108 protein-coding genes and 6 pseudogenes (2 of these 114 cut by a window edge) are annotated in these 113,949 nt (G+C 62.0%); 69 read left to right on the top strand and 45 right to left on the bottom strand.

Features of this window, described 5'->3' with window-relative positions; all coding sequences use genetic code 11:
- Together QM716_RS05105 and QM716_RS05100 are read right to left on the bottom strand one after the other, a co-directional pair.
- Positions 1 to 451, bottom strand: the start of a protein-coding gene (locus QM716_RS05105; protein ID WP_283302775.1) for a TIGR01777 family oxidoreductase. 470 nt of this gene lie to the left of the window's left edge; only the first 451 of its 921 coding nucleotides appear in the window; its start codon is at positions 449 to 451; its stop codon lies off the left edge, out of view.
- Complete coding sequence (locus QM716_RS05100) at positions 448 to 1,125, bottom strand: TetR/AcrR family transcriptional regulator (protein WP_283302774.1); 678 nt, start codon at positions 1,123 to 1,125, stop codon at positions 448 to 450. Before QM716_RS05100 ends, QM716_RS05105 begins: the two co-directional genes overlap by 4 nt.
- A 145-nt stretch (positions 1,126 to 1,270) precedes the next feature.
- On the opposite strand from QM716_RS05100, the gene QM716_RS05095 reads away from it, so the two are divergent.
- Both QM716_RS05095 and QM716_RS05090 read left to right on the top strand, forming a co-directional pair.
- On the top strand, positions 1,271 to 1,675 hold the full coding sequence (locus tag QM716_RS05095) for an EVE domain-containing protein (protein ID WP_283302773.1): 405 nt from the start codon (positions 1,271 to 1,273) through the stop codon (positions 1,673 to 1,675).
- Positions 1,676 to 1,687: 12 nt separating this feature from the next.
- A complete protein-coding gene (locus QM716_RS05090; RefSeq protein WP_283302772.1) occupies positions 1,688 to 2,134 on the top strand; it encodes a MarR family winged helix-turn-helix transcriptional regulator in 447 nt (148 codons plus the stop codon).
- 6 nt (positions 2,135 to 2,140) lie between these two features.
- Here the strand turns inward: QM716_RS05090 and QM716_RS05085 are convergent, their stop codons facing one another.
- Positions 2,141 to 2,794, bottom strand: a complete 654-nt coding sequence (locus QM716_RS05085) for a TetR/AcrR family transcriptional regulator (RefSeq protein WP_283302771.1) — start codon at positions 2,792 to 2,794, stop codon at positions 2,141 to 2,143.
- A gap of 96 nt (positions 2,795 to 2,890) precedes the next feature.
- Here QM716_RS05085 and QM716_RS05080 point away from each other — a divergent pair, with 96 nt between their 5' ends.
- The 9 genes from QM716_RS05080 (at position 2,891) to QM716_RS05040 (ending at position 12,441) form a co-directional block, all read left to right on the top strand.
- Positions 2,891 to 3,352: a MaoC family dehydratase gene (locus QM716_RS05080; RefSeq protein WP_283302770.1), complete on the top strand. Its 462-nt coding sequence runs from the start codon at positions 2,891 to 2,893 to the stop codon at positions 3,350 to 3,352.
- 28 nt (positions 3,353 to 3,380) lie between these two features.
- Positions 3,381 to 4,553 (top strand): acyl-CoA dehydrogenase family protein, encoded by a 1,173-nt coding sequence (locus QM716_RS05075; protein ID WP_283302769.1) that lies wholly within the window; start codon positions 3,381 to 3,383, stop codon positions 4,551 to 4,553.
- 9 nt (positions 4,554 to 4,562) lie between these two features.
- On the top strand, positions 4,563 to 5,696 hold the full coding sequence (locus QM716_RS05070; protein WP_283302768.1) for an acyl-CoA dehydrogenase family protein: 1,134 nt from the start codon (positions 4,563 to 4,565) through the stop codon (positions 5,694 to 5,696).
- Positions 5,697 to 5,828: 132 nt separating this feature from the next.
- Positions 5,829 to 7,757, top strand: coding sequence for a molecular chaperone HtpG (gene htpG, locus QM716_RS05065; protein WP_283302767.1), 1,929 nt, complete (start codon positions 5,829 to 5,831; stop codon positions 7,755 to 7,757).
- Positions 7,758 to 7,910: 153 nt separating this feature from the next.
- Positions 7,911 to 8,450 carry a DinB family protein gene (locus QM716_RS05060; RefSeq protein WP_283302765.1) on the top strand — a complete coding sequence of 180 codons (540 nt, stop codon included), beginning with the start codon at positions 7,911 to 7,913 and terminating at the stop codon, positions 8,448 to 8,450.
- 46 nt (positions 8,451 to 8,496) lie between these two features.
- On the top strand, positions 8,497 to 10,110 hold the full coding sequence (locus tag QM716_RS05055; RefSeq protein WP_502941948.1) for an FAD-binding oxidoreductase: 1,614 nt from the start codon (positions 8,497 to 8,499) through the stop codon (positions 10,108 to 10,110).
- The gene (locus QM716_RS05050; protein WP_283302764.1) at positions 10,107 to 11,024 is read left to right on the top strand and encodes a diacylglycerol kinase; all 918 of its coding nucleotides are present in this window, start codon (positions 10,107 to 10,109) and stop codon (positions 11,022 to 11,024) included. The genes QM716_RS05055 and QM716_RS05050 overlap by 4 nt, the downstream gene beginning before the upstream one ends.
- Before the next feature lie 233 nt (positions 11,025 to 11,257).
- A complete protein-coding gene (locus QM716_RS05045; protein WP_283302763.1) occupies positions 11,258 to 11,707 on the top strand; it encodes a potassium channel family protein in 450 nt (149 codons plus the stop codon).
- A 47-nt stretch (positions 11,708 to 11,754) separates the two neighbouring features.
- Complete coding sequence (locus tag QM716_RS05040; protein WP_283302762.1) at positions 11,755 to 12,441, top strand: TetR/AcrR family transcriptional regulator; 687 nt, start codon at positions 11,755 to 11,757, stop codon at positions 12,439 to 12,441.
- A 6-nt stretch (positions 12,442 to 12,447) separates the two neighbouring features.
- Here QM716_RS05040 and QM716_RS05035 read toward each other — a convergent pair whose 3' ends face one another.
- Complete coding sequence (locus QM716_RS05035; protein WP_283302761.1) at positions 12,448 to 13,632, bottom strand: metallophosphoesterase; 1,185 nt, start codon at positions 13,630 to 13,632, stop codon at positions 12,448 to 12,450.
- Positions 13,633 to 13,753: 121 nt separating this feature from the next.
- On the opposite strand from QM716_RS05035, the gene QM716_RS05030 reads away from it, so the two are divergent.
- On the top strand, positions 13,754 to 14,386 hold the full coding sequence (locus tag QM716_RS05030) for a GyrI-like domain-containing protein (protein WP_283302760.1): 633 nt from the start codon (positions 13,754 to 13,756) through the stop codon (positions 14,384 to 14,386).
- 18 nt (positions 14,387 to 14,404) lie between these two features.
- On the opposite strand, the gene QM716_RS05025 is transcribed toward QM716_RS05030, so the two are convergent.
- The 6 genes from QM716_RS05025 to QM716_RS05000 all read right to left on the bottom strand — a co-directional run bounded on the left by QM716_RS05025 (position 14,405) and on the right by QM716_RS05000 (position 19,540).
- Positions 14,405 to 14,797, bottom strand: a complete 393-nt coding sequence (locus tag QM716_RS05025) for an RNA-binding S4 domain-containing protein (RefSeq protein ID WP_283302759.1) — start codon at positions 14,795 to 14,797, stop codon at positions 14,405 to 14,407.
- A 24-nt stretch (positions 14,798 to 14,821) separates the two neighbouring features.
- A complete protein-coding gene (locus QM716_RS05020) occupies positions 14,822 to 15,733 on the bottom strand; it encodes an oxygenase MpaB family protein (RefSeq protein WP_283302758.1) in 912 nt (303 codons plus the stop codon).
- Between the two features lie 163 nt (positions 15,734 to 15,896).
- Positions 15,897 to 16,745, bottom strand: a complete 849-nt coding sequence (locus QM716_RS05015) for a 3-hydroxybutyryl-CoA dehydrogenase (protein WP_283302757.1) — start codon at positions 16,743 to 16,745, stop codon at positions 15,897 to 15,899.
- Positions 16,746 to 16,837: 92 nt separating this feature from the next.
- Positions 16,838 to 17,995 carry an acyl-CoA dehydrogenase gene (locus QM716_RS05010; protein WP_003939784.1) on the bottom strand — a complete coding sequence of 386 codons (1,158 nt, stop codon included), beginning with the start codon at positions 17,993 to 17,995 and terminating at the stop codon, positions 16,838 to 16,840.
- Between the two features lie 159 nt (positions 17,996 to 18,154).
- Positions 18,155 to 18,847 carry a TetR family transcriptional regulator gene (locus QM716_RS05005; RefSeq protein ID WP_283302756.1) on the bottom strand — a complete coding sequence of 231 codons (693 nt, stop codon included), beginning with the start codon at positions 18,845 to 18,847 and terminating at the stop codon, positions 18,155 to 18,157.
- A 72-nt stretch (positions 18,848 to 18,919) separates the two neighbouring features.
- Entirely contained in the window at positions 18,920 to 19,540 is a 621-nt protein-coding gene (locus tag QM716_RS05000; protein WP_283302755.1) for a TetR/AcrR family transcriptional regulator, read from the bottom strand.
- 90 nt (positions 19,541 to 19,630) lie between these two features.
- On the opposite strand from QM716_RS05000, the gene QM716_RS04995 reads away from it, so the two are divergent.
- Positions 19,631 to 20,998 carry a cytochrome P450 gene (locus QM716_RS04995; RefSeq protein ID WP_283302754.1) on the top strand — a complete coding sequence of 456 codons (1,368 nt, stop codon included), beginning with the start codon at positions 19,631 to 19,633 and terminating at the stop codon, positions 20,996 to 20,998.
- Between the two features lie 15 nt (positions 20,999 to 21,013).
- Here the strand turns inward: QM716_RS04995 and QM716_RS04990 are convergent.
- A pseudogene (locus QM716_RS04990) lies at positions 21,014 to 21,427 on the bottom strand (AMP-binding enzyme); the annotation flags it as partial.
- Between the two features lies 1 nt (position 21,428).
- Between QM716_RS04990 and QM716_RS04985 the strand changes: the two are divergent.
- Positions 21,429 to 21,692, top strand: a pseudogene (locus QM716_RS04985) (response regulator transcription factor); the annotation flags it as partial.
- Positions 21,693 to 21,808: 116 nt separating this feature from the next.
- The gene (locus tag QM716_RS04980; protein ID WP_283302752.1) at positions 21,809 to 23,236 is read left to right on the top strand and encodes an amidase; all 1,428 of its coding nucleotides are present in this window, start codon (positions 21,809 to 21,811) and stop codon (positions 23,234 to 23,236) included.
- A gap of 30 nt (positions 23,237 to 23,266) precedes the next feature.
- Here the strand turns inward: QM716_RS04980 and QM716_RS04975 are convergent, their stop codons facing one another.
- The 13 genes from QM716_RS04975 to QM716_RS04915 form a co-directional block, all read right to left on the bottom strand.
- On the bottom strand, positions 23,267 to 23,947 hold the full coding sequence (locus QM716_RS04975; RefSeq protein WP_283302751.1) for a 3'-5' exonuclease: 681 nt from the start codon (positions 23,945 to 23,947) through the stop codon (positions 23,267 to 23,269).
- A gap of 123 nt (positions 23,948 to 24,070) precedes the next feature.
- Positions 24,071 to 25,204, bottom strand: a complete 1,134-nt coding sequence (gene menC / locus QM716_RS04970; RefSeq protein WP_283302750.1) for an o-succinylbenzoate synthase — start codon at positions 25,202 to 25,204, stop codon at positions 24,071 to 24,073.
- Complete coding sequence (locus tag QM716_RS04965) at positions 25,194 to 26,015, bottom strand: GNAT family N-acetyltransferase (protein ID WP_283302749.1); 822 nt, start codon at positions 26,013 to 26,015, stop codon at positions 25,194 to 25,196. Before QM716_RS04965 ends, menC begins: the two co-directional genes overlap by 11 nt.
- A complete protein-coding gene (locus QM716_RS04960) occupies positions 25,993 to 27,156 on the bottom strand; it encodes a M20/M25/M40 family metallo-hydrolase (protein WP_283302748.1) in 1,164 nt (387 codons plus the stop codon). The genes QM716_RS04965 and QM716_RS04960 overlap by 23 nt, the downstream gene beginning before the upstream one ends.
- Positions 27,153 to 30,512, bottom strand: a complete 3,360-nt coding sequence (locus QM716_RS04955; protein WP_283302747.1) for a serine hydrolase — start codon at positions 30,510 to 30,512, stop codon at positions 27,153 to 27,155. Before QM716_RS04955 ends, QM716_RS04960 begins: the two co-directional genes overlap by 4 nt.
- Positions 30,509 to 31,300 carry an ABC transporter ATP-binding protein gene (locus QM716_RS04950; protein ID WP_283302746.1) on the bottom strand — a complete coding sequence of 264 codons (792 nt, stop codon included), beginning with the start codon at positions 31,298 to 31,300 and terminating at the stop codon, positions 30,509 to 30,511. The genes QM716_RS04955 and QM716_RS04950 overlap by 4 nt, the downstream gene beginning before the upstream one ends.
- The gene (locus QM716_RS04945) at positions 31,297 to 33,177 is read right to left on the bottom strand and encodes a dipeptide/oligopeptide/nickel ABC transporter permease/ATP-binding protein (protein ID WP_283302745.1); all 1,881 of its coding nucleotides are present in this window, start codon (positions 33,175 to 33,177) and stop codon (positions 31,297 to 31,299) included. The genes QM716_RS04950 and QM716_RS04945 overlap by 4 nt, the downstream gene beginning before the upstream one ends.
- 1 nt (position 33,178) lies before the next feature.
- Positions 33,179 to 34,192, bottom strand: a complete 1,014-nt coding sequence (locus tag QM716_RS04940) for an ABC transporter permease (protein WP_283302744.1) — start codon at positions 34,190 to 34,192, stop codon at positions 33,179 to 33,181.
- Positions 34,193 to 34,252: 60 nt separating this feature from the next.
- Entirely contained in the window at positions 34,253 to 35,857 is a 1,605-nt protein-coding gene (locus QM716_RS04935; protein ID WP_283302743.1) for an ABC transporter substrate-binding protein, read from the bottom strand.
- A gap of 227 nt (positions 35,858 to 36,084) precedes the next feature.
- Entirely contained in the window at positions 36,085 to 37,683 is a 1,599-nt protein-coding gene (locus QM716_RS04930; RefSeq protein WP_283302742.1) for an ABC transporter substrate-binding protein, read from the bottom strand.
- Positions 37,684 to 37,898: 215 nt separating this feature from the next.
- On the bottom strand, positions 37,899 to 39,497 hold the full coding sequence (locus tag QM716_RS04925) for an ABC transporter substrate-binding protein (RefSeq protein ID WP_283302741.1): 1,599 nt from the start codon (positions 39,495 to 39,497) through the stop codon (positions 37,899 to 37,901).
- Positions 39,498 to 39,642: 145 nt separating this feature from the next.
- Positions 39,643 to 41,244, bottom strand: coding sequence for a PucR family transcriptional regulator (locus tag QM716_RS04920; RefSeq protein ID WP_283302740.1), 1,602 nt, complete (start codon positions 41,242 to 41,244; stop codon positions 39,643 to 39,645).
- A gap of 70 nt (positions 41,245 to 41,314) precedes the next feature.
- The gene (locus QM716_RS04915; protein WP_283302739.1) at positions 41,315 to 42,229 is read right to left on the bottom strand and encodes an SDR family NAD(P)-dependent oxidoreductase; all 915 of its coding nucleotides are present in this window, start codon (positions 42,227 to 42,229) and stop codon (positions 41,315 to 41,317) included.
- 97 nt (positions 42,230 to 42,326) lie between these two features.
- On the opposite strand from QM716_RS04915, the gene QM716_RS04910 reads away from it, so the two are divergent.
- A complete protein-coding gene (locus QM716_RS04910) occupies positions 42,327 to 42,956 on the top strand; it encodes a TetR/AcrR family transcriptional regulator (RefSeq protein WP_283302738.1) in 630 nt (209 codons plus the stop codon).
- 301 nt (positions 42,957 to 43,257) lie between these two features.
- Positions 43,258 to 44,409, top strand: coding sequence for a magnesium and cobalt transport protein CorA (locus QM716_RS04905; RefSeq protein WP_007731382.1), 1,152 nt, complete (start codon positions 43,258 to 43,260; stop codon positions 44,407 to 44,409).
- Between the two features lie 73 nt (positions 44,410 to 44,482).
- On the opposite strand, the gene lppU is transcribed toward QM716_RS04905, so the two are convergent.
- The gene (gene lppU, locus QM716_RS04900) at positions 44,483 to 45,100 is read right to left on the bottom strand and encodes an LppU family putative lipoprotein (RefSeq protein WP_283302737.1); all 618 of its coding nucleotides are present in this window, start codon (positions 45,098 to 45,100) and stop codon (positions 44,483 to 44,485) included.
- 109 nt (positions 45,101 to 45,209) lie between these two features.
- On the opposite strand from lppU, the gene QM716_RS04895 reads away from it, so the two are divergent.
- From QM716_RS04895 to QM716_RS04835, 13 genes are all read left to right on the top strand, one after another.
- Positions 45,210 to 46,256: an ATP-dependent DNA ligase gene (locus QM716_RS04895; RefSeq protein ID WP_283302736.1), complete on the top strand. Its 1,047-nt coding sequence runs from the start codon at positions 45,210 to 45,212 to the stop codon at positions 46,254 to 46,256.
- Positions 46,256 to 47,296 carry a non-homologous end-joining DNA ligase gene (gene ligD, locus QM716_RS04890; RefSeq protein WP_283302735.1) on the top strand — a complete coding sequence of 347 codons (1,041 nt, stop codon included), beginning with the start codon at positions 46,256 to 46,258 and terminating at the stop codon, positions 47,294 to 47,296. The genes QM716_RS04895 and ligD overlap by 1 nt, the downstream gene beginning before the upstream one ends.
- 78 nt (positions 47,297 to 47,374) lie before the next feature.
- Positions 47,375 to 47,890 carry a DUF6764 family protein gene (locus QM716_RS04885; RefSeq protein ID WP_349307343.1) on the top strand — a complete coding sequence of 172 codons (516 nt, stop codon included), beginning with the start codon at positions 47,375 to 47,377 and terminating at the stop codon, positions 47,888 to 47,890.
- Positions 47,891 to 47,998: 108 nt separating this feature from the next.
- Positions 47,999 to 49,210 (top strand): serine hydrolase domain-containing protein, encoded by a 1,212-nt coding sequence (locus QM716_RS04880; RefSeq protein ID WP_283302732.1) that lies wholly within the window; start codon positions 47,999 to 48,001, stop codon positions 49,208 to 49,210.
- Between the two features lie 15 nt (positions 49,211 to 49,225).
- A complete protein-coding gene (locus tag QM716_RS04875; RefSeq protein ID WP_283302731.1) occupies positions 49,226 to 49,444 on the top strand; it encodes a dodecin in 219 nt (72 codons plus the stop codon).
- A 10-nt stretch (positions 49,445 to 49,454) separates the two neighbouring features.
- On the top strand, positions 49,455 to 50,336 hold the full coding sequence (locus QM716_RS04870; protein ID WP_283302730.1) for a hypothetical protein: 882 nt from the start codon (positions 49,455 to 49,457) through the stop codon (positions 50,334 to 50,336).
- 81 nt (positions 50,337 to 50,417) lie between these two features.
- Complete coding sequence (locus tag QM716_RS04865) at positions 50,418 to 52,100, top strand: FAD-dependent oxidoreductase (RefSeq protein ID WP_283302728.1); 1,683 nt, start codon at positions 50,418 to 50,420, stop codon at positions 52,098 to 52,100.
- 216 nt (positions 52,101 to 52,316) lie between these two features.
- Positions 52,317 to 53,240 (top strand): L,D-transpeptidase, encoded by a 924-nt coding sequence (locus tag QM716_RS04860; protein ID WP_283302727.1) that lies wholly within the window; start codon positions 52,317 to 52,319, stop codon positions 53,238 to 53,240.
- A gap of 73 nt (positions 53,241 to 53,313) precedes the next feature.
- The gene (locus QM716_RS04855; protein ID WP_378446692.1) at positions 53,314 to 54,288 is read left to right on the top strand and encodes a carbohydrate ABC transporter permease; all 975 of its coding nucleotides are present in this window, start codon (positions 53,314 to 53,316) and stop codon (positions 54,286 to 54,288) included.
- A complete protein-coding gene (locus QM716_RS04850; protein WP_283302726.1) occupies positions 54,285 to 55,187 on the top strand; it encodes a carbohydrate ABC transporter permease in 903 nt (300 codons plus the stop codon). The genes QM716_RS04855 and QM716_RS04850 overlap by 4 nt, the downstream gene beginning before the upstream one ends.
- Before the next feature lie 37 nt (positions 55,188 to 55,224).
- On the top strand, positions 55,225 to 56,556 hold the full coding sequence (locus tag QM716_RS04845; RefSeq protein WP_283302725.1) for an ABC transporter substrate-binding protein: 1,332 nt from the start codon (positions 55,225 to 55,227) through the stop codon (positions 56,554 to 56,556).
- A 15-nt stretch (positions 56,557 to 56,571) separates the two neighbouring features.
- Positions 56,572 to 57,657: an ABC transporter ATP-binding protein gene (locus QM716_RS04840; RefSeq protein ID WP_283302724.1), complete on the top strand. Its 1,086-nt coding sequence runs from the start codon at positions 56,572 to 56,574 to the stop codon at positions 57,655 to 57,657.
- A gap of 16 nt (positions 57,658 to 57,673) precedes the next feature.
- Entirely contained in the window at positions 57,674 to 58,000 is a 327-nt protein-coding gene (locus QM716_RS04835) for a YnfA family protein (RefSeq protein ID WP_283302722.1), read from the top strand.
- A 70-nt stretch (positions 58,001 to 58,070) separates the two neighbouring features.
- Here QM716_RS04835 and QM716_RS04830 read toward each other — a convergent pair whose 3' ends face one another.
- Positions 58,071 to 60,029: a M13 family metallopeptidase gene (locus QM716_RS04830; protein WP_283302720.1), complete on the bottom strand. Its 1,959-nt coding sequence runs from the start codon at positions 60,027 to 60,029 to the stop codon at positions 58,071 to 58,073.
- A 113-nt stretch (positions 60,030 to 60,142) separates the two neighbouring features.
- Here QM716_RS04830 and QM716_RS04825 point away from each other — a divergent pair, with 113 nt between their 5' ends.
- The 3 genes from QM716_RS04825 to QM716_RS04815 all read left to right on the top strand — a co-directional run bounded on the left by QM716_RS04825 (position 60,143) and on the right by QM716_RS04815 (position 63,457).
- Complete coding sequence (locus QM716_RS04825) at positions 60,143 to 60,592, top strand: helix-turn-helix transcriptional regulator (RefSeq protein ID WP_283302718.1); 450 nt, start codon at positions 60,143 to 60,145, stop codon at positions 60,590 to 60,592.
- 5 nt (positions 60,593 to 60,597) lie between these two features.
- Positions 60,598 to 61,008 carry a VOC family protein gene (locus tag QM716_RS04820; protein WP_209909792.1) on the top strand — a complete coding sequence of 137 codons (411 nt, stop codon included), beginning with the start codon at positions 60,598 to 60,600 and terminating at the stop codon, positions 61,006 to 61,008.
- An 88-nt stretch (positions 61,009 to 61,096) separates the two neighbouring features.
- Positions 61,097 to 63,457: an ATP-binding cassette domain-containing protein gene (locus QM716_RS04815; protein ID WP_283302715.1), complete on the top strand. Its 2,361-nt coding sequence runs from the start codon at positions 61,097 to 61,099 to the stop codon at positions 63,455 to 63,457.
- A gap of 13 nt (positions 63,458 to 63,470) precedes the next feature.
- Here the strand turns inward: QM716_RS04815 and QM716_RS04810 are convergent.
- From QM716_RS04810 to QM716_RS04785, 6 genes and pseudogenes are all read right to left on the bottom strand, one after another.
- Positions 63,471 to 64,423, bottom strand: a pseudogene (locus tag QM716_RS04810) (intradiol ring-cleavage dioxygenase).
- Positions 64,424 to 64,489: 66 nt separating this feature from the next.
- The gene (locus tag QM716_RS04805; protein ID WP_283302713.1) at positions 64,490 to 65,416 is read right to left on the bottom strand and encodes a PaaI family thioesterase; all 927 of its coding nucleotides are present in this window, start codon (positions 65,414 to 65,416) and stop codon (positions 64,490 to 64,492) included.
- 44 nt (positions 65,417 to 65,460) lie between these two features.
- Positions 65,461 to 66,243 carry a pirin family protein gene (locus QM716_RS04800; RefSeq protein WP_283302711.1) on the bottom strand — a complete coding sequence of 261 codons (783 nt, stop codon included), beginning with the start codon at positions 66,241 to 66,243 and terminating at the stop codon, positions 65,461 to 65,463.
- Positions 66,244 to 66,372: 129 nt separating this feature from the next.
- On the bottom strand, positions 66,373 to 67,119 hold the full coding sequence (locus tag QM716_RS04795; protein ID WP_283302708.1) for a pirin family protein: 747 nt from the start codon (positions 67,117 to 67,119) through the stop codon (positions 66,373 to 66,375).
- Between the two features lies 1 nt (position 67,120).
- Positions 67,121 to 68,086 carry a pirin family protein gene (locus tag QM716_RS04790; protein WP_003940395.1) on the bottom strand — a complete coding sequence of 322 codons (966 nt, stop codon included), beginning with the start codon at positions 68,084 to 68,086 and terminating at the stop codon, positions 67,121 to 67,123.
- A gap of 131 nt (positions 68,087 to 68,217) precedes the next feature.
- Complete coding sequence (locus QM716_RS04785) at positions 68,218 to 68,940, bottom strand: IclR family transcriptional regulator (protein WP_230815435.1); 723 nt, start codon at positions 68,938 to 68,940, stop codon at positions 68,218 to 68,220.
- Between the two features lie 138 nt (positions 68,941 to 69,078).
- Between QM716_RS04785 and QM716_RS04780 the strand changes: the two genes are divergently transcribed.
- The 6 genes from QM716_RS04780 to QM716_RS04755 all read left to right on the top strand — a co-directional run bounded on the left by QM716_RS04780 (position 69,079) and on the right by QM716_RS04755 (position 74,549).
- Positions 69,079 to 69,528, top strand: coding sequence for a nuclear transport factor 2 family protein (locus QM716_RS04780; RefSeq protein WP_283302702.1), 450 nt, complete (start codon positions 69,079 to 69,081; stop codon positions 69,526 to 69,528).
- A 49-nt stretch (positions 69,529 to 69,577) separates the two neighbouring features.
- On the top strand, positions 69,578 to 70,414 hold the full coding sequence (locus QM716_RS04775) for an SDR family NAD(P)-dependent oxidoreductase (protein ID WP_283302700.1): 837 nt from the start codon (positions 69,578 to 69,580) through the stop codon (positions 70,412 to 70,414).
- The gene (locus tag QM716_RS04770) at positions 70,407 to 71,189 is read left to right on the top strand and encodes an SDR family NAD(P)-dependent oxidoreductase (RefSeq protein ID WP_283302698.1); all 783 of its coding nucleotides are present in this window, start codon (positions 70,407 to 70,409) and stop codon (positions 71,187 to 71,189) included. Before QM716_RS04775 ends, QM716_RS04770 begins: the two co-directional genes overlap by 8 nt.
- Positions 71,186 to 72,643: an FAD-dependent oxidoreductase gene (locus QM716_RS04765; protein ID WP_283302696.1), complete on the top strand. Its 1,458-nt coding sequence runs from the start codon at positions 71,186 to 71,188 to the stop codon at positions 72,641 to 72,643. The genes QM716_RS04770 and QM716_RS04765 overlap by 4 nt, the downstream gene beginning before the upstream one ends.
- 76 nt (positions 72,644 to 72,719) lie before the next feature.
- Positions 72,720 to 74,033, top strand: coding sequence for an MFS transporter (locus tag QM716_RS04760; RefSeq protein WP_283302694.1), 1,314 nt, complete (start codon positions 72,720 to 72,722; stop codon positions 74,031 to 74,033).
- Positions 74,034 to 74,060: 27 nt separating this feature from the next.
- Entirely contained in the window at positions 74,061 to 74,549 is a 489-nt protein-coding gene (locus tag QM716_RS04755) for a nuclear transport factor 2 family protein (protein ID WP_283302693.1), read from the top strand.
- 130 nt (positions 74,550 to 74,679) lie between these two features.
- Here the strand turns inward: QM716_RS04755 and QM716_RS04750 are convergent.
- Positions 74,680 to 75,349: pseudogene (locus QM716_RS04750) on the bottom strand (ABC transporter ATP-binding protein); the annotation flags it as partial.
- A gap of 29 nt (positions 75,350 to 75,378) precedes the next feature.
- Here QM716_RS04750 and QM716_RS04745 point away from each other — a divergent pair.
- The 11 genes from QM716_RS04745 to QM716_RS04695 all read left to right on the top strand — a co-directional run bounded on the left by QM716_RS04745 (position 75,379) and on the right by QM716_RS04695 (position 84,954).
- Positions 75,379 to 75,603, top strand: coding sequence for an amidohydrolase family protein (locus QM716_RS04745; protein ID WP_283302691.1), 225 nt, complete (start codon positions 75,379 to 75,381; stop codon positions 75,601 to 75,603).
- Positions 75,604 to 76,119: 516 nt separating this feature from the next.
- Positions 76,120 to 76,671 carry an alternate-type signal peptide domain-containing protein gene (locus QM716_RS04740; protein ID WP_283302689.1) on the top strand — a complete coding sequence of 184 codons (552 nt, stop codon included), beginning with the start codon at positions 76,120 to 76,122 and terminating at the stop codon, positions 76,669 to 76,671.
- A gap of 3 nt (positions 76,672 to 76,674) precedes the next feature.
- Entirely contained in the window at positions 76,675 to 77,229 is a 555-nt protein-coding gene (locus QM716_RS04735) for a hypothetical protein (RefSeq protein ID WP_283302687.1), read from the top strand.
- The gene (locus tag QM716_RS04730) at positions 77,226 to 77,861 is read left to right on the top strand and encodes a signal peptidase I (RefSeq protein WP_283302685.1); all 636 of its coding nucleotides are present in this window, start codon (positions 77,226 to 77,228) and stop codon (positions 77,859 to 77,861) included. Before QM716_RS04735 ends, QM716_RS04730 begins: the two co-directional genes overlap by 4 nt.
- Positions 77,854 to 78,477 (top strand): SipW-dependent-type signal peptide-containing protein, encoded by a 624-nt coding sequence (locus QM716_RS04725; protein WP_283302683.1) that lies wholly within the window; start codon positions 77,854 to 77,856, stop codon positions 78,475 to 78,477. The genes QM716_RS04730 and QM716_RS04725 overlap by 8 nt, the downstream gene beginning before the upstream one ends.
- 7 nt (positions 78,478 to 78,484) lie before the next feature.
- A complete protein-coding gene (locus QM716_RS04720; protein WP_283302681.1) occupies positions 78,485 to 80,110 on the top strand; it encodes a S24/S26 family peptidase in 1,626 nt (541 codons plus the stop codon).
- A 41-nt stretch (positions 80,111 to 80,151) separates the two neighbouring features.
- Complete coding sequence (locus tag QM716_RS04715; RefSeq protein WP_283302680.1) at positions 80,152 to 80,769, top strand: alternate-type signal peptide domain-containing protein; 618 nt, start codon at positions 80,152 to 80,154, stop codon at positions 80,767 to 80,769.
- A 448-nt stretch (positions 80,770 to 81,217) separates the two neighbouring features.
- Complete coding sequence (locus QM716_RS04710; protein WP_283302678.1) at positions 81,218 to 81,433, top strand: hypothetical protein; 216 nt, start codon at positions 81,218 to 81,220, stop codon at positions 81,431 to 81,433.
- A 124-nt stretch (positions 81,434 to 81,557) separates the two neighbouring features.
- Positions 81,558 to 82,706, top strand: a complete 1,149-nt coding sequence (locus tag QM716_RS04705) for a TetR/AcrR family transcriptional regulator (protein ID WP_283302676.1) — start codon at positions 81,558 to 81,560, stop codon at positions 82,704 to 82,706.
- A gap of 59 nt (positions 82,707 to 82,765) precedes the next feature.
- Complete coding sequence (locus QM716_RS04700; protein ID WP_283302674.1) at positions 82,766 to 83,893, top strand: acyl-CoA dehydrogenase family protein; 1,128 nt, start codon at positions 82,766 to 82,768, stop codon at positions 83,891 to 83,893.
- A complete protein-coding gene (locus tag QM716_RS04695; RefSeq protein ID WP_283302673.1) occupies positions 83,890 to 84,954 on the top strand; it encodes an acyl-CoA dehydrogenase family protein in 1,065 nt (354 codons plus the stop codon). The genes QM716_RS04700 and QM716_RS04695 overlap by 4 nt, the downstream gene beginning before the upstream one ends.
- Positions 84,955 to 84,973: 19 nt before the next feature.
- Here the strand turns inward: QM716_RS04695 and QM716_RS04690 are convergent, their stop codons facing one another.
- Positions 84,974 to 86,512 carry an acyl-CoA synthetase gene (locus QM716_RS04690; RefSeq protein WP_283302671.1) on the bottom strand — a complete coding sequence of 513 codons (1,539 nt, stop codon included), beginning with the start codon at positions 86,510 to 86,512 and terminating at the stop codon, positions 84,974 to 84,976.
- Between the two features lie 192 nt (positions 86,513 to 86,704).
- Between QM716_RS04690 and QM716_RS04685 the strand changes: the two genes are divergently transcribed.
- Together QM716_RS04685 and QM716_RS04680 are read left to right on the top strand one after the other, a co-directional pair.
- Positions 86,705 to 87,751 carry a phosphatidylinositol-specific phospholipase C domain-containing protein gene (locus QM716_RS04685; protein ID WP_283302669.1) on the top strand — a complete coding sequence of 349 codons (1,047 nt, stop codon included), beginning with the start codon at positions 86,705 to 86,707 and terminating at the stop codon, positions 87,749 to 87,751.
- A 75-nt stretch (positions 87,752 to 87,826) separates the two neighbouring features.
- The gene (locus tag QM716_RS04680; protein WP_283302667.1) at positions 87,827 to 88,603 is read left to right on the top strand and encodes a trans-aconitate 2-methyltransferase; all 777 of its coding nucleotides are present in this window, start codon (positions 87,827 to 87,829) and stop codon (positions 88,601 to 88,603) included.
- 27 nt (positions 88,604 to 88,630) lie between these two features.
- Here QM716_RS04680 and QM716_RS04675 read toward each other — a convergent pair whose 3' ends face one another.
- The 5 genes from QM716_RS04675 to QM716_RS04655 form a co-directional block, all read right to left on the bottom strand.
- Positions 88,631 to 89,626 (bottom strand): glycine betaine ABC transporter substrate-binding protein, encoded by a 996-nt coding sequence (locus tag QM716_RS04675; protein ID WP_283302666.1) that lies wholly within the window; start codon positions 89,624 to 89,626, stop codon positions 88,631 to 88,633.
- Positions 89,623 to 90,402, bottom strand: a complete 780-nt coding sequence (locus QM716_RS04670; protein ID WP_283303066.1) for an ABC transporter permease — start codon at positions 90,400 to 90,402, stop codon at positions 89,623 to 89,625. The genes QM716_RS04675 and QM716_RS04670 overlap by 4 nt, the downstream gene beginning before the upstream one ends.
- A gap of 35 nt (positions 90,403 to 90,437) precedes the next feature.
- A complete protein-coding gene (locus QM716_RS04665) occupies positions 90,438 to 91,655 on the bottom strand; it encodes an ABC transporter ATP-binding protein (protein WP_283302664.1) in 1,218 nt (405 codons plus the stop codon).
- Positions 91,652 to 92,299, bottom strand: a complete 648-nt coding sequence (locus QM716_RS04660; protein WP_283302663.1) for an ABC transporter permease — start codon at positions 92,297 to 92,299, stop codon at positions 91,652 to 91,654. Before QM716_RS04660 ends, QM716_RS04665 begins: the two co-directional genes overlap by 4 nt.
- A 300-nt stretch (positions 92,300 to 92,599) precedes the next feature.
- The gene (locus tag QM716_RS04655; protein WP_283302662.1) at positions 92,600 to 93,220 is read right to left on the bottom strand and encodes a malonic semialdehyde reductase; all 621 of its coding nucleotides are present in this window, start codon (positions 93,218 to 93,220) and stop codon (positions 92,600 to 92,602) included.
- 109 nt (positions 93,221 to 93,329) lie between these two features.
- On the opposite strand from QM716_RS04655, the gene QM716_RS04650 reads away from it, so the two are divergent.
- A complete protein-coding gene (locus QM716_RS04650; protein ID WP_283302660.1) occupies positions 93,330 to 93,683 on the top strand; it encodes a winged helix-turn-helix transcriptional regulator in 354 nt (117 codons plus the stop codon).
- A gap of 1 nt (position 93,684) precedes the next feature.
- Here the strand turns inward: QM716_RS04650 and QM716_RS04645 are convergent, their stop codons facing one another.
- The gene (locus QM716_RS04645) at positions 93,685 to 93,930 is read right to left on the bottom strand and encodes a PNPOx family protein (RefSeq protein ID WP_283302658.1); all 246 of its coding nucleotides are present in this window, start codon (positions 93,928 to 93,930) and stop codon (positions 93,685 to 93,687) included.
- Between the two features lie 220 nt (positions 93,931 to 94,150).
- Here QM716_RS04645 and QM716_RS04640 point away from each other — a divergent pair.
- The 7 genes and pseudogenes from QM716_RS04640 to QM716_RS04615 form a co-directional block, all read left to right on the top strand.
- A pseudogene (locus tag QM716_RS04640) lies at positions 94,151 to 94,612 on the top strand (SOS response-associated peptidase); the annotation flags it as partial.
- A 13-nt stretch (positions 94,613 to 94,625) separates the two neighbouring features.
- A complete protein-coding gene (gene imuA', locus QM716_RS29325; RefSeq protein WP_502941946.1) occupies positions 94,626 to 94,868 on the top strand; it encodes a DnaE2-dependent mutagenesis accessory factor ImuA' in 243 nt (80 codons plus the stop codon).
- 69 nt (positions 94,869 to 94,937) lie between these two features.
- Entirely contained in the window at positions 94,938 to 95,093 is a 156-nt protein-coding gene (locus tag QM716_RS29320) for a hypothetical protein (protein WP_502941945.1), read from the top strand.
- A gap of 659 nt (positions 95,094 to 95,752) precedes the next feature.
- A complete protein-coding gene (locus tag QM716_RS04630) occupies positions 95,753 to 96,709 on the top strand; it encodes an SCO6745 family protein (protein ID WP_283302656.1) in 957 nt (318 codons plus the stop codon).
- 124 nt (positions 96,710 to 96,833) lie between these two features.
- Positions 96,834 to 97,214, top strand: a complete 381-nt coding sequence (locus tag QM716_RS04625; protein ID WP_283302654.1) for an SHOCT domain-containing protein — start codon at positions 96,834 to 96,836, stop codon at positions 97,212 to 97,214.
- 34 nt (positions 97,215 to 97,248) lie between these two features.
- Entirely contained in the window at positions 97,249 to 99,930 is a 2,682-nt protein-coding gene (locus QM716_RS04620; protein WP_283302652.1) for a winged helix-turn-helix domain-containing protein, read from the top strand.
- Between the two features lie 96 nt (positions 99,931 to 100,026).
- On the top strand, positions 100,027 to 100,248 hold the full coding sequence (locus tag QM716_RS04615) for a DUF8691 family protein (RefSeq protein ID WP_283302651.1): 222 nt from the start codon (positions 100,027 to 100,029) through the stop codon (positions 100,246 to 100,248).
- Positions 100,249 to 100,515: 267 nt separating this feature from the next.
- Here the strand turns inward: QM716_RS04615 and QM716_RS04610 are convergent, their stop codons facing one another.
- Entirely contained in the window at positions 100,516 to 101,676 is a 1,161-nt protein-coding gene (locus QM716_RS04610) for an AI-2E family transporter (protein WP_283302649.1), read from the bottom strand.
- 396 nt (positions 101,677 to 102,072) lie between these two features.
- Between QM716_RS04610 and QM716_RS04605 the strand changes: the two genes are divergently transcribed.
- The 4 genes and pseudogenes from QM716_RS04605 (at position 102,073) to QM716_RS04590 (ending at position 107,401) form a co-directional block, all read left to right on the top strand.
- Positions 102,073 to 102,579 (top strand): DUF1269 domain-containing protein, encoded by a 507-nt coding sequence (locus QM716_RS04605; RefSeq protein WP_283302647.1) that lies wholly within the window; start codon positions 102,073 to 102,075, stop codon positions 102,577 to 102,579.
- Positions 102,580 to 102,766: 187 nt separating this feature from the next.
- Positions 102,767 to 104,311, top strand: a complete 1,545-nt coding sequence (locus QM716_RS04600) for a DUF1254 domain-containing protein (RefSeq protein ID WP_283302645.1) — start codon at positions 102,767 to 102,769, stop codon at positions 104,309 to 104,311.
- 135 nt (positions 104,312 to 104,446) lie between these two features.
- Positions 104,447 to 105,733, top strand: a complete 1,287-nt coding sequence (locus QM716_RS04595; RefSeq protein WP_283302644.1) for a cation:proton antiporter — start codon at positions 104,447 to 104,449, stop codon at positions 105,731 to 105,733.
- Positions 105,734 to 106,246: 513 nt separating this feature from the next.
- A pseudogene (locus tag QM716_RS04590) lies at positions 106,247 to 107,401 on the top strand (transposase).
- Between the two features lie 19 nt (positions 107,402 to 107,420).
- On the opposite strand, the gene QM716_RS04585 reads toward QM716_RS04590, so the two are convergent.
- Complete coding sequence (locus tag QM716_RS04585) at positions 107,421 to 107,837, bottom strand: DUF1707 SHOCT-like domain-containing protein (protein ID WP_283302642.1); 417 nt, start codon at positions 107,835 to 107,837, stop codon at positions 107,421 to 107,423.
- Positions 107,838 to 107,908: 71 nt separating this feature from the next.
- Between QM716_RS04585 and QM716_RS04580 the strand changes: the two genes are divergently transcribed.
- Positions 107,909 to 108,511: a TetR/AcrR family transcriptional regulator gene (locus QM716_RS04580; RefSeq protein WP_283302641.1), complete on the top strand. Its 603-nt coding sequence runs from the start codon at positions 107,909 to 107,911 to the stop codon at positions 108,509 to 108,511.
- A 128-nt stretch (positions 108,512 to 108,639) separates the two neighbouring features.
- Here the strand turns inward: QM716_RS04580 and QM716_RS04575 are convergent, their stop codons facing one another.
- Positions 108,640 to 108,768, bottom strand: coding sequence for a hypothetical protein (locus tag QM716_RS04575; RefSeq protein ID WP_283302639.1), 129 nt, complete (start codon positions 108,766 to 108,768; stop codon positions 108,640 to 108,642).
- A gap of 346 nt (positions 108,769 to 109,114) precedes the next feature.
- On the opposite strand from QM716_RS04575, the gene QM716_RS04570 reads away from it, so the two are divergent.
- Complete coding sequence (locus tag QM716_RS04570; protein WP_283302637.1) at positions 109,115 to 109,963, top strand: PGAP1-like alpha/beta domain-containing protein; 849 nt, start codon at positions 109,115 to 109,117, stop codon at positions 109,961 to 109,963.
- Between the two features lie 213 nt (positions 109,964 to 110,176).
- Positions 110,177 to 110,380 carry a PspC domain-containing protein gene (locus QM716_RS04565; RefSeq protein WP_019745155.1) on the top strand — a complete coding sequence of 68 codons (204 nt, stop codon included), beginning with the start codon at positions 110,177 to 110,179 and terminating at the stop codon, positions 110,378 to 110,380.
- Positions 110,381 to 110,390: 10 nt separating this feature from the next.
- Here the strand turns inward: QM716_RS04565 and QM716_RS04560 are convergent, their stop codons facing one another.
- Positions 110,391 to 111,050 (bottom strand): TetR/AcrR family transcriptional regulator, encoded by a 660-nt coding sequence (locus QM716_RS04560; RefSeq protein WP_283302636.1) that lies wholly within the window; start codon positions 111,048 to 111,050, stop codon positions 110,391 to 110,393.
- A 99-nt stretch (positions 111,051 to 111,149) separates the two neighbouring features.
- On the opposite strand from QM716_RS04560, the gene QM716_RS04555 reads away from it, so the two are divergent.
- Positions 111,150 to 112,646, top strand: coding sequence for an MFS transporter (locus QM716_RS04555; protein WP_283302635.1), 1,497 nt, complete (start codon positions 111,150 to 111,152; stop codon positions 112,644 to 112,646).
- A 49-nt stretch (positions 112,647 to 112,695) separates the two neighbouring features.
- Here QM716_RS04555 and QM716_RS04550 read toward each other — a convergent pair whose 3' ends face one another.
- Positions 112,696 to 113,403 carry a TetR/AcrR family transcriptional regulator gene (locus tag QM716_RS04550; RefSeq protein WP_283302634.1) on the bottom strand — a complete coding sequence of 236 codons (708 nt, stop codon included), beginning with the start codon at positions 113,401 to 113,403 and terminating at the stop codon, positions 112,696 to 112,698.
- A gap of 141 nt (positions 113,404 to 113,544) precedes the next feature.
- On the opposite strand from QM716_RS04550, the gene QM716_RS04545 reads away from it, so the two are divergent.
- A protein-coding gene (locus tag QM716_RS04545) for a GtrA family protein (protein ID WP_020908979.1) crosses the window boundary here: on the top strand, positions 113,545 to 113,949 show its 5' portion. It continues 33 nt past the right edge of the window; 405 of the gene's 438 nt are visible here — the first part of the coding sequence; its start codon is at positions 113,545 to 113,547; its stop codon lies off the right edge, out of view.

Genomic DNA, 113,949 nt, shown 5'->3' with positions numbered 1-113,949 from the left:
TGCGAACAGGTGTCGGTGCTGAGAACAATTCGTGTTCCCACGCTCGCGCGACCGCGACGGAGAATCCCTTTCCCAGCTCTCCGTTCTTCTCGTCCATCGGTCGATCTCGTGCGTCTCGGTAGATCGTGCCGGTACTGGCATTCGCCCAGAGTGAGGGTGGACGCGGCGTACGGGTCAGTGCACGACCCAACAGTGCAGTCGTTTCCACTCGGGAGGAGAAGATTTCGTCAGCATTGCGCTTGTTGTAGCGGCAGCTCACGGAGCGACCGGCGAGGTTGACGAGCAGATCCGTGCCGCTGAGGACGTCGGCGACACCGTGCTCGTCGGACCACGTTGCATCGCTCGTTCCTCCCCGGCCGATCGTCCGAACGTCGACCCCGTTGGATTCGAGCGTTCGAAGAAGTTGTTGGCCTATGTAACCCGACGCACCGCATACAACGACGGTCTTCATGGTTCTGTGCTCCCCTCTGGAGAAACGACTTTGGTCATCAAGGCGGCGACGTCGCCGACCAGACCTCGTGCCACTGGCAGCCGGGCGAGTGTGAGCGCTTTCGCGATGATCGGTACCAGGCCGTCGACCAGGGAACGGGTGCGCGCTTGCCCTGGAGACGAGTCGGTAACCCAGTGCAGCGTCACGCCCAGATAGCTGAGCCACAAGAGTGTGGGGAGCTGGGTCTCCAATGACGACGGCATCCGCTGCTTCGACGCCGCCAGTGCTTCACGCATCAGATCGACGGCCATCGATCTCGCATCGGTCGACTCGGCCGAGAACGGGCTGGACTGTGATGTGGTGGGCAGGGCAACGTGCAGAAAAGTGCTGCCGAAGCCGTGATAGGGGCCCATGACGTCGAGACCGGTATGCAGGACGATCCTGAGATTTTCTGTCAGTGACCCACCTTCGCGAAGGAGTGGAAGCGCGAGCGCGCGGTGATCGCGTTGGATGACCAGATACAGCTCGTGAACCAGTTCGTCCTTACTGGCGAAGTAGTAGTAGGCATTCCCGAGCGAGACCTCTGCTTCATTCGCGATCTTGCGCATGGTCGTCGCTGCGAAGCCCTCGTCGCGGAAGAGCCGCAAAGCGGTTTCCACCAGCTTTTCCCTGGTCTCGATTCCGCGACTACTCATGGGCGCTCCTTCTTTGAACATGTTCAAGTGCAGCGTACGCCCTGAAGTTGAACACGTTCAAGAGTGAATCTATTGCCGGAAATATAATAAGCGCGCATACTAAATGAATGATTGAACTTGCCATCGGTTCGCCAAGGGGTCGGCGATGAACGCCTGGTTAGGGGTTGTCTCTGCCGAACATGTGCGTCGCGCAGTGGATCTCGGCATCGCACAGATCGGGCACGGGAAGAGGTCCGGATTGGCACGGATGAAGGCAGGTGACGTGCTTGTCTACTATTCGCCGGTCGAGTCCATCGGTGACCGAGATCCGTTGCGGGAGTTCACTGCTCTCGGCGTGATCGAAGAGGGTGAGATCTGGCAGGCGGACGAGGGTTGCTTCAAACCGTTTCGGCGTCGAGTGCGATACGAGCAATTCACGCCCGTTCCTCTTGGCGACGTGCGGAGTGACTTGGCGCTGACCTCGACGCCCAATTGGGGGTATCAACTCCGGCGTGGCCTGATTCCGTTGGATGGCAATGACGTCGAGATCTTGCGCTCGGTGACGAGCTGACACACTGACGCTGTGGCGAAGAAACTGGAAACCGACTTCGAGGACGCGGACGAGAGTCCCGGCCTGATGTTGTGGCGTGTCACCAACGCTTGGCAGGTTTCGATTCGCGCGGCGCTGCGACCCTTCGACCTGACCCACGTGCAGTTCGTTCTGCTCGCCGCACTGACCTGGCTGGATGCAGAGACGCCGATAACTCAACGCGGTCTTGCCGAGTATGCGCGCACCGACCCGATGATGACGTCACAGGTGATTCGGGCCCTCGAATCCAAGGGGTTTGTCGAACGACGTCCACATCCGACCGATGCTCGGGCTCGCTCGCTTGCCGTCACGCGGGTGGGTGCGGCCTTGGCCGGCAAGGCGAACCGCGCGGTGGAATCTTCGGACCGGGAATTCTTCGCCGCTCTGGGGGATCGTCAGGCGGCCTTCGTCACGATGCTCGGTGCGCTTGATCGACAGTAACGACTCTTAGTTTCGAGGAGATTGCTCTGTAGTTCTCTGCAGCAGTGCGAATTTGGCTTCCAGTCCGTCCAGCAGGGATTCCAGTGCGAGTTCGAAGCTGGCTCCGTCTATCTCGGCGGCACGCTCACGCAACAGGTGTGCTCGCGTGAGGTGCGGGTAACGCTCGGCGTATATCGCGGGATCGTCCACGAATCCGCCGGAGAACGTTGCCGTCGCAGCACCCATGACCACGTACTTGACGGAAGCGCCGATCAGCGTTGCCGTGCGCTGCGGCCATCCGGCGCGCACCAGGCCGCCGTGGATGGCGTTCGCGCGATCGAGGGCGATGGGCCTGACGCTCGGACCGTAGGCCAGATAGGGAACGATGTTGGGATGCTTGCCCAGGGCGGCGTGGTAGGACCGCGCCCACGTACGCAGCGCGCCGCGCCAATCGTCGGAGTCGAAGCCGCTCACGTCGACAGACTCCATGATGACGTTCGCGACGTCGTCGAGTAGCTCGTCCTTGTTGGCGTAGTGGCTGTACAGCGACGGGGCCTGTACACCGAGAACAGTGGCGAGTTTGCGCATCGAGAAGTCGGTCAAACCGTGCTCGTCCACCAGTTTCAGGGCAGTGTCCCTGATGATCGGCTTGCTCAGTAGTGGAACCCGCGGTCGCGCCATCGCACAGAACCCTTTCGTCTGAAAGTACTGGACAACCTTACACCGTGAGTTTATTATCGAATTAACCTAACAGTGTTCGGGAACGTGGAGGATCAGATGACACGGGTGTTCGAGAACAAGTCCGATCTCCTGGGAGCAGTCGGTGAAACGCTGGGTTCGAGCGAGTGGGTCGAGGTCACCCGCGAGATGGTCCATCAATTCGCCGACGCGACCGGTGACCATCAGTGGATTCACGTCGATGACGAAAGAGCCAGGCGTGAATCACCTTTCGGTGGTCCGATCGCGCACGGGTATTTGACGCTCTCACTCCTGCCGCTTCTGTCGAAGTCTGTGTACCGCATCGACGGGGCGAAGATGGTGATCAACTACGGGTCCGACAAGGTTCGATTCCCGAGTCCGGTGCCCGTCGGGGCCAGGGTTCGAAACACTGCAGTGCTCTCCGCTCTCGAAGAGTTGCCGAACGGCTCGCTGCAGAGTCAGATCACCAATACCGTCGAGATCGAAGGCGTGGACAAACCTGCTGTTGTCGCACAGACCGTCGCGCGAATCTTGTTTTGAAATCCTGCAATAAGAAAGCAGACGCCACATGAATCTCGAACTGACCAATGAGGACGTTGCGTTCCGCGAGGAGATGCGAACGTTCTTCACCACCGAATTCTCGCCCGAACTTCGAGCACGTGCAGCCGGATTCGGAAAGCTGACGCGTGAGGACATCGTTGCGGGCCAACAGATTCTGAACGCACACGGGTTGGCGGTTCCACACTGGCCGGTCGAATGGGGCGGCAAGGACTGGACTCCGGTTCAGCGCCACATCTATTCCGAGGAAATGCAGTTGGCGTCGGTACCCAACCCGTTGCCGTTCAACGTGAGTATGGTTGGGCCCGTTATCGCGGCCTTCGGCTCGCAGGAGCAGAAGGAGAAGTTTCTCCCGGCCACCGCCAACGCCGATATCTGGTGGTGCCAAGGTTTTTCGGAACCCGAAGCCGGTTCGGATCTCGCTTCACTCAAGACGGCCGCTGTTCGTGACGGCGCAGACTACATCGTCAACGGTCAGAAGACGTGGACTACTCTCGCGCAGCATGCCGAGTGGATCTTCTGTCTGGTTCGGACGGATGCCAGTGCCCAGAAGCGGCAGGCCGGGATTTCGTTCTTGCTCATCGACCTGGCAACTCCCGGCATCACGGTTCGCCCCATCAAACTGATCGACGGCAGCGTCGAGGTCAACGAGGTGTTCTTCGACAACGTCCGTGTGCCTGCGGAAAATCTTGTCGGCGAGGAGAACAAAGGCTGGGACTACGCCAAGTTCCTGCTCGGCAACGAACGCACGGGAGTCACGCGGGTCGGGTTCTCCAAAACCCTTGTCGCCACGGCCAAAGAGAAGGCAAGGGAGGTTCGCGTCGGAACCGGCACCCTCCTCGATGATCCGTTGTTCGCGGCTCGGTTGGCTGAGCTGGAAAACGAATTGCTTGCACTGGATCTGACTCAACTGCGAGTTGTGGCGAGTTCGGCAGACGGCAAGCCGAATCCGGCGTCTTCGCTGCTCAAGCTCCGCGGCTCCGAATTGCAGCAGGCAGCAACGGAATTGCTGATGGATGTTGCGGGTCCGGACTCGTTGCCGGTGAATACGGCCGAGATCGACTCGCCGGAGTGGGCGCAGCAAGAGGCGCCGCGCTACCTGAACTACCGGAAGGTTTCCATCTACAGCGGATCAAGTGAGGTACAGCGCTCCATCATTGCCTCCTCGATTCTCGGATTGTGAGCATCTGACATGAATTTCGAACTCGACGACGAGCAGACGATGCTCCGCGACACGACGCGCGAATTGCTCAGCCGCAGCTACGACGCGGAGAAGCGCAACGCCACCTCGGCTACTGACGAGGGATGGAATGCCGCGGTGTGGAAGCAGTTCGCGGAGCTTGGGCTGCTCGGCCTGCCGTTCGCGGAGTCTGACGGCGGAATGGGCGCCGGACCGGTCGAGACCATGGTCGTGATGACCGAACTGGGCCGCGCGCTTGCACCCGAGCCGTACTTGGGTGGTGTTCTGATCCCCGGCGGTTTGGTCGCTGCTGTCGGTTCGGCAGATCAGCGGGCGCGGCTCCTGCCGGCGCTCAGCGACGGGACCACTCTGTCGGCCTTCGCGCATACGGAACCTGGCACCCGCTGGCCGGTCGCCACCGTCACGACCGCGGCTTCACAGTCGGGATCGGGGTGGACGATCACCGGCGTCAAGAACCCGGTCCTGCAGGGCGACAGCGCGCACGTCGTGATCGTCAGCGCCGCACTTCCGGGCAACGGCACCGGGCTCTTCCTGGTAGATGCGGAAGGCTCGGGTGTCACACGGAGCACGTACGCCACCCACGACGGCCGACGCGGTGCGCAGTTCACGTTCACCGATGCCGCGGCCGAACAACTTGGTGAGGGCGGCGATGTCACGGCGGCGATCGTCGAAGCAGAGGTTCGGGCGCAGGCAGCTCTGTGCGCCGAGGCGATCGGGATCATGACGGAAGCGCTGCGACTGACGACGGATTACCTGAAGCAGCGCAAGCAGTTCGGCGTTCCGCTCGCGAAGTTCCAGACGTTGACGCATCGGGCTGCCGACATGTACGTGGCGCTCGAACTGGCGAGCAGTATGAGTCTGTACGCCACCATGGCCATCGCCGACGGCGTGATCGATCCGACCATCGCGTCGCGCGCGAAGCTGGCTGTCGGTCGCGCCGCGCATCAGATCGGACAGGAAGCGATTCAGATGCACGGTGGTATCGGAATGACGGCCGAGTATCCGGTCGGGCATTACGTCTCGCGGCTGGTGGCCATCGAACACACTTTGGGTGCCTCGGACGATCACCTTCGGGTGCTGGCCGGTGGCGTCTCGAACTATTCGATGGTGGACGTCACCGAGTAGTTCGGTGGTGAAGATAACGGGAGGTCACGCGCAGGTTCGCGTGACCTCCCCTTGTCCGTGCAGGGGCCGACCCCCGGTATTCGAGGTCGAGTAAAATCCCTGTGATCAGTCCGAGAAGAGAAAGGGATCGAAGTGACCGCGCATACCGAGCAGCTCGAGTTCCAAGCAGAAACACGCCAGCTGCTGGATCTGATGGTTCATTCAATCTATACGAACAAGGACAGCTTCCTTCGTGAGTTGATCTCCAACGCTTCGGACGCGCTGGACAAGCTCCGCCTCGAGTCGTACCAGGACAAAGACCTCAACGTCGACGTCTCCGATCTGCATATCGAGATCGACATCGACAAGGCGGCGCGCACCCTGACCATCCGCGACAACGGCATCGGCATGTCGCGTGACGAGGTCGTCGACCTGATCGGCACGCTCGCCAAGTCCGGCACCGCCGAAGTCCGTCGTAAGCTCAAGGAAGCCAAGGATGCAGCGGCATCCGAAGAACTGATCGGTCAGTTCGGCATCGGCTTCTACTCCACATTCATGGTCGCGGACAAGGTCACGCTGTTGACCCGCCGTGCCGGTGAAGATCACGCGACGCGCTGGGAATCGACCGGCGAGGGCACGTACACGCTCGAGCATGTGAACGAGGCGCCGCAGGGCAGCTCGGTGACCCTGCACCTGATGCCCGAGGATTCCGAGAACGGCCTGCACGACTACACGTCGGAATGGAAGATCAAGGAACTGGTCAAGAAGTACTCCGACTTCATCGCGTGGCCCATCCGCATGGATGTCGCTCGTACATCGACGCCGGCCGAGGGCGAGGAGCCCGAGGTCACCATCGACACCGAGACGATCAACTCGATGAAGGCTCTGTGGACTCGTTCCAAGGACGAGGTGTCCGAGGACGAGTACAAGGAGTTCTACAAGCACGTCAGCCACGCGTGGGACGAGCCCCTCGAAGTCATCCCGATGAAGGCCGAAGGTACTTTCGAATACCAAGCGCTGCTGTTCATTCCGTCGACGGCGCCGTTCGATCTCTTCATGCGTGAGCGCAAGGCCGGCATCCACCTCTACGTCAAGCGCGTCTTCATCATGGACGACTGCGAAGAATTGGTGCCCGATTACCTGCGATTCGTCAAGGGCGTGGTCGACGCACAAGACCTCTCGCTCAACGTCTCTCGTGAAATTCTGCAGCAGGACCGGCAGATCGCCGCCATCCGTCGTCGTCTGACCAAGAAGGTCCTCTCGACCATCAAGGACATGAAGGCGAACGAGCCGGAGAAGTACTCGACCTTCTGGACCGAGTTCGGACGCGCGCTCAAGGAAGGCCTGATGGCCGATGCCGACAACCGTAAGACGCTGCTCGACGTCTCGTCCTTCGCCTCGACCAACAGTGAAGAGGGCGTGACCACTCTCGCCGAGTACGTGGAGCGTATGAAGGACGGTCAGGAACAGATCTACTTCATGACCGGCGAATCTCGTCACCTCATCGAAAGCTCCCCGCACATGGAGGCTTTCAAGGCCAAGGGCCTCGAGGTTCTGGTACTCACCGACCCCGTGGACGAGATGTGGGTCGACGCTGTCTCGGACTTCGACGGCAAGACCTTCCAGTCGATTGCCAAGGGCGAGGTCGACCTCGACACCGAGGACGAGAAGAAGGCGGCCGAGGCCGAGCGCGAAGAGAAGGAGAAGGAATTCGGCGAGCTGCTGACGTGGCTGACCGAAACCCTGTCCGACGACATCAAGGAAACGCGTCTCTCGACGCGACTGACCACGTCGGCTGCCTGCATCGTCGGCGACGCGTTCAGCATGTCGCCGACACTCGAGAAGATGTACAAGGCTTCGGGTCAGCCTGTTCCGCACAGCAAGCGCATCCTCGAGCTCAACCCGGCACACCCGCTGGTCTCGGGTCTGCGGGAGGCTCAGGCCGCCAATGACAATGCAGAGAACCTGACGGAAACCGCTCAGCTTCTCTACGGCATGGCGTTGCTTGCCGAGGGCGGCGAGCTGAGCGACCCGGCGCACTTCACGCGTCTGTTGGCCGATCGACTGGCCCGCACAGTCTGATCTGGTCTATCTCGCTCGAACTCCCGGCATCCACCTTCATCGGTGGGAGCCGGGAGTTTTTTCTTGATCGTTTTCTATTGAGGACCGTTTCTGTCCGCAATGACTTCTAACGTAGTTCTCACAGGGCACGAACCACTAGCGAAGGAAAACATCATGAACGCACCGACCACCACCGTCACCGGCGAGCGCGCGGATCTCCTCCAGAGCCTGCGTCGGCATCGTGAATTCCTTCTCTTCACCGTCAAGAACCTCACCGACGAACAGGCTGCTTCGAGGCCGACCGTGAGCGAACTGTGCCTCGGCGGATTGGTCAAGCACGTCGGTCAGGCGGAAAAGGGTTGGGTCGACTTCATCCTGGAAGGGCCGGCCGGACTGGGCGGAGACTTCGATCCCACCCAGTGGTCGGAAGAGATGCAGCGGGAACGGGCGGACGAATTTGCCATGGTCGAGGGCGACACGCTGGTGGATATCGTCTCCGAGTACGAGCGGATCGCAGCAAGGACAGATGAGTTGATGGTCTCTCTCGAAAGCCTCGACATCTCGCATCCACTGCCGTCGGCGCCGTGGTTCGAAGCGGGGGCTCGCTGGTCAGCGCGGCGCGCGTTGCTGCACATCATCGCAGAGACGGCCCAGCACGCCGGCCACGCGGACATGCTTCGCGAAGCCATCGACGGTTCCAAGACGATGGGTTGACCGACCTGATGTTTACACATCACACAAATATGTAACACTAGTGTCTATGAGCACCGAAAAGTCTGCCTTGCAACCGCCGATGCAGTGGGACGCCTGGGGCGATCCGGCCAAAAAGCGTGAACTGTCGGACGCAGTCACATCGTTGCTGACCGGATTTCTCGGCGTCTCCGCACCGACTCGATCGCGTCTCGCCATCGAAGACGTCCAGGTGACTCCGTCCGCTATGGCTCAGTCGCATGTCGAAGCGCTGGCAGAGCTGGTCGGGGCCGAGTACGTCAGCACCAAGGATTCGGATCGAATCCGTCGGGCCGGTGGCAAGAGCACCCCGGATCTGCTTCGCCGTCGTAGCGCCGAGCCGCAGGACGCACCGGACGCAGTCGTCACTCCAGGGACAGACGCAGAGGTCGAGCAGGTTCTCCGACACTGCTCTGCCAACCGGATCGCAGTGGTCCCATTCGGCGGCGGCACCAGCGTCGTCGGCGGGCTCGATCCCATCCGCGACGGGTTCGACGCGGTTCTTTCTCTCGACCTGCGTCGGTTCGATCAACTCGTCGGGTTGGACGAGGAGTCGGGCATCGCGACGTTCGGCGGGGGAACCACCGGCCCACGCGCCGAGGAGCTACTGCGTGAGCACGGCTTCTCGGTCGGGCACTTCCCGCAGAGCTTCCTGTTCGCCACTTTGGGCGGGTTTGCCGCTACCCGATCGTCGGGACAGGCGTCGGCTGGATACGGACGCTTCGAGGACATGGTCCACGGCCTCACTGTCGTCACCCCGAGTGGTGTGGTCGAGACCGGGCGCGCACCGGCATCCGCCGCCGGCCCTGATCTGGGTGAGCTCTTTGTCGGCTCCGAGGGCACCTTCGGCGTCATCACGCACGTGACTGTGCGGGTTCACCGCCTGCCTGAGACCACAGTGCGCGAAGGGTGGAGCTTCCCCGACTTTGCCACCGGCGCAGCAGCATTGCGTGAGCTTGTTCAGGAAGGATCGGCTCCGACCGTACTGCGGTTGTCCGACGAGGCCGAGAGTGGCGTGAACCTGGCGACCACCGACAAGATCGGCGAGAACGCCTTCACCGGTGGTTGCCTCGGCATCACCACCTACGAGGGCACAGCTTCGCACACCGCTGAGCGGATGGCGGAGGCCCGCGCAATTCTTACCGCACACGGCGGGACGTCGCTAGGCGAGGAGCCTGGAAACAGTTGGGAACACGGGCGATTCGATGCGCCATATCTGCGTGACGCCTTGCTCGACGTCGGTGCTCTGTGCGAAACCCTCGAGACGGCAACCACCTGGGGTAACCTCGCGAACCTGCGCGCCTCGGTCACCGATGCACTGACGAAGGCTCTCGTCGAGCAGGGTACTCAGCCGCTCGTGATGTGCCACATTTCGCACACGTACAAGACCGGCGCTTCGCTGTACTTCACCGTGGTCAGCGCGCAGACCGAGGATCCGATCGCTCAGTGGCACAAGGCGAAGACTGCCGCGGGCGATGCGATCATCGCGGCCGGTGGCACGATCACCCATCACCACGCCGTCGGCGCTGATCACCGCCCGTGGATGAAGGACGAGATCGGTGAATTGGGCGCGAACATCCTTCGCGCAGTAAAGAATGCAGTGGACCCTGCCGGCATCCTCAATCCTGGAAAGCTGATTCCGTGACCGAAACCCGCAGTCAGATCGAGAAGGTTACCGTCCTGATCAATCCGATGGCGGGACATGGTCACGCGCCTGCGGCAGGACGCAAAGGTGTTGCGCAACTGCGCGCTCGGGGAGTTGCCGTCACCGAGATCATCGGAACCGACGCCGACGACGCCAAGAAGTTGGCGCGTCGTGCGATCGAGGAGGGCACCGACGCACTCGTGGTTGTCGGCGGCGACGGTGCCATCAGTATCGGACTGCAAGCTGCAGCGTTGACCGATACTCCCATCGGGCTCATCCCGGCAGGCACCGGGAACGATCACGCCCGTGAGTTCGGCATTCCCACAGGCGATCCCGAAGCAGCAGCCGACGTGATCGCAGACGGCGTCGTGCAGCAGTCAGATCTGGCGAAGATCACGCTGGCCGACGGTTCCGTCGTCTGGTCGGGAACCATTATCGCCAGCGGATTCGACTCGCTGGTCAGCGAGCGGGCCAATCGGATGTCCTGGCCCAAGGGGCCGATGCGCTACAACCTGGCTATGCTCGCCGAGTTGGCGAAGATGAAGCCGTTGCCGTATCGGATCGAACTCGACGACGAGGTCATCACGGTGGACGCGACGCTCGTGGCTGTTGGCAACGGCCGCTCGTACGGCGGCGGCATGCTCATCACCCCTGGCGCGTCGAAGTCGGACGGGTTGTTGGATCTGACCGTCGTCGGGCATGGTTCGAGGTTGCGTCTGGTGCGACTGTTTCCGCGGGTGTACAAGGGAACTCACATTTCTCTCGACGCGGTGCAGACGTACCGATCGAAGAAGGTCCGGTTGGTCTCCGAGGGCATCATCGCTTACGCGGACGGCGATCGGGTGGGGCCGTTGCCGATCACGATCGAGGCAGTTCCCACTGCGCTCAACATCTTGACGCACACTCGGATCTGAGTCGGTTCTGCCGACCACGCGGTAGCGGTGGTGTCAGACTTCTCGGATGAACGAATCGATGAAGTCGGTGCACCGCTGCACTGCGTGGACGTCGGAGTAATGGCAGCTCACCACCGAGATCCCGTTGACCGCTGCGGCCTGCCCGTCCCTGGTGGCGTACGCGTACCAAGTGCTGGGGCAACCGACGGGTCTCCCACATCCTCTGACCGAATGGACCATGTGGACGAGTGGTCGTGTACGCCACCTCTGCCACGGCCTTGCTGATCGGTGTTGCGGCGCTGGCCATGCTCGATGCCGAGCGTCACGCCGAGGGTGCCGCCATCACGTCGTACGGAACGGCATTGTGGTGGGCGATGGAGACGGTCACGACCGTCGGTTACGGAGACATGGCTCCCGTTACTACGACCGGGCGCTTGATCGCCGGAGCATTGATGATCGGCGGAATTGCGTTGCTGGGCATCGTGACTGCCACACTCGCTTCTTGGCTGGTCGAGCGCGTGGCGGAACAGGACGAGGCATCCCAGGCCGCGACGCGTAAGCAGGTGGCGGATCTGTCCGAGGAAGTCCGAGCCTTGGCTGCCCGCACGCACCGGGTTGATCTCGCGTCCGTCGATACCGATTCGCTGCGTCGTGAATTGGCGTCGAGGGGAGTCGTGGCGCAGCACGCGTCTTCGGACAATTGACCCGCATCACAGAGAACAATAGAACGATGGTCTGATAATCTTGTGTGATGGTGGCGACCCACGGATTTCAGCGCGCGCGCAGGCCTGAGCAGATCGAAGCACGTCGGTGCGCGATTCTCGATGCAGCCCGCGCGATGCTCGGGTCGAGGCCCGTCGCCGACATCAGCCTGCGTGAACTCAGTGAGAGCGTCGGCCTGGCGAAGTCGAACGTGCTTCGCTACTTCGACAGTCGCGAAGCCATCTTTCTCGAAGTGCTCGAAGAGAACTGGGTTGCGTGGTTGGACGGGTTGTCCGAGTCGTTGACTCCGACCGGTGGCGACTCACCGTTTGCCACTGAAATCCATGTGGCATCGACGGTTGCGGAATCGCTTGTCGCACAGCGTCTACTGTGCGAGTTGACGAGTGTCATGGCAGGTGTCCTCGAAAGAAACATCTCCGTCGACGTCGCCCGTGACTTCAAGAAGCGGGCAACGGTCAACTCGAGAAGGTTTGCGTCGCTGATTCATTCGCAACTGCCTCACCTCTCGGAGGGTGACGCGGCTCAATTTGCCAAGGTGACCCTGGTGATTGTTGCAGGCTTGTGGCCGACTGCCGAGCCCGCCGAATCCATGGTCGTCGTGCTGAACGAGATGCAGGCGCCCCCTGCTGCCGACATGTTCGCAACCGGCCTACGTGAAGGTCTGATCAATCAGCTCGTCGGGTTGTCGGCGCGAGCGGCAACCCGAACGAGCTGAGCACGTTCAGGCGCTGTGCAGCGTCAGGACGGTGATCTCGCTCGGTGCGAACACTCGGAAGGGTGGACCCCAGAACCCGGTTCCGCGGCTTGTGTACAACTGCGTGCGGTCGCCGTGACGGGTGAGCCCGTGCACCGACGGTTGATCGAGTTTGACCAGAAGGTTGAAAGGCCAGATCTGTCCGCCGTGGGTATGACCGGCGAGTTGCAGATCCACTCCCGCGGAAGCGGACTGAGTTACCTGCTTCGGTTGATGGGCGAGCATCAGGATCGGCAAATCGGGGTCGGTGCCGGCAAGGGCCATCTCGAAGTTCGCGCCGTGCCCGTCGAGTTTCGATCCCAGAGCGGTGGCGTCGTCGACTCCGGCGATGACTAGGTTGTCGCCGCCCTTGGTGACGACGAGGTGCCGGTTGTGCAGGGCATCCCAGCCGATCGAGGTCATGTAGTCGAGCCACTCCTGAGCCTCGTGGAAGTACTCGTGATTGCCGGTGACGTAGACACGAGCGAGTCTGGCTTCCACGGATGCGAGTGGGGTGGCTTGGCCGAGGCGCTGCTCCACCGTTCCGTCGGCAATGTCACCGACGTGGGCCACGATGTCGGCATCGAGTTCGTTGACTGCCGCGATGACGCGCTGCGACCACTTCTCGCGATTGATCGGCCCGAAATGGGTGTCGGTAATTGTGACTACTCGAAGCTTGTCCATCCCCGCTCCGAGGCGAGGGATGGTGACGTCGACGTACTTGATCCGAGGCAGCCGCATGGCTTCCCGATAGCCCCAGACCAGCAGAACGGCCGAGATGATCAGCGCCGCAACGGCGACAATTCTCGACCGAAGCGGATCCTCCACGCCCGCGACGAGCAGTCCGAGTCGCAGGACTTCGCCGAGCAGCGTCCACACGAACACGACCCAGATGATTCCGAGGAGCGCATCGCCGACCATGCGAATGGGATCACGATCGGTGTGGCCATGGCTGAGCACCATCGTGGCAGGCAGAGTGATCAACAGGACGGCAGACAGAACGGTGCCGAACACTGTGACGGTCGTCGGCCAGTCCGGCCGGATGAACAAACTCCACCACGGGTACACGAACAGTAGGGCCAAGATCGACGCGACAATCGCTGAAATGGCCACGATCCGCAACGGTCTGCGGCGCGGAGCTTGGACGACGTCGGTCGTCGGGGGTGTAGTCACTCCGTCCAGAGTAAAGGTCCACTGGTCTATTAACAAGGGGACGCCGGTCCGCTATTCGGTTGTCGGTGTCTTCGGCTAGTTTCCTGATGTTGAACTTGGTCCGAGCTCAGGTGGGTGGCACATGGAGAAGTACGACGTCAAAAAGGCCTACAAGGATCTCTATTCGCCCGGCCGTCGCGATTTTGCCTTCGTGACCGTCCCGCGCTTCGGCTACTTCGCCGTCGACGGTCACGGCGATCCCAACACTGCCACCGAGTACTCCGAGGCGCTCGAAGCGCTGTATTCGGTGTCCTACGCGACAAAATTCGCGAGCAAGAAGGAACTGGATCGCGACTTCGTCGTGGGCCCACTGGAAGGGTTGTGGCGGGCAGACGACCCCGAGGTGTTCGTGACGCGGGACAAGGCGTCGTGGGATTGGACGATGATGATCTCGCAACCGGAGTGGATCACGCAGTCCGAACTGTCTGAGGCGATTGCCGCAGTCCGAGCCAAGGCAGTCCGGGCCAAGAAGGACATTGCCGCTCTCGACAAGGTCAGGTTTCTCGAGTTGGAGGAAGGCCTGTCCGTCCAGATTCTTCACGTCGGCTCGTACGACGACGAAGCTCCCACCCTGGACCGGCTGCACAACACCTTCATCCCGTCGAACGGCCTGAGCTTCAACGGCGATCATCACGAGATCTACCTCAGCGACGCTCGCCGGACGCCGCCCGAGAAACTGAAGACGGTTCTGCGTCAGCCTGTTTCGAGGTCGTGACTGCGTTCGAGGTAGTGATTAGGGCTCGAGGCCGCGCAACTTTTCGAGGTCGCGTCGCTCACGTTTGGTCGGTCTGCCGGCGCCGCGATCACGTCGCGGGATGGACGCGATCAGTTCGGGAGGCGGTGGGGGTGGTGAATTATCCTGCAGGCAATCGGCGGCCAGCACAGCGCTGACTCGTTTCGTGATCGGCTTGACTACTACGACGATGCGCTCGATGCCGGATACGCGCACCCGTACCTCGTCGCCGGCTTTCACCTGCTGAGCCGCCTTTGCCGACGTTCCGTTGACCCGAACGTGTCCTGATCGGCATGCGGTCGCCGCCTGCGAGCGTGTCTTGAAGAGTCGAACGGCCCACGTCCAGCTGTCCACGCGGACACTGATCGCGTCGGAGGGGAGTTGGACTGGCACGCTCTCCAGCCTACCGATGCAGGCTCAAAGACCCTGCGTGCGGATACCCGAGTATGCACGCGGTGCGTACTGCAGACGTAGGGGAAGTAGATGCCAGAACCGATCGGTCAGTGTCAGGAAGCGGGCGAACCAGAAGTACATTCGTTCGTCGCGCGGCGTCCACTCCCATCCGAGGGTTTCGCGCGCCTTCTCCGGCATCAGTGCCTTGCCGATCCAGTTCGCCACTGCCATCGTGGGGCGCGAGGAGAGTTTCCACAACCACGTCGGCACCTTGGGAGCAGGTGCGATGCTGTGCTCGGAGATGCGCGTCGACCACTTCGTAGTGTGAGTGTTGATCAACTGGTTGTCGAGCATGTCTTCCCAGTACGCGCGAAAACTCGCGTAATCGTCGAAAGCGGGTCGATCGGTGAGACCGTAACAACGCCACCAGGTTACGGCCTCACGGACTAGCTGGTCCTTCTGCTCCGGTGTGAATTTCTTGTACGCGAATCGTTCGTTGAAATCGAGTATCACCTCGAAGAACGTGACGTGTGTCCACCAGAAAGTGTCAGGAGCGAGGGCGTGGTAGCGCCCGCCGGTTTCGTCTATTCCTTTGAGATCGGTGTGGAAATTGCGAACGAGCGTGCCTGTGCCCTTTTCGGTCCGGTCGTACACGACGCCGTAGATGGGAGGCAGTGAGCGGAACAGGCGGTCGAGCGGGTTGTCGAAGAAGTTCGAATGATCTTGCAGCGCTCCACTTACCGCGGGGTGCATGTTCTGCAGCGTTCCTGCGCGTCCGAGATACAGCAGGCCGCGAATGTCGCCGAAGTGTGTCCACGTCAGGGAACCGGGGCCGATCGGATCGGCTCGTAGTTCCCGGGGCACTGGTAGTTCCCGGGGCTTCGGTTGTTCCCGGAGCTTGGGTCGACGAGTGCCGGTGTCCGCATCGCTGCTCATCTGGTTGGCCTCCGCATGCGCTCATGTGACAACGGTTGTTGTCACATGATGACTTTTGCTGCGCCACGCGAATTTGTCAATGGATTCGGCAAGATCTGCCCGAAAACAACTCCGGCCCCTCACCTGCAACAGGTGAGGGGCCGGAAGAGTGAAGCGGTCGGACTCAGGCGTATTCGTAGAAGCCGCGACCGGTCTTCTTGCCGAGGCGACCGGCGTCGACCATGCGGCGAAGCAGCGCCGGCGGAGCGTAGTGCGGTTCTGCGAATTCCGCGTACAGGGACTCCGCCGCTGCGAGAGCGATGTCGAGACCGACGGTGTCGAGGAGCGTCAGCGGGCCCATCGGGTAGCCGCAGCCGCCCTTCATGGCCTCGTCGATGTCTTCTGCTGTGGCATAACCGGATTCGAGCATCCGGACGGCCTGGCACAGGTACGGGATGAGCAGGGCGTTGACGATGAAGCCCGAACGGTCGCCCGCGCGAACCGTCTTCTTACGCAAGGTGTTCTTTGCGTAGTCGGTGACGGCGAGGACGGTCTCTTCGGACGTCGTGAGGCTGACCACGATCTCCACGAGCGGCATGACCGGCACGGGGTTGAAGAAGTGAACGCCCACAACCTGGCCGGGGCGCGAGGTGGCCTTGGCGATCTTGATGACGGGGATCGACGAGGTGTTGGTCGCCAGAATGCCTGCAGGCTTGACAATCTTGTCGAGCTTGCCGAAGATCTCGTACTTGAGAGTTTCGATCTCGGGAGCCGCCTCGATCACCAGATCGCGATCGGCGAACTCTTCGATGTCCAGGGTGACGCGAACGCGTGCGATGGCGGCGTCGGCGTCTTCCTGGGTGATCTTGCCCTTGGCTACGCCGCGGTTGATCGACTTGGCGATCCGCTCGCGAGCGGCGGCCGCAAATTCTTCTTTGGTTTCGAGCACCAGTACCGAGCTACCGGCTTTTGCACAAACTTCGGCAATGCCGGCACCCATGGTGCCGCCGCCGATTACGCCTACGAGTTCCACGATTCTCCTCAAGATTCTTCAGACAGGGGACAAGCCCCCGTGCGCGGTTAAGGAGTCTATGGACTGCCTAACCGCGCACAGGGCCGGAGGCCCTACTTCAGCAGCGCACGCGACATCACGACGCGCTGAATCTGGTTGGTGCCCTCGTAGATCTGCGTGATCTTGGCGTCGCGCATCATGCGCTCGACCGGGAAGTCGGTGGTGTAGCCGGCGCCACCGAACAGTTGCACGGCGTCGGTGGTGACCTCCATGGCAACGTCCGAAGCGAAGCACTTGGCGGCAGCGGAGATGAAGCCGAGGTTCTTCTCGCCACGCTCGGCGCGAGCAGCGGAGGTGTAGACCATCAGACGTGCGGCTTCGACCTTCATCGCCATGTCGGCGAGCATGAACTGAACAGCCTGGAAGTCGCTGATGGACTTGCCGAACTGTTTGCGGTCCTTGGTGTATGCCAGTGCTGCGTCGAGTGCACCCTGGGCCAGGCCGACAGCCTGTGCGCCGATGGTGGGACGCGTGTGGTCGAGGGTCTCGAGAGCCGTCTTGAAGCCGGTGCCCGGTTCGCCGATGATGCGGTCGCCGGGGATGCGGCAGTTCTCGAAGTACAGCTCGGCGGTGGGGGAGCCCTTGATGCCGAGCTTCTTTTCCTTCGGTCCGACGACAAAGCCCTCGTCGTCCTTGTGGACCATGAAGGAGGAGATGCCGTTGGCACCCTTGTCGGGATCGGTAACAGCCATGACGGTGTACCAGGTGGACTTGCCGCCGTTGGTGATCCAGCACTTGGAGCCGTTGAGGATCCAGTCGTCGCCGTCAGCCTTCGCGCGGGTACGCATCGAAGCGGCGTCGGATCCCGCTTCACGCTCGGACAGTGCGTACGACGCCATTCCGCCGTTGACGAGGTCCGGGAGCACCTTGGACTTGAGCTCTTCGGAACCCTTGAGGATCAGGCCCATGGTGCCGAGCTTGTTCACGGCGGGGATCAGCGAGGAGGAGCCACAGACGCGGGCAACTTCCTCGATGACGATGCAGGTGGCGACGGAGTCGGCGCCCTGGCCGTCGTAAGCCTCGGGGACGTGGATGGCGTTGAAGCCCGACGCATTGAGAGCGGTGAGCGCTTCCTCGGGGAAACGTGCGTTCTCGTCGACGTCCTTGGCGTACGGCGCGATTTCCTTCTCGGAGAGTCCGCGGATAGCAGCCCGCAGTTCGTCGTGCTCTTCGTTCAGCGCGAAGAGATTGAAATCCGGGTTTCCTGCCATGGGAACGCTCCTTGGTGAAGGTGGCTTGAAGGCGGTCGGCGCGGCTCCGGCATTACCCGCGAGATTCGCGGACAGTCCGGTGCCAATGACTCCAGTCAAACACGGCACTGAGTGCCAGGTCAAGGGATGGCCGTGTGAAGTTTCCGTGCACGAGGAGTGTCAGCCGAGTTGTTCGTGGATCCTTCTGCTGATCTCCTCGGCGGAAGTACCCGGGGTGAACGCTACTACCAGCACAGACTTTGATTCTGGCGTGCTGGTCTTGGACCCGGGGGCCACGCCGTACGTCCGCCGAACGTCGAGAAGCGCCTGGCTCAGCGCTTCGGCTGTGGCGTCCTCGTCGCCCTTGATCATGCTTCGCAAGAGGTAGTTGTGGCACGCGGTGACAGCTGCGGCAAAACCGACAACCTCGAGGACGGGCTCGCGGGGAACAGCGCTGCGCAGGTAGTCGACGAAGAGGCGCTCGTAGCGGAATCCGGTGACGAGCTCGCGGTCGCGAAGTGCCGGGACATGCTGTACGACGCGGTATCGCCGCATCGACAGGTCACGGTTCCGTCGGAAGAAATCGAAGACGAGTCCGGCCGCCTCGCACACGGACGCCCAGGGGTCGGCGGAATCGGACGCCAGGAACTCGGCGACGTGTTCGAGGAGGGATTCGTGATCGGCGAAGATCACGTCTTCCTTGGAGCGGAACTGCCGGAAGAACGTCCGACGTGACACGCCGGCGGCAGCGGCGATCTGCTCGACGGTGGTGGCTTCGTACCCGTTCTCCGAGAACAACCGAATCGCTTGAGACGCGACGTGGACCCGAAACTGTGCGGGGTCAGTTCCGGGCAAGTCTGCGCGTTCACTCATGGGGACAAGTATTGCGCCTGTGAGCGCGCTCCCGGTGCGACGGGCGGGATCGAGGTGCCGGACCGTTCTGTCTCAACGGTGTGCGGTGGATGTGAATTGGTAGGTTGCCGCCTCGACGATCTCCTGGGGGGAGATAGCGATCTCCTCGTTCAACCATGCGGTGACCAGCTCGGCGAGGCCGCCTACAAAAAGTAGTCCGTTGATCTGACCTTGACGAGGTGGCCAAGCTCGGTCGCCGTACATTCGCGTGGCTTCGTCCGCGACCATCTGGGCGAAGCCGTGCAGTACTGCGCGTCGGTGTGTACGCAGGGGTTCGTATGCAGCGGATTCGATCATCGCTACACGGCCCTTACGGGGATCGTCGGTGAGGATGGTGACAAACGACGCGATGGCATCTCGTACGCGCTGCTCGAGCGTCCCGTCGCTCGCTCGTAGTGCGGCCAGACCTGCGTCGCGGACTTCGTCCGCAATCCTGTCCAGGATCTTTTCCAGCAATTCGTCTCTGCTGGAGAAACTTTCGTAAAAGTATCGTTCCGTCAACTTGGCCTGAGCGCAGATAGCGGTCATCGTGGCGCCGCGATTGCCTGCGGCCGCGAATATTTCCATCCCTGCCTCGAGCAAGCTCTCGCGCCGCAGCGCCGAGCGCTGATCGCCGCTCAGGCCGGCATATCGACGCGAGTTGGGAGGAGTCATAGGTCGATATTGACAGACGCATCAGTGTGACGCAGACTACTGTCAATCTGACAGGAGTCACTGTCAGATTGAGCGAGAGTAGAGGTCACAGTGCCCAAGATCCTGGCTCGTCCCCCGATGAACTCGCCATTGCACCCGATTTCGGGTCGTTCCGGGCTGCCCCTGGTCGGGCATGCGCTGGCATACATTCGCGATCCACTCGCTCTGATGCAGGAGAACTGGGATCGATTCGGCGAGGTGTCCTGGTTCTCCATGGTCGGTCGGCGATGGATCGCTGTACTCGGACCTGACGCGTGTCAGGAGGTGCTGCAGAACAAAGATCGGGCTTTCGTCAACAGCGACGGCTGGTCGGTGCTGATCGGTCCCTTCTTTCACGGTGGGCTTATGCTGCTCGATTCCGAAGAACATTTACGACACCGTCGAATCATGCAGCAGGCGTTCACTCGATCACGACTCGAGAAGTCTGTCGACGTTCTCAACCCGGCAATCGACTCGGCACTCGACGCATGGTCTCCCGCTGACGGATTCCGTGCCTACACGGCGCTGAAGACACTGACCCTCGATCTCGCCACCGACATTTTCATGGGCGGGGCGGAAGGAAGCACCGAGAGCGAAATATCCTCGGTGAAGAAGGCTTTCGTCGATTGCGTCCAGGCAGCAACGTCTCTGGTCCGCTACCGCGTGCCGGGGACGCGATGGAAGCGAGGGCTCGACGGCCGCCGGGTCCTGGAAGACTTCTTTCGTCGTTACCTGCCGGCGCGTCGAGATCTCGAAACCGATGATCTGTTCTCCGTGCTCTGTCACATCGAATCCGAAGCGGGACAACGCTTCAGCGACGACGAAGTGATCGACCACATGATCTTCCTTCTGATGGCCGCACACGATACCTCGACGATCACCCTTTCCACGATGATGCAATACCTGGGTCAGCACCCAACGTGGCAGGACAAGTGCCGGACAGAATCGCTTGCACTGGGGACCTCGATGCCGAGTTATGCAGATCTCGACGGGCTGAGCAGTCTTGATCTGGTGATGAAGGAATGCCTCCGGCTCGTCTCTCCCGTACCGGTCATGGCGCGGCGAGCGGTCCGCGACACCCAAGTGCGGGGTCACTTCGTACCTGCGGGAACGTATGCTTCTGTCGCCCCTCACTTCACGCACCACATGGCGCAGTACTGGCCTGATCCCGAGCGTTTCGATCCCGAGCGTTTCGCCGAGAATCGACGCGAAGACAAGGTTCATCGGTACGCGTGGGAACCGTTCGGCGGTGGAGTGCACAAATGTCTGGGAATGCACTTCGCCGGCGCCGAGATCAAGGCAATCATGCATCACCTCCTCCTGCGCTTCGACTGGAACGTCGACGCCGATTACGTCGCCCCGCTCGACTTCACGTCCTTACCGTTCCCCTCCGACGGTCAACCTGTCGATCTGCGTCGGCGCTCCATTCCGGTGCGCTGAGCCCCTACGTCCGAGTTACTTCGACGCCCGCAGTTCGAACTTGAGAACCTTGCCGGTCGGGGTGCGAGGAAGGTCGAGGGGGAAGACGATGTCGCGGGGAACCTTGTACCCGGCCAGCAAGGTGCGGGTGTGGTCCACGATGTCTTCTGCGGAAGCCTGTAACCCCTTGCCCAGCACCACGAATGCTTTCGTCCGCTCGCCCCACTTCTCGTCCGGAACGCCGACGACTGCCACGTCGATCACGGCGGGGTGGCTCATGATCGCCTGCTCCACCTCGACGGTGGAGATGTTCTCGCCGCCCGAGATGATGATGTCCTTCGCGCGGTCCTTGAGCTGGATGTAACCGTCGGCATGCATGACGCCGAGATCCCCGGAATGGAACCAGCCACCGGCAAACGCTTCGGCAGTCGCTGCCTCGTCGCGGTAGTACGCCGTCGAGGCAAAGCTTCGGGCATTGGCGTCGCCGATTCCCTCCGCGAACACTCCAGCCGTGAACGCCGTTGTCTTGTCGCCACGCGAGCGGGAGGTGATGGGGTACGTCGCTCTCGGACTACGAAATGCCGAGATCGCCGAGAGGTTGTCCCTGAGCGTCGAAACGATCAAGACGTACATGCGGAATCTGATGGGAAAACTCGACGTCCGCAGTCGTCACGAAGCGGTCGTGGAAGCGCGGCGGCATGGCTTGATTCTGTGAGGGGCTTGATTCTCTGATCGGTCCCGCCAAGCGGAATTTCGAAACTGCGTCGCCGCCCCGGTTGATATGACGGTCCTCACTATCGGCAGAGTTCTACACGAGTGATGAGGGCATCGATGCAGGATTTGTTCGACAACAACGACATGACCGGCCTGGCCGAAGCAATCAAAAGTGGCGACGTCTCCGCCAAGGAAGTCCTCGAGTTCAGCCTGGACAGGCTCGACGAGCGCAACCCGGCAGTCAACGCAGTGATCAGTGAGCGGCGCGAGGAAGCGCGCAACGAGGTATCAGGCGGCCTGCCGGAAGGTCCACTGCACGGCGTCCCGTTCGTGATCAAAGACCTCGGCATGGACGTCGCAGGACTGCCGAGCACCAATGGATCTCGATTGTTCGCCGACGCTGTGGCAGAAAAAGATTCGACGCTGGTCGAGCGCTACCGCGAGGCTGGTCTTGTTGTCGTCGGCAAGACGAACACCCCGGAGTTCGGCAAGAACGCGAGTACCGAGCCTGCGCTGTTCGGGCCCACCCGCAACCCGTATGCACTTGATCGTTCGCCCGGCGGATCTTCCGGTGGCACGGCTGTAGCTGTTGCCGTCGGGATCGTGCCGGGCGGCCATGCCAGTGACGGTGGTGGATCGATCCGTATTCCCGCATCGGCCTGCGGCTTGGTAGGCCTCAAGCCAAGCCGTGGACGCACTCCGACGACACCGGCGCGCACGCTCTTCTCGTCGCCGATGAGTGTTCATCACGCACTCACCCGAAGTGTCCGCGACACCGCGCTGCTTCTCGACCTGTCCGCCGGACCGACGGTTGGCGATCCTTACGTGATCCTGGCGCCGAAGCGGCGGTACGTCGAGGAAGTGGGTGCGGATCCCGGACGGTTGCGGATTGGTCTGAGTAACGCGCTGCCGGACGGCACTCCGGTGGACCCGGAGTGTGGGACCGTCACAACCAGTGTTGCCGGCCTGCTCGAAGAACTCGGTCACGATGTCACCGAGGGTGCCCCGAACTTTCCGCTCGATGCGCTTACTGCCGGGCTGTCCGTGCTGATGGGAATTCCGATGACGATCGAGGTCGACGAACGACTCGAGGCGCTGAACCGCGCAATCCGCGACGACGACCTCGAGCCGACGGCTCGGATGATCTACGACCGCGCGAAGTCCGAAACTGCGACGAACGTCGTCAAGGCGTTGCAGGAACTCGAGCGGGCAGCCCAGGTGATCGGTGCGTTCTTTGTCGATCACGACCTGTTGCTGACGCCGACGATGGCTCGGCCGGCCGCGCCGCTTGGTCTGCTCGATACGGCAAATCCCATGTCGATCTGGGAACACTCGGCCGGATACAGCGGCTTGACCAGTCCATTCAACAGTTCCGGTCAGCCGGCGATTTCCTTGCCGATGGGTCACGACTCGGCCGGCGTTCCGATCGGCGTGCAGTTGGTCGGCGCGTTCGGGCGTGAAGATGTGCTGATACAGGTGGCGTCGCAGCTCGAAACGGCCCGTCCGTGGTCCATTGCGCCGGTGTGGCCGCCGGTCCCAGCGTAGCGCGCGCGGTCGTCCGAGCAGGGGAGGACGTCAGGCGATGACGCGAATCGGCCACTGGCCGTTCACATCTGCCACGTCCCTCCCCTGGCTGAGAAGATACTCGGCGAAATCACGCTGGCGCTCGGCGTGCCAATCGGCTTGATCGACCATGAGATCGAGTCCCAGGATGTCGGGGAACCGAACGGCCAGCTCGCGGGCCAACGCTGCCGCTGCTTTGGCATCGGCCTCAGCTTCGTGCGCTGACTCCAATGAAATCCCGTAGTGCTCGCACACTGCCGCGAGCGTTCGTTTGCCCTTGCGGAAGGTGTCCATGGCGCGATCGATCACGTACGGATCGATGACCAACCCCGGAACGAAGGCGGGCTTGCCGATGCGCAGACCCTCGGCATGCATGACCGTCAGATCGTAGGAGGCGTTGAACGCCACGACAGCGTGATCGCGCACCCAGGAATTGTGCAGAGCCTCGCGGATCTCTTCGTAGCCTTCGGAGTAGTTCTGGCCGTGTTGCGCCGCGAACTCGGTGCTGATGCCGTGAATGGCCGAGGCGCCGGCGGGGATGTCGACGCCGGGATCGAGTAGCCACGTGCGTGTTTCGACACTCGAACCGTCGATCACCGCGACGCATGCACTGACGATACGAGCGGTCGACGGATCTCGTCCCGTGGTTTCGAGGTCGAACGCGCAGATCGGGCGATCGGACCAGCTACTCATCGGGGGCCTTTCGGTGCGGTACATCATGTCCGAATCACTATGCACCGCCCTACCGACACAAACGACAAACAGTCACCTCCGCCGGGTGAGGGCGGAGGTGACTGCAGCTGACGTAGTGGAAACCTACAGAATTTCGGTTCCGACGGTGAAGCGCTCCATGACGTCCTCACGCGGAGTCACACCGAAGCCCGGTCCCTGGGGCACGGCGATGTGGCCGTCCTCGATGACAAACGGTTCGGTGATGTCTTCCTTGTAGAAGCGATCGGACGCCGAGATGTCGCCGGGCAGTGTGAAGCCGTCCAACGCCGCGAGAGCTGCGTTGGCGGCGCGGCCGATTCCGGTCTCGAGCATTCCGCCGCACCACACCGCAATACCGTGCGCCGAGGCGAGATCGTGGATTCGCTTGGCTTCCAGGTATCCACCGACACGGCTCGGCTTGATGTTGATGACCGAAGCGGCACCGAGCGTGATGGCGTCCGCCGCATCCTTGGCCGACTCGACCGACTCGTCGAGGCAGATCGGAGTCGAGAGGGACTGGGCAAGCTTGGCGTGCTGCACCAAATCGTCCTCGGCCAGCGGCTGTTCGATGAGTAGCAACGCGAATTCGTCCAGGCGACGCAGCAGCTGCGCGTCGACAAGGGTGTACGCGGCATTCGCGTCGACCTGCAAGGGGACGTCGTAGCCGAACTCCTTGCGCACTGCTGCCACAGGTTCGATGTCCCAGCCCGGCTTGATCTTCAGCTTGATTCGCACGTAACCCTGGGACAGGTAGTTGCCGACGGTCTCGAGCAACTGCGGAATGCTGTCCTGGATACCGACGGATACACCGGACGGAACCCGCGTGCGAGTGGCCCCGAGGTACCGAGCGAACGACTGTCCGCGAGCACGCAATTCCGCGTCGAGGATTGCCATTTCGATGGCCGACTTGGACATCTGATGACCCACGATGGGATGAAGCACGCTGCCGACGGTCTCGGCCGAGAGCGGCTGATCCGACTGCGACTTACGCAGCGTAGGAACGAGATACTCGCGCAGCATCGCTCGCGCTCCGGCGGTGTACTCCGAGTTGTAGTACGGATCGCTCAGCGAGCCGCACTCGCCCCAGCCGACAGTATCCACCGGGCCGTTGGGACCCTCGGTGGTGCCACTCACCTTCAGGACGAGGGTGTTGCGCTCGAGCTGGGTGCTGAATGACGTGGTGAAAGGGGAGACGAGAGGGATGCGCAGTTCGCGCAATTCGACGGACTCAATGTGCATGGACTTGCTCTTCTCCGGTTGTCTCGCAGATTTTCGTGAACATGTAATAGCCACTGGGGTCGAAGCCGGTAGATTGCCATTCCTTCGAGGCGATCAGTGGTTCGAGGTACTCGCGAAGCGCGTGTCGCCAAGCAAAGGCGGAGGCGCGGTCGACGGTTCTCAGATGCTCTATGTCTCTGGGTATTCCGACTGCGATGTCGATGCAGTCGGGTGGGATCGGGAGCATCCGAGGTGTACCGTCCTCGGTGGGTTGAAGCACCTTGAATGTATCATCTACGGCCACAGTAGAACTCGGAGATCCATCGGCGTCGAGATCCCAACTGACCAGCATTCGGTCGCTGGCGTCGCCGGCGTTGATACCGTCTGCCATCGATCCGTAGAAATCCGGATTGTATTCAGCCGGTTCGGCACCGAGACGCTGGATGTTGAAATAGGCATTTCGTGCGACGAGTGGATCGAAAGTCCAACGGATCGTTCTGACGCCGCGCTCGATACACCAGTCTCGCTGATGATGCTTCAGAGCGCGGCCGATTCCCTTGCCCGCATGCCCCGGTAGAACTCCGGCAATATGTGAGTGCAGAACCTCGCCGAGAGGCTCGACGAAGAATCCGACGCAACCGCCGATCATTTCGCCTTCGGAGAAGGCTCCCACCACGTAGTGACCACCGTGATGAAGTGCAACCAACATCGCCGTGCCGAAATGAGCCGGTCCGGGACTGGTAGCCCAGATCTCGTCGAAAACGGCAGACAGATCGGCTATTTCGCGGGTGTCGACCAGTTCTCGAAACTCAACCGCTTTGCTTTTCGACACGAGGGCCCCCTTCAGACGTGATCGAACGAATAAGGCCCGCAACCAACGCCGTTCTCGGGGCGATAGCGGACACGAGCGCATGCTCGGTCTCGGCGTGTGCACCGCCGCCGACGCCACCGAGGCCGTCGAGGGTGGGGATGCCGATGCCGGCAGTGAAGTTTCCGTCCGAGGCTCCGCCGACGGCGAGGCCGACGGGAGGAGTCAGATCATGCTCGAGCGCAACACGTTCCGCCAGGGAAAGCAACGGTGCGGACATCGCTGCTTCGAGGGGAGGCCGGTTGACGCCACCCGAGACCGTTACTACTGCTTCGGGGTGGATTGCCTGCAGGGCTCGGATATTCGAATCGACCCGCTCCTGCTCGGCGGCGCTGGTTGCACGCACGTCCACGTCGACAAATGCTTCTGCCGGAACCGTGTTGGTGGTGGTTCCGGCTGAAATGACGGTCGGCGTGACGGTGGTTGCCTGCGCGGGAGAGGACAAGTCGTTGATCGCGATCACGAGACGAGCCAGCTCGACTGCCGAGTTGATGCCCTTTTCCGGTTCCAATCCCGCATGCGCAGCGCGGCCGGCAACATGGATCCGATACAGCGACACTCCCTTGCGGACGGTCTTGAGTTCACCGCCGTCGCCGCCGGCCTCGAGGACGAGCACCGCGCCTGCAGCAAGTTCCTCGATGAGGGACCGCGACGTGGGTGAACCGATTTCTTCGTCACCGGTTACGAGGAGTGTGATTCCGTCGAGTGCATCGTCGCCGTGCAACTCTCGGACGATGGCGAGGGCGTGGATTGCCTGAACGACACCAAGTTTCATGTCGAGGCCACCCGGGCCTCGAAGTGCTCCGTCGGTGACTGCTGCGGCCAGGCGCGTCAGGGTGCCGATCGGCCACACGGTGTCGTGGTGACCGAGCAGCATCAGCCGCGTCGGTGAGCTGCCGAAACGGGTCACCAGATGGGTTCGGCCTTCCCTCACTATCGACTCCGGTGTAACGCCGAGTCGTTCGTGGACAAGGTCTGACGTCCATTTCGCGCTGCGGGCAACAGCTTCGAGATCGTGGGACGGCGACTCGACTTCGATGAGCGCGATGGCGTCCTCGAGGATCTGAGGAAGTTGGCGCTCGGCCAGATCGCGGAGAACGGTCATCGGTTGTTCACTCGCGGATATGCGCGGCTTCCGACGTGTAGCAATTGTGTACTCCCGTTGTCGGAGAAAGTGATCCGAATCCAACCTGATGTTTGAGGAAGTTGGGTCGCGAATACTCCAGGGTGAACTTCGATCAGGCTGAGAGAGGCGGACTCTGCAGTTTCGGCGTTGATCGAAGGGTCGATGTGGTCGGTGCGGCGGGCTGTCAGGGAACTGCCGGTCCTTTCCAGGACAAAATCGGCGGCAGCATCGCGATACAGACCGCACAGCGCATCGAGTTCCTCGGGTGAGGACGTGATGCGGGTGTGGGGGTCACCAGGCGAGAATGCCGGTGTCACGGCAACGCCGCCGATGGAACCGATCACCTCAGTCAGAAGATCGCCCGAGAGAGCGTCCATTGCTCCGCCGTTGGCCATGAGGGCCACAGCCATGCCGCAGGACGGGACCACCCGCAAGAACGACTGCTGGCCGAGGGTTCCGCCGTTGTGGCCATGGGCCAGTGCCCCGCCCCAATTGTGCAGCAGCCAAGTGGTTCCCATGATGTCTGCAGACGACACGTCACCGATCTGGCGGCGCTCCTCGAGCATCGCCAGATGAGTGGAACGCTGAAGCAGAACCGGATCCTCGCGCATCGAATCCTGCGCGAACAGGAGTAGATCTTCGGCTGTGCTGTTGATGAGACCAGCGGGACCCATCGAACGAGGGATGAGGAATCGTGGTGTCTGCTCGAGATTGTCCGCGCCGCCGACGTGTCCGACTGCAGCACGGTGCAGTGCCGTCTCCTCGGGCAGAGTCGTGGTCTTGGTCAGGCCGAGCGGCTCGATGATCCGCTTGCGCAGAACCGCGTCCCAACTCTTACCTCGCAGAACCTCGATGATTCGTCCGGCGATGACGAAGCCGGTGTTGCAGTACGACCAATCGGTGCCGGGGGCGAAGAGCTGCACCGTCGATGTCAGGGCTGCGACGTATCGCTCGACGCAGTCGTCGCCGCGTCCGCCGTCGATGAAGACGTCACCGTCGATGCCACTGGTATGAGTCAACAGGTGGCGAGTCGTGACCGTTTCGGTGGCCACCGTGTCGGCAACCGCGAAGTCCGGCAGTATGTTCCGGACAGGTGCGTCGAGGTCCAGTAGTCCTTCTTCGACGAGTTGCATGATCAGTGTGGCCGTCCAGACCTTGCTGATCGAACCCATCTGGAACAACGTGTCAGGCGTTGCCGGCACACCGGTGCGGGTGCTGACGACACCGGAAGTGACCACGGTGCGGTCGAATCCGCTGCGACCTGTGGTCAAAATTCCCAGCGAGGCACCGGGTACTCCGTACTTCGCGCTCAGGGTGTCGAGTCGGTACTGCCAATAGTCGGGTTCGACTGTGATGAGTGCCGGCGTGGGGGAGAGGTGACGCTCGAGCCACTCGACCAGCCTGGTGTTGTAATCCAGTCGGTGGGAAAGCCGACCCGTCAACACAAAGGCATGCGACGCGTCCGGGTAGACCACCAGTTCGGTCGGGGTGCCGGCCAAACGCAGCCCACCGAACCACTGTTCGGCCTGGTTGACCGGGCAGCGGACGTCGCTGCCGCCGTGAAGTATCAGCGTCGGTGTCGTCACCTTCGCGACTCGCCCCAACGGCGAAAGTTCCTCTACCCGAGATGACTGCGGGTCGAATTCGACGGTCTGCAGCAAGATGCCCTCGTCCGAGGGGCCCGCCGTGTTCGCGATGTCGCAGACAAGGCCACCGGCGACTGCGACGGCAAACCGATCGGTGACCGACGTCAGGGCGCACGTCATGAATCCGCCGTAGCTGTAGCCCGTGAGCACCAGTTGTTTCGGATCGGCCATCCCTTCGGCGACAAGGGTTTCGACCGGTTCGAGCAGGTCAGCGCGATCCGCCTCGCCCCAGCCGTCCCGCACACCGTCGAAGAAATCGTTCCCGTAGCCGTCACTTCCACGCGGATTGATCATCAAGACCGTGTAGCCGAGCGCGACCAGTTCCGCGTGGTATGCGTGCATCACGGTAGGCGTTCCGGTCCAGGCATTGTGTGGTCCGCCGTGGACGTCCAGAACCAGCGGACCGGCGCCCGTGACGTTCGGGTCGCGCAGGATCCAACCCTGAACACGGGTGCCGTCGCTGATGTCGAACCAACGCTCGGTGGCGACTGGGAATGCGACGGAAGTTGTCAGTTCCGTGTTCAATTCGGTGACGGTCTCGACGGCGGTGGTCTCGAGGTCGATGACGGCGACCTCGCCGAAGGACGTCGCCGTTGCCAGCGCGACGACGGCCCGCCCGGAGGCCAGGGAAAGGCCGGAGACCACTGTCTGCTCACCGGTGAGAAGCGGTGAGACGGAGCCCGTCCGGAAATCGACCTTGTGCAGTTCGGTGGAACCGTGGTTGCGGATGCAGAAGACGACGTCGCCGTCGATGGTGAAACTCGGTGCGCCACCGGGATACCCGGTCCCGCCCGGCATGACGTTTCGATCGAGTTCTGCCGTCAGGCTGCGGTCTTCCACCCGATGGTCTCGGTGCAGGACAAGAAGTTCGTTGTTGTGAATGATCGGCGTGTGCCAACCGACTGCTACGACGGCATCGCCGGCAGGTGTCCATGCAAGAGGGCCGCCGATGCCGCGTGCGTGCCCCAATTTCCGCGGAGCTGAGCCGAGATCAGTCAGCGATACGGTCCAGGCGGAACTCGCTCGCGTCAGATCGGCGTCGCCGTCCATCGCCGCAGTGAAAGCCAATTCAGTGCCGTCGGGACTGTACGCGGGATGCGAAGCGTCCCAATCGCCGTCCGTCAGTTGCCTAAGCGAGCCGGCCGCCAGATCGAACTCGAACAGGTGCGCACGAACGCGGCCCCGGACGCCGGATCCGTCGACCTTGTAGTTGAGTCGTTTCGTCACCAAGAGACGTGACGAGCCGGCGGCAGTGCGGTCGACCGGAGCGCTGAAGGCGATCCGAGCGCCGTCGGGAGAGAACACCGGTGCCCCGGCGCCGAGTGGGAGCTGTTCCGAGGCGGTCATTTGAATGGCGGGTCCGCCGGTGGCATCGACCTTCCACAGTTGCGGTGTGCCCGAGGAATCCGGTCGTACGAAGACCAACAACGTGGATACGGGGTGCCAAGCAGGGGAGGTGTCGGCCGGTCCCGCGGTGAGCTGTAGTTGCGGGGAAGCCAGCCAGATCGAATGCTCATTGGTGTCCGCGGCCGGATTCGCTTCGGTACGTACGTATGCAATGCGTCCCGAGACGGACACCGCTATGCCGGTCGGTGTGACCACGGACGCGTAATCCTGGATACCGGCCGAACGACGTTCTTCGGTCCGGGATACGGCAGCAGGGGATTCGAGAGTAGTCGGTGTTGTCATTGGAACATCGGCTCCCCGAATGTCGGGATCGCAGACAGCAGCTTGGCCGTGTACGCCTCCTTGGGCGAATCGATCACGTCGAGAACCGGTCCGTGTTCGACGATCTCGCCGCCGAGCATGACTGCGACGTGGTCGCAGACGTAGCGGATCACCGCGAGATTGTGACTGACGAACAGAACCGTCAGACCCAGCTGCTTCTGCAGATCCACCAAGAGATTCAGAACGGCGCCCTGTACGGATACGTCTAGAGCAGAGGTGATTTCGTCGGCAAGCAGGACTGCTGGTGCAGCAGCCAATGCCCGCGCGAGAGCCACACGTTGGCGCTGACCACCCGACAACGACGACGGGTATTCGTGCGCCTTCTCCACCGGCAGTTGGACGGTGGCGAGGAGTCGAGCGACCTCGGCAGCGCGGTCACCGCGGCTGCGGCGAGCTTTGTCACGACGCTCGGTGGACCGCAACGCCTCGGCCAAGGACTGGCCGATGGTCATTCTCGGATCGAGGCACGAGTACGGATCTTGGAAGACCATCTGTATCCGGTGGCGCAGACGAGCCGTCGCGCCTCGGGCGTGAGCGACGTCTACACCGTCGAGAAGGATCTGGCCCGAACTTGGTTCGGCCAGGCCGACGGTTGCTCGCGCCAGCGTCGACTTTCCGGAACCCGATTCACCGACGAGGCCGACGACCGATCCGGAGGGGATGTCGAGGCTGACGTTCTTGACGGCATGGAATTTCTTGGAACCGTTTCCCAGATGGACGTTGACGTCGCGAAATTCCAGCCTGCTCATCGGATCTCCTCTGCAACTGCCATCAGCTCATCCAACTCGATGTCTGCGGTGCTCGCTTCGATGTCGAGACTTTCCACCTGCCAGGCTTCGTCGACGGTGGCGAGCGGCTTGTCGCGATCGGTGGTCATGGTGGGGACCGCGGCGATCAGCGCGCGGGTGTACGGGTGTCGTGCACGACCGGCGATCAGGTCGTCGACCGCGATGTCTTCGACGATCTCTCCGGCGAACATGACCAGGACACGGGTGCACATGCCGGTGATGACGGCCATGTCGTGCGAGATGAGAAGGATTGCGGCGCCGGTCTCTTCGCGAACCTCGTGCAGCAGTCCGAGGACCTCACGCTGAACGGTCACGTCGAGTGCCGTGGTGGGTTCGTCCGCGATGATCAGAGCGGGCTTGCCCATCAGACCCATGGCGATCATCGCGCGCTGACGCATACCGCCGGAGAACTCGTGGGGGTACTGCTTCGCGCGGCGGGGGGCGTCGGGGATCTTGACGGCGTTCAGTCGCTCGACTGCCGCCTTCTTCGCGTCGGCCTTGCTCATACCTTCGTGGAGCCAACCGATCTCGGCGACCTGGTATCCGACCTTCAGAGACGGATTCATGGACGACATCGGATCTTGGAACACCATCGCCATGCGCGTGCCGAGTTGACGGGCAACCTTGCGTGAAGCCGAATTATCCGGCCGCTTGCCGTCTTTCATCAGCACGGTGCCGTCGAATTCGATGAGGCCGGCGTCGACCACGGTGGGGTAATCGGTGAGCTGCGCGATCGCCATGCAACTCAGCGACTTTCCGGAACCCGATTCGCCGACGATGCCGACGGTTTCGCCGCGGTGAACGGTGAAGCTGATGTTGTCGACCGGTCGGCGCCAGTCGCCGCCGGCAGGAACTGCGACGGACATGTTGCGAACGGTCAGTACCGCGTCTTCGTCGCTGGGCGTCGAATCCGTCTGAGCTGTAAGTGCATTGATCGGCTTCCACTTCGGCAGACGACTGCTGATCGGGCTGCGAACTCCCGCGCCGCGAGCAATAGCCTCGCCGAGCAACGTGAAGGTCAAGCCGGCGAGCACGACGGCGACGCCGGGGGCGAGTGCGGTGGCCGGGTTGACGAAGATCTTCGACAGACCTTCGTTGAGCATCCGGCCCCAGTCGAACGCGGGTGGCTGAATGCCCAAGCCGAGGAACGAGAGTCCGGCAAAGACCACAAGACCGCTGCCGACGGCGATGCTGGCGTTGACGATGAGTGGTTCACGGATGTTGGGGAGAATGTGGCGGAACAACAACCCGGGCTTGGTGACGCCGAGGATGCGTGCTGCGTCGATGAAGTCGCGTCCGTTGACCGACGAAGCCAGCGCGTACGTCAACCTCGCGAACGGCGAGGCCAGGGCGAGACCGATGGCGATCACCGCGCTGCCCGCACCCTGTCCGAGAACGACCAACAGGAAGATGGCCAGAAGGAGACCGGGGAACGCGATGGCGAAGTTGAGGAATGCCACGACCATTCGTCCGACCCACCGGGGAGCGAGCGTCGGGAGCGTACCGAGGATCAGGCCGAGTGTCACACCGAGTGCTACGGCTCCGAGCGCCATGACTACCGACAGCCTCGCGGCCGTCATCGTGCGCGCGAAGACGTCACGCCCGCCCGCGTCGGTACCGAAGATGTGCTCGGAACTCGGTCCCTGAGACAGTGCCTTCGGGTTGGCCGCGACGGCGGCGTCACCCCAGATCATCGGTCCGAAGATGACGAGGGCGATCAGAGCGGTCAGGAAGGTGAGGGCCAGGATTCCCAAAGGGGTGCGGAACGTTCCGACAATCCAGTGTCGTTGTGGAGGTGTCTTGGGGGCCGCAGTGGGGGCCGTAGGTGAGGTGCTCAACTCAGTTCTCCCGAATTGTGGATCGTGGGTCGATGAGAGCGAGCACCACGTCGACGATGAAATTGATGAGAAGGACGATGGCGCCGTAGATCACGACCAGTGTCTGGGCGAGCGGGTAGTCCTTCTCGGTGATGGACTTGACCAGCGCCATGCCCATGCCGGGCCAGGCGAAGATGCTCTCGATGAGCACGGTTCCGGCGATCAGTGCGCCCAAGAGGAGTCCGGCAAGCGTCAGCGTCGACGTCAAGAGGTTGGGCATTGCATGACGGAAGTAGATTCGTGCCACAGTCATTCGCTTGGCGCGCGCCGTGCGGATGTAATCCATGTCCAACACGCCGAGCGCCTCTGCACGTACGATGCGCGACATCGAGGCGATGGCACCGATCGACATGGCCGCGACCGGAAGGATGTAGCTTTCCGGTCCGCCGCGGCCGGCGACGGGAAGAACAGGGAACGTGACGGCAAAGAGGTAGACCAATGCCGTGCCGAACATGAACTCGGGGATCACGGCGATGGTTCCCGACGTTGCGGTGTAACCGATCTCGACTCCGCGTCGTCTACCGTTGCGGGTCAGTGCAGCGAAGATGAGGCCGATCGGAATGCCCAGTACCAGCACCGTGACGACTGTGAGTACAGCCAGTTCGAGCGTTGCCGGTAGGCGGGACGCGATCACCTCGAAGACCGGAGTCCTCAAGGTGATCGAGTCACCCGGATTCCCGCTCAGCAACCCGCCGACGAATCGGAAGTACTGCTGCCACAAGGGAAGGTCGTAACCGAGCTGAGACCTCGTTGTCTCGACCAGTTCGACCGGTGCGTTCATTCCCAGCGCCAACCGCACCGGGTCGCCCGGAATCAGTTGGAGCATCAGGAACGCAGCAGTCACCAGCGCCCAGAGTGAAATCACGAAGGTGCCGAAACGGCGCAGCAGATATGCAGGCCAGCTGTCGGACTCGAGCCACTTTGCTCGAGCCTGAGGCGCCGCTTCTGGTTTCGCGGCTTCAATAGTTTGACTCATGGGCTGTCTTTCCGGAGGGCGGGATGCTGGGGCGGGAAGAGATTCAGTGCGGGATGCTGCCTACTGGTACAGACGCAACGCAGAACCGGTGTACGACTTACCGAATGCGAGCCCAGCTTTGTTGAAGTACACGTTCATGACCGAGTCGGCGAAGGGCACAGCGGAGAACGACTTGGTGATCTCCGACTCGGCGTCGGCCCAGGCATCACAAGCCGCGTCGCCGGTCAGGCCGGAGGCCTTCGTTGCTGCTGCTTCGTATGCGGGGTTGCTGACCGACGCGAAGTTCTTGCCTGCTGCGGGAATCGGCCCGGCGAAGTACGCGGCGAAGGTGCTGGGGAGCGGAGTGTTGATCTGGACCCACGCGATGTCCCAGGCAGAGTTGTCCTTGCCACTGAGAATGACGTCGATGATCTTGTTCGAGTCACCACCGGTCACCTCGACGTTAGCGCCGAGTTCGGACCACGCCGACTGAGCAAGTTCGGCTGCTGCGTTGCGCGGATCGTCGACGCCGTCGTAGACGAGGCGAAGGTTCAGCGGCTTGCCGTCCTTGCTTCGCTTGCCATCAGAGCCGGCAGTCCAGCCCGCCGCATCCAGGGTTGCCTTTGCGGCAGACAGATCGAAGTCGGGAACGTTACCCGCGACAGAGTCGTAGACACAGGCGCGCGGTTCGACGCCGACGAGACTGGTGGCCCGGACACCGCGCCCCGCAGTGATGACCTGAGTGAGGTCGTCGAGATTGACTGCTTGGATCAGTGCCTTACGCACTGCGGGATCACTGGTGGGATTGCTCGCGATCTGATTGAAGTACATCTGACCGGCGGGATTCGGCCTCAGGACTGAGTCCAGGTTGGCGGCGTCTACGCGGTCCTTGTCCGGCCCTCCGATCGGGGCGGCATTGAGCTCACCCGAGAGAAGCTGGTTGGCTGCTGTGCTGACATTGGGTGCCATGGCGGCGACGACCGTCTTGGGGACACCGGGGGTGTCAGAGGTGGTTCCGTCCGGGCCCCAGTTGTAACCTTCACGACGCTCGAACGTGTAGTGGTCGTTGGGGACAACTTCGGTGAGTTCGAACATGCCGGTACCGAGAGACTTCTTGTTCGAAGCGGTCGGGTCCTCGAGCCCGGCGTCACACATGATCGCCAGACGGGCGCCGACGTTCAGAAGAAGGAACGGGCTCGGCGCCGCAGTGGTCACCGTGACGGTGCGGGTCGCGGGATCAGCGGTTGCAGTAGCGCCGGTCGGCACGGTCTGGCCGCGCAACTGTGAACCGTTGTCCGGATTCGCCACGAAGTTGATGTTGTCGGCGACGGTCTGCGGAGTCAGCGTGGACCCGTCGGTACAGGTCACCCCTTCACGAATGGTGAAGGACGCGGAGGTCGGGGTTTCTTCCCACTTCTCTGCCAACCACGGTTTGATTTCACTCGTATCAGGATCCTGGTAGATCAGGTAGTCGTAAGCCAACTTCGACATTTCGCCAGTTGCCGAGGACGCCGCCATGATCGGGTTGAGTGCGCCCGGATCGGTCTGCATCGCAAAACGGAAAGTCCCGTCCGTGGCCGGTTCACCGCCACCCGAGCCCGAGGACGTCCCTCCCGAGCCACAAGCGGACAACACGAGAGCGAGCCCTGCGGCTGCTGCAAGTGTTGGATAGAAGCGGTGTTTCATGGTGCCTCCGTGAAGGAGCAGGGGCCCGAGCGAAAAACGTGAGGGCGCGGTTGAGTGTTGACTGCTAAATCTTGGCGTATGACGTGACGCGCATCTCTGTCGATCCTCACGAAAATCGGGTCGATTTTCGTCCGCTCCCACGAAAATCGGCATGATCAGTGAATACCTGTCTGTATGCGGACAGCGACCGGCGAAACAGAACGTTTTCCCCGGTCGCTGCAGCACGGTTACTCGTACAACCGAAGAGCGGAGCCGACATAGTTGCGGCCGAAGGCGAGCCCCGAATTGGAGAAGTACAGCGTGGTGATCTGGTCGGCGAACGGAATCGCCGAATTGGCCTTGACGATCTCCGACTCGGCCTCCGCCCACGCGGAGCACGCAGCATCGCCGGTGACTGCTGACGCCTCGGCTACCGCCGCGTTGTAGTTCGGATTGGAGATGGACGCGAAGTTCAGTCCGTCGGCCGGAACGGGGCCGGAGAAGAAGGGCACGAGCATGCTCGGCACTGCAACGTTGATTGTTTCCCACGCCACGTCCCACGCGGAGTTGTCCTTGCCACTCAGCGCGACATCGAGAATCTTGTTGGCGTCGCCGCTGATCAGTTCGACGGTTGCGCCGAGGTTCGACCATGCCGAGAGCGCGAGATCCGCCGAGGCGTCGGACGAGTCACCGAGTGCCTCGTAGAGCAGTCGGATCCGCAACGGCGCGCCGTCCTTGCTGCGCTTACCATCCGCGCCGACCTTCCAGCCCGCAGACTCGAGAGTTGCTGCCGCTGCGTTGGGATCGAAGGCGGGTACGTTGCCGGTGACCGAATCGTAGACACATGCGCGTGGTTCGACGGACACCATCGTGCTCGAACGTGTGCCACGTCCTGAGGTGTAGATCTCGGCGAGATCGTCGAGATTCAGCGACTGGACGAGAGCCTTCCGCACCGCTGGATCGCTTGTCGGATTGCCCGGCGTGTGGTTGAAGAACATGTCGCCGGACGGGAAGGGCTGCCTGATCGTATCCAGCGGCGCAGAGTTCAATCGGTCCTGATCCGCGCCGGATACCTGTGCAGCGTTCAGATCGCCGGACAGAAGTTGGTTTGCGGCGGTACTCATGTTCGGGACGATCGACGCGACGACGGTTTCCGGTAGACCGGCCGTGGTCGAGGTCGTGTCGTCCGGTCCCCAGTTGTAGCCCTCGCGCCGGGCGAAGGTGTAGTGATCGTTGGCGACGGACTCGGTCATCTGGAACATGCCGGACCCGATGGTGGTTTTGTTCGCCGCTGCCGCATCCGTCAATCCCGCCTCACACATGATCGGCAGGCGGGCCAGGTTGAGGAGCAGAAACGGGGACGGTTCCGGGGTAGTGACCGTCACCGTCCGGGCCGCGAGATCATCAGTGGCAGTTGCGGTTGCAGGCACGTAGACCCCGCGGAGAGCGGACCCGTTGGTCTCGTCGGTGACGAAGTTGATGCTGTCTGCGACGGTGCGGGCCGTCAGTGCGGATCCGTCGGAGCACGTGACACCGTCGCGAATTGTGAACTCGGCTGAAGTGGTTGTCTCTGACCACTTTTCGGCCAGCCAAGGCCCGGCGTCCCCGGTCTCCGGATCGACGTGAATCAGGTAGTCGTAGCTGAGGCGCGCAAGACTGTGGGCGTAGGTGGACGTGGTCATCAACGGATTCAGCGCTCCTGGGTCACCGAACAGTGCCAGCCGGAACGTTCCGTCCGTGACGGGTTGGCCGTTGTTACCGCCGGGCGACCCGCTTGACGAACAAGCCGACAAGAGAAGGGTCGCGCAGCCGGCGACTGCCAGCACGACGCAAGTACGTTTTTTCATGGAGCCTCCGGTGGCAGAATCCTTGGCCCAAGTCGAAAACAGATGCAGCGGGCAAGGAACGAATGACGATTGGACGACACTAACGCGACGACCCCTCGGTCGTATCGTGGCAATTCACGAAAGTTCGGAGACTCTTCGTAGTGAATTACGGTCGCCCGGCCCGGTCGACTCTGAGCGTCGATGCACAGTTGTCGAACGGGCAGGACGTCGAACCACTACTGGTACAGGCGCAGGGCCGAACCGATGAAATTGCGGCCGAATGCAAGACCCGCATTGTTGAAGTAGAGAGTCGTGATCTTGTCGGCAAAAGGTACCGCCGAGTTCGCTTTGATGATCTCGGACTCAGCGTCTGCCCAAGCGGCACAAGCGTCCTCGCCGGTCAGTCCGGAGGCTTTGACGACGGCTGCATCGTAGGCAGGATTGGAGATCGACGCAAAATTCATTCCCGCAGCGGGCACCGGACCGGAGAGGAAGGGGACCAGCATGCTGGGCAGCGCGACGTTGATCGGCTCCCATACAACGTCCCAGGCCGTGTTGTCCTTGCCGCTCAGTGCGACGTCGAGAATCTTGTTCGAGTCGCCGCTGGTGAGTTCAACGGTGGCGCCCAGGTCGTTCCATGCGTTGAGTGCGACGTCGGCGGCAGCATCGGTCGAGTCACCGAACGTTTCGTAGACCATCCGAAGTCGGAGCGGTGCGCCGTCCTTGCTGCGCTTACCGTCGGCGCCGATCTTCCATCCTGCAGATTCGAGAGTTGCTGCGGCTGCGCTGGTGTCGAAGGCGGGCAGGTTTCCGGCGATGGAGTCGTAGATGCAGGCCCGCGGTTCGATGGACACCATCGTGGTCGACCGGGCTCCGCGACCGGCTGTGAAGATCTCGGCGAGGTCATCGAGATTGAGAGCCTGGACCAGAGCTTTGCGTACGGCAGGATCGCTCGTCGGATTGCCGGGACTGTGGTTGAAGAACATCTCGCCCGCCGGAGCCGGCTGCGTGACGGTGTCCAGGTTCGCGGCGTTCATGCGATCCTGGTCGGGGCCGGAAACCGCTGCGGCGTTCAGATCACCGGACAACACCTGGTTGGCCGCTGTGCTGTTGTTCGTGATGATGGACGCGACGACATTCTTGGGTACTCCGGCCGTGTCCGAGGTGGTGTCGTCCGGTCCCCAGTTGTATCCGTCGCGCCGGACGTACGAGTAATGGTCGTTTGCGACTGCCTCGGTCATCTGGAACATGCCCGACCCGATGGTCGTCTTGTTTGCCGCCGTCGGATCCTTCAACCCGGCATCGCACATGATCGGAACGCGCGCCAGGTTGAGAAGCAGGAACGGAGAGGGCTCCGGAGTCGTGACCGTCACTGTCCGCGTCGCCAGGTCGGCGGTGGCGCTCGCCGTTGCCGGTACGTACACCCCGCGAAGAGCGGATTTGTTTGCGGCGTTGGTGATGAAGTTGACGTTGTCTGCGACAGTCTGAGCAGTCAGGGCGGACCCGTCGGTACAGGTGACGCCGTCGCGAATGGTGAAGGATGCGGAAGTGGTTGTCTCTTCCCATTTTTCGGCGAGCCACGGCTTGGTGACGCCGGTATCGGGATCTGGGTGGAGCAGATAGTCGTAGCTCAGACGTGCCAGTTGGTGTGCCGGCGAGGCGGCGGTCATCAGCGGATTCAGTGCACCCGGGTCTGCGACGAGAGCCAATTTGAAGGTGCCGTCGGTGAGGGGCTCACCACCGCCTGAACCCGACGAGCCGCCCGACGAGCACGCGGTCAGGGCAAGAACGGTGCCGGTTGCTGCAGCCAGTAGTGCGTAGGACCGTTGTTTCATGCTGCCTCCGGAAGATGTAGTCCCGACCCGAGCGACGCGCGGTCTGTCGAGTGGGGAGCAAAAGACGATTGCATGAATCTTCACCCAACGAAAGAAGGAGAGCATCGTCCGAATTTACGAAGGTTCCGTGAGATTTGGTAGATCGCTACGAAGCCACCGGGTAGAAGAGACGAATCTGAAGCATCAAGCTGAATCGGGTCTCGGGGTCGTCGAGATCGATGCCGGCGATTCCGGCAAGCTTCTTGAGGCGGTACCGAAATGTGTTGACGTGGATGTGAACCAAAGACGCAGCAGCCGGAATGTCGCCGAACGTGTCGAGCCAGGCGCGGAGAGTGTCGACGAGGTTGATGTCGTGCGTGTGGTCGTATTCGCGCAGCACGGCGAGTGGACCCGACGCGGTCTGGTTCTCGTCCGCCAGGGCGTCGGAGAGGCGCAGAAGCAGGGAATTGATCTGCACGTCGTCGGCCCGCGCGACGGTTCGGCCCGAGGAATTCCACGTCGACCTCAGAACGCGAAGCGCTCGGTCGGCTTCGTCGCGTGACTTCTCCAGCGTCATCACGTCGGTCACCGTCGCGCCGATTCCGATGACCACCGACTTCTCCGAGCGGGAACGGTCTGCGAACTCCGACGCGATCCGGCGCACGTAGTCGTCGTCGGTCTGGTGCCGGGTGTGTGGGATGACGGCGTAGACGGTGCCGCCGATCGCTGCCGCCACCGACAGTGGAAATACCTGGTGGAGATAGGTATTGAGTGTCAGGGCCAGTTGATCGACGTCGGCTTCGGCCTCCAACGACGCGCCGGCGCCGCCACGGAAGCCGGCCGCCAGCACGGTTGCCTTCGAACGACCGTAGCCCAGTCTCTCGGCCGCTTCCTTGGCCGAAGTACCGCCACTCAGTAGTGTGATCACCTCGCCCAGCCTCAGCCGTCGTGCCGAATCCGCGGCCAGCTTGGCTCGAAGCAAACTCATGGCGGCCACGCCCGCCGCCTCGACGAGCGTTTTGACCTGCAATTCGTTCGGCTCCTCGTCCAAGATCACCCAGATCGAACCGAGGATCTGAGATGCCGCATGTATTCGCATGCCGACTCGGGGCCTGATGCCTGGCCCGATACCCGGTAGAAAGACAGGAAGGGCCGAGCCGTAGATCTTGTTGAAGTACCCCATGGACCTGAGCCGGTCGGAATAGTGCTGCGGCACTTGATGTCCGAGGACGCTCTGCTTACGTGCCTCGTCGCCGAAGGCTTGATCCGCCGAGAACGCGAGGATCCGGCTCGACTGGTTCTCGATGGTGACGGGGCCGTTCATCACCTGAGCGATCGAGTTGGCAAGGTCGAACAGGTCGGCGTCAGCGGCCGACGTGCGGTCGCCGTTGTTGCCGGATTCGAGGATCTCGTTGATCAACGACGCACTTTGGAGCCAGCTCGCATCCTTGACCATTCCGAGGAGTGCGACGTCGGAGTCGGCTACCGCCTTCTCGACGAGTCCGTCGAAGTCCAGGGGTTCCTTGACGATCAGTGCTACCGCGCCTGCCGAGCCGTATTCTCTTACCGCCGTTGCGATATCGGCCGAACCAGCGAGACCTGCACCGAGCACGACGGCGCCCGCACTGTCTTGCGTACCTTCGGACTCTTCATGCAGGGTCACGCGGCTGACGATGCGGGCGCCGTCGACGGTGTCGCCACCGCTGAGGAACGTCATTCCCAGTCTGTCGACGATGTCGACGATCGATACTCCCGTGGGTGTGGTCACCACCACACCTTAGGGGGAGCATGGTCGATCAGTTGGCAGGTTGCCCTGCTCGGTTGGTCGGCTGCTCAGCTCAGCTGGACGGTTGCTCCGCAACAGCCTTCTCGACGAACCGGCGGGTCTGATCGAACGCCGCGGGCACCTGAACGGAATTCGTCATGTCACTGATCTCGGTCCACCGCTCGGCAACGACCTCGGGGGAGAGTGCGCTTTCGGGGATGTACACGCCCTGCGACTCTTCCATGCGAGCGATCGCGAAGACGCCGGCGCCGGCGCTGAGGATGGTCTTGGTGGGCGCATCGTCGGAGACCATGAACAGTGCGCCGGGTGAAATCGATTCGGGTGCAAGCAGAGCGAGAGTCTTCTCGTCGAGGAGGTCTTCGGTCATGCGGGTCGCGGCTGTCGGGGCCAGCGAGTTGACCCGGATGCCCTTGCGTTCACCTTCGATGGACAGAACGTTCATCAGGCCGACGACGCCGGACTTCGCGGCGCCGTAGTTTGCCTGGCCGAAGTTACCGTAAATGCCCGATGCCGACGTCGTCATGAGGATGCGTCCGTAGTTCTGTTCGACCATGTGCGGCCAGACCGCCTTGGAACAGATGACGGAACCCATCAGATGCACGTCGATGACTTTGCGGAAGTCGTCGAGCTCGGCCTTGACGAAGGACTTGTCACGCAGGATTCCGGCGTTGTTGATCAAGATGTCCACGCGGCCCCACTTGGCGACTGCCGTCGCAACCATGGCCGCAACGGCGTCGGCATCGGTGATGTCGCAGTGGTCCGCGATGGCCTCGCCGCCCAGCTCGACGATTTCTGCCACTACCTTGGCCGCTGCGGTATCGGCGCCGCCACTGCCGTTGACCGAGCCACCCATGTCATTGACGACGACGCGGGCACCGCGTGCCGCGAGGGCCAATGCGTGTGAACGGCCGAGTCCGCCGCCTGCGCCCGTGATGATCGCTACCTTGCCGGAAAAATCCAACGACATTGGAAAACCTCTCTGATCTGGGATACTACTGAGTATTACTATGCGAAAGTACGGAATCAGTCAAGGTCCGACAGTTGAGTGAGGAGGAATCGAAGTCGTGAGTAGTCAGACGAGTAGTGATGTACCGGACGTGCGAACCGCGATCATCGCCAGCGCCGCTGACGCCTTCGCCGAAGACGGTTACGCGGCCACGACTGTAGATTTACTGGCCGATCGAATCGGTGCCACCAAAGGTCTTGTCTACTATCACTTTCGCTCGAAGTTCGACATCTACCTGGCAATCTACGAGCGCGGGATGAGTATGCTCCGCGCCGAGGTCGAGGCTCGGATGGACGGCGCAGGCAGCGGCCTCGCGCGTCTCGAAGCGATGTCGCACGCCCACCTGGTCAATCTCATGACACATCTCGGGTATCACCACACGATCCACCAGGGGGTCCGGGGCCAGATGAACTCGGCGCTCAAACCGAGGCAACAGCAAGTCCTGGTGGAACTGAATTCTCTGCGGCTCGACTATGAGAATCTGTTCGTCGACGTGATAACCGAAGGTGTCGCGGATGGTTCGATCCGTGCGGGTTCACCTCGAATGGCTGCAAAAGTACTGCTCAGCAGTCTCAACGGTATCGACCTCTGGTACTACAGCCGTGAAGGCCAGACTTTGGCGGAGACGGAGTTGTTGGCCGACGAGATCGTCGAACTCTTGATCGGCGGATTGCGCGCGACGAACTGACTGAAAGCTGTATTCACCGTGCGGGTTTCCTCCGGCCGATTCGTCCTGACCGCGGTTTGTCGTGCGGTTTGTCCCGCCCTGCCCGTCGGGGTAGCATGTTGGCGTCGTGCGCGGACTTGCGCAGGAATTCAGGGAAGAGGAGGTGTGGCTGTAATGCGTGGCCAACCTCCGAGTACCAACTGAAGCTGTAGCCGCGCGGGTTGATCCGGTATTTTGCTGCAGCTTCATCGTGTGTTCATCGGCTTCGGCTTTGCTGTGAAGCAAGCGTCGTCGTTCACTCTTCCCTTGAAAGCTGTTCAGCATGCGCGAATTTCGTCGTTCACGGTCGGTACTGCCACGTCGTTCTGCGGGTCTCGGCGACTCGCATCCCGGGCACTCGCGTGCCGCGCGCACTGTCGTGAAGGCGGCCCCGCCCGAGGCGGTAGCGCCCGTCGAATCGACCGTCGTCAACAGCGGCGTGTACCGCGACGGCGAGCGCATTGCGTCACCGTCCACGCTGGCGGAGGCACTGTCCTGCCTTCCGGATTCGCAGTCGATGGCATGGATCGGCATGTATCGCCCCGACGACGCCCAGTTGTATGCCGCTGCACAACATTTCGACCTGCACGAATTGGCCGTCGAAGATGCGATCGTCGCGCACCAGCGCCCCAAGCTCGAGCGTTACGGCAAGACCCTGTTCGTGGTCTTGCGGGCTGCGCGGTACCGCGACGAGACCGAGCGGGTCGAATTCGGCGAGCTGCACATCTTCTGTGGTCCTAACTTCATTCTGACCGTCCGTCACAGTGAATCGCCGGATCTTTCTGCGGTGCGGACTCGTATGGAGAACGATCCCGACCTCTTGCGATTGGGCACCGAGGCCGTTCTGTACGCCATTCTCGACGCAGTCGTCGACGGGTACGCGCCGGTGGTGGCCGGCCTGCAGAACGACATCGACGAGATCGAAACCGAAGTGTTCAGTGGCGATCCCGGAGTATCGCGTCGCATCTACGAATTGACCCGTGAGGTGATCGAATTCCAGCGGGCGACTCGTCCGCTGCTGGGGATGCTGCGCGGATTGTCGGCAGGATTCGACAAGTACCACACGGACGAGGAACTCCAGCGTTACCTCCGCGACGTCACCGATCATGCGACGACGGTGGTGGAGCGGGCCGACGGATTTCGTCAGTTGCTCGGAAACATCCTCACGGTGAACGCAACTCTGGTGTCGCAGAACCAGAACGAGGAGATGCGCAATCTGACGCAGGCAAGCTACGCGCAGAACGAGGAGATCAAGAAGGTCTCGGCATGGGCGGCAATTCTCTTCGCGCCGACGCTCATCGGAACCGTGTACGGGATGAACTTCGACGACATGCCGGAACTGCACTGGCACTTGGGCTATCCGTTTGCGCTCTCGATGATGTTCCTGACATGTGGAAGTCTCTACACGATCTTCAAGCGTCGGGGTTGGCTGTAGAAAGCGCTGTGCGCCTTGTCAACCGAGATCGGTTGGCAAGGCGCACAGGTGTTTTTCGGGAGAGGTGCTCGAATCAGAGCGTGGCGACGCAGACCGTGAACTTACGATCCGGGTGCTCGAATCCCGAGTCTGCCCCCGAACCGCATTCGTCGATCGACGTGGAGTTCTGCAGAATTTCGACGACCTCGACGACATTGGTGCCGCTGGTGTCCGAGCATTCGATGCGGGCAGGCTCGTCCATGCCGCTGCCGAGATCCATGCATCCGCCCACTACCCAGTCGACGTCGAGACAGACAGCGCCCTGCTCGTCACCCGCGAGAGTCTCGTAGTAGTACGAGTCGACATCGGACGCGCACTGATCAGAGGTGGGTACCTTGGCGACCACCTTGTAGTTGGATTCCTTGCTACCGCAATCCGCATTGTCGATCTCAGCGGCGGTCGTGGTGCCGCCGAGTTTGACGCAGTCACCGATCGACACGTCGATGTCGACGTCGCCGCCGACGTCCGAACCCTCCTGGCCGGTGATCTTCGAGGTGGTCGGGGCCGCTGAGGTAGTGGTCGAATCGGCAACCGAGGACGATGATTCCGCGATGGCTTTCGGCTCGATGTCGGAACCGCAACCGACGGTGAAGGCGGCGATTGCAGAAGTTGCGATCACCGCAGTGCAAAGTCGCCGGACGATTCCGAACATAAGGACCCCTTTGTTGATTCTTGGATAGTTCTGTTGGTTGGTAGATAGTTCGGGACCTATTCCAATACATCGGTAGTCGAATTGCCAACCGGACTGTCAGTATGGGTAAGTGGACCTACCCCTGATGCCGCCGCTTGCCCCGATGCTCGCAAAGGCCGCGGCCACCGTGCCGCCTCAGCCCGAGTCCGGTGATCCAACGTGGTCCTACGAGCCGAAATGGGACGGATTTCGAGCAATCATCTTTCGCGACGGTGATGAAGTGGTGCTCGGGTCGCGGGGAGGAAAAGACTTGGCGCGGTATTTTCCCGAAGCAGTTGAAGCCGTCAAGTCTGAATTGCCCGAGAAATGTGTAGTGGACGGCGAACTGGTGGTTCCCCGTGAAATCGAGGGTGTGACGCGCCTGAGTTGGGAAGCATTGTCCGAACGTATTCATCCCGCAGCGAGCCGCGTTGCATTGTTGTCGGAACAAACGCCCGCACAGTTTGTCGGGTTCGATTTACTTGCGCTCGGGGATCAAGACGTCTCGGTCGAGGATTTCGGTGTGCGGCGTGCGCTGCTCCTCGATTCCGTCGGCGGCGGACCGAGTTGCCACGTGACAGCAGCGACGGCAGACAGTGCCGAAGCAATGGCCTGGTTCGAAACCTTCGAAGGCGCGGGTCTCGACGGGGTTGTCGCCAAGAAGCTGGCGGGGCCGTACCTGCCGAACAAGCGCGAGATGATCAAGGTCAAACACGCCAGGACCGCGGATGTCGTACTGCTGGGCTACCGTCCCCACAAGAGCCAGCCAGGTATCGGGTCGATGCTTCTGGGTCTGTTCGACGGTTCGGAATTGAAGATGGTCGGTGGCGCTTCGGCTTTCACCGCGGCGCGGCGAATCGAGTTGCTGGCCGAGCTCGAACCTCTGAGGCTCGGGGACGACGTTGTGGCCGAAGGCGAGGCCAGTCGGTGGCGATCTGCCGCAGACCGCTCGTGGATTCCGCTTCGTCCTGAGCGGGTGCTGGAAGTGGCATACGACCAGATGGAAGGGGAACGCTTTCGGCACGCTGCACGATTCTTGCGCTGGCGTCCGGACAGGGTGCCCGACGAATGCACTTTCGATCAGTTGGAGGTTCCGGTGCGATACGACTTCGCGGATGTACTTGCAGGTGGTAAGTGATGGCGAGTCCGGCAGAGGAATTGGACGTCGACGGGATCGCGGTCCGGTTGTCGAGCCCGGACAAGATCTACTATCCGCAGCTGGGTGAGGACGGCGGAACCAAGCGGCATCTTGTCGAGTACTACCGCACGGTTGCGCTGCAGGGCTCAGCGCTGCGAGCACTCCAAGATCGCCCCACGCATCTTCAGCGGTTCCCCGACGGCATCGAGGGCGAAGAGGTCTACCAGAAGCGGCTGCCGGCGAAGCGGCCCGAGCACGTCGAATCCTGCGAGGTCACGTTCCCGTCGGGCCGCAAGGCCGATGTCCTTCGAGTGCGCAGTGCCGCGAACATCGTGTGGGCTGCAAATCTCGGGACCGTCACGTTTCATCCGTGGGCCGTGCGGTGCCCGGACACCGACCACCCGGACGAACTCCGCATCGATCTCGATCCGCAACCGGGGACCGGGTTCGACGAGGCCGTTGCCATCGCGGACGAGGTTCTTCGTCCTCTGCTCGACGAGCTGGGATTGGAGGGATTCCCCAAGACGTCCGGTGGCCGAGGCCTTCACGTCTACATCCCGCTCGAAGCGCGCTGGGATTTTGTCGAGGTCCGTCACGCGGGTATCGCCCTCGCTCGTGAGGTTGAGCGTCGTAGTGCCGATCGCGCCACCACGGCGTGGTGGAAGGAAGAGCGGGGGGAGCGCATCTTCATCGACTTCAATCAGAATGCCCGCGACCGGACCATCGCGGCGGCGTACTCCGCCCGTAAGACACCGATCGCGACCGTGTCGACCCCGGTGACGTGGAACGAACTGCGCGACGTGCACCCCGACGACTGCACCATCGCCACGGTTCCCGGCCTGCTCGCAGATCGCGGAGATCCGATGGAAGCGATGCACGACAAAGCCTTTGCCCTCGACGTTCTGCTGGAGATGTGGGAGAGGGATTTGGCGGCAGGACTGGGCGATCTGCCGTACCCGCCGAACTATCCCAAAATGCCCGGTGAACCCAAACGTGTTCAACCGAGCAAGGACCGCGATCGGAAGAACAAAGACGGGTAGCGTCAGAGGCGGACATATCGGGTAATTCGATTAGACGTCGAATGTACGGTCACGTCGAATGCACTGTGGGGGTTGGATATGGATCGCCGGAAAACGCGAGCACTAGGTTTAGCGGCGGGTGGCATGATTCTTGCCGCCTTCGGATTGTCATTCGGTAGCGGAACAGCCTCAGCTGCGACGTTGGATTGTTCGGCGCGCGGCCAAGATCAGACGATCGTCGAGGGGGCGTCCGCGTGCCGAGCGGTGGCAGATCCCTCCAGTTACGCGATTTCGCACGTGGAGGGCGACGGCGTCGGCGTCGCGGATTCGCGAGACGGTGGCCGGTCGGCGGGCGTGGGACTCTTCGGCGGCGTCGCTGCGGCGGAGTCGCGCGGTGGAATACTTGCCGCCGCTGCGTACGGCCCGGGTTCGCTGGCACTCGGCCGGACCGACTCCTCACCCTTTGCCGTGGTGCTCAGCGGTCCCGGCGGCAGAGCGGCGGTGGGTGACGCGGACGTTGGGGCGATCTGCTCGGGCGGTCCTACCCTTGTTTTCAACATCGCCACAGGTCAGGGATGTTTCAGTGACGGCACTTCGACGTGGGTCACCCCGTGAGGGCACCCCGGCCCTGAGCCTCTTGCGTGACAGTGGTCACAATGGTGTCAAGCTCCTGCCACCGATGGGGTGACCGGGCAACTTGATCAGTGGGGATCGGAGGACGCGATGACTCCCAATGCACGACGGGGTTCGCTCGCCCGGGTGGAGGTGCCTTCGCGCACCGAGCTGTACGTGGACCGGCGATTCCTTCCTTTGGCAGACCGCTTCTTCGCGATGTACCGCCAACCGCAACAAGGTGGCGGCGCGCTCGTCGTGTACCTGGGCGGCGAGAAAGTGCTCGATATCTGGGCCGGCAATGCCGCTCGCGATCGGCGTTGGGACCACGACACGGTGTCGCTGTCGTTCTCGACCGGTAAAGGCGTCGCCAGCACTGTTGTCCATCGGCTCGCGGAACGTGGACTCATCGACTACGACGCTCCGGTTGCTCAGTACTGGCCCGAATTCGCGGCGGCGGGCAAGGACAAGATCACCGTTCGCGAACTGATGTCGCATCGAGCGGGCCTTCACCGAGTGCGTGGGCTCATGCCGCATCCTCTCGACCTGATGGACTTCGACGCGGTCGTGGCTGCCTTGGCTGCGGAGAAGCCGGATCCGCGTCGACTCCGAGGCCCCGGCTATCACGCTGTGACCTATGGCTGGTTGGTGGCCGAACTTGTCGCCAGGGTGTCCGGTCAGTCGTTCATCGACGTAGTGCAGGCCGAAATTGCGAAGCCCCTCGGAGTCGACGAATTCTGGTACCGCGTACCCGAAACCGAGCGTCCACGTATCGCGAAGCTGTTCCCACATATCAATCCTGCGGGCCTGAACTGGGCCTTCGCTTCGACTGTGCTCTCACACGTCGGTCCGACTCGCGGACTTGCGGAGGCCGCGATGCCGGATGGTTTCGACGCCATGGTGCGCAACCCCGCTGTCCACGACGCCGTGATGCCAGGCTGGAACGGAGTGTTCAGCGCACGTGCTCTCGCGAAGATGTACGGCGCCATCGCGAACGGCGGCGTGATCGACGGAAAGCGGTTCCTGAAGGAATCGACCATCGACCAGATGTCGACGATCCAGACTCGCGATCGTGACTACGTCCTTGCGGTGCGGCCCAACTGGACTCTCGGTTACCACCCGCCGATCATCGCCGCGCGTCGGCAGCCGCGGAATGCGATAGGCCACTACGGAGTCGGCGGTTCGGGTGCATACGCGGACCTGTCCAGCGGGCTCTCACTCGGTTTCACCACCAACAGGTTGGGTAGTGCTGTGACAGCTCTCGGTGATCTTCGCCTTGCGAGGCTCGGCGCCGAGGCGCAGGAGTTGGTTCGTCGAATCTGACACGAAGGGAATGCCATGAGCAGCAACGTGTACCGGGTGACCGAGATCGTCGGCTCGTCCACCGAGAGCAGTGATGCGGCAATTCGCACCGCCATCGCCCGGGCGAACGAGACGGTGCGCAACCTCGAATGGTTCGAAGTGGTGGAAACTCGCGGCCACATCGAGAACGGCGCCGTAGCGCACTTCCAGGTCACGTTGAGGGTCGGCTTCCGACTCGACGGCGACGAATCTTGAGCTGTCCTTCATGAGTGTCGATCTCGCGGCGGCAGTCGGGTTCATGGCAGGACACGCCAGGACGCTCGATCGGCATCGACTGAATCTGGTTCTCGGACAGGGTGACCGGGCCGCGGCATTGGCGGCTGTGGACGGTTATGGCAACCCGGACGGTGGGTACGGCTGGGGACTCGAACCGGATCTCCGCTCGGCAACCAGCCAACCTGGCGGAGCGCTGCATGCCTTCGAGGCTTTTGCCGACATCGGAACGCCGACGCCCAGAGTCGTCGAACTGTGCGATTGGTTGCAGAAGAATTCGCTGGCCGGCGGCGGTTTGCCGTTCGCCTTCCCGATCGCCGACCCGGCCGGTTGTGCGCCCTTCTGGATGAGCGCGGATCCGACTGCGCCGTCTTTGCAGATCACCAGCATCGTGTGTGCTGCAGCGGCCCGCGTCGCCGAATTCGACGAGGCTGTCGCCGAACATCCGTGGTTCGTCTCTGCCGTTCGATATTGCCTCGACGCGATCGACGGGGCGGATTCTCTGCACGCCCTCGAATTGGCATTTGCCTTGCAGTTTCTCGACGCGGTTCACCGGGGCAGCTCCGAAGCATCGTCATTGGTGACCTCTCTTGGTTCGCGAATACCGGCCGACGGATCGGTGCACGTGGACGGGGGAGCGGAGGGCGAATTCATGAGGCCACTCGATTTCTCACCGCTTCCAGGCGGTCCGACCCGTGCATTGTTCGACGCAGCGGTGATCGACTCCGAACTGTCCGCGCTCGCTGCGCGACAACGTGACGACGGCGGCTGGGCGGTGGATTTCGACAGCTACTCGCCCGCCGCTGCCTTGGAATGGCGAGGTCACGCCACCGTGCAGGCGGTGTGGCTGCTGAAGTGCAATGGCGTGATCTGAAAACGATTCTCGCGCCAAATTGGAACACGTTATAGTCTGGGAACCAGTTCGAGCTTCGTGTTTCAGGGATAGGGGAATGTCATGGCGTATGTGATCACGCAGCCGTGCTGCAACGACGCCTCGTGTGTTGACGTGTGTCCGGTCAATTGCATTCATCCGACACCGGACGAAGCTCCGTTCGCGACCACCGAAATGCTCTACATCGACCCGGACACCTGCATCGATTGTGGTGCGTGTGTGGACGAATGCCCGGTCGAGGCGATCTTCCCGGACAACGAACTCGACGAGGACGACGCGCCGTATCTGCAGATGAACGCGTCGTACTTCGAGAAGCATCCGATGGGCCCGGATTGGCCCGAGCCGATCACGATGGCCAAGATCGACCCCGAGCTGGGAACGTTGAAAGTAGCGATCGTCGGCTCCGGTCCCGCCGCCTGCTACGCGGCGATGGAACTTGTCGGCAAGCCCCGCGTCGAGGTCGACATGTTCGATCGACTTCCCACTCCGTACGGATTGGTGCGCGCCGGTGTGGCTCCGGATCATCCCGGAACCAAAGGCGTCACCGACCAGTTCCGTGCCGTGGTCGCGAAGAAGACCGTGCGCTGCCACTTCAACGTCGAGGTGGGCGCGCACATCTCGCATTCGGAACTCCTGGACCATCACCATGCTGTGATCTACGCGGTCGGCGCTGCAGGGGACCGCAAGCTCGAGATCCCGGGCGAGGATCTGCCGGGAAGTCACGCAGCCACCGAGTTCGTCGCCTGGTACAACGGCCACCCGGGATATGCCGACCGGACTTTCGACCTGTCTGGAGAGCGGGCGGTGATCGTCGGAAACGGCAACGTCGCACTCGACGTCGCACGCATCCTGGTGACCGATCCTGACCAACTTGCGAAGACGGACCTAGCCGAGCACGCGTTGGAAGCGCTGCGCAACAGCAAGATTCGTGAGGTCGTCATTCTCGGGCGTCGCGGGCCGGCGCAGGCCGCGTACACCAATCCCGAACTGTTGGCGCTCGGACAGATGGCGGACGTGGACGTCGTGGTCGACTCGATCGAGGCCGAACTCGACGAGGCCAGCCAGGCATTCGTGGACAGTGATGCTGCCGAGCCGTCCGTGTTGTTCAAGGTCAAGCAGGCGCAAGAATTTGCTTCACGTACCGCCGATCCGTCTCGCAAGAAGATTGTTCTGCGGTTCCTTACCTCTCCCGTCGAGATCCTCGGTGACGACGTGGTCTCTCAGGTGCGAATCGTGAAAAACGAGTTGGTTGCAACGCCGACCGGTCAGCTGTCCGCCCGACCCACCGAAACCGAGGAGACGATCGACACTTCACTGGTGCTTCGATCCGTGGGATACCGCGGCACGCCGATGGCCGACTTGCCCTTCGACGACGCTCGCGGCGTGATCCCCAACGAGAACGGCCGAGTGATCGACACCGAGACCGGCACACCGATCCCGGGTGTCTACGTCGCGGGTTGGATCAAGCGCGGACCGACGGGTGTGATCGGCACCAACAAGTACTGCTCCGCCGAGACCGTTTCGATGATCTTCGACGACTTCGCAGGTGGACGGCTCGCCACTCCGACCGAGGATGCCGACAAGTTGCAGGTTCTGCTGGCAGACAGGTCGCCGGATCAGGTGGACTATCAAGGTTGGCAGCGTATCGACAAGGCAGAACGCGCATCCGGTGCCGCAGCCGGCCGGCCGCGAACCAAACTCATCTCCATTGAATCCATGTTGGCGGCTGCCCGCAGCGAGGGATAGCAACGGTTGGGCGAACATCCGAATTGCTCGATTGCCGCATTTGTGTGTTAATGACTATGGAAATGTGCGGTTTGCTCTCTTTGGCGTGCTCGGGTGTGTAGGTGTGCGCCCGGCGGGTGCGTCCGAATGGTGCATCGGCATCGGTACCAGGCGGGTATCGATGCCTGCCGCGCACGATCCACGTGAGTACGTGGTCAGTCGAGCGAAGGTAGTGACATGGGCAGCAAACAGGGTCGTCGGACGTCACGGGTTGCCGTGGCAATCGTCGGAGCGGTGGCTGCCGGCCTCGCTCTCGCCGGACCTTCCGCGGCTGTTCCGCTCTTTCCCGGTGGACCCGACATTCCGTTGCCCGTGATCCCCGGCGTTCCGTACCTCGATCCGGCCATTCCGGTTCCGGGCATCCCGGGTACGCCGATTCAGGCTCCTATCGCTGTCCCCAACTTCTCCGCGCCGTCGCTCAACCCGTCCGCGGGCGAGACCGTCGGCATCGCGCAGCCGATCATCATTCGTTTCAACGAGGCCGTCGGCGACCGTGCGACGGCTGAACGCGCTATTCGCGTGACCACCAATCCGCCGGTCGAGGGCAACTTCTACTGGATCAACGACAGTCAGGTCCGTTGGAAGCCGGCACAGTTCTGGCCGGCGAACATCTCCGTGACCGTCGACGCCGGTGATTCGCACTCCACGTTCAACATCGGTGACGCACTCGTCACCGTCGCGGACGACAACACGAAGCAGGTCACCGTCACCCGCAACGGCGAGGTGGTGCGCACCATGCCGACGTCGTTCGGCAAGCCGGGACACGAAACACCGAACGGTACGTACATCGTCGGCGAGCAGTTGCGTGACATGTACATGGATTCGTCCACGTACGGCGTTCCGATCGATTCTCCGGAGGGCTACCGCACCTACGTCGAGTACGCGACACGAATCTCGTACAGCGGCATCTTCGTACATGCTGCTCCGTGGTCGGTTGCGCAACAAGGTTTCACCAACGTCAGCCACGGTTGCCTCAATGTCAGCACCGAGAATGCCAAGTGGTTCTTCGAGAACGCCGGCAAGGGGGACCCGGTGATCGTGCAGAACACCGCAGGTGGAGTCCTCAGCGGCGCCGACGGATTGGGTGACTGGAACCGCTAGAGTTCGTCGACAAGGCCCTGCGCGAGAAGTATTCGTGCAGGGCCTTTTTCGTGTCGCGTTCAGCTCGAGTGTCTTGTACGTTCACCATTCATTCTTTGCGGGCGGTCAGACTGCCTCAGTGAGATCGAGTCCGGAAAGAACGCTGCCCACTTCAGGCAAGCCAGGTCTGTGGGGCAGACCATGGCGTGACTACGCGCTATTTGCGCTCTTGGTAGGTCCCAATCTCGCGTTGCTGATCTTGTTCACCTATCGTCCGTTGGTAGACAACATCCGGCTTTCGTTCTTCGACTGGAACATTGCGGATCCGAAGGCGACGTTCATCGGTCTGAGTAACTACCGCGAGTGGTTCGGACGAAGCGACACCTGGCAGATCGTCACCAACACAGTGGTGTTCACGTTGGTCACCGTCGTGGGTTCGATGGTCATCGGTTTGGCGTTGGCCATGCTGCTCGATCGCAAGCTCGTCGGGCGAAACCTGGTCCGATCGGCCATCTTCGCTCCGTTCGTGATCTCCGGTGCAGCGATCGGTGTGGCGTTTCAGTTCGTCTTCGACCCCAACTTCGGATTGATCCAGGATCTTCTGCACCGTGTCGGACTCCAATCGCCCGACTTCTATCAGGATCCCCACTGGGCGCTGTTCATGGTGACGGTGACGTACATGTGGAAGAACCTCGGGTACACGTTTGTCATCTATCTCGCTGCGCTGCAGGGAGTTCGGCAAGAGTTGAATGAAGCTGCCGAAATCGACGGCGCCAAGCCGTGGACAAAGTTCCGCCGCGTGCTGCTGCCTCAGTTGCGCCCGACGACGTTCTTTCTCTCCATTACCGTCATGCTCAACTCGCTCCAGGTTTTCGACATCATCAACGTCATGACCCGAGGTGGCCCGCTGGGGACGGGGACGACGACCATGGTCTACCAGGTTTACAACGAGACGTTCCGAAACTTCCGGGCGGGCTACGGCGCGACGGTTGCCACCATCATGTTCTTGATCCTGCTGATCATCACCGTCTACCAGGTTCGTGCCATGGATCGGGGAGAAGAGAAATGACAGCGGTAGAGGAAAAGAAAAGCGCTGCTCCGACTTCCGTCGTCCGGCCAGGGCCGGACCGCAAGAAAGTGGATCGGCGTGAGGTCGGTGTGAAGATCCTCGGCTACGCGGCAATGGTGATCGCCTTGGTCGTCATCGTCCTGCCGCTCTACTGGATCGTGATGACCTCGTTCAAGGAGCGGCCGGAGATCTACACCCAGCCAGCAACGTGGTGGCCGTCGTCGCTGCATCCCGAAAACTATTCCGAAGCAACAACATCGGTCCCGTTCTGGATGTTTCTGCGGAACTCGATAGTGATCACGACGATTCTGTCCGCGGCGAAGTTCGTTCTGGGGACTCTCAGTGCCTACGGGTTGGTGTTCCTGCGCTTTCCGGGGAAGAACTTCGTCTTTCTCGGCATCATCGCAGCGTTGATGGTTCCGAACCAGATCACCGTGATCTCGAACTACGCGCTCGTGGCAGAGTGGGGTTGGCGTAACACGTTCCAGGGCATCATAGTTCCGCTCGCGGGTGTAGCCTTCGGTACGTTCCTCATGCGTAACCACTTCCTCTCGATCCCTTCGGAGATCATCGAGGCGGCGCGGATGGACGGCGCCGGGCACTGGCGACTGCTCTGGCGCGTGGTGCTTCCGGTGTCGGGGCCGACGATGGTGGCGTTCGGCATCATCACGGTGGTGAACGAATGGAACGAGTACCTGTGGCCGTTCCTCATGTCCGACGATTCCTCGGTAGCGCCGCTGCCGATCGGATTGACCCAACTGCAGAACAACGACGGACTCACCAACTGGGGTCCTGTCATGGCAGGAACGGTGCTGACGATGCTACCGATCCTGGTGATTTTCCTTCTACTGCAACGACACATGATCAAGGGCCTCACCTCCGGTGCGGTCAAGGGCTGACAGCTTTCCCGTCACATTTCTTTCTCGAGGAGCAGTAATGGCAAACATGAACAGGCGCGGATTCTTGAGCCTCGGCGGTGCAATCGCCGCCGGCGCCGCACTGACCGCGTGCGCGGGTTCCGGCGGGTCGAGCGCTGATGCTGCGGGAACATCCGGTGCTGCGGGTGATTCCAACACCATCACCTTCTGGTCGAACCACCCGGGTAAGTCCACCGACGTGGAGAAGGAACTGATCAACCGCTTCCAGACCAAGTACCCGGACCTGAAGGTCAACTTGGTGGACGGCGGCAAGAATTACGAAGAGGTGGCCCAGAAGTTCAACGCTGCCCTCTCCGGCGGAGATGTTCCCGATGTGGTTGTGCTGTCGGATGTCTGGTGGTTCAACTACGCACTGGCCGGCGCTATCGAGCCGCTCGACGGACTCTTCTCCGAGGTGGGCGTCGACTCGGCTGACTACGTCGACTCGCTGCTTGCCGACTACCTCTTCCAAGGCAAGCACTATGCGCTTCCCTACGCGCGGTCGACGCCGTTGTTCTACTACAACAAGGCGGTCTGGTCGCAGGCCGGCCTTCCCGACCGTGGGCCGGCAACGTGGCAGGAGTTCGACGAGTGGGGACCTGAGCTGCAGAAGGTCGTGGGCAACGGCAAGTTGGCACACGGTTGGGGCAACGCGAAGGATTACCTCGGCTGGACCTACGAAGGCCCCATCTGGACGTTCGGCGGATCGTACTCCGACCAGTGGAATCTGCAGCTCGACAACGAGAAGACCATTGCTGCAGGGCAATTCCTCTCCAGCATGATTCACGACAAGAAGTACGCCGCGGTCTCCACCGACATCGCAAACGAATTCGGTACCGGCATTTTGGCTTCGACCATTGCGTCCACGGGTGATCTGTCCGGCATCAAGAAGACTGCGAACTTCGACTTCGGCACCGCTTTCCTCCCCGCCGTGGACGGAACTCCCGGTTGCCCCACCGGCGGCGCCGGGCTCGCCATCCCGTCGAAGATCTCCGATCAGCGTAAGAAGAACGCGCTCAAGTTCATCGACTTCATCACCAATGGTGAGAACACGGCGTACTTCTCGCAGAACGTCGGCTACATGCCGGTCCGCAAGTCGGCAACGTCGGAGCCGAGCATGAAGGCGTTCCTCGACGCGAACCCCAACTCCCGAACCGCAGTGGATCAGCTTGCGCGCACGCGCTCGCAGGACTATGCACGCGTATTCGTTCCGGGCGGCGATCAGATCATCGGTACCGGACTCGAGCAGATCGCTCTCCAGAAGGCCGACGTCGCATCGACATTCGCCGGCGTCGCCACCCAGTTGCAGCAGATCATCGACCGGCAGATCACCCCCAAGCTGCCGAAGTAGTAGGAGAGAACACTCATGGCCAACGTGCAATTCGCGGGAGTAACGCACCGCTACGAAGGAACCGATCGACCGGCAGTCGACCGTCTCGACCTCGACATCGCCGACGGTGAGTTCCTGGTACTCGTAGGACCTTCCGGTTGCGGTAAGTCCACCAGCCTGCGAATGCTCGCCGGTCTCGAATCCGCGTCGGACGGCCGGATCGAGATCGGCGGCACGGACGTCACGCACCTCGCTCCGCGGGCACGTGACGTCGCCATGGTGTTTCAGAGTTACGCGCTGTACCCGAACATGACCGTCGAGCAGAACATGGGCTTCGCGCTCCAGAATGCCGGAGTGGGAAAGACCGAGCGCCGGGAGAGAGTGCTCGAGGCCGCGCGGATGCTCGAACTCGAACCGTTGCTCGGGCGCAAACCGGCCAAGCTGTCCGGTGGGCAACGTCAGCGAGTTGCCATGGGTAGAGCCATCGTTCGCCATCCCAAGGTGTTCTGCATGGACGAACCACTCAGTAATCTGGACGCCAAACTGCGCGTCAGTACGCGGTCTCAGATCGCCGCCCTGCAACGTCGGCTCGGCACCACGACTGTCTACGTCACCCACGATCAGGTGGAAGCGATGACGATGGGGGACCGGGTGGCGGTGATGCTGGACGGTCGCTTGCAGCAGGTGGCGAAGCCGCGCGAACTTTACGACAACCCCGTCAACACCTTTGTGGCCGCCTTCATCGGATCGCCGGGCATGAACCTGCTCGAAGCACCGGTCGAGGGAACCGTCGCAGCGCTCGGCGACCTACGGATTCCGCTGCCCACCGGGGCGGCCGAGCGGGAACGGGTAGTCGTGGGAGTTCGCCCGGAGTCGTGGGATCTGGTGGGAGCGTGGCGAAAGGGCTCGCTGGCCGTGGACGCCGACCTGCTCGAAGAGTTGGGCGCCGAATCGTTCGTGTACGCGAAGGGGTCGCCGGATTCGCTGTGGCAGAGCCGATCCGGACGGATTGTCATCCGCGTCGACCGAAAAATGTCCGTTACGCCAGGGGAGCCGCTTCACCTGCTGCCCAAAGCCGGCGAGGTGTACTTCTTCTCCGCGGAGACCGGGGTCCGTCTGTAGCGATACTGTGTGCGGCATGACCGTCGCGCGTTCGCTGTTGTTGTTCGTTCTCGCCGCGCTGCTCGAAATCGGGGGCGCGTGGTTGGTGTGGCAGGGAATTCGCGAGCACAAGGGTTGGATCTGGGTTGGGCTGGGCATCATCTCACTCGGCCTCTACGGCCTGGTTGCGACTATGCAACCGGATGCCAACTTCGGCCGTATCCTCGCCGCGTACGGCGGGATCTTCGTTGCGGGATCACTGCTCTGGGCGGTGGTGATGGACGGATTTCGCCCGGATCGCTTCGATATCGCCGGTGCGCTGATCTGTCTCATCGGTGTCGGGGTGATCATGTACGCCCGGTAGGGCTTTCGGCCCCGTGCGCGCTTAGGGAGTCCAGAGGGTCCTCAAGCGCGCACAGGGGCTTTGCCCCCAACTACCAGATCTTCACACGCTTCGCCGGCTCCAAATACAGTGCGTCACCGGGCTTGACGTCGAACTCCTCGTGGAACGTGTCGAGGTTACGGACGACGCCGTTGCACCGGAACTCCGGCGGCGAGTGAGGGTCGACGGCCAGTCGGCGGAGCGCCTCGGCCTCACGGGCCTTCGTGCGCCACACCTGCGCCCACCCGAAGAACACGCGCTGCAAGCCGGTGAGTCCGTCGATGACCGGCGGTTCGGTACCTTCGGTCGCGATCTTGTACGCCGCGATCGCGATCGACAGACCGCCGAGGTCGCCGATGTTCTCGCCGATCGTGAACTCACCGTTGACGTGATGGCCTGGCAGTTCCTTCGGCTCGAACTCGTTGTACTGCTCGATGAGAGCCTTTGTGCGCTTGCCGAATTCGCTGCGATCCTCGTCGGTCCACCAGTCGACCATGTTGCCGTCGCCGTCGTACTTGGCGCCCTGATCGTCGAAGCCGTGACCGATCTCGTGTCCGATGACGGCGCCGATGCCGCCGTAGTTGGCAGCGTCGTCGGCCGCCGCGTCGAAGAACGGCGGCTGGAGAATGGCTGCGGGGAACACGATTTCGTTCATGCCCGGGTTGTAGTAGGCGTTGACGGTCTGCGGCGTCATGAACCACTCGTCGCGGTCGACGGGGCCGCCCAGCTTGGCCAGGTCACGGTCGTACTCGGCGGCGTATCCACGACGGTAGTTGCCCACCAGGTCGGTAGCCGAGATCTCGAGACCGGCGTAGTCGCGCCACTTGTCGGGGTAACCGATTTTCGGGGTGAACTTCTCGAGCTTGGCCAGTGCGGCCTCACGAGTCTGCGGGCTCATCCACTCGAGGTCGGAGATGTTGCGGCGGTACGCCTCTTGCAGGTTTGCGACCAGTTCGAGCATGCGGGTCTTGGCCTCTGCCGGGAAGTGTCGATCGACGTAGAGCTTGCCGACGGCCTCGCCGAGCAGATCCTGAACCAGGCTTACCCCGCGCTTCCAGCGTTCGCGGTTCTCTTCGGTCCCGGAGAGCGTGGTGCCGTAGAACGCAAAGGTTTCGTCGACCAGCGCCGAATGCAGGTAAGGGGAGCGGGCATGAAGCACCTTCCACGCCGCCCATGCCTTCCAGTCGTCGAGTGACTCCGACGCCCACAGAGCGGTGAAGGTGTGCAGGAAGTCCGGCTGACGGACGACGATCTCGGCGAACTTCTCCGAATCGGCGCCGAGACCCGACAGCCACGCCGCCCAGTCCAACCCTGGGTTCTGCTCGGTCAGTTCCTCGAAGCCCACGAGGTTGTAGCTCAGATCTGCGTCACGACGCTTGACGACGTCCCAGTGCCCGGCCGCGATCTTCTTCTCGAGTTCGAACACACGCTGGGCGTCGTACCCGACGCCGGCGAGGGTGAACATCTTGTCGATGTGCGCGACGTACTTCTCGCGGATTTCCGCGTAATTGTCCTCGCGGTAGTACGACTCGTCGGGCAGACTGATGCCCGACTGGCTGAAGTGAATCAGGTATCGCTCGGAGTTCTTGGCGTCGGTGTCGACGTAGTGAGAGATGGCGCCACCGACGCCGACGCGCTGGTGGCGTCCGATCACGGTGGCGAGGGACGAACGGTCCGGTGCGTCTGCGACTGCGTCGAGCTCGTCGTCGATCGGGTTCAGACCAGCAGCTTCCACGGCATCGGCGTCCATGAAGCTCGAGTACAGGTCACCGATGCGCTGAGCGTCGGTACCGGCGGCAGAGTTGGACTCCGCCGCTTCGGTGATGATGGTCTGTACGTCTTCTTCGGCCTTGTCGTAGAGCGTGCGGAAGGCCCCGTCGACTGCGCGGTCTGCCGGAATCTCGTATTCGGCGAGCCATTTCCCGTTGACGTGGACGAACAGATCGTCCTGCGCCCGTGTGTCGCCGTCGAGGTGGGTGAGGTCGATGCCTGAGCGATGAGCCGTGGTCATTTCTCCATCCTTACACGATCATGACGAACTGCTCGGTGTGTGCGTGATCGCTCCTACGTCGAGTTCGTCTGTTGCGCTGGGCAACGTCGGTGTGGCATGGCACGATCGATTACGTGACCAGCAGACCTGCCGCAGATCCGCACCTGCAGGACCTTGCGCGACTACGACGCGTTCGTGACCGCATCGACCGCGAGTATGCGCAGCCTCTGGACGTGGAGGCGCTCGCGCGGGGAGTGAACATGTCTGCGGGGCATCTCAGTCGCCAATTCCGTCAGGCGTACGGCGAACCGCCGTACGCCTATTTGATGACCAGGCGCATCGAGCGCGCGATGGCGCTTCTGCGCCGCGGAGACCTGAGCGTCACCGACGTCTGCTTCGAGGTCGGCTGCAGCTCTCTCGGCACCTTCAGCAGTCGGTTCACCGAATTGGTCGGGGTTCCGCCCAGCGTCTATCGGCGCGAAGCCGAGCAGTCCACGGACGGAATGCCGTCCTGTGTGTCCAAACAAGTCACCAGACCGATCAGGAATCGAGAAGCGCAGACCCCGCAGCCGCAACTAACGTGAGCGCCATGGACATCACCATTCACTCGAGTTTCCTTCCGCAGGACGACCCTGATGCCGCCCTGAACTTCTATCGCGACACCCTCGGCTTCGAGGTTCGCAACGACGTCGGCTACGACGGGATGCGCTGGATCACCGTGGGGCCGCCCGGCCAACCCGGTACCTCCATCGTGCTGCATCCGCCGGCCGTCGATCCCGGAATCACCGACGAGGAGCGCCGCACCATCATCGAGATGATGGCCAAGGGCACCTACGGCGGACTTCTCCTGGCCACCAAAGATCTGGACGATACGTTCGAGCGGCTTCAGGCCGGCGACATCGACGTCGTCCAGGAACCGACCGAGCAGCCCTACGGCGTTCGCGATTGCGCCGTCCGCGACCCAGCGGGAAACCTGATCCGTATTCAAGAACTGCGCTGAATTCAAGAACTGCGCTGAATTCAAGAACTGCGCTGAGACCGTCAACTGCGCTGAGACCGTCGGCGATCGACTGACAGATGGAGACACGATGACTGCCTTGCACACCGCAGACAGCCACGATTTGATCCGCGTGCAAGGTGCGCGGGTGAACAATCTCGAAGACATCAGTGTCGAGATCCCGAAGCGGAGGCTGACGGTGTTCACCGGCGTCTCCGGTTCGGGGAAGAGTTCGCTGGTGTTCAGTACGATCGCCGCGGAATCGCAGCGGATGATCAACGAGACGTACAGCGCGTTCGTTCAAGGATTCATGCCGACCCTCGCGCGGCCGGACGTCGACGTTCTCGACGGCCTGACCACCGCGATCATCGTCGATCAGCAGCGGATGGGCGTCGACCCTCGTTCGACCGTCGGAACCGCCACCGACGCCAACGCGATGCTCCGCATCCTGTTCAGCCGTCTCGGAAAGCCTCACATCGGTTCGCCCCAGGCGTTTTCGTTCAACGTCGCTTCGATCTCCGGGGCAGGCGCGGTCACCATGGAACGTGGCGGCCGTCAGACGAAAGAGCGTCGCAGCTTCAAGATCACCGGCGGCATGTGTCCGCGGTGTGAGGGACGAGGGGCGGTCAACGATTTTGATCTGACCGCGTTGTACGACGACACCAAGTCGCTCAACGAGAGTGCGATCACGGTCCCCGGCTACAGCATGGAGGGCTGGTACGGCCGGATCTATCGCGGCTGCGGCTTCTTCGATCCCGACAAGCCGATCAAGAAGTACTCCAAGAAAGAACTGAACGACCTTCTCTACAAAGAGCCGACCAAGATCAAGGTCGAAGGAATCAACCTGACGTACACGGGTCTGATTCCGCAGATTCAGAAGTCGTTCCTGGCCAAGGACGTCGACGCGATGCAGCCCCACATCCGGGCTTTCGTGGAGCGGGCGATCACCTTCACCACCTGCCCCGAATGCGACGGGACGCGACTGAGCGAGGGCGCGCGGTCGTCGAAGATCAAGGGCGTCAACATCGCTGACGCCTGCTCGATGCAGATCAGCGATCTCGCGGAATGGGTCAGCGGACTGAAGGAACCGTCGGTCGCGCCGTTGCTCACGACGCTCGGTGAAACGCTCGACTCGTTCGTGGAGATCGGACTCGGCTACCTCAGTCTCGATCGACCGTCGGGAACCCTCTCCGGCGGTGAAGCTCAGCGCACCAAGATGATTCGTCACCTGGGTTCCTCGCTCACCGACATCACCTATGTGTTCGACGAGCCCACCACCGGCCTGCATCCGCACGACATCGCGAGGATGAACGACCTACTGCTGCGCCTGCGAGACAAGGGCAACACGGTGCTCGTGGTCGAGCACAAGCCGGAGACGATCGTGATCGCGGACCACATCGTCGACCTCGGTCCAGGCGCGGGTAGCGCCGGCGGCAACGTCTGCTTCGAGGGCACGGTCGACGGTTTGCGTGCCAGCGACACGGTCACCGGCCGTCATTTCGACGACCGGGCCGCAATCAAGGAGACCGTGCGCGCGTCCACCGGGGAAATCGAGATTCGTGGAGCGAACTCGCACAACCTGCAGGACGTCGACGTCGACGTACCGCTGGGTGTACTGGTCGTGGTCACCGGTGTCGCCGGGTCGGGCAAGAGTTCGCTGATCCACGGCTCACTCGCAAAACGCGAGGACGTGGTGTCGGTCGATCAGAGCGCGATCCGTGGCTCGCGTCGGAGCAACCCGGCAACGTACACCGGGCTGCTCGACCCGATCCGCAAGGCATTCGCGAAGGCCAACGGCGTGAAGCCGGCGCTGTTCAGTGCCAACTCCGAGGGCGCCTGCCCGACGTGCAACGGCAACGGTGTCATCTACAGCGACTTGGCGATGATGGCCGGCGTTGCCACTCTCTGCGAGGAGTGCGAGGGCAAGCGGTTCCAAGCCGAGGTACTCGAATACAAATTCGGTGGCAAGGACATCAACGAGGTTCTCACGATGTCGGTGGCCGAGGCCGAGGAGTTCTTCGGCGACGGTGAGGCCAAGATCCTCGCTGCGCACAAGATCCTTGTTCGACTGGTCGACGTGGGGCTCGGATACCTCACGATCGGCCAGCCATTGACGACGCTGTCGGGCGGTGAGCGTCAGCGCATCAAGCTGGCAACGCACTTGGGCGAGAAGGGCGGCGTGTACGTCCTCGACGAGCCGACCACCGGGCTGCACCTCGCCGACGTCGAGCAGTTGCTCGGTCTGCTCGATCGACTCGTCGATTCCGGTAAGTCGGTCATCGTCATCGAGCACCACCAAGCGGTGATGGCGCACGCCGACTGGATCATCGACCTCGGCCCTGGTGCCGGTCACGACGGCGGTCGGATCGTCTTCGAGGGCACTCCCGAGGAACTGGTCGCCGACGGCTCCACCCTCACCGGTAAGCACCTCGCGGCATACGTCGTCGGCTGACCTGGCTCCTACCTCAGGCGTCGATACCCAGGTTGATGACGGCGAGGTAGGAACCGTCCGACTGCTTTTCGACGGTCATGAGGCCAGTGTCGTCGTAGATGCCGTCACTGGCGTTGTTCGTGTTGTTCTCACGACCGGTGTGCTCGCTGTACGGGGATTGCGAGTACACCTCGTCGAGGAGCGTCTCGTCGAAGAAGGTCTGCGACGTGAGGACCGTCTTCTTGTCGACGTGCACCTTGACGTGAATGTGGGTGGTGCGGCCCATGTACCAGCCGGGAAAGATCGTGGTGAACTGCGCGATGCCGTTTGCGTCGGTGGTCTGGGCTCCGCGCAGGTAGGTGCCGTCGTCGGTGGTGGTGGCTTCGGTGTCGCCGACGCTGTACGAACCGTCCGACGTCTCGCCGGAACCACCCATGCCGCCGCCCATTCCGCCGCCGGGTGCACCTGACGGAGGTTCCCCATCCCGCCGGCCGGGGGAGTTCCGCCGCCGCCGCCGCCGCCGTTGGCGCTCAGGGAGCCGGATTCGAAACCGGAGTACACGCCGCCGGCGTCGCAGTGCCAGATCTCGACGACGGCGTTGCTGACCGCGCCGATACTGCCGTCGACGTTGCACTGGCTGTTGTCCTGCACGCGCATCGCCACCTGCAGCGTGGTGCCTGGACGGTCTTCGCGGATGTCGCCGCGAATGGAGTCGACGTCGAACCAGTAGGGGCCCTGCGTCTCTTCCTTGCTCATGACGCACTGCGGTGCCTTGGCGAGAAGTGCGGTGACGGCATCGCCGGACGTGGCCGCAGCAGAAGTGCCGGAAGCTGTTGTCGTCGATGCAGCCGCGGCCGACGTGGTCGTGGAAGTGCCACTGTTGCCGGAACAGGCTGCGATGAGCCCGCCCAGGCTGATGGTTCCGCCGAGTGCGAGGGCCCGTCGACGGCTCACGCGTAGCCGGCTTGCTTCGATGTCTTTGTTCACGCCGCTGTACCTCCATTGTGTGGGCTGTTGTCTCAATGGTGGACGGGCGACCTGGTGCGGAACTGGTTATCCGCTGTGAACTTGCTGGGAGAGCATCTGAATGCTCGAGGTGGCCCGTACGTAGACCTGTCCGCCGACGTCGACGATGCGAGTTTCGATCAGTGCGAGCCTGCGCCCGGCACGAATCACGACGGACTCGGCGCGCATGATCGGCCCACCGATGTCGGGGGAGCGCAGGAAGTCGATCTTGTGGTCGAGGACGCGATAGTCCTGATCGACGCTGGTCAGCGTCTGCGCTGCCAGACCGGTAACGGCGTCGACCGCTGAGATGAGGACACCTCCCTGAACGGCGCCCAACGGGTTGGCCATCCAGGCGACCGGGGCGAACTCGCCCACGACGGAACCCGGGGTCACGTCGACGACCGCAAGATCGAGGAGCCCGGCGAGCGGACCGCGTTCGAGTTTGCCGTCGCGGATTCCTTCGACGACATCGGACCCGGACAACCCGCTCAGGTTGCTTGTTTTCTCCGGCGTCGGGACGGGCAGCGGCTCACCCTCCACGTAGTCGTCAATTCCCACGACGGGAGGACGCGAGACCACCATGGCGCGGCCGGCCATCACTGCCAGGAGCGAGCCGTTCTCGTCGCGAAGTTGACCGGATGCGAGCCCGACACCGTCGTCGAGATGCACGAGTGTGCCGGTGGCGCCTACGTCGGCGACGGCGGGAATGTCGGCGCCCGCACTGACCGTGACCTGTGCGAGCACGGACTGATGGCCCGAGGTCAGTCCCGAGTACACCGCGCCGCCCATGGCACCGTCGATCATGACTCCGATGGAACCGAGCACGGTCTTGCCACGGTGATCGTGGAATCGCTCGCCGACGGCTTGCGCGAAGGCCAGGTCCCCGGGCACGACCGACACGGCGCGCACACCCATCAATGTGTTGAGGGGGTCAAGCTTCTTGACGGGCGCGGCGGAGTTGTCGATGCTCATCCGTCGAGTATCTCCAGCGCACCCGGTCCTGCCGAGACCGGGTCTCAACCACCGATACGTGAATGCATCTCCCAGACGAGGACTTCGGCCCCGGCGTCGGAGGTCAGTTGCTGCCCACCCGAATCGCTCAACCGGACGGCATCACCCTCGTACAGTGTGCCGACGCCCTCCATCTCGGCAGTGCCCTGGGCGACGAAGACGTGCAGGAACGGTGCGCTGGGAAGATGTACAGAGGTGCCGGGCAGAATGCGCGCGACGTGCATGGCGGCGTTCTTGTTGTTGATGCGAATCGCCGAATGATCCTTGTAGCGGCTCATTCCGGAGGCAACCGGGATCAGACCGCCGCGCAGCAATTCGTCGTCGATCTCGAGTTGTTCGTACCCGGGAGTGAGTCCACCTTCGTCCGGGACCACCCACATCTGGATGAAATGCACGGGGTCGGAATGCTGTTCGCCGCCAAGACGCCACGAATCGTTCTTCTCGCTGTGCATAATTCCGGTGCCGGCGCTCATGCGCTGGGCGAGCCCTGGATAGATGACGCCGGTGTGGCCGATGGAATCCTGGTGCACGAGCGAACCGCGAAGCACCCACGTCACGATTTCCATGTCTTTGTGCGGATGGGTATCGAAGCCGGTTCCCGCCAGTACGGTGTCGTCGTTGTTGACGAGTAGCAATCCGTGATGGGTGTTGTCAGGATCGTAATGCTGCCCGAACGAGAACGAATGCTTCGAATCCAGCCAGGAGACGCGGGATTTCAAACGATCACCGGAGCGGTGCACATCGATGTGCGGTGTCGTCCGTGGGGCCTGTGCTCGACCAGATGCCATGGCTCCTCCTTCTGTACCACCGGGATCCATCACTGCCGGATCCATCACTGCCGGATCCACCACTACCCGCATCCACCCTACGACGAACCTGCTGTGTAGTCCGAGCATTGGGCGTACTCGGTTGTGTCGTCAGTTCGTCGACGCGTGCATCTCCCACACGAGTATCTCCGCATCGTCGATTCCCTCGACTCGTTGACCACCAGTATCCTTGAGACGCAACGAATCTCCAGGACCGAGCAATCCGACTCCCTCGACGTCGACAGTGCCACCGGCGATGAAGCCGTGCACGTACGGCGCATCCGGAAGGGATACCGACCCGCCGGTCTCGAGGCGTGCAACGTGCAGAGCCGCATGTTTGTTGTGCAAGCTGATCGCGCTGTGATCACGATGTGCGGGCATCCCCGACGCCAGGGTGATCAGGCCACCGGCGTCGAGTTCGGTGTTGATATCGAGTTCCTGATAGCTCGGAGTCACTCCGGATTGGTCCGGCGGTATCCACATCTGGACGAGGTGAACGGGTTCGGTGACGCGTGAGCCGTCGGCCCGCCAGCGATCGTTGCGCTCGGAGTGCAGGATTCCGGAACCGGCGCTCATTCTTTGCGCGAGGCCTCGATGGATGACTCCGGAGTGCCCAGCGGAATCCTGGTGAACCAGAGATCCGCTGAGCACCCACGTCACGATCTCGGTGTCGCGGTGCTGATGAGTGTCGAAACCGGAGTCGGCTTCGATGATGTCGTCGTTGTTGACCAACAGAAGTCCGTGCGCGTACGCGGCGTGATCGAAGTTTCCGGCAAAGGGGAAACTGTGACGCGCCGTGAGCCAGCCGTAGTTGAGATGCGCACGTTCGACTGCTCGTTGGACGACTACCGACGACATGTCAGCTCAGCGTCTCGTGTGCCGCCGGGATGGATCCCAGGCGCCCGGCCTGGAAGTCCTCGAAAGCCTGCATGACCTCGGACTTGGTGTTCATGACGAACGGCCCGGCCATGGCGATGGGCTCTCGGATCGGCTTGCCGCCGAGGATGAAGACCTCGAGAGATTCGGTCCGTGAGTCCTGGCGATCGGAAGCGGCGACGGTGATGGAGTCACCACGTCCGAAGACAGCTGTCTGTCCGACACGAATGGGTCGACGCTCGGCCCCGACCGTGCCTTCGCCGGCGAGGACGTAGACGATCGCGTTGAACTCGGGGTTCCACGGAAGCGTCAGGCTCGCACCCGGGGCCACAGTCGTGTGGGAGAGCGCGATAGGTGTGTACGTCGAACCGGGTCCGGCGTGGCCGGCAATGTCTCCGGCGATGACGCGTACCAAGGCTCCGCCGTCGGGAGAGGAGAGCAGTGCCACCTTGTTGCCGGTGATGTCCTGGTATCGCGGCGCTGCCATCTTGTTGTCGCGGGGCAGGTTGACCCACAGTTGGACGCCGTGGAACAGGCCGCCGCTGACGACGAGGTGCTCCGGCGGAGTTTCGATGTGGAGGATGCCGCCACCCGCTGTCATCCACTGGGTGTCGCCGCCACCGATAATGCCGCCGCCGCCGTTGGAGTCCTGGTGCTCCATGATGCCGTCGATCATGTAGGTCACGGTTTCGAAGCCGCGGTGCGGGTGCCACGGTGTGCCCTTGGGCTCTCCGGGTGCGTAGTTGACCTCACCCATCTGGTCCATGTGGATGAAGGGGTCGAGGGCCGAGAGGTCGATGCCCGCGAATGCGCGGTGAACGGGAAAGCCTTCACCTTCGTATCCGACCGGTGCGGTGGTGATGCTTTTGACCGGGCGGTCGACTGCCGACGCTGCCGGCTCGTCGAGGCGGGGCAGAGCCAAGATGTTCTCGACTGTCACAGCAGGCATGTCGTACTCCTCGTGTCCGTGAAGCTGAAGTCAGGTAGTTGATTGTTCAACTATCTCATCAGGAGTCAACAAAGTCGAGCCCCGGGTATTCCCGGGACTCGACTGGTGTCTGGATCAGCTCGCTGTCTGGATCAGCGCAACATGCTGCCGAGGGTTTTAGCGGCTGCCACGACCTCGGCGCCCAGCGCTGCTTGGTCCTGGGAGTCGAATACGGAAATTCCGAGGCTGGAAATGGCGTCGCGGCGTCTGCCGGGGATCACTGCCGAGATTCCCAGGACGGACGGGATGACTTCGCCGACGGTCACTGCGTAGCCGCGTGCGCGTGCGGCCGTCACTTCCTCTCGTTCCCCACTCGTCGGCGGGAGTGAGGCAAGGATGGAAAGCCCGGCGGAGCCGCGGTCGATCGGATCGACCTGCCCCGGGTGGAACGCGACGTGGACTTTGGCGCTTCGCGGTTCGACCACCATCAGGGCGCGCACTTCGGTGTCGCTCTCGCGGACCACCAGGTGTGCGGTCGCCTCGGTGGCCTCGGCGAGTTCTTGAAGTATCGGGCGAGCGAGAGTGCGCAAATCCTGTTCCACCGGTTCGGCAAGGGTGACCAGGCCGGCGCCGAGAGTGACGCGCTTGAAGGAGTCCTTGCGGCACAGGTGATGAGCTTCGAGTGTGCGGATCAAACGATGTGCGACGGTTCGGTGGACTCCCACTCCGTCGGCGATGTCGGTGACCGACAGGCCGTGCGGATAGGACGTCAGGAGTTCCAAGATCTCGAGTCCGTGGTGCAGCGTTTTCGACATGCTCGAGTCCACTTGAACTGCACTTTTGCGCGGTCGGTGTTCCTCGCTCAGCTCTGACATCAAATCCCTTTCTTGACGTTTGTGAGGTATGCCACCTACGCTTTGAACATATCGCACAGTGTGTGCGATTATCGCACACTTGACGAAGCTGCACAACCTTCGGGTGGATGCAGCGCAGCGTGTTCGGAGAGAACCTTCATGAGCAACTACCGCGTCGTGGCAGCGGAGGACGTTGTCGCAATCCATCAGCTGTACGGCCACCAGAGTCATTGCATAGACTCTGGGCGCCAGCAGGATTGGGCGCAGACATTCACCGACAACGGTGAATTTCATTCCCCCAGTTATCCGGAACCCGTGGTCGGTTTCGACGGCCTTGCGGCTTTTGCTGCTCGCTTTTACGCTGCGGCGGAAGCTGCCGACGAGGTGCATCGTCACGTTCTGACCAATGTGGTCGTCGAGGCGGTGGGCGAGAGTGCTCTGGCAGTGCACGGGTACCTGCAGATCGTTGCCACCGCTCGCGGCGGAGACTCGCGGCTACTGCGGATGACGACTGTCGATGATCGCGTGGTTCGGGTCGGTGAGGAGTGGAAGATCGCCCGCCGCACCGTCTCCCGTGACGACTCACCTAGAGCGTCCGAACAGGCTTGAAGTACCGAAAAGTTTCTTGCACAACAATATTAAGTAGGAGAAGTACATCATGACCGAAAGCTCTGACCAGACGAACCCGGGCCGTACCGTAGTGACCCAGATGTCGGCGGTATATCCGGAGTTGGCAGGCAAGGTCGCAGTGGTGACCGGCGCGGCTCAGGGAATGGGTGAGACGTTCGCCGAAGGGCTGGCAACACGCGGCGTACATGTCGTCGGCGCCGACATCAACGAAGAGCAGATGCTCGCCACGGCTGCACGAATCAACACGAACCTGGAGTCGAATGCACTGGCGGACAAGCCGGGTCGCGTCGTCGGAGCCCGGGTCGACGTCACCAAGCCGGACGAGCACGAGTTGCTTGCCCAGTTGGCACTGGAGGAGTTCGGCCGGGTTGATTTCTGGATCAACAATGCGGGAATCTTCCCGTTCGCACTGGCCGAGGAGATCACCCCGGAGCAGATCGGGGCTACGTTGAGCGTCAATGTCGAAGGAGTGCTCTACGGCGCTCAGGCAGCGGCGCGGCACCTCGGTCCCGGCGGCGCCATCGTCAACATGTCTTCGGTGTCTGCGCTGCGTGTGCGAAAGGGGAGAGGCGCATACTGCACGTCGAAAGCTGCCGTTGCGCACCTCACGGAGTCTCTTGCGGTGGAGTTCGGCGACAAGGGCATTCGTGTGAATTCCATTGCGCCCGGCTACATCGACACGGCGATGACGAAGTGGGTCCAGGAAGATCCGATCGCGCTCGCGAACGCACTCGATGCGGTGCCGCTGCATCGTCTGGGCTCGCCCGAAGAGGTCTTCGGCCCGCTGCTGTTCCTGCTCTCGGACAGCGCGCGCTACGTCACCGGGCACAGCATCGCGGTTGACGGTGGTTCGCGGCATGTCTGAGTCCACGAAATATCCCGGCGTCGTTCTCATCACCGGCGGTGCTGCCGGGATGGGAGCGCATCACGCACGCACTCTCGCCGCGCGCGGTTCGCATGTCTGCATTGCCGATGTTTCGGAATCATCCGGCGTGGTCGACGACATTGTCGCCGCCGGTGGATCCGCGTCCGCTCATCTACTCGACGTCACCGATGCTGATGCCTGGGACCGGGTTGTCGACGAAATTCGCTCTACGCGTGGAGAACTCGGCGGACTGGTCAACAACGCCGGCATCTCGCGTCGGCTCGAATTCATGGACACCCCGAACGACATCTGGGAACTGACCATGAGGATCAACCTCTTCGGCCCGTTCTACGGTATGAAGGCGGTGGCACCGCTGATGCGTGAGAGTGGTGGCGGATCGATCGTCAACATCTCGTCCATCGCCGGTCAGATCGGATACTTCTCTCCGGCTTACTCGTCGAGCAAGTGGGGTCTGACCGGTCTGTCGAAGTCGGCGGCAGGCAACTTCGCGCAGTGGGGGATTCGCGTCAACTCGGTGCACCCGGGACTGGTCGGTACGGCGCTGCTCGGCGGCGCAAACGACTTCGTCGCCGCGTCCCTGAAGTCGGTTCCCCTCGGACGCATGGGAACTCTCGACGAGATCACCGAAGCAGTGCTGTTTCTGCTCTCGGACAGTTCGACCTACACCAGCGGTACGGAACTCACTGTCGACGGCGGGTTGGTGTCGAACGGTCTTTACCACCGCATCATCGCGGAGACTGGAGAACTTTCATGACTGACCACTGGGACGTCGTTGTCATCGGTGGTGGCGGAGCCGGTCTCGCCGCCGCGGTGTCGGCAGCAGAAGAAGGCGCAGCCGTTCTGCTGTTCGAGTCCGAAACCGAACTCGGTGGGTCCACCGCGCTTTCAGCCGGAATCTTCACGGCCGCAGGCACAAGCGTGCAGGCAGGTCTCGGAGTCGACGATTCGGCGGAGAAGTTCTTCCAGCACTACATGGACCTCAACCAATGGATGCTCGCGCCCGGATTGATTCGTGCGTTCTGCGAAAACGCCGGCCCGACAATGGAATGGCTCATCGGACTCGGCGTCGAGATTCCCGCGGCGATCTCGGGTAATGCCCACCAACCTGGGCTCGCCCAAGCCGGCGTCGAGGACGTCTGGCGCGGCCACGTGCCGAAGGATCAGGGATACGGACTGATTCAGGTGCTGGACAAGGCTCGTCGAAAGCACGGCATCGAGGTCATCTTCGGAACACGGGTGCAGAAGTTGATGGAGGAAGACGGCCGGGTTGTCGGTGTTGTCGCCGACGACATCGAGGTACCTGCAGGCGCAGTCGTGGTTGCTTCCGGAGGATTCGCGCAAGATCCAGAGCTGGTGGAACGCCACTTCCCGGACGCGAACAAGGCGGGGGACGCGTTGTTCGTCGTCGCGGCGGCGGGTAGCCGCGGAGATCACCTTCGTTTTGCCGAAGACCTCGGGGCTTCAGTGGCCGGCGACGGCTGGGGCTTGATGCTGCCCACCGTCTACTTCCAGCGATTCCATCACTGGCAGGCCGGTTTTCCGCCGAAGTCGCGGATCTACGTCAACCAGGACGGCCGTCGATTCATGGACGAGGACAGCTCGTACGCCGTCTCGACCGGCATCATCGACCATCAGGGCGGATACGGGTGGATGATCTTCGACGAGAACGCTCGCGTGAATCTGGCTCCGGGATATGCCGATTGGAATCCCGAACGCATCGAGGAAGAAGTTGCCGCCGGTGGCACGATTCGCGCTGACACGATCGAAGACCTCGCAGTGGCGACGGGTGTTCCGGTTGCGACGTTGACGCAAACCCTGCGTCGATGGAACGAGCAACTGCCCAGCGGCCACGACGACGACTTCCTCCGTCATCGCACGTTGCGGAACAAAGGTGCCGTCGGCAACCCGGATCCTATTGCGACAGCACCGTTCTATGCCGCGAAAATCCTTCCTGCAGAGCTCGTATGCACGCATGCGGGAATGGAGATCGACACCGATGCGGCCGTACTCGGCAGCACCGGAGTACCTATCGAGGGTCTGTACGCGGCCGGTGAGGCCGGCGCCGGAATCCTCGGACTGAGATACGTGGGCGGCGGCAATGCAGTTGCCAACGCTTTGACCATGGGCCGCGTAGCGGGACGTAATGCGGCGAACTACACCAGGACCAGCGCTGACAGCGCAGCGGTCCATTCCATCGCGCACTCCTGACGTCCGACGTCTGCGCGGCACCGAATCCAGTCAGTATCCAATCCAGGCAGGGAACAACATGTCAGAGAATGAGACCATGGCGAGAGCCGAATTCACCGAGGGCAGCAGCGTGGCAACCGAACGACAGTCGACGACGAAGGTAATTCGCGCGGCCATCGTCGGTACCGTCGTCGAGTACTACGACTTCGGTATCTACGGGTACATGGCCACGACCATCGCCGCGCTGTTCTTCGTCTCCCACGACCCGAACGCAGCACTGCTCGGTACCTTCGCGGCGTTCGCGGTGGCCTTCTTCCTACGTGTGCCCGGCGGAATCTTCTTCGGCCACATCGGCGACAAGTACGGCCGCAAGAACGCCTTGTCCTGGACCATCCTCCTGATGGTTCTGGCGACAGCAGGAATGGGCTTGCTGCCGACTTACACGACGTTGGGTGTGTGGGCGACGTCCATCCTCGTTCTGGCTCGTTGCCTGCAGGGCTTCGCGGCCGGCGGCGAACTCGGCGGGGCCAACGCGTTTGTCTCCGAGTCCGCTCCCAAGCGGTGGCGTGCGACGCAGACGTCGATGGTCAACACCGGCACCTACCTGGGTTCGCTGGCAGCTTCGCTCATGGCCCTCGGCCTGACCTCGGTGTTCTCACAAGAGCAGATCCTCGAATGGGCTTGGCGTATCCCGTTCCTGCTCAGCCTGCTGATCGGTGGCATCGGTATCTGGATCCGTAGCCAGATGGAAGACACTCCTCAGTTCGAAGAACTGCAGGACAAGGGTGAGACCAAGAAGCTTCCCATCCGAGAACTGCTCAGCACCTCCGGTGGCAGCGTCGTCAAGATCATCATGCTGGGCGCACTCATCACCGGTGGCTACTACATCGCCTCGGTGTATGCCGCGACTTACCTGCAGACCACGGGTGGTCATTCGTCGCGGGTTGCATTCCTTTCCACTTCCCTTGCACTGGTTCTCGGCGTCATCACCTTGCCGATCTCGGGATACATGGCAGACAAGTACGGGCGTCGGCCGGTGCTGTTCGCCGGTAGTGCCGCTGCCGTGGTTCTCGGAATCCCGATGTTCATGATGATGGCCGGTTCTGGCATCTGGCAGGCGGTTGTCGGTCAGTCGGTGCTCTTCATCTGTGTCTCGATCGTCAACGGTGCTTCGTACGTGACCTATGTCGAAATGCTGAAAGCATCTGTGCGGTACAGCGGTCTGGCCCTGGGTAACAACGTCACCAACATGTTCCTCGGCGGCACTGCTCCTTTCATCGCCACCTATCTGATCAGCTTGACCGGTAATTCCCTCGCCCCGGCCGGATACTTCGTCTTCTGTGCCGTGATCACCCTCGTCACGGTCTTCTTCATCAAGGAGACCAAGGGTGTTGAACTGCAGGTTGATTGATCATCCGGGTAGAACAGGAGCCTGACCGTGTCCCTAGCTGACAAGCAAGCAATCACCGAAGTTCTGTATCGCTATGCTCGGGCCGTCGATCGGAAGGACTTCGACAGCGTTGCCCTCTGCTACTTCGACGATGCGATAGACAACCACGGTGGTTACATCGGAACCGTCGACGGGCTCATCGAAGACATGAAGCTCAGACACAAGACGATCGACTCGTCGATTCACTGCATTTCCAACATACTGATCGACGTCAACGGCGATGTCGCTCAGTGTGAGTCGTACTGCTTGTGCTTCCTGCGTCAGGAGCGATCAGGTACGGATGCCGTGCAGACGCTTGCGACGATCAAGTGTCGGTACGTCGACAGGTTCGAAAGGCGCCATGGTGAATGGCGAATCGCGGATCGGATCGTCGTGTTCGACGAATCCTGTGAAGACGTGATCGAGAACGTCTTACCCACGGACTGGGTGACGCAACGTCGATCGTTCGACGACCCGGTGTACACCAGGATTCCCTGACCTGCCGTGCAGACGAAGGCCTTCACACACGATGTGTGTGAAGGCCTTTCGCCTATTCAGCGTTCGATCAGTCCACTACGTCCGGTGCAGCGACCTCGGTCAAACAGCCGTCCGAGAGTCGAAGCCAACGCTAGACCTGCACCTCGGCCAGGAATCTCTCGTCATGACTGACCACCATGAACGCCCCTGATATGCATTCAGGGCGCCTTCGAGTTGAGCGACACTCACCAAGTCGAGGTTGTTGGTCGGCTCGTCGAGAAGCAGCAGCTGTGGGGCTGGATCGGCGAAGAGAACGCAGGCCAACGTAGCTCGCAATCGTTCACCACCCGAGAGTGCAGCTACGGGTAGATGAGCGTCCCCGCCACATCCCCGTTGACGATTCTCGGCAACGTCGACTTTCCGACGCCGTTCGGCCCGGTCAAGACGATACGTTCCGGCCCTCGAATGGCCAGGTCAGCTCCGGGGTCGGCGAAGAGCGCACGATCGCCGAACGCGAATTGCATTCGCTCACCGAGGAATACCGTCCGCCCGGCGGGCGCGTCGACCCGGGCGAGGTGTGTCTCGTTGGCCTTGCCTGCCGACTCCTCGGCATTGCGTCTCATGGTCCCCGCAAAAATCTTGGGCAAGCCCGCGTTCCCCAGATTGCGGGCAGCGTTACTTGCGCGTCGTGAAGCGCGTTCTCGGGCCTGCTGCAGTTCGCGCTTCTTGCGTTGGACCTCCTGCTCGGCGTCGCGGATGTTCTTCTCCGCCACTTCGCGAGCCGAACATGCGGCAGCTTCGTATTCGGTGAAATTGCCACCGTTTCGAGCAAACGATATAGGTATCGGGCATGGGTGCAGATCAACGGGTTTCCGCGTCTGATGCGTTGGCAGGCTACACAAGTGCTGCCGCTCGTCTCATCGGGGAGTCATCGGACAAAGGTCGGATAGCGGTGGGACTTTTGGCGGATTTTGTTGTGCTCGAAAGAGATCCGTTGCGCAGCGCTTCGGCGGACTTGAATGAACTGTCGGTCATACGCACGGTTGTCGGCGGTGAGACTGTCTTCGAGGCTTAAGGCCTCCGCCTAAGTTGTTGCTCGATTGTCGCTGCTTTCCAAGCGGGGGCAATCGAGCGATTCCCAAAACAAACCAAAAATGTGTAGAACTTGTTCCAGTTCGGTTTCGGACTATCAGGACCATACGGGCGAAGGTTACTTCAGCAAACGGGTTGCAACAAAGCGCTACGTTTTCCCAACGATCCAGGTGAGAGGCGATTCTGTAGTCAAGTCCAGGTTTCAACAATCTTCTGGACATTCGACCAGCTTTTCACCAAAAATTCCTAATACGTGTGGTAAAAATCTAAACGACGCAAGCGGACGGCGACAGCACGAGAGAGGGATGACCCGTTCACGACAACGGCTCGCAATCTTTCCGCAACACACTCTCGCTCTGCACTTACCGCACGACCCCTCACCGACCACGGATGAACGAAACCCTCTGCCCGCGCTAAGGGCGCACATGACTGGATCCGACCAGCTTTCTCACCCTGCAAGCTCCCCGCCCTCGGGGACCAGACGAAAAGAGTGTTCTCCATGAACAAGGCAACCAAGGGCGCAGTCGCGGCCGGTGCAGCAGCACTACTCCTCGCCGGTGGCGCGGGAACCATGGCGGCGTGGAATGCAAACGCGCCTCTGAACGGCGGCACTATTTCTTCGGGCAAACTGACGCTGACGACCCAAGGAACCCCGTCTTGGACGGTTTCGAACGCAGCTGTCAACGGTGGCACCGCGGCCCCCGTCACCATCAACACATTCAAGGTTTCCCCTGGCGACGTTCTCACGTACTCGGGCTCCGTCAAGATCGGTGCTGTGGGCAACAATCTGAGCGCGACGCTCAAGGCGGATGCTTCGACGATCACCGGAACCGGCACCCTGAAGGCCGAGATGGCTCCGGTTACGACGGCGACTTTCGGAGCGACTCCGTTGCCGACGAACGGAACAGGCGTTGTGATCACTTCCGCGAACAACGACAACGTCGTCAGCGTGAACGTTGTCTTCGACTTCACGAAGGCTCCAGCAACCAACAGTTCGCAGGACAGCCAGGTTGATCTGACGAACTTCAACGTCACTCTCGATCAGGCATAAGTCTTGCGTAAGCACTACCGTTGGTGGGCAACCGCCGCCGCGCTGGTCATCGGACTGATCTTCGTATCGGTGCAGCAGACCAGCGCGCGGTGGACGGCCGCTGAAACACTGTCCGGTGGCACGATCCAGTCCGGGATCCTCGACCTGACGGTGGGCAGTGCCGGAGGCGGCCAGAACAGTTTCGACTTCACTGCTCTGGGCGCCACCGGTATGTTCCCCAACGCATATGCACAGGCTCCGTTGACAGTTCACAACTCCGGTAGCGTTCCACTCAATTACCGGATCCAGAACGTCACGCAGTCTTCCGCTGATGTTCCGCTCTCACTCGCGGTGACGCCGGTGACTTCAGAGGCCGGCTGCCCTGCCCAGGGCGCAGCTGCCGGCACCGCGATCTACGACGGCCCCATGGTCGGTGCTCAGACACCGACAGCGCCGGGATGGCGCACGGTAGCTGCCGGCAGTACCGAAATCTTGTGCCTGCGTGGCACTGTCGGTCCTGACGTCGCGTCGGGTGTCTCCACGAACGTGCATTTCTCGTTCGAAGCGGAGTCGGTATGACGCAGGCAGTGAAGGGTTCCGATCAGAGAACCGGTGCCTGGTGGTGGATCCGCAATATCGTCTCGTGGGTTCTGCTGCTGGGTGTTCTGGCGATTCTGTTGTCGACGGTCGTTGTTCCACGTTTGACGGAGTCGACGCCCTTCACTGTGTTGACCGGTTCGATGCAACCCACCTATCCACCCGGCACCCTCATCGTGGTGAAACCGCAGGACGCTGCCCAATTGCGGGCAGGCGATGCGATCACCTACCAGATCGAGTCCGGGAAGCCCGATGTGGTTACGCACCGCATCATCATGGCGCGACTCAACTCCGCCGGTGATCTCACCTTCGTCACACAAGGCGATGCAAATCCGATAGCGGATCAGAACCCCGTTGTACCGGAGCAGATTCGCGGCAAGGTGTGGTACAGCGTGCCGTACATCGGATACGTGTACAACGCCATCACAGGGCAGATGCGCTCGGTGATGCTGACGGTTGTCGTCGGCGCACTGTCGATCTATGCCGTGTTCATGTTCGTCGGATCGGTCCGTGACCGTACCCGGCGACGTTCAGCGTCTGCAGACCCCCAACCTTCCGAACCGAGTGCGCCGGCGCCTCGAGTTGAGCAGCAAGAAAGGCACAGCCATGTCTGAGCACGAGGAGCAGCAGGCGCCCGCCTCGCTGGGTACACGTCTGGTCCGGGGCGCAACCAGTGGTCGCGCACGCGCGATCATGTCCGTGGGAATCGTCCTGGGCCTCGGCGCCGTAGGCACGATGGCTGCCTGGAGTGACAACGCCAGTGCCACTTCGGGTGTCTTCAGTACAGGAACGATGGATTTGCAGATCAACGGCGACCAGGGAAGCCCGTCATACGGATTCACCACGCTGACGAAGACAGGCATGGTTCCAGGCAACAGCATCAGCGCCATGCTCCCCGTGCAGAACAAGGGCACTTCTGCGTTCAACTACACGATGTCCGCGACTGCCAGCACCTCCACGCTTGCGCCGCTGATGAAGGTCGCCGTTTACAGCGAGGGCTTGGCGACCAATACCAACAACGTCGGAACGTGCTCGGGCACCTTGATCGAGGTCGTGAAGCCGCTTACGTCCGGCGGAACCGTCAACGTAATCGCGACACCTCGTCCGTTGGCTGCGTCGACCGGCGTCGAGAATTTGTGCTTCCTGGTCACCTTGGATCCTGCAGCCACAGTTGACGTTCAGAATCAGACAGTGAGTGCCACATTCAACTTCAATGCAGCTACGGTCTGAGGCAGCGATGAGTAGTCATGAGGCTGTCTCAGGTGCTTCCCGCGGCCGGACCGGTCGTGAAATTGCGCTGACCGTCGGTGCACTCGCTGGTTTGATCTGTATCTTGTTCGCTGCTGGATCGATGTTGTTCGGAATCAAGCCGTTGGTTTTCCGATCTGGTTCGATGTCTCCGGAGATCACAACGGGGGCACTGGCATTGTCAAGAACTGTTCCCGCAGTTGACGTGTCGGTCGGTGACATCGTGAGTGTTGTCAATGACCAGGGCGTGAGGGTCTCGCACCGGGTGTACGGAATCAACTCGGTGGCGGGAAACTCCGCAGTCTTGACGCTTAAAGGCGATGCCAACCGCGAACCTGACATCATGCCGTACACCGTCACAGAGGTTGATCGAATCTTCTTCAGTGTCGGCGGATTTGGCTATGCCGTGTCATGGCTGTCCGGGCCGTTCGCTGTCTTCTTGGGCGGGGCGTTTGTAGGCGGACTCCTGGTGATCGCGTTCAAGTCGCCCACCAAGAGGGACGACGACAAAGACGACGGACGCAGCACGCCTGCATTGAATGTTCTCGGCTCCGGTCTGGAACTGGATGAAACGCAGACTCGGGCGCTGACGGCCGTGCCCTTCAAATCGCTGATGGTTGTAGGAGCGGTTGCCCTAACCGCATTCGGCGCGACACAGGCAGTAGGCACCAGCGCTGCGTTTACAGATACGGCGAAGGCGACTGGTTCGTTGGGGGCTGGATACTTCCCCGCGCCGCGGGTAGGGAACGTCACTTGTGCGAACAGCGGACATCTTGGCGGGTTTCACTACGCTGCGAGAATCAGCTGGGCACATGTAGCAGCCCCACTCAGCTATCGAGTGCTTGTTCGTCGTGACAATGGATCGGTTCAAACGACGATCAATGTCAGTGCAGGTGCGACACCGGTTGGTGGCACATTGACCACCCAGATCGGCGACGCGCAGGTTGGCGATCACACGGGTTGGACGTACACCGCCGAGGTCTACACGGTGAACAATGGCGTCCCGTCGCTGCAATGGCGCGGTTACGTCCTCAAACAACCAACTATTTGGAACGTGGAGTGCAATAGCCCTGCCAATGCGGCTGCGTTGCAGGGAGATGCTGCGCGACTTGTGGCACCGACAACTACGACGGCTGGCGAGACCACCACGACGAGTGCACCGACACCTACAGGCACGTCGACGACGGCTCCCACTACGACTGACGTGACGACCACGACCGGTCCCACCACAACAACGGAGACCTCGACCAGTACTACAACTCAGTCGACAACTCCGACAACGACAACCGATGCAACCACGACGACCAGCACGACCACGAAGGAAGCGCCGGTTGCCTTGGGCGCGGCGGAAACGTCGCTGACCGGCTACAACGCAACATTGATGCACGACGGTGCCAGCGTCGCGGTGGTGGTCACCGACAGTTCGGGTGCAGAAGTGTCGAGCACACCGGTGAGCGTCACGGCGACCGTGATGTGGCAGTCCGATGCAGACGAGCTGTGGATCGTGGACGGCGCCAACGTCTATCGCGTCAACGCCGCAACGGGAGTCTCGGAGAAGAACCCCTCCGGTGAAGCTCCCGCCGAGATCGCTGCCTGGATCGACGGACAGAAGTGATGAATACAGAACCGCCGGAATTCGGGAACGGGAGAGTTCGGATGAATGATCGCATCGTTCCCGCAAGTCGATGGAATACGCGACGTACCAAAATGATCGGCGCATCGCTGGTCGTGCTCGGCGGAGCGGCATTCCTGACTGGCTGTGCTGATACTGGCTCGTTGGGTTCGTCCGGCGGCGGCAAGCCCACCACGACCACGTCCGTTCCGGCTACAACTACCCCGGTGGTGACTACTCCGGTCGAATCCGGTTCGTTGGCGCTGAAAACCGTCACCGCACCTACATGGACGGATCAGAACGGTCCGATCGACTTGTCGACCATGGTTGTCGTGCCGGGCGATGTTCTGACCTATCACGCCAGTTTCGCGTTGGAGATCAAGGGAACTGGAATGAAGGCAAAGCTGTCGACGAGTGATCTGGGTGTCTCCGGCGGAGCTGCGCTGGTTGCCCAGTTGAAGCCGGTCACCGAAGTCAAGCTCGATGGGGTGCCAGTGCCTGTCGGTGCCGACGGAACTGTGGTCAGTACGGCGAAGGACGGCAAGATCGTCGACGTGGCAATACGTTTCACCTTCGACAAGGATTCAGCGACAGCGTTGTCGATGGATCAGTCGTTGAACTTGGCGCGATTCGACGTGAATCTGGTGCAGATTCCTGCATGATGTCGGTGCGGGCGACACGAGCGCAGTAGCTGTTCAGAAGTGAGGCCGGGTAGCAGATCTGCTACCCGGCCTCACTTTGTGAGTTGTTGTAGGGCCGGGGGAATTGTGGGGAGTTATTCGCATATTATGCAGTGCTTTTCGCAAACTTCATCGTCCAAATGACTGAATGCTGGGAATGAACTGTCGTCAAAGTCGATGTGGCCCGCAAATCGGGGTTATGGATTGCCGATCGAGCGCTCGCGTAGTGGGTTTCGATGTGAGAAATTCTCACGCACATTGAGCCTTCCGTGCTTCTCCCAGGTCAGAGGCTCGCCGCCTTCCGCAGCGTAGAGATTTCTGATTGAATCTGTCTCAAAGTGGGACGAGGTGACGGAGAGTGACCGGTGCGAACGAGCGCATCTTCGCGGCTGCAGCAGAGCTGATTCGAGAACAGTGATTCGACGCCGCCATGAGCCACGGCCTTGCGGCGGCGCGGGCCAACGGAATCGACGAGTATCTCGTGTCCTCGCCGTTGCTGCCGCTTACTGCACTGGAACTTGCAGGATTGGATCCCGAAGGTCAGGAGTCGCAGTGGGTGGTTCGGATCGTGTTGATGCTGTTGGCGTGGCCTCTGGCCGACAGGGCCGCCGAACGACGGATGGTCGAGTCGTTCGTCAGCTCCTGAGAAGGATTCCATGTTCGTGAACAGTGCAAGGGGTCGGTCGCTGTTGCAGGAGGTTCGGTTCATGCCTTCGTTCCTCGGCTCGGTACCCTGAAGCCTGTCAGCTGCCGCGAAGGAGAAAGTCACGATGGTCGTACGCAGGCCCCGCGACCGTAAGCAGCAGATTCTTGCGGCTGCAGGTGAGCTTTTCCGTGAGCACGGGTATCACAACGTGTCCGTCGCTCAGGTGGCTGCGGCAGTGGGGATCACGGCGCCTGCGCTCTATCGGCACTTCAAGAACAAGCCGGACCTCCTCCATGCTGCGGTCAACGCAGGCATCGAATCGCTCTACGATCGGGTCGCAGGGTCCGAAGATCTGAAAACGCTGATCACCGAGCTTGCGGCATCGGTGTCCAGGCGTCGGGGTCTGTCACTTCTGTGGCAGCGAGAGGCACGTTACCTGCCTGACGAGCAGCGTGAGGAAATGCGTTCGACCCTCAAGAGTGCAGCTTCGCGCGATGCTGCACTTATTCGAACTGAACGTCCCGACCTCGACGAGGAAGACAGCTATCTGCTCGCCTGGGCTGTCATCGCGGTCTTCAACAGTGTGTCCTCACATCGGGTGTCCGTTCCGAGACGTCAGATGGAACTGCTGCTGGCAGAGTTGGCGGAGCGTGCGGTGCGTACGGAACTCGGCCACTCCGAGGTGAAGGTGGAGGCGCCGACCGGTCACGTTCCGGTGGCGATGCCGAGGCGTGAACTTTTGTTGACCGAAGCCATTCGTTTGTTCGACGAGCGTGGGTATCAGGCCGTCAACACCGAGGATATAGGTGAGGCTGCCGGAACTACGGGCCCTAATGTGTACAACCACTTCGATGCCAAGATCGACCTTCTGATCGCGGCGGTCTCGAGGGGCGGCGAGCGGCGACGGATCGGGATTGCGCAGGCGCTCGCTGCGGCAACCGGGCCGGAGGACGCGCTGTCCGGATTGCTTGCGGCACATATCGATTTCGCGATCAACGAGCGTCATCTGATCGGGCTGTTGATCAGTGAACTCGACCAATTGCCGGACAAGTTCCGCCGCACGTGTGAACAGAATCAGCGTGAGTATGTCGCGTTGTGGGTCAAGATGCTCGACGACGTTCGTCCGGGGCTCGAACCCGCGACTGCCAGAATCACCGTCAATGCCGCTCTGACGGTTGTGGAGAACGCCGTGCGTATCGGTCGGCTTCGCCGTCGTGACGACCTGTCGGAGAGACTCTTCGAGATCGGCTGCGCCCTGTTGCTGGGCGCTTGAAAAATTCGTGTATGCGCCACGGGCGGCGGATCGACACATTCAACTGATCGGAGACGTCCATGCGTTTCGACGCAACAGAACTGACGATCGAGGAACTCGAGCTTCAGGCAGAAGTGCGGGAATACCTCGACAAGCGGCTCACCCCCGGTAGCTACCCGCTCGGGCTCGGGATGTCCGGGGCGGTTGATCCGGCGTTCTCACGAGATCTCGGTAGCCGTGGGTGGCTCGGAATGTCATTGCCGAAGGAGTACGGCGGGGGCGGACGGTCGGCGGTGGATCGACTGGTCGTCGTCGAAGAACTTCTCGCGCGGGGAGCTCCGGTCGGTTATCACTGGATAGGAGACAGACAGTCGGGTCCGAGCATCGCGGCCAACGGCACAGAAGAACAGAAGCGGTACTTCCTTCCCGGTATCGCGGGCGGTGAGTTCTCGTTCTCGATCGGGATGAGTGAGTCCGACTCGGGTTCGGACCTGGCATCGGTGCGCACTCGCGCCGAACGTGTCGATGGTGGCTGGAAAGTCAACGGCACCAAGATCTGGACCACCGGCGCCTTTCACGCCACACACATACTCGCCCTGCTTCGAACCTCGGCAGACAAGCACAACGGACTCACTCAGTTGATTGTCGATCGCGACAGCGAGGGCCTGACCGTCTCACCCATTCCGTTCATCGACGGAAGCGAGGACTTCTGCGAGGTGTCGTTCCAGGACGTTTTCGTGCCGGACTCGCGTCGCCTCGGTGACGTCGGAGCGGGCTGGGGACAAAACACCGGTGAACTCGCACTCGAGCGAGGTGGCGTCGACCGTTGGATGTCGCTGATGCCGGTCCTCGAGAATTGGGCAGGCAACCAAGCAGCGCAGGGCGGTCCCGCTGCCCTTGCCGATCTGGGCTCGATTGCCGCGCGCTGCTGGGCTTTTCGTGGGATGTCGCTGTCCATCGCGCGGATGGTCGACGCCGGTCGCTCGCCGGTCACCGAGGCCGCGCTGATCAAGGAGATGGCCACACGCTTCGAACAGGACTGTGTTGCGACCGTGGCACGGCACCTCGGCCGGGCTCCAGACCTTGCCTCCGACGATCCGTACGAGTCGCTGCTTGCCCGGGCCGTGCTGGTGGCGCCGTCGTGGTCGATTCGCGGCGGCACCAACGAAATTCTCCGCACCGTGATCGTGAAAGGGTTGAACCGATGAACTCGGGGCCAGAGGTCAATGCGTACACATTCGACGCCGACCTCGAAGCGATGGTCGAGCAATTCTTCGCCGAGAAGTCCGGCACCGAAGTGGTGGCGCAGGCCGAGATCGACGGTCTGCCCAGCGGATTATGGAGCGCGGCAGTGGAACTGGGGTTGCCGCTGGTCGGTCTTCACGAATCTGTGGGTGGTTCCGGTGGCTCGCTCCTCGACACCGTGACTGTGCAGCGCGCTGCCGCGAGGCACGCTGCGCCGTTGCCGCTAGCCGAGACGTACCTCGCGGGCAGGCTGGCAGCAGCGGCCGGGCTACCGGTGCCCTCCGGAATCGCAACAGTCGCCCCGGGCTCGCCGCGCGACGATGCGCGTCGGACCAACGACGGTTTCCTGTCGGGAATCTTTCACGATGTGCCGTGGGGGAGCGCCGCATCAGTGCTGGCGGCAGTTCTCGGTGATCGAGTTGTACTTCTGGACATCTCCGATGCCGAGATCGGTGGAGGGACGGATCTTGCCGGGCAACCGCGTCAGAGCCTGACGTTCTCCGAAGCGCGGATTGTCTATGGTGACAACCCGGTCGACCCTAGGATGCTCAGTAGGCTCGGCGCGTTCTTGCGCTCGGTGCAGATGGCGGGAGCCATGGAGTCGGTGTCGACGTTGACCCGGCGCTATGTGTCTGAGCGGGTGCAGTTCGGTAAGCCCATCGCGCAGTTTCAAGCAGTCCAGCAGCATATCGTCACTCTCGCTCAGATGGCATCGATGTCCACGTTGGCTGTCGATCGCACTGCGCATGCACTCACCAGAGGCGAGGCCGACTTCGAAGTGAGCGCAACCAAATTGGTGGTTTCGCAGAATGCGCTCCTGAGCGTCCGCGCCGCCCACCAGGCACACGGTGCGATCGGCATGACCCGCGAATACCGATTGCAACAACTCACGCGTCGACTGCACGCCTGGCGATCGGAGTTCGGCGACGAAATCGCGAGTGCGACGCAACTAGGAGAGGCCGTAGCTGCGTCGCCGTCACTGCACCGCTTGATCACTGACCCAGAACCGACATTGCAGCTGTAATCCTGACCGTAGTAGAGGATTACGTTGCGTTGCAACGGAGATCGCGCTTCAGTACCTTGCCTGCTGCCGACAGTGGCAATGCATCGACGAATTGGAAGGTGCGCGGAGATTTGTATCCGGCGATCAGCGTTTTGACGTGGGCGCGCAGTTCTTCGGCGTCGGTGTCGAAACCATGTCGAAGGACGACTACGGCATGGACTCGCTCGCCCCACTGGGTATCGGGGAGGCCGATCACGGAACAGGCCGCGACGGATTCGTGTTGTGCCAGAGCGTTCTCGACCTCGGTGGAATAGACGTTCTCGCCACCGGTGACGATCATGTCCTTGATGCGATCGACGATGAACAGGTAACCGCGGGCGTCGAGGTATCCGGCGTCGCCGGTATGCATCCACCCGTGGTGGAGCACTTCTGCGGTCTCTTTCGGTTTGTTCCAGTATCCGAGCATGACGTGGCTGCCGAACGTGACGATTTCGCCCACCTCGCCGAGTGGTAGTTCCTCGCCGGCCGGGTCGACGATTTTCACCTCGCAGTGCGGTAGTGCGCGACCGGCGCTGCGGAGGAGATCACCACCTTCGAGGTGATCGGCTGGACTCAGCATGCTGATGTGCGCGGTTTCAGTCATCCCGTAGCCCTGAGCGAAGGAGCTGTTGGGGAACATTTGCATGACCTGCCCGAGAAGCGTCGGCGATATGGGCGAGGCGCCATACCTCAGGATCCTGACGCTGGACAGATCGTAGGTGGTTGCGTCTTCGCTGGTTTCGTTTTCGTGGGCGACCAACATCTGGAGCATCGTCGGCACCAGACCCACGGTTGTCGGGCGATGGCGGTCCACGGCCTCGAGGAACGTGCGTGGGCTGAAGTTCGGTACGAAGACCTGGGTGCCACCCATCAGCGACTGAGCCAACCATCCGACTATGCCGGCAATGTGAAACAGAGGGTTCACCGCGAGGTTCGTTCCGTTGCTGACTGCCACGCTGCCTGCCGCGAGAGTACCCAGCGCCGAGGTCATCAGCGCTTGATGGCTGATCATCACGCCCTTCGGCACTCCGGTGGTCCCGCCGGTGTAGAGGAGTAGTGCAAGCGTGTCGCCGCCGACGCGCAGATCGTCGACCGGATTCGCCTCCGCGATCACCCGTTCGTAGTCGAGCATTCCGTCGGGAACTCGGTCGTTGCCGCAGTAGACGACAGTGGTCAGGCCTGGGCACGTCTCGCGAAGGGCAGATCCGACGGAAGCAAAATTCTCGTCCACGAGCAATACCGTCGATCCTGAATCTTCCAGGGCGTACGTGATTTCCGCCGTACTCCAACGAGAATTGACCGGACTGGCAACTGCTCCGAACCACCAGCAGGCCAGCAAGGCCTCGTGGTAACAGTCGGAGTTCGTAGCCAAGATCGCGACCCTGTCGCCGGTGTGAAGGCCCAACGTCTGCAGCCCGCCCGCGAGCCTGGTGATCCGGTCGACCGATTCCCGACACGTGCGCACCCGGCCGTCGAAGATCGTCATCGCCGTCTCGGGCGATGCTCGTAAGGATCGGTGAACGAATTGAGTCAGCTGCATGCGATTCCTCCTGCGAGTGTGCGGCGAGTGCTCTGACTCGGATCGGGTTCCCGAATGATGCTATTGGCCTGACCATCTGCCTCTCCTGCCACCCGGGATTGCGCCACGCTCTCGGCGCATTTTCAGGACGGTTGTCCAGCTTCTTCGGCCATTTAGTCCTGCGACTGGTCGCATCGTGCGAGAGTGTCGAACATGCGTGGAATCCTGGTAGTCGGTGTGAGTGCATTCGGCGCCATCGTCGCGGTCGTCTCGGCGCCCTCTGCCGGCGCCGAGACGACCGCGAACCAAGCTCGTTCGTTCTCCGAGACGACGTCCGTCGGGGTCCACAATTCTTACGAGAAGGCGACATTTCCCTACTTCGCCGATGCGCTCGACTCGGGGGCGTCGTTGCTCGAGCTGGACCTGTGGACCAACGGCGGCGGTCCGGACTGGCTTGTGTCGCACATGAATCCGGTGGCGAGCGAGAGTAACTGCGTCGGAGCGTCGAACGCCTCCGAGTTGCGAAGTGGCCCGCGAGATCAAGGACTACACGGATGTCTGGCAGATATGCGGGCGTGGCACGAAGCCAATCCCGAGCATCCGCCGGTGACGATCAAGTTGGAACTCAAGGACGGTTTCACAGCCGGGTACGGACGTGGCCCCGCCGATCTCGACGCCCTGATTCTCGGGACACTCGGCGACGCGGTTTTCACGCCGGCCGATCTGATGGGTGAGTCCTACTCGACTCCGGATGCCGCCGTCACCGAGCGTGGATGGCCGAGTGCCTCCGAAATGACCGGGAAATTTCTATTCGAGCTCATTCCGGGAACAATCGAGGAGGGAAACCCTCTCGATACGGAGTGGACCGACCGACAGTATGCGACGCACCTGCGAGATCTGTCTTCCGCCGGGCTCGTCGAACTCGGCGCCGCCTTTCCCGCTGTCCACCGTGCCTCGCCGGGAGACCCACGTCTCGACCGCTACACCGACCCGGGGATCCGTCCGTGGTTCGTGATTTTCGACGGTGACGCCCTCGACTACACCTCGGGCGCTGCAGATCCCCAGTGGTATCACGAACGTGGCTACCTGCTCATCATGACCGACGCGCACAAGGTCGCTCCGCAGATCGACGGCACCCATGCCTCGGAAGCCGAGGCGAGCGAGCGACTCGACCTGTTGGCCGGTGAGCACGCAAGTTTCATCACCGCGGACTGGTCGAGGTTGCCGAACGTACTGTCCGCGGTCTTGCCGCGTCGGTGATTTTCGAAGGGCGGGATCGTGAAGAGCGAGATCTGACGGGCGGCAATTCTCAGAAACAGGGTGCAGGATGGGTTCATGCGTACTGTCACCTGGAATCCCGAAGTCTACGGCCGCTATTCGGGTGAGCGGTCACGCCCGTTCGTCGATCTCGTGTCCCGGGTGGCCACCGAAGACCCGACTCGCGTAGCCGACCTCGGCTGCGGATCAGGCACCCTGACCGCGATGCTGGGGGAAAGATGGCCGGACGCGTCGGTATCCGGATTCGACTCGTCTCCCGAAATGGTGGTGCAGGCCCCGACAGACCTGCCGGGAAACGTCACCGTCGAGTTGGGGAACATCATGTCGTTCGACGCCACCGGTTACGACGTAGTCGTCAGTAATGCTGCATTGCAGTGGGTTCCGAGCCATCGCGAGCTGATCGACCAGTGGGCGGACACCCTGGCATCCGGGTCGTGGCTGGCGTGGCAGGTTCCGGGGAACTTCGATGCACCGTCACACTCGCTCATGCGAAACCTCGCGGAGTCCGCGGAGTGGAGCGAGCGACTGGGCGGCGTCCTACGCGGCCCGGAAGGCGTCGACACTCCGGTTGCGTACGCGCAGCGTCTCCAGGAGCACGGATTCGACGTCGACGCCTGGGAAACGACGTACGTACACGTGCTGGCAGGCGCCGACCCGGTGCTCGGATGGGTACGGGGGACGGGATTACGGCCCGTGCTCGACGTTCTCGGCGAGGCTGACGCACCGGAGTTCGAGCGCCAGTATTCCGATCTGCTGCGGGAGGCGTATCCCGCAACAGCCGCCGGAACGCTGTTTCCGTTCCGGCGGGTGTTCTGCGTGGGACGCAAGCGGTAGATACTCGGCTGGGCTGCGGTCAGCCGATCACTCAGCGGTGACGAAGCCTTCCGAGACCAGCCAGTCGCGAGCCGCGTCTGCCGGTTCCTTGCCGTCGACGTCGACCTGCCGGTTGAGCTCGGTCATCACCTCGTTGGTCAGTCGCTCCGAGATCGGTGCCATGACTTCTGCTACCTGCGGATGTGCTTCCGCGAAGTCCTTTTTCATCACCAGGGCCGGATTGTATTTCGGGAAGAACTGGAGATCGTCGTCGAGGAGAACCAGGTCGAGAGCGATGATGCGACCGTCGGTGGTGAACACTTCACCGAACTTGCACTGGTCGCTGTCGGCTGTCGCCTGGTAGATGATGCCCGTCTGCAGAATCTGTCGCTGGGCGCGCGCCGCATCGAAGCCGTACTTGGCTGCCAGACCGGGATAGCCGTCCTGACGGACGTTGAACTCGGTCTCGACGCACGTCACCGCAGCGCCGGGATCGGACTCGACCAACTTCGCGTAGTCGGAAACCGTCTTGACGCCGGTCTTCTCGGCCGTCTCCTTGCTCATCGCCAACGCATACGTATTGTTCATCGGCGCCGGTTCCGTCCACACCATGTCGTTCGCGGCCAGATCAGCGTCTCTGACCGCCTCGAACTGCGCCTGCGAGTCCGGGAGAGGAGTCTCGTTTCCGAGATAGTTGATCCACCCGGTCCCGGTGTATTCGTACGCAAGATCGATCTGCCCGTTCAACTGTGCGTCTCGGGTGCTGTTGGAGCCCTGGATGTTCGTGAGATCGCGAACATCCGCGCCTGCAGCGGACATCGCGAATTCGATGATGTATCCGAGCACGATCTGCTCGGTGAAGTCCTTGGAGCCGACGGTCATCTTCACGCCCTCGAGCTCGGGAACGGGCTCGATGCTGCCGGGGCCGACCGCCAGGGGCAGTGCGCCACCGGATTCCAAGCCACAGGAAGCGACAAGTGTGAGGCCGAGCGTGGCAACGGCGAGTTTCCAGCCCCGCGTTCTGGTGATCGAAGTCTTGGTCATCGTAATCCCTTGGGCCCGAGATAAGTTTCGGCGAGCGCGCCGAGCCAGTCGATCAGTAGGGCCAGCGACACCGCCAGTACGGCACCGACCACGAGGGTGACGTTGTCGCGGAGCTTGTATCCGGTATCGATCAGAATGCCCAGACCGCCGGCACTGACCAGGAAGCACAGCGTCGCCGTGCCGACCGCCAGAACGAGCGAAGTGCGAAGGCCCGCAAGAATGTACGGGACGGCCATCGGGAATTCGAGCTGGCGCAGCACGGTCAGAGAAGACATTCCCTGACCACGCCCCGCGTCGATGAGGGTCTTGTCCACCTGCTGATAACCCAGAATCGTGTTGCGCAGCACGGGAAGCAGCGAATAGAACGCGATCGGAAATACACCGATCCAGAAACCCGTTGTTCTGGTCGCGAGATAGAACAGCACGAGGAGGCCGATGGCCGGCGCCGCGGCTCCGATGTTCGCGATGCCGACGAAGAACGGTGCCAAGCGGGTGAATTTCGGCCTGGTCAACAAGGTTCCGAGCGGAACAGCGATAGCGACGACGATGATGACCACTGCTGCGGTGATCAGCACGTGTTGCCACGTCAGCGTGACGATGTTGTCGAGATTGATGCTGGCCTTCTGCGTCGCGTTGAGTTCGCGAGTGAACGCCCAGATCAGCACGCCCGCAACCAGGATCAGAACGATGACCGGCTGAACGTACAGGCGCATCCGTTCCGCTCGGCGGGTGGCCGCATTCTCGGCGGCACCGAGATCAGGAGCATCGGGTTCCATCTCGGGAGCGGCGACGCGGTCCTCGGTGGGGGCACTCATATTCGACCCTCGACGTTCTCGGCGTCGGACTCCTCGTCGTGATCGTGGGCATGCTCCTCGCGCATCTCGGAGAGATGGCTGACGAGTGTGTCGATCGTGATGAGGCCGACGTACTCGCCGCGCCGTCCGGTGACCACAGTGGACGCATTGCTCTCGGCGAGAAGAGCTTCCAATGCATCCTGCAGGGTGGACTGGATGGACACGGCCTCACCGATCTCGTTGCCGACATCTCGGAGGGTCGACGCATGAGCGAGGTGGCCGGGTGAGACCCAGCGAAGCGGTCGCCCACGCTGATCGAGAATCAAGGCCCACTTCCACTTGCGCGCTGCGAGTGCGGTTCTCAAATCGTCGACCGAATCTGTTTCGCGCGCGGTGAGGCATTGCTTGAGCTTGATCTGGCGCACCCTGGTCAACGTCAACTGCTTGAGTGATGCGTCGGCGCCGACAAAACCCGCGACCATGTCGTTGGCGGGATTGGCGAGAATCGCTTCGGGGGTGTCGTACTGCATGATGCTGGACTGGTTGCCCAGCACGGCAATTCGATCACCGAGTTTGACGGCCTCGTTGAAATCGTGGGTGACGAAGACGATGGTCTTACCCAACTCCGATTGCAGACGCATCAGTTCGTCCTGGAGCAGGCCGCGTGTGATGGGGTCGACGGCACCGAAAGGCTCGTCCATCAACAGAACCGGGGGATCGGCAGCGAGTGCCCGCGCCACGCCCACACGCTGTTGCTGGCCACCGGAAAGTTGGCGCGGGTACCGGTCGCGATAGGTATCCGGATCGAGGCCGACGAGGTCGAGCATCTCGTCGGTCCGTGCCGCGATGCGTTTCTTGTCCCAACCGATGAGGCCGGGCACCGTCGCGACGTTCTTCGCAATGGTGAAGTGCGGGAACAAACCTGCCTGCTGAATCGAGTATCCGATGCCGCGGCGAAGCTTGTCCGGGTCGATGGACAGCGCGTCTTTGCCGTCGATGGTGATCTTGCCCGAGGTGGGTTCGATCAGGCGGTTGATCATGCGCATCGTCGTCGTCTTGCCGCAACCCGAGGGTCCGACGAACACGACGATCTCACCGGCCGGGACAGTCAGTGAAACATTGTCCACCGCTGCAGCTTTCTGGCCCGGGTAACGCTTGGTCACGGATTCGAGAACGATCTCGACTCCGGATACCTTCTGGTCTGCGGATACGTCGGACGGAATGGTTTCGGTCATTGCAGCCCCTTCGAAGTAGTGAGACGGCCGATGACGACGTAGATTCCGTCGAGGATCAGGGCCAGAATGACGATGAGTACGGTGCCGACCAGCGCTTGCGGAACAGCATTGGGGCTACCGACCCGCGAGAGTCCGGAGAAGATCAGGTTTCCCAGACCTGGGCCCTTGGCGTACGCCGCGATAGCGAGGATGCCCATGAGCATCTGCGTACTGACCCGCATACCGGTGAGGATCGACGGCCACGCAATCGGCAGTTCGATTCGACTGAGTACGTGTAGGCGATTCATCCCGACGCCGCGCGCTGCGTCCGTGATCGCCGGATTGACCGCGTCCAGGCCGATGATCGTGTTCCGAATGATCGGGAGCAGGGCATACAAGATCAATGCGGTGATCGTGGGGGCGACGCCGAGACCGAGTATCGGAATGAGCAGTCCGAGAAGAGCGAACGAAGGAACCGTCAAGATCGTGCTGGCCAAAGCTGTTGCCACGGACGAACCGACCGGGCTTCTGTAGACGAGAATTCCGATGATCACGGCGGCAATCGTCGCGATGATCACGGACTGGATAACTGCTGAAACATGTAGGTACGAGTCGGTCATCAATTGTTGTCGTCGTGCAACGACAAAATCCCATAGCGCGCCCATATTTCCGAACCCACTTTCTTCGGACTTCTGCTCGCAAGAACGTCTTCCCTCGACACCGACCGGCGCACAAGGGCTTTCCCCGCGGCCGTCGTCGGCCGAGGGGTTTGTCTCGACTGTCGTCCAAAAGCTCGGATACTGCAACTAATTCCGATTGCAGCGTGTCGGATGTTGTTCTGGACGTGAGATTTTGCGAGACGCGGGTATGTACCCGCTCTGTGAGATGTTGAAACGTGCTGGAGGCAACAAAACGGGAGAGCTCCGAAGAACTCTCCCGCATTGTTTGATCTATGCGAATTGGCCTCAGGCCCAGGTGAGCGCATCCTCATTGGAGAGCCGCGGCAGACGATCGAACCACGGGTTCTCGCCGGGATGGCCGATGTTGACCACCAGGATGGTCTTGAAGCGTCCGTCGGCGAAGAATTCGCTGTCGATGCCGTCGGCGTCGAACCCGGCCATCGGGCCGGCGACCAAGCCCTGGGCCCGTATCGCGAGGATGAGGTAACCGGCCTGCAGTGCGGCGTTGAACTTGCTGCTCGATGTGGCGGCAGCGTCGTCGGACTCGAAGTAGTCCTTCATCTCCGGACGGATGGGGAACAGTGCCGGGATGTGCTCGTAGAACTTGGTGTCAACGGCAAGAACCGCAACTGCAGGAGCAGCCTCGGTCTTGGCCTTGTTTCCGTCTGCCATGTGCTCGACGAGGCGTGCTTTGCCTTCCTCGGTACGAACGAACAGCACTCGCAACGGATTGGTGTTTGCTGCAGTCGGTGCCCACTTCGCGAGCTCCCAGATTGCGGTGAGCTCGTCGTCGGTCACGGGTTCGTTCGAGAAGGAGTTGGCAGTGCGTGCCGCGGTGAAGAGGAGCTCGCGGCCGGCTTGATCGAGTTGCTGGTCGGTGAATTGGGTGGCTGCGTCGAGAGACATCGGGGGCTTCCGTTCGGTGGTAGCTCGACCGAACATTGCCCGGTAAAGCTAGTTGCTAGTAAATTAGTAGTGCCTACGAATACGTTAGCATTATGACTAGGATGGTGGGGTGGCAAGCAAGAGCGAAGCGGAGCACGAGCCCCGCGCATGTGACGGGGCGTTGGCCCGGGCGTTCGGCTTCCTGGGCAAACGGTGGAACGGCGTCATTCTCGGCACGCTGCTGAACGGGCCGGCGGGATTCTCCGAACTCAAGCGAGCGGTTGGCGGAATCAGTGATTCGGTGCTCTCGGAACGCCTGACGGAGCTGGCCGGGGCAGGCCTGGTGACGAGGACCGTCGAGGCAGGTCCGCCCATCGCCGTGGAGTACGAACTGACAGCCTCGGGGCAGGCGTTACTTCCTGCCCTCAGAGAATTGACCACCTGGGCCGCTGAGAATCTGCCACCCGAGAGTTGCTCGAACTGATCTATCGCGTGTGGACGGTCTTGTGAGATTCGTACCAGGTGTCACCCGCCGGCTCTCCCGACAAGTTCCAATTCCACGAGACTGTCGGCGTAATGCGTGAGTAGATGCCGGCGCTGACCATGCTCACTCGCTCGATTGGTCGTTCAGCGATTCCGTAGATCCTGATCCCGCGTGCGACGAACGGCGCGATGTCGGGTTGCCCGTCCGGTGAGACGGTGGCCGCGCGTGCCGGTGGCTGCGACAGCATGGATCACGACTCCGGTTGCTTGGCCAAGTGAGTGCGAGCGTGGCACTAGGCGCGATCGGGTCGTGCTGCTGATTACTCAAGATGCGGTCTTCACCCGTATCTCCGGTGGTCTCCTCATCGCGTCGTCTGTCTGCTTTGGAATTGCTCTGCACTACAGCGGCGAGCGGGAGGACAAATTTTCGGCCCGCCCGTCGGCTAGCCGGAAAGTAATCCCTTCCGACTCCCACCGTCCTACAACGTCGCACCCACACAGCCCGTCCGAGTGATCCTCGAAACGAACCCCACGCGAGGAACCTGACTCCGCCCGCAACGCCAGCTCCGGACCGTCAGCTGGGGTCTGCTGCCTACCTGGGTCAAAGATCGAAGGATGGCATCCAAACTCGTCAATGCCCGCAGTGAAACCGTCACGGAGAAGCCCTCATTCAGAAGTTGCGCCGCCAAACGGCGCGCGATCATTCCCGCGAACGGCTACCACGAATGGATGAAAAGCGAAGACGGAAATAGGGTTCCGTACTTTCTTCATGGAGACGGCGACCTGATCGCAATGGCCGGGCTCTACGAGTTGTGGCCCGATCCCGAACTGCGAGAAGATGATCCGAACAAATGGGTATGGACCTGTACAGTCCTCACCCGGCCAGCCGCCGATGCCACGGAACACACCCACGACAGATCCCCGCTGATGGGGGCGCGTCGCCGTGATCGGAATGCCCGGTCTCGGACTTCTCGCCTTCCATGAGCAGGGCGGGGATTTGGCGAAAGTAGCGCTCGTGCCCCAGCCAAAGGACGCTGCGATCGACTGCGCCGCGATTTTGCTGGAGGGTTTCGATGCCGTTGTCCTGGGCCTCGCCGGTGGCGCCGTGACGCCCTCTCGCGGGCGGGCAGTGGCCGCGCGTGCGAGGAGTAAAGGATCGCTACTGATCGTCACAGAGGGTCAGTAGAATGGCCCGGATCCGCGGATCTCATCCCGCGTCGCCGGATACACCGGCCTGACCCAGGGGCGCGGACGCGTGACCGGCGTCCGGCTCGACGTCGCGGCCGCCGGCAAAGAATTCCTACAACGCACCGGACGCATGGAAATACGCGACGACACCGGACAACTCCGCTGGGCCGCCGTCGACGACAGCACTCTCGCCGCGACACCGCCGTTGAGGGCAGCACAGTGATCAATACCGATCACTGGACCGAACGCTGGCCCGATCACCCCGTGATCTGGACATTCGACCCTCCGAGATCTGCACTACAAGCCAGTCGAACGCAACTTTGGCAAGGATCGTACGTATTTGGGTGATCAGGGATCCGGACCGCGTGCGGTCGCAGGTTCTGATGCCTTGGAATGGAGAAGGGTCACCTTGTCGGTTTCCTCGTCAGTCAAGGATGAAATGTCGCGCCGAGTGCTGGCCGCTGGTTCACGGCAGTGAGCTGGGGGTAACACCGCAACTACGTGGCGCCCGACGAAGGGAAACCGCAAGATGTCCATCGCCCGAGAAACACTGGACGCGATGTCGGGCGCCGACAGTCTCGAGATCAGGTCCGGCGTGGTGGACTTTACTACGGCGCCCCTTCGAAAGAGGCCGTTGAGACGGCGTACGACAATCTCGATTCCTCCACGTGAACGTGTCTATGCCCTCCCGGCGTCGATATGTGGGCGCTTTGCCAGAAATGCCTCTACCGGAGTCGAAGAACGCTCGATAGTGACCCGGACAGGGGTCATTTCGCGATCCTTCGCTGCTACGGCGTGCTGCAGTCCTATTGAAAGGGTTGGCGACGCCCCAGCGAGATCGCGCCGACGTGAAACCCGATCAACGAGAGCGATGGTGACCTGATGTCGAGTGATTTCAACCAAGATGCTCGCCGCCTGCGAAACGCGGTCGAGCCTGTGGCAGCTGGCGTGTACTTCGCCCCGGAAGCGCATACGGCGTACGAAGAACTCGGTTTCGCGGGAAGCCCGGTCACCCATGAGGGCGCGGCGCGACCGGAAATGACTTCGTACTTCACCAGCCGAAGCGCGTGTATGGGTCAGGTGAGCGGCGAAGTAGTGGCGGCGGCCTTCGGTTGTTTCAACCCGAAGGCGGTTGTGCCGGCAGTCGAGGCCGGCTGGCAGATCGTGAGCCGCAAGGTGATCCTCGATGCTCGCGAACGGGGCGCGACAACGATGCTCGCGCGAGTTCTCGGCGATCGACCCGAGGGAATCGATCGAGTAACCGGGTTACTCAAGCGTGCCGGTGCGGCAGCTCGATGGGAAGCGCGTCCGATCTACGGCGGACTGCGCTCGCTCGGTTTCCCTGGTAATCCACTCGGCGACATGTGGCGCGCGGCAGACCTGTTACGTGAGCATCGGGGCGATAGCCACGTCATCACGTGGGCGGTCGGCGGCGTAGACGCGGTCGAGATCCTGTTGCTGACCGAGCAGTATTGGGGGCTACCCGCCCGCTCGTACGCGCCCACGCGCGGATGGGTCACCGCCGACATGGATGCCGGGTTCGAGCGCCTCGAGAAGCGGGGGCTGATGACGGGCGAGGAACAGATCACCGATGTGGGCCGGGCATTCCGGGAGGAGATCGAAGTGCGCACCGATGAACTCGAACGGCCGATTCTGGACGCGCTCGGTGACGACTTGGCCGAACTGCTCTCCCATCTCGATGCCTGGTCCGAGGCGATTGTCGCAGCCAACTCCTACCCCAAGCGAATTTCCGGTATCTACAACATCGGCGGCGGGCCACACTTCGGTTCCGGGTTGACCGTCGACACCGCGGCCAGCCTGTACGAGAGCAAAAAATGACCGGTCGCAGGACATCCGTTGGTCGAGCACTCCGCTGGAAAACCCTGTAAGCGTACACATTTCGATCTGATCTACCCATGAGCAGTCCGCGCGTGGCACTGCCGCACTCGAAGGAGACTCACCGATGTTGGACTCGTTTTTGGACCTGCTCTGGTACACGCTGATCGTGTTCGCATTCCTCGCGTACCTGATGATCCTGTTCCACATCCTCGGTGACCTGTTCCGTGACCACGCGATGTCCGGTATCACCAAAACTCTGTGGATCATCTTCCTGATCGTGCTGCCGTACATCACGGCGTTCGTCTACCTCATTGTCCGGGGCCCCGGCATGGCAGAACGGCAGGGCGAAGCTCAGAACTCGGCACGGCAGGCCGCCGACCAGTACATCAGGGAGGTGGCTGGGAAATCCTCAGCAGAACAGATCACCGATGCGAAAGCACTGCTCGACGCGGGCACTATCACCCAAACCGAATTCGACACCCTCAAAGCCAAGATACTGAGCTGACGCGTTCGCGTTTCACAGAGACGTCAGTGATCTCATGCAGAATCCTGCGGCCCCGGATTCCTCCGGCAACCCCGAGCGCCCGCGCTTGGAGTTCTCCGGCGACCCGATCCTCGCGGCCAGATTCGCGGTCCCGGCGGCGCCTACAATCGTCGTTCGCCGACCCGCCCTGCTCGAACGCCTCACTGCCGGGGTGACGGAGCCGCTGACTCTCGTGAACGCACCGGCGGGCGCCGGTAAGACGGTCCTCGTCGCCCAATGGGTCACCGCTCGTCGATCTTCAGGCACGGTCGTGTGGCTGACCGTGGAACCAGACGACCCGCCAGGTCTGTTCTGGGCATATCTCCTCGAGGCACTGCACCGGAACGAAGTACCGCTCTCAAACGAAATCGGCCGTCCGGCCCGGGCCGAAGGAGTGGACCATTCGCTACTGGTCCGCCTCGCCGACGGTTTGGCAAACTCGCCCGATCCGGTCGTGGTCGTACTTGACCAGTTCGAGGGTCTCGGCGCACCGGAAATCGCCGCCGAACTGCACTTCGTGCTCGAGCACACTGCTGGCAAGCTGCGCCTGGTGCTGATCGCCCGGACCGAGCCGCTGCTGCCGCTACATCGCTACCGAGCATCGGGCCACATCACCGAAATCCGCAACGCAGATCTGGCGTTCACTCGCACGGAAAGTCGCCTCCTGCTGCGCGAGCACGGACTCGACCTCTCACCGGCCGCGCTTGCCCTGCTCGTCGACCGCACCGAAGGATGGGCTGCGGGCCTGCGCCTTTCCGCATTGGCGATGCAACGCAAAACCGATCCCGAATCATTCGTCGGTGCGTTCGCCGCCGACCGCACTGCCATAGCCGACTACCTGCTCACCGAGGTACTCGACGCTTTACCGCCCCAGATGCAATCGCTACTGCTGCGCACCTGCATCGCCGAGCAGATCCACCCCGAACTGGCGGTCATCCTGACCGGCGACGACAATGCCGCCTGGACTCTCGCCGCCCTCGCCCGCGCCAACGCCTTCGTCGAACGGATCGACGACTCGACCTGGTACCGGCTGCACCCCCTCTTCGCCGAAGTACTGCACGCACATCTGCGGCACCGACATCCCGGCCTCGAACCACACCTACATGCCCTGGCGGCACGCTGGTATGCCGACACCGGACGCTTGACCGACGCCTTGTCGCAGGCCGCCGCGTGCGATGACTGGCAGTTCGCGGCGAACCATCTCATCGAGAGCCTCGCGATCGGCCGACTTTTCCTGGGTCTGGACACAGCCCCACTACGTCACGCACTCTCCGCCATGCCCGCGAACGTGGCCGGCGCTGCCCCCGCCCTGGTAGAGGCCGCCTGCCGGCTCGCCGATCATGACCTCGCCGGCTGCACCTCGGCACTTGCGCACGCCGACGAGCAGCTTGACCACGACGCCGACCCGGCGCTGCGGCTGAGCCGCTCCTTCATAGCGGTGCTCGCCGGGCGGTCGAGCGGCGACCTGACCGCTACCCGGAACGCAGCAGCCGAGGTCGCCCGTCTACTCCGCCTGGCCCCTCAGCAGCTGGTTGGTCGGCACCCGGAAATTGCGCCGATGGTGTTGGCCGGCGTCGGATCTGCAGAACTCGATGCCGGACATTTCGACCGTGCCGCGAATGCGCTCACCACCGCTGTCCAGATGTGTGGGCAGGAAGGAACCGAGCCGGCGCTCTGCGCTGGCCTGGGTTTGCTCGCCCTGGTAGAGCTGTTGCGCGGACACCTACGACGAGCGGAGAAACATTCACATCGATCCCTCACCCTGGCCGATCAATCCGCGCTTCTGCCCGACAACCTCCAGGGAAGGAACCATCTGGTTCTCGCGGGCGTCGCCCTCGAACACGACGACCAGGAGACCGCGCGCGCCCACCTCGAGCTGGTCGGCGTCTCCGCCGAGGAAGTCGACGAGCCGGCCGCGGCTGTGGCGGCGGCGGTTATAGGCTCCCGGCTGGCAACCGCCGACGGAGATCGCAAGGGCGCTCTCGCCGTACTCCGCACGGCCCGCTCGATACTGAACCGGGTGCGGCCGGCGGTGTGGATGGCAGACGATTTGGCCATCGCCGAGTCCGCTGTACATCTCGCTCATTCGGACGTAGGCGCTGCTCTCGAGGTGCTCGACGCCGTGCCCTCCGTGCGTCCCGAGCACACCGTTGCCCGTGCCCGAGCGCTGCTTACGACTCGACATGACGACAACGATGCGCTCGAAGCGCTCACCGACCTGAGAGCCGACACGGCCGCTGCCGCGACCGTGCAGGTGCAGGCATGCCTGCTCCGCGCCCATGCCGCCACGAAAAGTGGCCGCACCGAACAGGCACACCGCCTCCTTCGGCAGGCGCTCGGATTCGCACGTCCGGAGGAGCTGTGGCGGGTGTTCGCCGATAGTGGCCCCTGGGTGCGGCGGCTCCTCGGCCAGCGTCCACAGCTGACGAGCGGGCACGGTTGGCTCCCCGCTGAGGCATTCCTGGATCCCCACACCGACAATTCCCCGCAGCTGCCCGAGGTGGTTCAACCATTGACCGTGCGGGAGGGGCAGGTTCTGCGGCACGCGGCGGGAATGCTGACCGCCGAAGAGATCGCGGATGCGTTGTCCATCTCCGTCAACACGGTCAAGACGCATTTGGTGAGCATCTACCGCAAGCTCGCGGTCACCAGCCGCCGGGAAGCCATTCAGCGAGGGCGAGAACTCGCGATTCTGTGATCTGCGGTCACCCGGACCGGACGATGCCCTACACGCCCCGGGCGGCCGACGATGAAGTAGAAACCCCCGCACTCGGCGTCCGAGAAGAGAGTGTCCATGCGCTACGAATTCCGCATCGCCGGCCTCGTGTCGGAAGCACTTGTCGACGCCTTTCCCGAACTGCACCACACCGCCCTGCAGGAGCAGACCCTGTTCTACGGCGCCGTGACTGACGAAGCCCACCTGTACGGTCTGCTCAACCGCTTCCAGGCCCTCGGATTGCATGTCCTGGAAATGCGGCAGCTACCCGGATCGGAGTCCCGCCCAGATTCCGAGTGAGTCGTCCAGGGTTCCGATTCCCCAGCTGCCCCGTCGACGTCGTTCACGAGCGCGGCGGGATGCCACGATGCCCCGGCGATCCGCTCCGCACGCGGAACCGTCTGCGCGGGCAAGGCATCGAACCGAGGTGACTTTCGCACCATTTCATACACGTTGTGGCACAACAATTTTTTATGCATAAAACTTACCGAGGTCGCGCAAGGGCGGAGTGAGCAGACCTGTCAGTGATCGGACGCCGGACACGTCGAGCGTGACCGGCCTCGGTCCTCACGGGTTTGCCTCGTCATCCGGCTTTGCGACAACGGCCTGCTCGGCCGGTGCATCTTCTGCCGGTGGGTCGTCTTCTGCCGGTGAGCCGTCATCGGGTTTCACCGTGCTGGTGATCAGAACCTGTAACCCACGCGTCGCGGGATCGATATCCACCAGCATCGCTTTACAGAACAGTGTCAACGGCACTGCCAGGATCGCGCCCAGCGGACCAAGGATCCATGACCACAACACCAGAGAGAGGAATGTCAGCGTCACCGTCAGATTGACGGCGTCGCCGACGAACTTGGGTTGAATCACCGATTGGATGATCACGTTGATCGTGCTGTATACGACGATGACCCAGAACATCAATGCCGGACCGCCGTCGAGGAGGGCCAACAGTGCCGGCGGGATGAGGCCGATGACGAAGCCTACGTTTGGAATGTAGTTGGTGATGAACGAGAGCAGCCCCCACAGAATCGGCAACGGGATCCCCATCAGCCACAACGCGCCCCCGTCGAGTATCGCGACGATCAACCCGAAGAAGGTCGAAACCGCGAGATAGCTACGCGTGCCGTGCGCGAAGTTCGTGAACGACGACGCAATGTCCGGACGTGTCCGATTCAGCGTGTTCAGCCGCCACGTGTATGTGGCCGCGTCGACGGACATGAACAGCAGAAGGGCGAACACGAAGAACAAGTTCGAGAACACCGCGAGTGTGCTGTGGAGAATCGAAGCGAGCAGGTCCTTCACCTTGGACATGTCGATATTGGCGAACATCTGCTGCACTTGGTCCGAGCCGATGCCGTGCGATCGCAGCTCGGACTGCACGTTGCCGACGAGTTCGTCGAACTTGTCCGAGTACTCCGGAAGAAGCGTCGAGAGTTGCGCGATCGAGAACACCAGGGCGAGGACGAGGAACAGGAGAATCCCCCACACGGCCAGAATCGCGACAACCAGGACGAGCCATCCCGGCCACCCGCGGCGTCGCAGCGCGTTCGGGATCGGTTGCACCGCAACCGTGAGTATCAGCGCGAGAAACACCGGGCCGATGATCTCGGCGAACACTTTCATTCCGGCGAGGGTGACAATCAGGCTTGCCCCGCCGAGAAGCACGATCACCGCGCGCGGCATCGACCATGTGGGAACGCTCGCCGTCGACGCGGATACCGGGTGCATCGCTACCTACTCTCGTCGTTGCTGACCGGCAACGATCGAACGCCAGGGGTGGCTGTCATGCGAACCCCCAAAAGGGCGCTCGGGCGCGGCAATCATGACCGAGGACAGGGCTTTCGGTCTCTCGAGAGCTCGAGTTTAGGATTTCCGAGTCAATGCCGTCTCACCCGTTGCAGATGAGGGGAGCACCCCCGCCGCATCTCCCCGGCGATGGATTGCGCTAGACGGTGCACCGCGCCTGCACCAGCCGGTCCTTCCGGGACGACGGTCGATCCTCCGTCGATCGATGAGTCTGCGACCCGAGATCATCCTGCACGGGTGAGGACCGGCCGGCGCCCGGCTGGGCAGGCTGGATTTCGTGGTCGACCGACTGCGCGAACGCCGGAAGCGAGAATCACCATGAGTGAGAACAACGCAACATTCGTCTACGTCGCAACGTATCCGAACGAGGATGCGGCCCGAAGCGACTACGAGGTCGTCAAGGACCTGCACGAGGGAGGCCTGGTCGGCTCGTATGACGCAGCCGTCGTCACCAAGGACGCCAACGGGAAAGTGCACGCGAACAAGGACGAGACAGCTACTCGACACGGCGCCTGGGGTGGTGTTGCCGCTGGTGCAGCGCTCGGCCTGATCTTCCCGCCCGCAGTCCTCGCAACGGCGGCTCTCGGCGGTGTCGTCGGCGGTGTGAGCGGTCATCTCGCCAAGGGCATGTCACGGTCGGACGTCAAGGAACTGGGCAACTTCATCGATCCCGGCCAAGCCGGCCTCGTCGTCGTGGGCGAAGGAAAGGTCAAGGAAGCAATCAGAAAGGCCGTGACCAGAGCCGAGAAGGAGACCGCCGCGGACCTCGGCATTGACCCCAAGGACATTGACCAGGCCCTGGAGGAGGCATTGAAGGAAATGTAGGGGCGGATGTGGATCTACCCCGGACGGCAATCGTCACGGACAGGTTGGGCAGCGCGCCGTCCATCCGGATTCCAGGCTCTACTCACCCGAGACAGGTGATGCACCCTCACTGGAGACAGCGAAAAGTTCGAGTTGATGAGCTGGGGATCGCCTCACGAGAGTCATCGCGAACGGAAGGAACCGTCAGATGTCCATCGACCGGAAAGTTTTGGACTCGATCTCAGCGCCCGACCGTCTGAAGACCAGGCTCGGCACGATGGAGTTCACCGACGGCGCGCCCTCGAAAGAGACCGTCGAGAATCTATACGACAATCTCGACTTTCTTCACGGGGTGAACGTCTACCTCAATGCCTTTCAGGGTGCCTCGACACGGGCGCTCAGGAAAGGGCTCCTCGACGTCGGTGTCGAGGACAACTCGATCCTGATCTTCTCCGAACTGATGGACTCACAATCTCTCTTCCTGACCGCCAACGCCGACACCGTCTACTACATCGCGTTCATCGATCTCGGTAACGGACCGATGGTGGTCGAGACACCACCGATGGCACTGGGCATCTTCGACGACATGTGGTTCCACTGGATCATCGACTTCGGTCTCCCCGGCCCCGACCGCGGTGAAGGCGGCAAATTCCTGCTCGTACCTCCCGACTACGACGGCCCCTTGCCCGACAGCGGATTCCACGTCGGACATTCGGGCACCAACCGCGCCCTGATGCTCGGCCGGTCATTCCTTCAGGAGAACGATCCGAAGCCGACGGTCGCGGTGATCAAGGACCGACTGAAGGTCTACCCCTACACGCCGGGTGGGTACGGGACCAGCGTCGCAACCCTTTTGGAGGGGAAGGTTCCCCCCGGCACTTCCGCCGAGATCCCCGAAACGCGATTCGTCGAGGGCAGCGGTAAAGCGTTCAACACGATCCCACCGTCCGATTTCGGGTTCTACGAACTGCTCAACGCTATGGTCCAGGACGAACCCGCCACTGCCACCGACGCCGAAACCCAGGGACAGTTGGCCGCAATCGGCATCGTCAAGGGGCAACCTTTCACCCCGGACAAGCGGATGCGCACAATCCTGGACGAGGCCGCCGCAGTGGGCCACGCGAGCGCCCGCGCAGTGTTATTCGAGGCCCGCGAGTCGGAAGGTGTGCGGTACTACCCGGACTCGGCATGGACCAACATGCTCTTCCCCGGCGGATATACCTTCGAGACGCCGCCGCCGATGGTCACCGAGCACGGCATCGATCCCGTCCCGCCCGGCGGCGCGAAGAAACTGAACGTGCGGACGCTGTTCTTCTACGGATACACCGGAATCTCCCCGGCGATGTGTATGCGACTGACCGGCATCGGATCGCAATACCTGGTCGCCTTCACCGGCACCGACAACGCCTACTTCGATGGAGCGAAATCGTACAAGATGACGTTGCCGCCCGATATTCCTGCGGCCCGGTTCTGGTCGTTAACGTTGTACGACAACCAAACCCGGTCGATGTTGCAGACACCTCAACGCTTCCCTCGGGTCGGCAGCCAAAGCTACCCGTCACCGTCGGCGGTGGCCGACTCCGATGGAACAACCACCGTGTATTTCGGGCCCGAACAACCCGACGGTGTCGGAGACGGAAACTGGATCCAAAGTGACCCGGACAAAGGATTCTTCGTGATCTTGCGTCTGTACAGCCCGTTGGCGACGTACTTCGACAAGAGTTGGCGCCCCAGCGAGATCGAACCGACGTAAAACCTGCTGGTTGAGCGAAGGTGCCCTCATGTCGAGCGATCTCTATCGTGTTGTACCAAAACCGCGAAACACGATAGCGCCGGCAGTATCCGCGGATAGCACGCTGCCTCCTCGGCCTGGGACGGTTGGGGTGCTATGACCTGGGCTGTTCCTGCGATCGCGGCCATCCTGATTGCGTTTTCCGCGATATCCGGGCGAGTCGCCGGAACTTCGCTCACGGCGCCGATCATCTTCACCGCTGCAGGTCTGCTGCTCGGCCTGCGCGGGGCCGGACTGATCGAGGCGGACGTCGCGGGAGAGACGGTCAAGCTACTCGCCGAGGTCACCCTTGCACTGGTGTTGTTCGTCGACGCATCCCGCGTCGACCTCTCCGCGCTACGGCAGCAGATCGCCGTCCCCCGCCGACTCCTCGGCATAGGTCTTCCTTTGACCATTGCCGCAGGTTTCGGAATCGCACTGCTGGTGTTCGGCGACTTCGCGGTTCCAGAAGCGCTACTGCTCGCGGTCATTCTCGCGCCGACCGACGCTGCACTCGGAAAGGCCGTCGTGACCCTTCCCGGTCTTCCGACGCGGGTACGGCAGGGCCTCAATGTCGAAAGCGGGCTCAACGACGGTATCTGCGTGCCGTTGTTCCTGATCGTCTTCGCGATCGCCCGCGCCGAGTCGGGCGCAATCGGGGGCGGAACTGCACTCCGCCTGGTCGGCGAGCAGATCGGTTACGGCGCCGCGGCCGGACTCGTCATCGGTGCGATCGCAGCAGCAGTCATTTTGCTCGGCGCCCGACGATGGACCATCGATCCCTTGTGGCGGCAGATCGTGCCGGTGGCCGCAGCCGCACTTGCGTACACCGTGGCCGTTCCGGTTGGAGGTTCGGGTTTCATCGCAGCTTTCATCGGAGGTCTGACGTTCGGGACGATCCGACGACGAGCGGGCGGGGAGGTTTCGCATCTGATCGAGGAACTCGGCGATCTCTCGAATTCGGTGACCTTCACCGTCTTCGGAGCGCTGATGCTCGGCCCGGCGCTCGGACATCTCTCGTGGCAGGTGCTTGTTTATGCGGTGGCCAGCCTGACCGTCGTGCGGCTCGTGCCGGTGGCGATCTCACTTGTCGGCCTGCACGCGAGGATTCCGACCGTCGCATTTCTCGGCTGGTTCGGGCCGCGTGGGCTGGCCACCATAGTTTTCGTGATCTTGATACTCGAGGAGCCTGGCGAACTGCCGCACGAGGACATACTCCTGACCACCGCGATCATCACGATCGGATTGTCAGTCCTCGTTCACGGCGTCACTGCCGCGCCGCTGGCCGCCCGCTACTCCGCATGGAGCAAAAACCATCCCCGACTAGGGCACCATCCACTCGAGTCCTCATCGAACGAGGTCACTGATTCGCCGGATCCCGCGACAGGTCGTAAGGCTCAGTAACGCGGAAACTGCCCGCGCTGCAGGCTGTATGACGGTTTCCCAACCGGCTGGTCGAGTTCACGCTCGACCTCCAACGGCGATCCCGCGGGCCCCTATATCGCCCCATCGCAGACGAGGTCCGCCCCAGTGTCCTGACATTGTCATCGCGAGGACGTCGTAGCCATGCGAAATGTTGTCGACAACTCCGCGTTATGAATGAATTGCTGCTTACCGCTTCCGTTTAGGGCGTGAAGGCTCGGCACTCAAACCGGTCGGATCATGCACTGCATCCGCCTGCCCGGCTGCCCGGCCACCTGCGGTGTCCCCGAAGAGAACTCCGCTTCGCTCCGTTCTGTAAAAGCGTTCTGTTTGTTTCCTTGCTGTGCGCATGGCTGAAGGAGAATGGCCGCCCGGTGTTCTCGACGACTCGACCGCTCATTGAGAGACGCGAACGATATCGCTGTGTAAGGACACGACGGAGAGGTCGTCCACCAGGCTTATCAGCCGACTCGACAACCGACCGAAGGGGAGCGCATGAGGCAACTCTGGGCAGGTATAGACGCAGGTAAAGGACATCACCACTGCGTGGTGATCGACAGTGACGGTACGCGATTGCTCTCGCGTCGGGTCGCCAACGACGAAGCAGATCTGACGACGCTCGTCGACGATGTCCTCGAGTTGTCCGGTGGCGGCGTGGTGAAGTGGGTGGTGGACCTCAACAGCGGCGGTGCGGGACTGCTGATTGCGTTGCTCGCAGACCGAGATCAGATGTTGTTGTATTTGCCTGGCCGGATCGTTTACCACGCCGCCACTGGCTATCGCGGTGACAGCAAGACCGATGCGAAAGATGCGGCGATCATTGCTGATCAGGCGCGGATGCGCCGTGATTTGCACCCGATGCGGGTTGACGATGAGATCAGTGTGGAGTTGAAGATCCTGACCTCTCGTCGCACGGATCTGATGCGAGATCGGACCCGGGCAATCAACCGGCTCCGAGCACTGCTGACCGGATATTTCCCGGCGCTCGAGCGTGCTCTCGATGTACGAAACTCCGCGGGCGGGTTGATCCTGCTGACCGGCTATCAAACCCCCGACGGACTACGGAAAATTGGCCGGGCGAAGTTGGAAGCGTGGTTGCGGAAGAAGAAGGCATACAACGCCCCGCGGATTGCTGATGCTGCGATCGAGGCTGCAAACATGCAGTTGGTGCGGGTGGCCGGGCAAGATGTCGCAGCATCGACGGTCGGTAGGCTGGCGCATCAGATTTTGAATCTGAATGTTGAACTGCGGGAGTTGGATTCCTCGATCGAGGAGCGGTTCCGTCGGCACAGGCATGCGGAAGTGATCGAATCGATGCCTGGGCTCGGGCCGTTGCTCGGTGCCGAACTCCTTGCCCGCCGATGCCGCGTGATTCTGGTCGGATCAGTGGGAATCTTCATCGTCGCGCCGATTCGACCGCAGGTTGTTACGTGCGTTCTATCTGTCTGCGCAGCTCAGTTTTCGGCACAGTGCGCAGTCGCAGGTCTTCTACAATCGGAACGTGCGGAAGGGAAGCGTCATACGCAGGCGGTTCTTGCGTTGGCGCGGCGCCGGTTGAATGTGCTGTGCGCGATGCTCCGCGACAACGCGGTCTACCAGCCGGGACCGGACCTTGTGGCAGCGGCCGCAAGCGGGGCGATCACCGAGTAGCGTCGATACCTTTTCCTGGTCAACTACTTTCGTGGTCGTCGCTCGGCCAGAATACGCACGCGATCAGCACGACAGCCCATATTCCGATAGGAACTCCCGGCCAGAATCTGATCGCAGATCCGTCCATGAAACTCTGCACTCCCCAGATGCCAACCATCAGCACCGAACCGCCCAGCCAGTACTGCCACTCGTTGAGCCACTCTCGTAGATCGTCTCTCTTACGTTCCTCGCTCGCGGGGGAGGCGGGCAGCAAGGGAGGTAGGTCGACCAGCGTGGCTGTGACCTGGTCGATCGACCGAGCGCTGTTGACGAGTTCGATCCGGTCGTGGTATTCCTCGCCGTCCAAGGCGCCCCTGGTCAAGGCGTCCGTCAGATGACGTGTTGCGTCGAGGCGCTCTGTATCGGTAGCTCGACGAGTTGGCGTGTATTCGGACATTTTTTCGTACTCCGTTCGTCGCAACTGACAGTATCCAGCATAGAATACATTCGTATTCTATGCTGGATACTGTGCCCCGAACATACGACCCCACCGCGCGACGGCGACACGTCGGAAACATGCTGCTGGAATTGATCGCCGACGAAGGCCTCGCAGGAGCAAACATCCGAGCAGTCGCTCAACGTGCCGGCTGTTCCGTCGGCGCAATCCAGAAGTACTTCCGCACCAAGGACGAAATGCTCGAATTCGCAATGCAACTCGTGGGTGAACGGGTGCAAGCGAGGATGCTTTCAGTCGATCGCACCGGAGACCTGGTCGACGTAGTACGGAGTTGGTTGCTCGCCACGCTTCCACTCGACCCCGAACGAAGAGCGGAAACCCGAATCTGGGCGGAATTTTCAGTCCGAGCGATCGGGCACCGGTCCTATTCGGAAGCTGCTATCGCAGTCGACAAGGAAATTCGGACAGCACTCACCGGGTATCTCGCTCAGGGCCAGCGAGAAGGAGCTCTGTCTGCAGACGTCGAATCTTCTGCTACGGCCGATGCACTGATTGCACTGAGCGACGGTCTCGCGCTGACGATGCTGTACGACCAGGACAGGGAACTGGAGGCGGTGGCCGCATTGGACGTTGCACTCAAACGACTCCTTCCATGCCCTGGAGCCGATGCCTAGCCACACGAGTACCACGATCAAGTTGCGGCGAATGTCCGAATTTCGTTGCAGCAGATGCTCCAACCTCAACTCGAGATGCTCCCTCGCAGTGCGCTCTTTCGTTCGAATAACTTCGGGGCGACGGGTATCTATTCGAGTGCGATGAGGAGTTCGACCGCTTCGAATCTGCTGCCTCCAGCGAGAACGCCGATCGGGCGGACGCCGTCAACCAGCGTCGCTACGAACAGTTCGCCGCGCGTCGGGAGTGTGCCCGACATGACGGCCGTCCTTGACGGACTTGGCTCAACGCGGGCGTGGTGGAGTCCTTCGGACCTGCGTAGCCCTCGGCTCCGTCCGAGAGGAACGGACTACGGCCGCGCTTGACAAAACCTATTGAGATTCTCCTTCGGCGGTACGAAACATGTACGCAACGTAGATGCAACGTATCCAAAACTAGTGTTCTGCATCACACAGCATTTGTGGGGTCGAGAGGCAGTTGGCCACGAATCTGTGGGCAGAACGGGTCCTGTTCGCTACCGGTGGTGGACGAGGACAAGGTTCCGCGGGTTGAGCACACAGCCCGCGGAACCGCCCCCATCAGGGCACCGGCCGACAGGAGTACAGGTGTCCGTAGTTGCGGAAGTCTCTGCGATTGATTTCGCGGAAACTGAATTCGAATGGGCGCAGGGATCGGCGCTGATTCGTGAAGTCAACCCACTCGTTCCGGGTCCCCCATCTTTGGCGATGTGTCTGAGCGAGCCGACGCGCGGACTGGTCGACATCGCATCACTGCTTCTCGCGGCTCCTTGGTTGCTTCGATCACCGCGTGGAGACGGGCACCCAGTCCTCGTTCTCCCCGGATTGCTGACATCGGACGTGTCGACTCTTGCCTTGAGGGCGTACCTGAGTTTCCTCGGGTACAGGGTTCACGGCTGGAATCTAGGCGTCAATACCGGCCCGACTGCGATGGTGGTCGACGGATTGCCTGCCGCATTGGCTGAGGTGGCAGATCGATACGAGCAGAAGGTGTCGGTGATCGGCTGGAGTCTGGGCGGTATCTATGCTCGTAAGTTGGCGAGGGACCTGCCCGATTCGGTGCGTCAGGTGGTCACGCTCGGAAGTCCTTTCGCTCTCACCAGTCTGGAGCAGACGAGAGTCGGATCGCTCTACTCTCGCTTGTCCGGTAACCACGCCATACTGCCTCCGGTCGACGGCATCGAATCCGAACAGGGACCGCCCATTTCGGTTCCTGCCACGTCTCTCTACTCGAGGCATGACGGTATCGTTCCGTGGCAAGCATGTTGTGAAACCACGTCCGGACTATCGGAAAGCGTTGCGGTGCAAGGCAGTCACATGGGGTTGACCCACAACCCGTCGGCGTTGTGGACGGTCGCCGACCGACTGGCGCAGGACGTCGACAACTGGCAACCCTTCGCGGCACCGAAACGACTTCGGCGTCTGTTCCCTCGCTGAGGTGTGAGGCTGAGGTGTGAGGCCGAGGTGTGGGGGATAACCCTGAGTCCGACGTGGGGACAGACTGGTACCTGGGTATGTACCGCGGCCGGAAAAGATGGGTCCATGGCCTGATGCGCGTAAGTGCCCCGGCGGCGGATAGTGGAAGTCGAGCGGACAGTCCGCGAGATCCGACGCGGGTAGTCCGCGAGATCTATTGAAGGGACACGAAACATGACTTCGCCGATGAAGACCCGCAAACTCACTCGAGCTCGCTCCGGCGCGATGTTCGGTGGGGTCTGCGCCGGGATCGCACGATACTTCGGGTGGAAGTCGTCGACGGTCCGCTTGCTCTTCGTGCTCTCCTGCCTGCTGCCCGGCCCGCAGTTTCTGATTTACATCGTGATGTGGATTTTCATTCCTCGTGAGCAGATCTGACCGAAACCGTTCAACGGCGGCGGTCTTTCAGGCATTGCTTGGCCTCGTGCAATTCCTCCGAACTCAGCGGAGGAAGGGGGAGTGCGTCACGGTGCAAGCCCTCGGTGCGTAGACCGTCGAGCATCACCGAGAGGTACCGGCGCCACACGGTCGGGTTGACGGGCTGGGCAAATTCGGTGACCGCGCCCACCATGAAGATGAGGCCGAACAGGTCCGTCGGTACGGCGTCGGGGCGCAGCATCCCGGCGTCCTGGGCCCGGTAGAAGATCCTCTCGACCGACGGTTCGATGATGGAGCGTTGACATGCGACTTGCTCGCATCCCTCGTCGGTTCCGTTCAGGACGTCTTTGAGCCCGCGGTTGACCGACATACGGCTGCAGGCGAATTCGGCAAAGGTGACAAGTCCGTCCCACGGGTCCGGATTGGCAAGTGACGCGTCCGCGGCCGCCGCCATGTCGGCGAAGTTCTGTTGGAAGACGCCGTCGATCAATTCTTCCTTGCTCGCGAACCGCCGATAGACGGTTCCTACGCCGACACCCGCGCGCCGGGCGACGTCGTCGAGTGTGACGTCGATCCCTTCTTCGGCGAACAATTCACGCGCGGCATCGATGATCAACTGCCGATTACGTGCAGCGTCAGCGCGAAGTGGGCGCCCCATTGCGGTACTCATGTCCCCACTCTACCCGTCAAGTGGAGACAACACCTCCGTTTTCGTGTAGCGTTTTTGCTAACCGGAGAAGCCATCTCCGCATAGGTTGGGCGAGGGACTATGTCAGACATTGCTGAACGGACTGAATTCGAGCAGTCCTCAGCGCCTTCAGGGGACAACCACGCAAAGCGGTGGCTGGTTCTCGCGGTTCTGGGAATTGCGCAGTTGATGGTGGTCTTGGATGCCACCATCGTCAACATCGCGCTGCCTGCTGCGCAGCGCTCACTGGAGTTCGGTGATTCGGACCGCCAGTGGATCATCACGGCATACGCATTGGCGTTCGGCAGCTTGCTGCTACTCGGCGGTCGATTGAGCGACTTGTTCGGGCGCAGGCGAACTTTCATCGTCGGCCTGATCGGCTTCGCAGTCGCTTCCGCCATCGGTGGCGCAGCCGCCAACTTCGAAATGCTTGTTGCCGCTCGTGCGGGTCAGGGTGTCTTCGGTGCGCTCCTTGCTCCGGCAGCGCTGTCTCTGCTGTCCGTGACATTCACGGATCCGGGTGAGCGCGCAAAGGCTTTCGGTATCTTCGGCGCCGTTGCCGGCGGCGGCGGCGCTATCGGACTGTTGCTCGGCGGAGCGCTCACCGAGTGGGTCGACTGGCGCTGGTGCCTCTTCGTGAACCTCTTCTTCGCGGCAATCGCATTGGTCGGAGCAGTCCTGTTGCTCGCGCCGCACACCAGTGACTCGCGGCCCAAGCTCGACATCCCCGGAACGATCCTGGTGTCGATCAGCTTGTTCAGCATCGTCTTCGGTTTCTCGAAGGCCGAATCGGACGGTTGGAGTGCAACTCCTACCATTTCGTGGCTCGCTGCCGGCGTCGTGTTCATGGTGGCGTTCATTTACTGGCAGACCAAGTCCGAGCATCCGCTCCTTCCTTTGAGGGTGGTCCTCGACCGAATCCGGGCGGGCTCGTATCTCGCGATCTTCCTTTCCGGCGCAGGAATGTTCGCGGTCTTCCTGTTCCTGACGTACTACATGCAGCTGATCCTCGGCTACAGCCCGATCATGACCGGTCTCGCATTCATGCCGATGGTGTTCGGAATCGTTACGGCAGCAACGCTTTCGACAGCCGTCCTGCTGCCTCGGGTTGGTCCGCGCGTGCTGATCGTGAGCGGAATGGTCATCGCGGCGATCGGAATGACACTGCTGGCCCAGATCTCCGTGGACAGCACCTATGCCGTCCATATCCTCCCGGGCCTCGTTGTTACCGGACTCGGAATGGGCAGCATCTTTGCGCCGTCCATGCAAGGCGCAACCTCCGGCGTGCATCACGAAGATGCCGGCGTCGCATCTGCCACCGTCAACACCATGCAGCAGGTGGGCGGCTCGATCGGTACCGCACTGCTCAGCACGATTGCTGCCTCGGCTTCCACCAACTACCTGGTGGGCCGCGAGATGAATCCGCTCACTCAGGCACAGGCTGCCGTCGAGAGCTACACCACGACGTTCTATTGGGCAGCAGGTATTTTCGCGGTCGGTGCAGTGTTGACCGGACTGGTTCTTCGGAGTGGACTGCTTCCCGATTCGCCGGAAGGTGAGCCGGTAATCGCCCACTGACAGCAGATTTCGGGGTCGACGCCGTACCGGCGTCGACCCCGAAATCGAGTCAGCAGTTCTTCTCGGGTGATGCTTGAAACCGATGAAGGACGTGGTCGAGTTGTTCGGAGGACAGCGCCGGGACGGGGAGTTCTCGATGGCCACTGCGGGACGCGCAGAGTCCGTCGATCATGAACCCGAGTGCGCGGCGGTACGCCTGAGGGGCTTCGTCGCCGCCGAACTTCTGGGCCATCTTGACGACCTGCATGAGAAGCGGAATGTCGTTGACTTCGAAGTCGCTGCGCAGGGTGCCCTGTTCCTTGGCATGATTGACAAGCGCTGCGGTGTGTTGGGCGATTCCCGCACGCGCGCGAGCGAAGGTGTCGGACGCGAAGCGCCCGTCCATCAGGAGATCGCCGAATCCGCGATTGTCCGCCATGCGCAGGGAGATCACGTCGAGGAAGTAGACAAGACCTTCCCAGGCGTCGGGCATCTCGCGGGCGGTGGCGGCGATCGTTTCGATCTCGGAGCACCGTGTGTCGAACAGGGCCTGGATCAGCTCGTCCTTGCTGGCGAACCGCCGATAGACAGTGCCGACGCCGACGCCCGCGTGCTTCGCGACATCGGCAAGAGTGGCGTCCAGTCCTTGGGCCGCGAACACCTCGCGGGCGGAGTTGAGAATCCGTTCGAGGTTGGCCTTGGCGTCGGACCGAAGGCGCGGCTGTGAGCAGTCGGCCGAGGTCCCCGCACGAGAAGCGTCGGGGTGGGTTGTCGGCATCCTCACAGTCTACGGCACTAAGCGGAATGATTGATTCCGTTAGTGTTATATTGCTAAGCGGAACGTGTGGTTCCGATTGTCCGTACGAGAGAAGCCGATATGAGCACGTCTGACATCTGGGTCGGGAGCAATCCGATCTCGATGGTGGGTACGCGGAGCGCGGGTTTTGCGGCAACGAGGCTTCGCGCCCTTGCCGGAGACGGTGCCTTTGCCCAGCTCGTTCGTTTTGCCCTCGTCGGCGGAGCCAGCAACATTCTCTACTTCGCCGCTTTCCTGGCCTTGCGCGGTGACGGAGCGTTGGTCGCCAACGCTGTAGGTGCAGTCTTGAGCACCATCCTTGCGAACGAGCTGCATCGCCGACTCACCTTCCACGCCGCGGATCGCGTCAACTGGTTCACTGCACAGTGGGAAGGTGGTGGGCTTGCACTGGTCGGTTTGATCGCCAGTTCGGCTGCCATCAGTGCGCTCGGCTTCCTGTTGCCCGGTGCTGACGGACTTCTTCAAGCGGGCCTTGTGATCGCAGTGAGCGGAATTGTCGGCGGTCTG

It is taken from the genome of Rhodococcus sp. IEGM 1409, from assembly GCF_030056735.1.
Lineage (GTDB): Bacteria > Actinomycetota > Actinomycetes > Mycobacteriales > Mycobacteriaceae > Rhodococcus_F.
Note: the sequence above shows the minus strand (reverse complement) of the source record. Positions and strands in the feature narration are given on the sequence as shown.

Excerpts from the sequence above, each read along its gene's own strand:
- QM716_RS05100 (WP_283302774.1), bottom strand. The coding sequence starts at position 1,125 with ATGAGTAGTCGCGGAATCGAGACCAGGGAAAAGCTGGTGGAAACCGCT.
- QM716_RS05095 (WP_283302773.1), top strand. The coding sequence starts at position 1,271 with ATGAACGCCTGGTTAGGGGTTGTCTCTGCCGAACATGTGCGTCGCGCA.
- QM716_RS05085 (WP_283302771.1), bottom strand. The coding sequence starts at position 2,794 with ATGGCGCGACCGCGGGTTCCACTACTGAGCAAGCCGATCATCAGGGAC.
- QM716_RS05080 (WP_283302770.1), top strand. The coding sequence starts at position 2,891 with ATGACACGGGTGTTCGAGAACAAGTCCGATCTCCTGGGAGCAGTCGGT.
- QM716_RS05075 (WP_283302769.1), top strand. The coding sequence starts at position 3,381 with ATGAATCTCGAACTGACCAATGAGGACGTTGCGTTCCGCGAGGAGATG.
- QM716_RS05070 (WP_283302768.1), top strand. The coding sequence starts at position 4,563 with ATGAATTTCGAACTCGACGACGAGCAGACGATGCTCCGCGACACGACG.
- QM716_RS05060 (WP_283302765.1), top strand. The coding sequence starts at position 7,911 with ATGAACGCACCGACCACCACCGTCACCGGCGAGCGCGCGGATCTCCTC.
- QM716_RS05055 (WP_502941948.1), top strand. The coding sequence starts at position 8,497 with ATGAGCACCGAAAAGTCTGCCTTGCAACCGCCGATGCAGTGGGACGCC.
- QM716_RS05040 (WP_283302762.1), top strand. The coding sequence starts at position 11,755 with ATGGTGGCGACCCACGGATTTCAGCGCGCGCGCAGGCCTGAGCAGATC.
- QM716_RS05030 (WP_283302760.1), top strand. The coding sequence starts at position 13,754 with ATGGAGAAGTACGACGTCAAAAAGGCCTACAAGGATCTCTATTCGCCC.
- QM716_RS05020 (WP_283302758.1), bottom strand. The coding sequence starts at position 15,733 with ATGAGCAGCGATGCGGACACCGGCACTCGTCGACCCAAGCTCCGGGAA.
- QM716_RS05010 (WP_003939784.1), bottom strand. The coding sequence starts at position 17,995 with ATGGCAGGAAACCCGGATTTCAATCTCTTCGCGCTGAACGAAGAGCAC.
- QM716_RS05005 (WP_283302756.1), bottom strand. The coding sequence starts at position 18,847 with ATGAGTGAACGCGCAGACTTGCCCGGAACTGACCCCGCACAGTTTCGG.
- QM716_RS05000 (WP_283302755.1), bottom strand. The coding sequence starts at position 19,540 with ATGACTCCTCCCAACTCGCGTCGATATGCCGGCCTGAGCGGCGATCAG.
- QM716_RS04980 (WP_283302752.1), top strand. The coding sequence starts at position 21,809 with ATGCAGGATTTGTTCGACAACAACGACATGACCGGCCTGGCCGAAGCA.
- QM716_RS04975 (WP_283302751.1), bottom strand. The coding sequence starts at position 23,947 with ATGAGTAGCTGGTCCGATCGCCCGATCTGCGCGTTCGACCTCGAAACC.
- menC (WP_283302750.1), bottom strand. The coding sequence starts at position 25,204 with ATGCACATTGAGTCCGTCGAATTGCGCGAACTGCGCATCCCTCTCGTC.
- QM716_RS04960 (WP_283302748.1), bottom strand. The coding sequence starts at position 27,156 with ATGACCGTTCTCCGCGATCTGGCCGAGCGCCAACTTCCTCAGATCCTC.
- QM716_RS04955 (WP_283302747.1), bottom strand. The coding sequence starts at position 30,512 with ATGACAACACCGACTACTCTCGAATCCCCTGCTGCCGTATCCCGGACC.
- QM716_RS04950 (WP_283302746.1), bottom strand. The coding sequence starts at position 31,300 with ATGAGCAGGCTGGAATTTCGCGACGTCAACGTCCATCTGGGAAACGGT.
- QM716_RS04940 (WP_283302744.1), bottom strand. The coding sequence starts at position 34,192 with ATGAGTCAAACTATTGAAGCCGCGAAACCAGAAGCGGCGCCTCAGGCT.
- QM716_RS04935 (WP_283302743.1), bottom strand. The coding sequence starts at position 35,857 with ATGAAACACCGCTTCTATCCAACACTTGCAGCAGCCGCAGGGCTCGCT.
- QM716_RS04930 (WP_283302742.1), bottom strand. The coding sequence starts at position 37,683 with ATGAAAAAACGTACTTGCGTCGTGCTGGCAGTCGCCGGCTGCGCGACC.
- QM716_RS04925 (WP_283302741.1), bottom strand. The coding sequence starts at position 39,497 with ATGAAACAACGGTCCTACGCACTACTGGCTGCAGCAACCGGCACCGTT.
- QM716_RS04915 (WP_283302739.1), bottom strand. The coding sequence starts at position 42,229 with ATGTCGTTGGATTTTTCCGGCAAGGTAGCGATCATCACGGGCGCAGGC.
- QM716_RS04905 (WP_007731382.1), top strand. The coding sequence starts at position 43,258 with ATGCGCGAATTTCGTCGTTCACGGTCGGTACTGCCACGTCGTTCTGCG.
- lppU (WP_283302737.1), bottom strand. The coding sequence starts at position 45,100 with ATGTTCGGAATCGTCCGGCGACTTTGCACTGCGGTGATCGCAACTTCT.
- ligD (WP_283302735.1), top strand. The coding sequence starts at position 46,256 with ATGGCGAGTCCGGCAGAGGAATTGGACGTCGACGGGATCGCGGTCCGG.
- QM716_RS04885 (WP_349307343.1), top strand. The coding sequence starts at position 47,375 with ATGGATCGCCGGAAAACGCGAGCACTAGGTTTAGCGGCGGGTGGCATG.
- QM716_RS04880 (WP_283302732.1), top strand. The coding sequence starts at position 47,999 with ATGACTCCCAATGCACGACGGGGTTCGCTCGCCCGGGTGGAGGTGCCT.
- QM716_RS04875 (WP_283302731.1), top strand. The coding sequence starts at position 49,226 with ATGAGCAGCAACGTGTACCGGGTGACCGAGATCGTCGGCTCGTCCACC.
- QM716_RS04870 (WP_283302730.1), top strand. The coding sequence starts at position 49,455 with ATGAGTGTCGATCTCGCGGCGGCAGTCGGGTTCATGGCAGGACACGCC.
- QM716_RS04865 (WP_283302728.1), top strand. The coding sequence starts at position 50,418 with ATGGCGTATGTGATCACGCAGCCGTGCTGCAACGACGCCTCGTGTGTT.
- QM716_RS04860 (WP_283302727.1), top strand. The coding sequence starts at position 52,317 with ATGGGCAGCAAACAGGGTCGTCGGACGTCACGGGTTGCCGTGGCAATC.
- QM716_RS04850 (WP_283302726.1), top strand. The coding sequence starts at position 54,285 with ATGACAGCGGTAGAGGAAAAGAAAAGCGCTGCTCCGACTTCCGTCGTC.
- QM716_RS04845 (WP_283302725.1), top strand. The coding sequence starts at position 55,225 with ATGGCAAACATGAACAGGCGCGGATTCTTGAGCCTCGGCGGTGCAATC.
- QM716_RS04840 (WP_283302724.1), top strand. The coding sequence starts at position 56,572 with ATGGCCAACGTGCAATTCGCGGGAGTAACGCACCGCTACGAAGGAACC.
- QM716_RS04835 (WP_283302722.1), top strand. The coding sequence starts at position 57,674 with ATGACCGTCGCGCGTTCGCTGTTGTTGTTCGTTCTCGCCGCGCTGCTC.
- QM716_RS04830 (WP_283302720.1), bottom strand. The coding sequence starts at position 60,029 with ATGACCACGGCTCATCGCTCAGGCATCGACCTCACCCACCTCGACGGC.
- QM716_RS04820 (WP_209909792.1), top strand. The coding sequence starts at position 60,598 with ATGGACATCACCATTCACTCGAGTTTCCTTCCGCAGGACGACCCTGAT.
- QM716_RS04815 (WP_283302715.1), top strand. The coding sequence starts at position 61,097 with ATGACTGCCTTGCACACCGCAGACAGCCACGATTTGATCCGCGTGCAA.
- QM716_RS04805 (WP_283302713.1), bottom strand. The coding sequence starts at position 65,416 with ATGAGCATCGACAACTCCGCCGCGCCCGTCAAGAAGCTTGACCCCCTC.
- QM716_RS04800 (WP_283302711.1), bottom strand. The coding sequence starts at position 66,243 with ATGGCATCTGGTCGAGCACAGGCCCCACGGACGACACCGCACATCGAT.
- QM716_RS04795 (WP_283302708.1), bottom strand. The coding sequence starts at position 67,119 with ATGTCGTCGGTAGTCGTCCAACGAGCAGTCGAACGTGCGCATCTCAAC.
- QM716_RS04790 (WP_003940395.1), bottom strand. The coding sequence starts at position 68,086 with ATGCCTGCTGTGACAGTCGAGAACATCTTGGCTCTGCCCCGCCTCGAC.
- QM716_RS04785 (WP_230815435.1), bottom strand. The coding sequence starts at position 68,940 with ATGTCAGAGCTGAGCGAGGAACACCGACCGCGCAAAAGTGCAGTTCAA.
- QM716_RS04780 (WP_283302702.1), top strand. The coding sequence starts at position 69,079 with ATGAGCAACTACCGCGTCGTGGCAGCGGAGGACGTTGTCGCAATCCAT.
- QM716_RS04775 (WP_283302700.1), top strand. The coding sequence starts at position 69,578 with ATGACCGAAAGCTCTGACCAGACGAACCCGGGCCGTACCGTAGTGACC.
- QM716_RS04770 (WP_283302698.1), top strand. The coding sequence starts at position 70,407 with ATGTCTGAGTCCACGAAATATCCCGGCGTCGTTCTCATCACCGGCGGT.
- QM716_RS04765 (WP_283302696.1), top strand. The coding sequence starts at position 71,186 with ATGACTGACCACTGGGACGTCGTTGTCATCGGTGGTGGCGGAGCCGGT.
- QM716_RS04760 (WP_283302694.1), top strand. The coding sequence starts at position 72,720 with ATGGCGAGAGCCGAATTCACCGAGGGCAGCAGCGTGGCAACCGAACGA.
- QM716_RS04745 (WP_283302691.1), top strand. The coding sequence starts at position 75,379 with ATGGGTGCAGATCAACGGGTTTCCGCGTCTGATGCGTTGGCAGGCTAC.
- QM716_RS04740 (WP_283302689.1), top strand. The coding sequence starts at position 76,120 with ATGAACAAGGCAACCAAGGGCGCAGTCGCGGCCGGTGCAGCAGCACTA.
- QM716_RS04730 (WP_283302685.1), top strand. The coding sequence starts at position 77,226 with ATGACGCAGGCAGTGAAGGGTTCCGATCAGAGAACCGGTGCCTGGTGG.
- QM716_RS04725 (WP_283302683.1), top strand. The coding sequence starts at position 77,854 with ATGTCTGAGCACGAGGAGCAGCAGGCGCCCGCCTCGCTGGGTACACGT.
- QM716_RS04720 (WP_283302681.1), top strand. The coding sequence starts at position 78,485 with ATGAGTAGTCATGAGGCTGTCTCAGGTGCTTCCCGCGGCCGGACCGGT.
- QM716_RS04715 (WP_283302680.1), top strand. The coding sequence starts at position 80,152 with ATGAATGATCGCATCGTTCCCGCAAGTCGATGGAATACGCGACGTACC.
- QM716_RS04710 (WP_283302678.1), top strand. The coding sequence starts at position 81,218 with ATGAGCCACGGCCTTGCGGCGGCGCGGGCCAACGGAATCGACGAGTAT.
- QM716_RS04705 (WP_283302676.1), top strand. The coding sequence starts at position 81,558 with ATGGTCGTACGCAGGCCCCGCGACCGTAAGCAGCAGATTCTTGCGGCT.
- QM716_RS04700 (WP_283302674.1), top strand. The coding sequence starts at position 82,766 with ATGCGTTTCGACGCAACAGAACTGACGATCGAGGAACTCGAGCTTCAG.
- QM716_RS04695 (WP_283302673.1), top strand. The coding sequence starts at position 83,890 with ATGAACTCGGGGCCAGAGGTCAATGCGTACACATTCGACGCCGACCTC.
- QM716_RS04690 (WP_283302671.1), bottom strand. The coding sequence starts at position 86,512 with ATGCAGCTGACTCAATTCGTTCACCGATCCTTACGAGCATCGCCCGAG.
- QM716_RS04685 (WP_283302669.1), top strand. The coding sequence starts at position 86,705 with ATGCGTGGAATCCTGGTAGTCGGTGTGAGTGCATTCGGCGCCATCGTC.
- QM716_RS04680 (WP_283302667.1), top strand. The coding sequence starts at position 87,827 with ATGCGTACTGTCACCTGGAATCCCGAAGTCTACGGCCGCTATTCGGGT.
- QM716_RS04675 (WP_283302666.1), bottom strand. The coding sequence starts at position 89,626 with ATGACCAAGACTTCGATCACCAGAACGCGGGGCTGGAAACTCGCCGTT.
- QM716_RS04670 (WP_283303066.1), bottom strand. The coding sequence starts at position 90,402 with ATGGAACCCGATGCTCCTGATCTCGGTGCCGCCGAGAATGCGGCCACC.
- QM716_RS04665 (WP_283302664.1), bottom strand. The coding sequence starts at position 91,655 with ATGACCGAAACCATTCCGTCCGACGTATCCGCAGACCAGAAGGTATCC.
- QM716_RS04660 (WP_283302663.1), bottom strand. The coding sequence starts at position 92,299 with ATGGGCGCGCTATGGGATTTTGTCGTTGCACGACGACAACAATTGATG.
- QM716_RS04655 (WP_283302662.1), bottom strand. The coding sequence starts at position 93,220 with ATGTCTCTCGACGCAGCCACCCAATTCACCGACCAGCAACTCGATCAA.
- QM716_RS04645 (WP_283302658.1), bottom strand. The coding sequence starts at position 93,930 with ATGCTGTCGCAGCCACCGGCACGCGCGGCCACCGTCTCACCGGACGGG.
- QM716_RS04630 (WP_283302656.1), top strand. The coding sequence starts at position 95,753 with ATGTCGAGTGATTTCAACCAAGATGCTCGCCGCCTGCGAAACGCGGTC.
- QM716_RS04625 (WP_283302654.1), top strand. The coding sequence starts at position 96,834 with ATGTTGGACTCGTTTTTGGACCTGCTCTGGTACACGCTGATCGTGTTC.
- QM716_RS04620 (WP_283302652.1), top strand. The coding sequence starts at position 97,249 with ATGCAGAATCCTGCGGCCCCGGATTCCTCCGGCAACCCCGAGCGCCCG.
- QM716_RS04615 (WP_283302651.1), top strand. The coding sequence starts at position 100,027 with ATGCGCTACGAATTCCGCATCGCCGGCCTCGTGTCGGAAGCACTTGTC.
- QM716_RS04610 (WP_283302649.1), bottom strand. The coding sequence starts at position 101,676 with ATGCACCCGGTATCCGCGTCGACGGCGAGCGTTCCCACATGGTCGATG.
- QM716_RS04605 (WP_283302647.1), top strand. The coding sequence starts at position 102,073 with ATGAGTGAGAACAACGCAACATTCGTCTACGTCGCAACGTATCCGAAC.
- QM716_RS04600 (WP_283302645.1), top strand. The coding sequence starts at position 102,767 with ATGTCCATCGACCGGAAAGTTTTGGACTCGATCTCAGCGCCCGACCGT.
- QM716_RS04595 (WP_283302644.1), top strand. The coding sequence starts at position 104,447 with ATGACCTGGGCTGTTCCTGCGATCGCGGCCATCCTGATTGCGTTTTCC.
- QM716_RS04585 (WP_283302642.1), bottom strand. The coding sequence starts at position 107,837 with ATGTCCGAATACACGCCAACTCGTCGAGCTACCGATACAGAGCGCCTC.
- QM716_RS04575 (WP_283302639.1), bottom strand. The coding sequence starts at position 108,768 with ATGTCGGGCACACTCCCGACGCGCGGCGAACTGTTCGTAGCGACGCTG.
- QM716_RS04565 (WP_019745155.1), top strand. The coding sequence starts at position 110,177 with ATGACTTCGCCGATGAAGACCCGCAAACTCACTCGAGCTCGCTCCGGC.
- QM716_RS04560 (WP_283302636.1), bottom strand. The coding sequence starts at position 111,050 with ATGAGTACCGCAATGGGGCGCCCACTTCGCGCTGACGCTGCACGTAAT.
- QM716_RS04555 (WP_283302635.1), top strand. The coding sequence starts at position 111,150 with ATGTCAGACATTGCTGAACGGACTGAATTCGAGCAGTCCTCAGCGCCT.
- QM716_RS04550 (WP_283302634.1), bottom strand. The coding sequence starts at position 113,403 with ATGCCGACAACCCACCCCGACGCTTCTCGTGCGGGGACCTCGGCCGAC.